Annotated in this window: 117 protein-coding genes, 2 pseudogenes and 1 riboswitch (1 of these 120 running past the window's edge); of the genes and pseudogenes, 77 read left to right on the top strand and 42 right to left on the bottom strand. The window is 37.4% G+C overall.

All coding sequences use genetic code 11. The features are described from left to right. A protein-coding gene (pflB, locus tag BR30_RS0103330; protein ID WP_026563756.1) for a formate C-acetyltransferase crosses the window boundary here: on the bottom strand, window positions 1-1117 show its 5' portion. Its footprint begins 1109 nt before the window's first position; the window shows 1117 of its 2226 coding nt (coding positions 1-1117); it begins with the start codon at window positions 1115-1117; its stop codon lies off the left edge, out of view. A 335-nt stretch (window positions 1118-1452) separates the two neighbouring features. After that, window positions 1453-1905: a cupredoxin domain-containing protein gene (locus BR30_RS0103325; RefSeq protein WP_026563755.1), complete on the bottom strand. Its 453-nt coding sequence runs from the start codon at window positions 1903-1905 to the stop codon at window positions 1453-1455. Window positions 1906-2194: 289 nt separating this feature from the next. Here BR30_RS0103325 and mprF point away from each other — a divergent pair, with 289 nt between their 5' ends. Beyond that, window positions 2195-4723 carry a bifunctional lysylphosphatidylglycerol flippase/synthetase MprF gene (gene mprF / locus BR30_RS0103320; protein WP_026563754.1) on the top strand — a complete coding sequence of 843 codons (2529 nt, stop codon included), beginning with the start codon at window positions 2195-2197 and terminating at the stop codon, window positions 4721-4723. 144 nt (window positions 4724-4867) lie between these two features. Further along, complete coding sequence (locus tag BR30_RS0103315) at window positions 4868-6034, top strand: D-alanyl-D-alanine carboxypeptidase family protein (RefSeq protein ID WP_026563753.1); 1167 nt, start codon at window positions 4868-4870, stop codon at window positions 6032-6034. Between the two features lie 40 nt (window positions 6035-6074). Here BR30_RS0103315 and modB read toward each other — a convergent pair whose 3' ends face one another. Together modB and BR30_RS0103300 are read right to left on the bottom strand one after the other, a co-directional pair. Beyond that, window positions 6075-6731, bottom strand: a complete 657-nt coding sequence (gene modB / locus BR30_RS0103310; RefSeq protein WP_026563752.1) for a molybdate ABC transporter permease subunit — start codon at window positions 6729-6731, stop codon at window positions 6075-6077. Between the two features lie 228 nt (window positions 6732-6959). Further along, entirely contained in the window at window positions 6960-7202 is a 243-nt protein-coding gene (locus BR30_RS0103300; RefSeq protein WP_026563751.1) for a YkuS family protein, read from the bottom strand. Window positions 7203-7303: 101 nt separating this feature from the next. Between BR30_RS0103300 and BR30_RS35630 the strand changes: the two genes are divergently transcribed. Continuing rightward, complete coding sequence (locus BR30_RS35630) at window positions 7304-7435, top strand: YuzL family protein (RefSeq protein WP_081825337.1); 132 nt, start codon at window positions 7304-7306, stop codon at window positions 7433-7435. A 50-nt stretch (window positions 7436-7485) separates the two neighbouring features. On the opposite strand, the gene BR30_RS0103290 is transcribed toward BR30_RS35630, so the two are convergent. Continuing rightward, a complete protein-coding gene (locus BR30_RS0103290) occupies window positions 7486-9105 on the bottom strand; it encodes an ABC-F family ATP-binding cassette domain-containing protein (protein ID WP_026563750.1) in 1620 nt (539 codons plus the stop codon). A 187-nt stretch (window positions 9106-9292) separates the two neighbouring features. Here BR30_RS0103290 and BR30_RS38355 point away from each other — a divergent pair, with 187 nt between their 5' ends. Further along, complete coding sequence (locus BR30_RS38355; RefSeq protein WP_257148543.1) at window positions 9293-9427, top strand: hypothetical protein; 135 nt, start codon at window positions 9293-9295, stop codon at window positions 9425-9427. Window positions 9428-9501: 74 nt separating this feature from the next. Here BR30_RS38355 and BR30_RS0103280 read toward each other — a convergent pair whose 3' ends face one another. Then, window positions 9502-10104 (bottom strand): SCO family protein, encoded by a 603-nt coding sequence (locus BR30_RS0103280; RefSeq protein WP_026563749.1) that lies wholly within the window; start codon window positions 10102-10104, stop codon window positions 9502-9504. A 161-nt stretch (window positions 10105-10265) separates the two neighbouring features. Between BR30_RS0103280 and BR30_RS0103275 the strand changes: the two genes are divergently transcribed. The 3 genes from BR30_RS0103275 to BR30_RS0103260 all read left to right on the top strand — a co-directional run bounded on the left by BR30_RS0103275 (window position 10266) and on the right by BR30_RS0103260 (window position 13855). Then, window positions 10266-10658: a CidA/LrgA family protein gene (locus BR30_RS0103275; protein WP_026563748.1), complete on the top strand. Its 393-nt coding sequence runs from the start codon at window positions 10266-10268 to the stop codon at window positions 10656-10658. Next, window positions 10642-11319: an LrgB family protein gene (locus tag BR30_RS0103270; RefSeq protein ID WP_026563747.1), complete on the top strand. Its 678-nt coding sequence runs from the start codon at window positions 10642-10644 to the stop codon at window positions 11317-11319. The genes BR30_RS0103275 and BR30_RS0103270 overlap by 17 nt, the downstream gene beginning before the upstream one ends. A gap of 601 nt (window positions 11320-11920) precedes the next feature. Then, window positions 11921-13855 carry an endonuclease MutS2 gene (locus tag BR30_RS0103260; RefSeq protein WP_026563746.1) on the top strand — a complete coding sequence of 645 codons (1935 nt, stop codon included), beginning with the start codon at window positions 11921-11923 and terminating at the stop codon, window positions 13853-13855. Between the two features lie 46 nt (window positions 13856-13901). Here BR30_RS0103260 and BR30_RS37235 read toward each other — a convergent pair whose 3' ends face one another. Beyond that, on the bottom strand, window positions 13902-14039 hold the full coding sequence (locus BR30_RS37235; RefSeq protein WP_026563745.1) for a hypothetical protein: 138 nt from the start codon (window positions 14037-14039) through the stop codon (window positions 13902-13904). 46 nt (window positions 14040-14085) lie between these two features. Between BR30_RS37235 and BR30_RS0103250 the strand changes: the two genes are divergently transcribed. Then, the gene (locus BR30_RS0103250; protein WP_231507618.1) at window positions 14086-14304 is read left to right on the top strand and encodes a cold-inducible protein YdjO-related protein; all 219 of its coding nucleotides are present in this window, start codon (window positions 14086-14088) and stop codon (window positions 14302-14304) included. 56 nt (window positions 14305-14360) lie between these two features. Here the strand turns inward: BR30_RS0103250 and BR30_RS37230 are convergent, their stop codons facing one another. Together BR30_RS37230 and yhfH are read right to left on the bottom strand one after the other, a co-directional pair. Next, a complete protein-coding gene (locus BR30_RS37230; protein ID WP_197032285.1) occupies window positions 14361-14534 on the bottom strand; it encodes a hypothetical protein in 174 nt (57 codons plus the stop codon). Between the two features lie 148 nt (window positions 14535-14682). Continuing rightward, on the bottom strand, window positions 14683-14817 hold the full coding sequence (yhfH, locus tag BR30_RS35625; RefSeq protein WP_081825336.1) for a protein YhfH: 135 nt from the start codon (window positions 14815-14817) through the stop codon (window positions 14683-14685). Window positions 14818-15110: 293 nt separating this feature from the next. On the opposite strand from yhfH, the gene BR30_RS0103235 reads away from it, so the two are divergent. After that, window positions 15111-17267 carry a PAS domain S-box protein gene (locus BR30_RS0103235; RefSeq protein WP_026563743.1) on the top strand — a complete coding sequence of 719 codons (2157 nt, stop codon included), beginning with the start codon at window positions 15111-15113 and terminating at the stop codon, window positions 17265-17267. Window positions 17268-17409: 142 nt separating this feature from the next. Further along, the gene (gene fdhF, locus BR30_RS0103225) at window positions 17410-19470 is read left to right on the top strand and encodes a formate dehydrogenase subunit alpha (protein ID WP_231507617.1); all 2061 of its coding nucleotides are present in this window, start codon (window positions 17410-17412) and stop codon (window positions 19468-19470) included. A gap of 262 nt (window positions 19471-19732) precedes the next feature. Here fdhF and BR30_RS0103220 read toward each other — a convergent pair whose 3' ends face one another. After that, complete coding sequence (locus tag BR30_RS0103220; RefSeq protein ID WP_026563740.1) at window positions 19733-21034, bottom strand: NarK family nitrate/nitrite MFS transporter; 1302 nt, start codon at window positions 21032-21034, stop codon at window positions 19733-19735. 226 nt (window positions 21035-21260) lie between these two features. Further along, complete coding sequence (locus tag BR30_RS0103215; protein ID WP_026563739.1) at window positions 21261-22757, bottom strand: nitrate/nitrite transporter; 1497 nt, start codon at window positions 22755-22757, stop codon at window positions 21261-21263. Window positions 22758-22954: 197 nt separating this feature from the next. Here BR30_RS0103215 and BR30_RS0103210 point away from each other — a divergent pair, with 197 nt between their 5' ends. Further along, window positions 22955-24103 (top strand): acyl-CoA dehydrogenase family protein, encoded by a 1149-nt coding sequence (locus BR30_RS0103210; protein ID WP_026563738.1) that lies wholly within the window; start codon window positions 22955-22957, stop codon window positions 24101-24103. 63 nt (window positions 24104-24166) lie between these two features. Next, window positions 24167-24328 (top strand): hypothetical protein, encoded by a 162-nt coding sequence (locus tag BR30_RS37225; protein WP_026563737.1) that lies wholly within the window; start codon window positions 24167-24169, stop codon window positions 24326-24328. Window positions 24329-24401: 73 nt separating this feature from the next. Here BR30_RS37225 and BR30_RS0103200 read toward each other — a convergent pair whose 3' ends face one another. Next, entirely contained in the window at window positions 24402-24581 is a 180-nt protein-coding gene (locus BR30_RS0103200; protein WP_026563736.1) for an H-type small acid-soluble spore protein, read from the bottom strand. 86 nt (window positions 24582-24667) lie between these two features. Beyond that, a complete protein-coding gene (locus BR30_RS0103195) occupies window positions 24668-24847 on the bottom strand; it encodes a hypothetical protein (RefSeq protein WP_026563735.1) in 180 nt (59 codons plus the stop codon). A 447-nt stretch (window positions 24848-25294) separates the two neighbouring features. On the opposite strand from BR30_RS0103195, the gene BR30_RS0103190 reads away from it, so the two are divergent. The 3 genes from BR30_RS0103190 (at window position 25295) to BR30_RS0103180 (ending at window position 28873) form a co-directional block, all read left to right on the top strand. After that, window positions 25295-27244: a lipoteichoic acid synthase gene (locus tag BR30_RS0103190; RefSeq protein ID WP_026563734.1), complete on the top strand. Its 1950-nt coding sequence runs from the start codon at window positions 25295-25297 to the stop codon at window positions 27242-27244. 86 nt (window positions 27245-27330) lie between these two features. After that, complete coding sequence (locus tag BR30_RS0103185) at window positions 27331-28224, top strand: thermonuclease family protein (RefSeq protein WP_026563733.1); 894 nt, start codon at window positions 27331-27333, stop codon at window positions 28222-28224. A 136-nt stretch (window positions 28225-28360) separates the two neighbouring features. After that, window positions 28361-28873 (top strand): HD domain-containing protein, encoded by a 513-nt coding sequence (locus BR30_RS0103180; RefSeq protein WP_026563732.1) that lies wholly within the window; start codon window positions 28361-28363, stop codon window positions 28871-28873. Window positions 28874-28912: 39 nt separating this feature from the next. Here the strand turns inward: BR30_RS0103180 and BR30_RS0103175 are convergent, their stop codons facing one another. Beyond that, window positions 28913-29389 (bottom strand): hypothetical protein, encoded by a 477-nt coding sequence (locus tag BR30_RS0103175; protein ID WP_026563731.1) that lies wholly within the window; start codon window positions 29387-29389, stop codon window positions 28913-28915. A gap of 197 nt (window positions 29390-29586) precedes the next feature. On the opposite strand from BR30_RS0103175, the gene BR30_RS0103170 reads away from it, so the two are divergent. The 3 genes from BR30_RS0103170 to BR30_RS38350 all read left to right on the top strand — a co-directional run bounded on the left by BR30_RS0103170 (window position 29587) and on the right by BR30_RS38350 (window position 34658). Next, complete coding sequence (locus BR30_RS0103170) at window positions 29587-32994, top strand: hypothetical protein (protein ID WP_026563730.1); 3408 nt, start codon at window positions 29587-29589, stop codon at window positions 32992-32994. A gap of 205 nt (window positions 32995-33199) precedes the next feature. After that, the gene (locus tag BR30_RS0103165; protein WP_026563729.1) at window positions 33200-34360 is read left to right on the top strand and encodes a cation:proton antiporter; all 1161 of its coding nucleotides are present in this window, start codon (window positions 33200-33202) and stop codon (window positions 34358-34360) included. Between the two features lie 169 nt (window positions 34361-34529). After that, complete coding sequence (locus tag BR30_RS38350; protein ID WP_269320597.1) at window positions 34530-34658, top strand: hypothetical protein; 129 nt, start codon at window positions 34530-34532, stop codon at window positions 34656-34658. 243 nt (window positions 34659-34901) lie between these two features. On the opposite strand, the pseudogene BR30_RS36460 reads toward BR30_RS38350, so the two are convergent. Beyond that, window positions 34902-35106, bottom strand: a pseudogene (locus BR30_RS36460) (IS5/IS1182 family transposase); the annotation flags it as partial. A 516-nt stretch (window positions 35107-35622) separates the two neighbouring features. Between BR30_RS36460 and BR30_RS0103150 the strand changes: the two are divergent. The 9 genes from BR30_RS0103150 (at window position 35623) to BR30_RS0103110 (ending at window position 44943) form a co-directional block, all read left to right on the top strand. Next, window positions 35623-36621 carry an ABC transporter substrate-binding protein gene (locus BR30_RS0103150; RefSeq protein WP_026563727.1) on the top strand — a complete coding sequence of 333 codons (999 nt, stop codon included), beginning with the start codon at window positions 35623-35625 and terminating at the stop codon, window positions 36619-36621. A 108-nt stretch (window positions 36622-36729) separates the two neighbouring features. Continuing rightward, window positions 36730-37752, top strand: coding sequence for an ABC transporter permease (locus tag BR30_RS0103145; protein WP_026563726.1), 1023 nt, complete (start codon window positions 36730-36732; stop codon window positions 37750-37752). Next, the gene (locus BR30_RS0103140) at window positions 37736-38530 is read left to right on the top strand and encodes an ABC transporter ATP-binding protein (RefSeq protein WP_026563725.1); all 795 of its coding nucleotides are present in this window, start codon (window positions 37736-37738) and stop codon (window positions 38528-38530) included. The genes BR30_RS0103145 and BR30_RS0103140 overlap by 17 nt, the downstream gene beginning before the upstream one ends. Before the next feature lie 242 nt (window positions 38531-38772). After that, window positions 38773-39888 carry a 4-hydroxyphenylpyruvate dioxygenase gene (hppD, locus tag BR30_RS0103135; RefSeq protein WP_026563724.1) on the top strand — a complete coding sequence of 372 codons (1116 nt, stop codon included), beginning with the start codon at window positions 38773-38775 and terminating at the stop codon, window positions 39886-39888. Window positions 39889-39973: 85 nt separating this feature from the next. Further along, a complete protein-coding gene (locus BR30_RS0103130; protein ID WP_026563723.1) occupies window positions 39974-40585 on the top strand; it encodes a flavin reductase family protein in 612 nt (203 codons plus the stop codon). A gap of 14 nt (window positions 40586-40599) precedes the next feature. Continuing rightward, window positions 40600-41526 carry a fumarylacetoacetate hydrolase family protein gene (locus BR30_RS0103125; protein WP_026563722.1) on the top strand — a complete coding sequence of 309 codons (927 nt, stop codon included), beginning with the start codon at window positions 40600-40602 and terminating at the stop codon, window positions 41524-41526. A 4-nt stretch (window positions 41527-41530) separates the two neighbouring features. Further along, window positions 41531-42688, top strand: coding sequence for a homogentisate 1,2-dioxygenase (locus tag BR30_RS0103120; RefSeq protein ID WP_026563721.1), 1158 nt, complete (start codon window positions 41531-41533; stop codon window positions 42686-42688). Window positions 42689-42802: 114 nt separating this feature from the next. Further along, window positions 42803-43417, top strand: a complete 615-nt coding sequence (locus tag BR30_RS0103115; RefSeq protein ID WP_026563720.1) for an NUDIX hydrolase — start codon at window positions 42803-42805, stop codon at window positions 43415-43417. Window positions 43418-43581: 164 nt separating this feature from the next. Beyond that, complete coding sequence (locus BR30_RS0103110; RefSeq protein ID WP_026563719.1) at window positions 43582-44943, top strand: aspartate kinase; 1362 nt, start codon at window positions 43582-43584, stop codon at window positions 44941-44943. Window positions 44944-44987: 44 nt separating this feature from the next. On the opposite strand, the gene BR30_RS0103105 is transcribed toward BR30_RS0103110, so the two are convergent. Then, entirely contained in the window at window positions 44988-45566 is a 579-nt protein-coding gene (locus BR30_RS0103105; protein WP_026563718.1) for a DUF2238 domain-containing protein, read from the bottom strand. A gap of 14 nt (window positions 45567-45580) precedes the next feature. Further along, window positions 45581-46147, bottom strand: coding sequence for a DUF2238 domain-containing protein (locus BR30_RS0103100; RefSeq protein ID WP_026563717.1), 567 nt, complete (start codon window positions 46145-46147; stop codon window positions 45581-45583). A gap of 183 nt (window positions 46148-46330) precedes the next feature. On the opposite strand from BR30_RS0103100, the gene BR30_RS0103095 reads away from it, so the two are divergent. Continuing rightward, complete coding sequence (locus tag BR30_RS0103095) at window positions 46331-46948, top strand: GntR family transcriptional regulator (RefSeq protein WP_035445011.1); 618 nt, start codon at window positions 46331-46333, stop codon at window positions 46946-46948. 59 nt (window positions 46949-47007) lie between these two features. On the opposite strand, the gene BR30_RS0103090 is transcribed toward BR30_RS0103095, so the two are convergent. Both BR30_RS0103090 and BR30_RS0103085 read right to left on the bottom strand, forming a co-directional pair. Further along, window positions 47008-48567 (bottom strand): ABC transporter permease/substrate-binding protein, encoded by a 1560-nt coding sequence (locus BR30_RS0103090; RefSeq protein WP_026563715.1) that lies wholly within the window; start codon window positions 48565-48567, stop codon window positions 47008-47010. Next, window positions 48567-49691 (bottom strand): ABC transporter ATP-binding protein, encoded by a 1125-nt coding sequence (locus tag BR30_RS0103085; RefSeq protein ID WP_026563714.1) that lies wholly within the window; start codon window positions 49689-49691, stop codon window positions 48567-48569. Before BR30_RS0103085 ends, BR30_RS0103090 begins: the two co-directional genes overlap by 1 nt. 167 nt (window positions 49692-49858) lie before the next feature. Here BR30_RS0103085 and BR30_RS0103080 point away from each other — a divergent pair, with 167 nt between their 5' ends. From BR30_RS0103080 to BR30_RS0103055, 6 genes are all read left to right on the top strand, one after another. Next, window positions 49859-50530 carry a response regulator transcription factor gene (locus BR30_RS0103080; RefSeq protein WP_026563713.1) on the top strand — a complete coding sequence of 224 codons (672 nt, stop codon included), beginning with the start codon at window positions 49859-49861 and terminating at the stop codon, window positions 50528-50530. A 3-nt stretch (window positions 50531-50533) separates the two neighbouring features. Beyond that, window positions 50534-51919, top strand: a complete 1386-nt coding sequence (locus BR30_RS0103075; protein WP_331280759.1) for a sensor histidine kinase — start codon at window positions 50534-50536, stop codon at window positions 51917-51919. A 71-nt stretch (window positions 51920-51990) separates the two neighbouring features. Beyond that, a complete protein-coding gene (locus BR30_RS0103070) occupies window positions 51991-53067 on the top strand; it encodes an ABC transporter permease (RefSeq protein ID WP_026563711.1) in 1077 nt (358 codons plus the stop codon). Between the two features lies 1 nt (window position 53068). Beyond that, a complete protein-coding gene (locus BR30_RS0103065) occupies window positions 53069-53761 on the top strand; it encodes an ABC transporter ATP-binding protein (RefSeq protein ID WP_026563710.1) in 693 nt (230 codons plus the stop codon). 123 nt (window positions 53762-53884) lie between these two features. Continuing rightward, window positions 53885-54568 (top strand): M50 family metallopeptidase, encoded by a 684-nt coding sequence (locus BR30_RS0103060; protein ID WP_026563709.1) that lies wholly within the window; start codon window positions 53885-53887, stop codon window positions 54566-54568. Window positions 54569-54663: 95 nt separating this feature from the next. Further along, window positions 54664-55149, top strand: a complete 486-nt coding sequence (locus tag BR30_RS0103055; protein WP_026563708.1) for a nitroreductase family protein — start codon at window positions 54664-54666, stop codon at window positions 55147-55149. 49 nt (window positions 55150-55198) lie between these two features. Here BR30_RS0103055 and BR30_RS0103050 read toward each other — a convergent pair whose 3' ends face one another. Beyond that, window positions 55199-56170, bottom strand: a complete 972-nt coding sequence (locus tag BR30_RS0103050; RefSeq protein ID WP_026563707.1) for an NAD(P)H-dependent flavin oxidoreductase — start codon at window positions 56168-56170, stop codon at window positions 55199-55201. Between the two features lie 205 nt (window positions 56171-56375). Between BR30_RS0103050 and BR30_RS0103045 the strand changes: the two genes are divergently transcribed. Then, window positions 56376-57623 carry a DHH family phosphoesterase gene (locus tag BR30_RS0103045; RefSeq protein WP_026563706.1) on the top strand — a complete coding sequence of 416 codons (1248 nt, stop codon included), beginning with the start codon at window positions 56376-56378 and terminating at the stop codon, window positions 57621-57623. 291 nt (window positions 57624-57914) lie between these two features. Next, window positions 57915-58901: an acyltransferase family protein gene (locus BR30_RS0103040; RefSeq protein ID WP_026563705.1), complete on the top strand. Its 987-nt coding sequence runs from the start codon at window positions 57915-57917 to the stop codon at window positions 58899-58901. A gap of 55 nt (window positions 58902-58956) precedes the next feature. Here the strand turns inward: BR30_RS0103040 and BR30_RS0103035 are convergent, their stop codons facing one another. Then, window positions 58957-59481, bottom strand: a complete 525-nt coding sequence (locus BR30_RS0103035; protein WP_026563704.1) for a MerR family transcriptional regulator — start codon at window positions 59479-59481, stop codon at window positions 58957-58959. 40 nt (window positions 59482-59521) lie between these two features. Next, window positions 59522-60400 (bottom strand): MerR family transcriptional regulator, encoded by an 879-nt coding sequence (locus BR30_RS0103030; RefSeq protein ID WP_231507616.1) that lies wholly within the window; start codon window positions 60398-60400, stop codon window positions 59522-59524. Between the two features lie 232 nt (window positions 60401-60632). Between BR30_RS0103030 and BR30_RS0103025 the strand changes: the two genes are divergently transcribed. Then, on the top strand, window positions 60633-61469 hold the full coding sequence (locus BR30_RS0103025; protein WP_026563702.1) for a DMT family transporter: 837 nt from the start codon (window positions 60633-60635) through the stop codon (window positions 61467-61469). An 87-nt stretch (window positions 61470-61556) separates the two neighbouring features. Here BR30_RS0103025 and BR30_RS0103020 read toward each other — a convergent pair whose 3' ends face one another. Beyond that, window positions 61557-62348 carry a Cof-type HAD-IIB family hydrolase gene (locus tag BR30_RS0103020; protein ID WP_026563701.1) on the bottom strand — a complete coding sequence of 264 codons (792 nt, stop codon included), beginning with the start codon at window positions 62346-62348 and terminating at the stop codon, window positions 61557-61559. A 147-nt stretch (window positions 62349-62495) separates the two neighbouring features. Between BR30_RS0103020 and BR30_RS32580 the strand changes: the two genes are divergently transcribed. From BR30_RS32580 to BR30_RS0103000, 4 genes are all read left to right on the top strand, one after another. Continuing rightward, the gene (locus BR30_RS32580; protein ID WP_081825345.1) at window positions 62496-63230 is read left to right on the top strand and encodes a polysaccharide deacetylase family protein; all 735 of its coding nucleotides are present in this window, start codon (window positions 62496-62498) and stop codon (window positions 63228-63230) included. 104 nt (window positions 63231-63334) lie between these two features. Continuing rightward, on the top strand, window positions 63335-63682 hold the full coding sequence (locus tag BR30_RS0103010) for a hypothetical protein (protein ID WP_026563700.1): 348 nt from the start codon (window positions 63335-63337) through the stop codon (window positions 63680-63682). Between the two features lie 143 nt (window positions 63683-63825). Further along, entirely contained in the window at window positions 63826-65328 is a 1503-nt protein-coding gene (locus BR30_RS0103005) for an aminotransferase class V-fold PLP-dependent enzyme (RefSeq protein WP_026563699.1), read from the top strand. A 60-nt stretch (window positions 65329-65388) separates the two neighbouring features. Beyond that, window positions 65389-65877: a L,D-transpeptidase family protein gene (locus BR30_RS0103000; RefSeq protein WP_026563698.1), complete on the top strand. Its 489-nt coding sequence runs from the start codon at window positions 65389-65391 to the stop codon at window positions 65875-65877. Between the two features lie 42 nt (window positions 65878-65919). On the opposite strand, the gene BR30_RS0102995 is transcribed toward BR30_RS0103000, so the two are convergent. Continuing rightward, on the bottom strand, window positions 65920-68295 hold the full coding sequence (locus BR30_RS0102995; protein WP_026563697.1) for an immune inhibitor A domain-containing protein: 2376 nt from the start codon (window positions 68293-68295) through the stop codon (window positions 65920-65922). A gap of 320 nt (window positions 68296-68615) precedes the next feature. On the opposite strand from BR30_RS0102995, the gene BR30_RS0102990 reads away from it, so the two are divergent. Beyond that, the gene (locus tag BR30_RS0102990; protein WP_026563696.1) at window positions 68616-69557 is read left to right on the top strand and encodes an ATP-grasp domain-containing protein; all 942 of its coding nucleotides are present in this window, start codon (window positions 68616-68618) and stop codon (window positions 69555-69557) included. Between the two features lie 79 nt (window positions 69558-69636). Here the strand turns inward: BR30_RS0102990 and BR30_RS0102985 are convergent, their stop codons facing one another. Further along, window positions 69637-70170, bottom strand: a complete 534-nt coding sequence (locus BR30_RS0102985; protein ID WP_026563695.1) for a YceI family protein — start codon at window positions 70168-70170, stop codon at window positions 69637-69639. Between the two features lie 414 nt (window positions 70171-70584). Between BR30_RS0102985 and helD the strand changes: the two genes are divergently transcribed. Then, on the top strand, window positions 70585-72924 hold the full coding sequence (helD, locus tag BR30_RS0102980; protein WP_026563694.1) for an RNA polymerase recycling motor HelD: 2340 nt from the start codon (window positions 70585-70587) through the stop codon (window positions 72922-72924). Window positions 72925-72966: 42 nt separating this feature from the next. On the opposite strand, the gene BR30_RS0102975 is transcribed toward helD, so the two are convergent. Continuing rightward, window positions 72967-73101, bottom strand: coding sequence for a BA3454 family stress response protein (locus BR30_RS0102975; protein WP_026563693.1), 135 nt, complete (start codon window positions 73099-73101; stop codon window positions 72967-72969). Window positions 73102-73286: 185 nt separating this feature from the next. Between BR30_RS0102975 and BR30_RS0102970 the strand changes: the two genes are divergently transcribed. Beyond that, a complete protein-coding gene (locus tag BR30_RS0102970) occupies window positions 73287-73751 on the top strand; it encodes a GNAT family N-acetyltransferase (RefSeq protein WP_035445005.1) in 465 nt (154 codons plus the stop codon). 16 nt (window positions 73752-73767) lie between these two features. Here the strand turns inward: BR30_RS0102970 and BR30_RS0102965 are convergent, their stop codons facing one another. Then, window positions 73768-73998, bottom strand: coding sequence for a hypothetical protein (locus tag BR30_RS0102965; protein ID WP_026563691.1), 231 nt, complete (start codon window positions 73996-73998; stop codon window positions 73768-73770). Window positions 73999-74197: 199 nt separating this feature from the next. Between BR30_RS0102965 and BR30_RS32575 the strand changes: the two genes are divergently transcribed. Then, the gene (locus BR30_RS32575; RefSeq protein WP_051633443.1) at window positions 74198-75079 is read left to right on the top strand and encodes an alpha/beta hydrolase; all 882 of its coding nucleotides are present in this window, start codon (window positions 74198-74200) and stop codon (window positions 75077-75079) included. Window positions 75080-75253: 174 nt separating this feature from the next. After that, window positions 75254-76645 carry an asparagine--tRNA ligase gene (asnS, locus tag BR30_RS0102955; RefSeq protein ID WP_026563690.1) on the top strand — a complete coding sequence of 464 codons (1392 nt, stop codon included), beginning with the start codon at window positions 75254-75256 and terminating at the stop codon, window positions 76643-76645. 48 nt (window positions 76646-76693) lie between these two features. Here the strand turns inward: asnS and BR30_RS37220 are convergent, their stop codons facing one another. After that, window positions 76694-76867 carry a hypothetical protein gene (locus BR30_RS37220; protein ID WP_197032284.1) on the bottom strand — a complete coding sequence of 58 codons (174 nt, stop codon included), beginning with the start codon at window positions 76865-76867 and terminating at the stop codon, window positions 76694-76696. Window positions 76868-77026: 159 nt separating this feature from the next. Here BR30_RS37220 and BR30_RS0102945 point away from each other — a divergent pair, with 159 nt between their 5' ends. Beyond that, window positions 77027-77251, top strand: a complete 225-nt coding sequence (locus tag BR30_RS0102945) for a helix-turn-helix domain-containing protein (RefSeq protein WP_035445004.1) — start codon at window positions 77027-77029, stop codon at window positions 77249-77251. A gap of 87 nt (window positions 77252-77338) precedes the next feature. Here the strand turns inward: BR30_RS0102945 and BR30_RS0102940 are convergent, their stop codons facing one another. Then, entirely contained in the window at window positions 77339-78820 is a 1482-nt protein-coding gene (locus BR30_RS0102940; RefSeq protein WP_026563688.1) for an amino acid permease, read from the bottom strand. 104 nt (window positions 78821-78924) lie between these two features. Further along, window positions 78925-79115: riboswitch (Lysine riboswitch) on the bottom strand. A 205-nt stretch (window positions 79116-79320) separates the two neighbouring features. Here BR30_RS0102940 and BR30_RS0102935 point away from each other — a divergent pair. Continuing rightward, window positions 79321-80133, top strand: a complete 813-nt coding sequence (locus BR30_RS0102935) for a YitT family protein (protein ID WP_026563687.1) — start codon at window positions 79321-79323, stop codon at window positions 80131-80133. Between the two features lie 42 nt (window positions 80134-80175). Here BR30_RS0102935 and BR30_RS0102930 read toward each other — a convergent pair whose 3' ends face one another. Continuing rightward, complete coding sequence (locus BR30_RS0102930; protein ID WP_231507615.1) at window positions 80176-80535, bottom strand: winged helix-turn-helix transcriptional regulator; 360 nt, start codon at window positions 80533-80535, stop codon at window positions 80176-80178. 133 nt (window positions 80536-80668) lie between these two features. Between BR30_RS0102930 and BR30_RS0102925 the strand changes: the two genes are divergently transcribed. Next, window positions 80669-81301 (top strand): nitroreductase family protein, encoded by a 633-nt coding sequence (locus BR30_RS0102925; RefSeq protein ID WP_026563685.1) that lies wholly within the window; start codon window positions 80669-80671, stop codon window positions 81299-81301. A 126-nt stretch (window positions 81302-81427) separates the two neighbouring features. Here BR30_RS0102925 and BR30_RS38345 read toward each other — a convergent pair whose 3' ends face one another. Continuing rightward, window positions 81428-81562 carry a hypothetical protein gene (locus BR30_RS38345; protein WP_269320596.1) on the bottom strand — a complete coding sequence of 45 codons (135 nt, stop codon included), beginning with the start codon at window positions 81560-81562 and terminating at the stop codon, window positions 81428-81430. A gap of 30 nt (window positions 81563-81592) precedes the next feature. Next, a pseudogene (locus BR30_RS32570) lies at window positions 81593-82205 on the bottom strand (PH domain-containing protein). Window positions 82206-82409: 204 nt separating this feature from the next. On the opposite strand from BR30_RS32570, the gene BR30_RS0102915 reads away from it, so the two are divergent. Then, window positions 82410-83393 (top strand): DMT family transporter, encoded by a 984-nt coding sequence (locus BR30_RS0102915; RefSeq protein ID WP_026563684.1) that lies wholly within the window; start codon window positions 82410-82412, stop codon window positions 83391-83393. A gap of 62 nt (window positions 83394-83455) precedes the next feature. Here BR30_RS0102915 and BR30_RS0102910 read toward each other — a convergent pair whose 3' ends face one another. From BR30_RS0102910 to BR30_RS0102890, 5 genes are all read right to left on the bottom strand, one after another. Continuing rightward, the gene (locus tag BR30_RS0102910) at window positions 83456-84316 is read right to left on the bottom strand and encodes a DUF421 domain-containing protein (RefSeq protein ID WP_026563683.1); all 861 of its coding nucleotides are present in this window, start codon (window positions 84314-84316) and stop codon (window positions 83456-83458) included. An 18-nt stretch (window positions 84317-84334) separates the two neighbouring features. Beyond that, window positions 84335-84541 carry a DUF1657 domain-containing protein gene (locus BR30_RS0102905; protein ID WP_026563682.1) on the bottom strand — a complete coding sequence of 69 codons (207 nt, stop codon included), beginning with the start codon at window positions 84539-84541 and terminating at the stop codon, window positions 84335-84337. Window positions 84542-84616: 75 nt separating this feature from the next. Further along, entirely contained in the window at window positions 84617-84820 is a 204-nt protein-coding gene (locus tag BR30_RS0102900; protein WP_026563681.1) for a DUF1657 domain-containing protein, read from the bottom strand. Between the two features lie 193 nt (window positions 84821-85013). Further along, window positions 85014-86267 (bottom strand): erythromycin esterase family protein, encoded by a 1254-nt coding sequence (locus tag BR30_RS0102895; protein ID WP_026563680.1) that lies wholly within the window; start codon window positions 86265-86267, stop codon window positions 85014-85016. Window positions 86268-86631: 364 nt separating this feature from the next. Further along, the gene (locus tag BR30_RS0102890; RefSeq protein WP_026563679.1) at window positions 86632-86829 is read right to left on the bottom strand and encodes a hypothetical protein; all 198 of its coding nucleotides are present in this window, start codon (window positions 86827-86829) and stop codon (window positions 86632-86634) included. A 208-nt stretch (window positions 86830-87037) separates the two neighbouring features. Between BR30_RS0102890 and BR30_RS0102885 the strand changes: the two genes are divergently transcribed. Further along, window positions 87038-87907, top strand: a complete 870-nt coding sequence (locus tag BR30_RS0102885; protein ID WP_035445032.1) for a YitT family protein — start codon at window positions 87038-87040, stop codon at window positions 87905-87907. A 271-nt stretch (window positions 87908-88178) separates the two neighbouring features. Here BR30_RS0102885 and BR30_RS0102880 read toward each other — a convergent pair whose 3' ends face one another. Both BR30_RS0102880 and BR30_RS0102875 read right to left on the bottom strand, forming a co-directional pair. Beyond that, window positions 88179-88430, bottom strand: coding sequence for a sigma-G-dependent sporulation-specific acid-soluble spore protein CsgA (locus BR30_RS0102880; protein ID WP_026563677.1), 252 nt, complete (start codon window positions 88428-88430; stop codon window positions 88179-88181). 134 nt (window positions 88431-88564) lie between these two features. Further along, complete coding sequence (locus BR30_RS0102875) at window positions 88565-89278, bottom strand: class I SAM-dependent methyltransferase (protein WP_026563676.1); 714 nt, start codon at window positions 89276-89278, stop codon at window positions 88565-88567. 244 nt (window positions 89279-89522) lie between these two features. Here BR30_RS0102875 and BR30_RS0102870 point away from each other — a divergent pair, with 244 nt between their 5' ends. Beyond that, complete coding sequence (locus tag BR30_RS0102870) at window positions 89523-89792, top strand: hypothetical protein (RefSeq protein ID WP_026563675.1); 270 nt, start codon at window positions 89523-89525, stop codon at window positions 89790-89792. A gap of 31 nt (window positions 89793-89823) precedes the next feature. Here the strand turns inward: BR30_RS0102870 and BR30_RS0102865 are convergent, their stop codons facing one another. Then, complete coding sequence (locus tag BR30_RS0102865; protein ID WP_026563674.1) at window positions 89824-90711, bottom strand: VanW family protein; 888 nt, start codon at window positions 90709-90711, stop codon at window positions 89824-89826. Window positions 90712-90890: 179 nt separating this feature from the next. Between BR30_RS0102865 and BR30_RS0102860 the strand changes: the two genes are divergently transcribed. From BR30_RS0102860 to BR30_RS0102770, 19 genes are all read left to right on the top strand, one after another. Further along, entirely contained in the window at window positions 90891-91442 is a 552-nt protein-coding gene (locus BR30_RS0102860; RefSeq protein ID WP_035445002.1) for a helix-turn-helix domain-containing protein, read from the top strand. Between the two features lie 377 nt (window positions 91443-91819). Beyond that, window positions 91820-92017 carry a hypothetical protein gene (locus tag BR30_RS0102855; RefSeq protein ID WP_026563672.1) on the top strand — a complete coding sequence of 66 codons (198 nt, stop codon included), beginning with the start codon at window positions 91820-91822 and terminating at the stop codon, window positions 92015-92017. 214 nt (window positions 92018-92231) lie between these two features. Continuing rightward, a complete protein-coding gene (locus BR30_RS0102850) occupies window positions 92232-93440 on the top strand; it encodes an acyl-CoA dehydrogenase (RefSeq protein ID WP_026563671.1) in 1209 nt (402 codons plus the stop codon). Window positions 93441-93608: 168 nt separating this feature from the next. Next, entirely contained in the window at window positions 93609-94175 is a 567-nt protein-coding gene (locus BR30_RS0102845) for a TetR/AcrR family transcriptional regulator (RefSeq protein ID WP_026563670.1), read from the top strand. Window positions 94176-94296: 121 nt separating this feature from the next. Continuing rightward, the gene (locus BR30_RS0102840; RefSeq protein ID WP_035445031.1) at window positions 94297-95361 is read left to right on the top strand and encodes a phosphotransferase family protein; all 1065 of its coding nucleotides are present in this window, start codon (window positions 94297-94299) and stop codon (window positions 95359-95361) included. A 17-nt stretch (window positions 95362-95378) separates the two neighbouring features. Next, window positions 95379-95633, top strand: a complete 255-nt coding sequence (locus BR30_RS37645) for a 2-phosphosulfolactate phosphatase (protein WP_026563668.1) — start codon at window positions 95379-95381, stop codon at window positions 95631-95633. Window positions 95634-95644: 11 nt separating this feature from the next. Next, window positions 95645-95869 (top strand): 2-phosphosulfolactate phosphatase, encoded by a 225-nt coding sequence (locus tag BR30_RS37640; protein ID WP_026563667.1) that lies wholly within the window; start codon window positions 95645-95647, stop codon window positions 95867-95869. 47 nt (window positions 95870-95916) lie between these two features. Beyond that, window positions 95917-96696: an enoyl-CoA hydratase/isomerase family protein gene (locus BR30_RS0102825; RefSeq protein ID WP_026563666.1), complete on the top strand. Its 780-nt coding sequence runs from the start codon at window positions 95917-95919 to the stop codon at window positions 96694-96696. A 12-nt stretch (window positions 96697-96708) separates the two neighbouring features. Further along, window positions 96709-97683: a quinone oxidoreductase family protein gene (locus tag BR30_RS0102820; RefSeq protein ID WP_026563665.1), complete on the top strand. Its 975-nt coding sequence runs from the start codon at window positions 96709-96711 to the stop codon at window positions 97681-97683. A 182-nt stretch (window positions 97684-97865) separates the two neighbouring features. Then, window positions 97866-98567 carry a response regulator transcription factor gene (locus BR30_RS0102815; RefSeq protein ID WP_026563664.1) on the top strand — a complete coding sequence of 234 codons (702 nt, stop codon included), beginning with the start codon at window positions 97866-97868 and terminating at the stop codon, window positions 98565-98567. After that, complete coding sequence (locus tag BR30_RS0102810; RefSeq protein WP_026563663.1) at window positions 98557-99957, top strand: sensor histidine kinase; 1401 nt, start codon at window positions 98557-98559, stop codon at window positions 99955-99957. The genes BR30_RS0102815 and BR30_RS0102810 overlap by 11 nt, the downstream gene beginning before the upstream one ends. Window positions 99958-100119: 162 nt before the next feature. Next, on the top strand, window positions 100120-101559 hold the full coding sequence (locus BR30_RS0102805; protein ID WP_081825334.1) for a S1C family serine protease: 1440 nt from the start codon (window positions 100120-100122) through the stop codon (window positions 101557-101559). 21 nt (window positions 101560-101580) lie between these two features. After that, entirely contained in the window at window positions 101581-102468 is an 888-nt protein-coding gene (locus BR30_RS0102800) for a peptidylprolyl isomerase (protein ID WP_026563661.1), read from the top strand. 27 nt (window positions 102469-102495) lie between these two features. Then, the gene (locus tag BR30_RS0102795) at window positions 102496-102909 is read left to right on the top strand and encodes a hypothetical protein (RefSeq protein WP_026563660.1); all 414 of its coding nucleotides are present in this window, start codon (window positions 102496-102498) and stop codon (window positions 102907-102909) included. A 112-nt stretch (window positions 102910-103021) separates the two neighbouring features. Then, window positions 103022-103156 carry an RAxF-45 family protein gene (locus BR30_RS38340; RefSeq protein WP_269320595.1) on the top strand — a complete coding sequence of 45 codons (135 nt, stop codon included), beginning with the start codon at window positions 103022-103024 and terminating at the stop codon, window positions 103154-103156. A gap of 165 nt (window positions 103157-103321) precedes the next feature. Then, window positions 103322-105193: a ribosomal protection-like ABC-F family protein gene (abc-f, locus tag BR30_RS0102785; protein WP_026563659.1), complete on the top strand. Its 1872-nt coding sequence runs from the start codon at window positions 103322-103324 to the stop codon at window positions 105191-105193. Window positions 105194-105337: 144 nt separating this feature from the next. Next, a complete protein-coding gene (locus BR30_RS0102780; RefSeq protein ID WP_026563658.1) occupies window positions 105338-106663 on the top strand; it encodes a Na+/H+ antiporter NhaC family protein in 1326 nt (441 codons plus the stop codon). A gap of 111 nt (window positions 106664-106774) precedes the next feature. Next, complete coding sequence (locus BR30_RS0102775) at window positions 106775-107359, top strand: YitT family protein (RefSeq protein ID WP_026563657.1); 585 nt, start codon at window positions 106775-106777, stop codon at window positions 107357-107359. A 62-nt stretch (window positions 107360-107421) separates the two neighbouring features. Beyond that, window positions 107422-107928 (top strand): mismatch-specific DNA-glycosylase, encoded by a 507-nt coding sequence (locus BR30_RS0102770; RefSeq protein WP_026563656.1) that lies wholly within the window; start codon window positions 107422-107424, stop codon window positions 107926-107928. A gap of 38 nt (window positions 107929-107966) precedes the next feature. On the opposite strand, the gene shc is transcribed toward BR30_RS0102770, so the two are convergent. Next, window positions 107967-109832, bottom strand: a complete 1866-nt coding sequence (gene shc, locus BR30_RS0102765) for a squalene--hopene cyclase (RefSeq protein ID WP_035445000.1) — start codon at window positions 109830-109832, stop codon at window positions 107967-107969. A 122-nt stretch (window positions 109833-109954) separates the two neighbouring features. On the opposite strand from shc, the gene BR30_RS0102760 reads away from it, so the two are divergent. The 6 genes from BR30_RS0102760 (at window position 109955) to BR30_RS0102735 (ending at window position 114754) form a co-directional block, all read left to right on the top strand. Next, window positions 109955-111043: a DUF2515 domain-containing protein gene (locus BR30_RS0102760; protein WP_231507614.1), complete on the top strand. Its 1089-nt coding sequence runs from the start codon at window positions 109955-109957 to the stop codon at window positions 111041-111043. Continuing rightward, entirely contained in the window at window positions 110970-111422 is a 453-nt protein-coding gene (locus BR30_RS0102755; RefSeq protein ID WP_026563653.1) for a CBO0543 family protein, read from the top strand. Before BR30_RS0102760 ends, BR30_RS0102755 begins: the two co-directional genes overlap by 74 nt. A gap of 243 nt (window positions 111423-111665) precedes the next feature. Continuing rightward, complete coding sequence (locus tag BR30_RS0102750; RefSeq protein WP_026563652.1) at window positions 111666-112106, top strand: peptidylprolyl isomerase; 441 nt, start codon at window positions 111666-111668, stop codon at window positions 112104-112106. 97 nt (window positions 112107-112203) lie between these two features. After that, a complete protein-coding gene (locus BR30_RS0102745) occupies window positions 112204-113004 on the top strand; it encodes a divergent polysaccharide deacetylase family protein (protein WP_026563651.1) in 801 nt (266 codons plus the stop codon). 116 nt (window positions 113005-113120) lie between these two features. Further along, a complete protein-coding gene (locus BR30_RS0102740) occupies window positions 113121-113873 on the top strand; it encodes an exodeoxyribonuclease III (protein WP_026563650.1) in 753 nt (250 codons plus the stop codon). Between the two features lie 110 nt (window positions 113874-113983). Further along, complete coding sequence (locus tag BR30_RS0102735; protein WP_026563649.1) at window positions 113984-114754, top strand: class I SAM-dependent methyltransferase; 771 nt, start codon at window positions 113984-113986, stop codon at window positions 114752-114754. Window positions 114755-114807: 53 nt separating this feature from the next. Here BR30_RS0102735 and BR30_RS38335 read toward each other — a convergent pair whose 3' ends face one another. Continuing rightward, window positions 114808-114939 (bottom strand): hypothetical protein, encoded by a 132-nt coding sequence (locus BR30_RS38335; RefSeq protein ID WP_269320594.1) that lies wholly within the window; start codon window positions 114937-114939, stop codon window positions 114808-114810. Window positions 114940-115343 lie beyond the last annotated feature (404 nt).

Genomic DNA, 115343 nt, shown 5'->3' with positions numbered 1-115343 from the left:
TCTTAAAGTTTTCAGGTAACTGTGGTGACCATAAAACTGTTAAGTTTGGTTCTGGTGCAGCACCTAAGTTATCCAATGTATGCAGGAAGCGGAATGAGTTTTTCGTTACAAGGGAACGACCATCATTGGCCATACCGCCGATTGATTCTGTTACCCATGTAGGGTCTCCACTGAATAATTCATTATAATCTGGTGTACGGGCAAATTTTACAAGACGTAGCTTCATAATAAAGTGGTCAACTATTTCTTGTACTTCTTCTTCCGTTACTGTTCTGTTTTGCAAATCTCTTTCTACGTAAATATCTAAGAACGTTGACACGCGGCCAAGGCTCATCGCAGCACCGTTTTGTTCCTTAATTGCTGCTAAGTATCCAAAGTATACGAATTGGAATGCTTCAGCAGCATTTTTTGCTGGTTGACTGATATCAAATCCATAGCTGTTTGCCATTTCCTTTAGTTCTTTTAATGCACGAATTTGTTCAGCAAGTTCTTCGCGATGGCGCATATTATCTTCAGTCATTACTTTACTTGTGTTCTTTTGATCTTTTTGCTTTTCTTGGATTAAGAAATCTACACCGTAGAGAGCAACGCGGCGATAATCCCCAATAATACGGCCACGGCCATAAGCATCAGGAAGACCAGTAATAATCGCAGCTTTACGTGCAAGCATCATTTCATCAGTATAGGCATCGAAAACACCTTGGTTATGAGTTTTACGGAACTCAGTAAAGATTTTTTCAATTTCAGGATTTAATTGGTAACCATAGGCTTCGCAAGCTGCCTTTGCCATACGAATTCCACCAAATGGCTGCATGGAGCGATTAAAAGGTTTATCGGTTTGTACTCCAACAATTTTTTCAAGTTCCTCATTAAGGTACCCTGGTCCATGGGAAGTGATTGAAGATACGGTTTCTGTGTCCATATCCAACACGCCGCCCTTTTCCCGCTCTTGTTTTGTTAATTCCATTACCTGTGCCCAAAGTTTAGTGGTTGCTTCTGTAGCACCAGCTAAAAATGAATCATCTCCTTCGAAAGGAGTAAAATTATTAAGGATAAAATCGCGAACGTTAACTTCTTTTGACCAAGCACCTTTTGTAAATCCAGTCCATTGTTCCATTATTAATCACCTCATATTTTTTATAAAAACTATATAACAGTTTGGTTGTTCTTTCTATAAATCGAGTATAACAGATTTCTTGTGAAAAAAGGCACATATATTAGCAACTAATTGTTAACGTTTTGTGAAGTCTTATTTAAAGGGGATAATTAGCATTATTTTCAGATTGTTTATAAGGGTTTTTAGATTCAGTTTCGAAACTGTACTATAATTATCTGGATGAATTGTAAAACTGTTATATATGAAGAAACTCATGATAACAAGGTGTTAATAGTGAAAAATAATGAAACGGCAGTTCTTATCTCATGAAAAAAACAGGAGAAGGATCTCCTGTTTTAATCGACTACTATATAAGCAATCATTGGACCATTATGTGAGCGATCGGAATGGACTTCACAAATTAACCGGTACGTACCTTCTTTTTCGAATTGTAAAGGAACAACCGTTTCTTCGCCTTTTTTGACTGTCCCATTTATTTTAGTTCCTTCTATATAGAAGGGGTGCTCTTCACCGTTTATCCCACTAATATATAACCTTACTTTTTCACCTTTCTCTAATAATACTGTACCAGGATCCCAGCGATAAGCCTCCATTTCTTTTCCATTTTTCATTTTCGTACTGAATTCAGCAGTAACCATGTGAATTTCGCGGATATCTTTCGAGCTCTGATGATTAAAAACAGTTATATCCCCAGCCTTTAACATGAACCAGGCTGACAGAGAGAAAAGTACAACCCCTATAGCAACAAAGAATAGGAGTGTTTCCTTTTTTAAGACTAAAAATTTCATTTTGTACCCCCTCATAAATTTGTCCTACTTTATACTTATGCTGAGTGGGGGAGAAAACTTGTCTATTTTTTTGCAACATTTTGAGTTGTTTTGTATTGTTAAACGCTTAAACATTCAAACATGGTTGAACATGAATAAAAATGTCTAGAATAAGTAGTAACTCCCTATAGAGTGAGATAATTTTTCTTTGTTTTTCTTTTAGAAAAGTTTATAGTAAAAACAGGAAATGTGTTGCTAAGTAAATTAGATATTGCTTAATGAATTCGCAATTAATTAGGTGGTTAGCTTGTTGGGGATTAGAAAAGAAAGAATATTAAAGACGCTAAAATTTATTTTCCCGTTGTTACTGTTAATCTTTGCAATTATCGAAATCAAAAAATTTACTCAAAACTTAAATATGCACTTACTTAAGGAAGAACTCAGTCAACTTAATGTTGGGCATCTTCTATTTATATTAATCATCACCTTTATAGCCGTCTTACCCATGCTGCTTTATGATGTGGTTTTGGTACGAATATTAAAATTAAAAGTTCCAACCAGAGATTTATTAGAACAATCATTCATTGCTAATTCGTTTTCAAATTTAATTGGCTTTGGTGGAATAATCGGGGCAATGTTAAGGACGTATTTCTTTCATAAGCACGAACCGGACAAACGCAAACTTTTAGGGGTTATTGCATCCGTATCATTATTTTATTTAACTGGTATTTCCGTGCTATCATGGATCGTTATAAACAACTTTCGTAACTTCCCGTTGTTTGTTGACACAAAATGGCTCTATTTTGCTGTGGTGGGTGTTGGATTATATTTACCACTTTTTTTAATTTTACATATAATTAAGTCAAAAAAAGGAAGTCCATCTCTAGTTAGTGCCAATATTACCTTGAAGCTTATTTCGATATCCATAATCGAATGGTTTGCCGTATTTTTAGCCATGTGGATTTTATGCCGGACTTTAGGAATTTCTATCTCTGCAGCAAATCTTTTTCCTGTCTATATTGTAGCTGCATGTGCTGGTATCATTAGTATGATCCCAGGTGGATTGGGCTCTTTTGATTTGGTATTTATTTGGGGGATGCAAGATTTACATATCCCTGAAGAAAAGGTTCTTGTTTTATTACTATTTTACCGGATTGGCTATTACTTTCTTCCTTTTTTAATTAGCCTAGTTTTCTTTGTTAAACTTTATTGGAAGAAGTGGAATGAAACTTGGAATGATCTTCCTAAAGCCGTTGTTCAAGGATTAAGTCATGTCATATTAACCATGCTGGTTTTTCTTTCTGGTTTAATCCTGCTGTTATCAGCTAGTGTGCCTGGAATTATGTCCCGTTTGAAAGTGGCGCAGGAGCTATTGTCGTTCCCAATTATTAATGTGTCGCATCAATTATCTGTTGCAGCAGGATTTTTATTATTAGGTTTATCTCGTGGAATTGAATATAGCGTAAAGAGAGCGTACGAGCTAACGATGTTCGCATTAATTCTGGCCGCACTGTTCTCTATCTTTAAAGGAATTGATTATGAAGAAGCGATTTTTTTAATTATTGTCGCTTTGTTGCTTCGGATGTCAAAAGGTCAATTTTATCGAAAGAGTTATGTGTTGACTTGGGGTAAAACGATTTTTGATATAATGATTATTCTTTTAATCACTTCCATGTATCTCGTGATCGGTTATCTGAATTTGCCGATATCTAAAATAGAAATACCTCCTAAACTTTTGCCCTATGTAATTGTTGATTATCGCGATTTATTTATGAGTGCAACAATTGGGCTTGTTATCGCTTTGTTCATTCTAATGTTTGGATATTTAATCAGTTTGCCGAAAAGTTGGATTTTAGAGCGATCTGCAAACCGTGAAAAAGAAATTGTTAATCATTTATCGAAGTATCAAGGTAAGGTGTTATCGCATTTAATTTTTTTACATGATAAGTTCATATTTTGGAACAGTAAGAAGAATGTATTAATTTCCTTTCAACAATTTGCAGACAAGCTAGTCATTCTTGGCGATCCCATTGGGGAAAAAGACGAAATATCAAATGCAATAGAGGAATTTCAGGAAATTGCTGATTTACATGGCTATACGCCTGTTTTTTATCAAGTAAGTGATGATATGCTTCCATACCTGCATGGACATGGCTTTGCTTTTTTTAAATTAGGTGAAGAGGCATTTGTAGATTTGAAATATTTCTCCTTAACAGGGGCCAAAATGAAGGGGTTACGAGCATTAAGAAATAAATTTGTTCGAGCGGACTATTCTTATGAAATCATCACACCTCCCCATTCCAGAGAACTCTTGGAAGAATTAAGAGAGATATCAAATGATTGGCTGCAAGGAAGAGAGGAAAAAGGTTTTTCGCTAGGATTCTTTTCTGAGGATTATTTAAATAAGGCACCCATTGCGATTGTAAAAGATGAGAACAAGCAGATTCTTGGTTTTATGAGCATTATGCATGTGTATGATGATTATCAAACGATTTCTGTAGATTTAATGAGGTTTAAACCAGAAGCCGTATCAGGTGCAGTTGATTTTCTTTTCTTGTGTTTATTTGATTGGGCAAAAGAACAAGGATATGATCGGTTTAATATGGGAATGGCACCATTGGCAAATGTAGGACTGTCAAGGTTCTCATTTTTAAGCGAGAAAATTGCTGCGCAAATTTTCCTGCATGGCCATTTTTTTTACCACTTCCAAGGTCTGCGAAAATTTAAAGAAAAATATACAAATATTTGGGAACCCAAATACTTAGCCTACCGAAGAAAATCGTCATTACCAATGATCATGGCGCAAATTACTATGCTCATATCAAAAAAAAGAAACTAGTTAAATTTCCGGGTGGTGTGATACCAGCCGGCTTTTCTATTTTTATAAATGACTTCCCAATAGATTTCCTAATTTAATCTATTATTTTGCAATACAATCTGTTAAGATTTAATAGGAAATAATGTAAAAGTTAGGTGTTATTTAATGAAAAAATTTGTATCCGTTATCTTCGTAATCCTCCTCGTTTGTTCGAATCATTTAAGCCCATTAGCTGCTAATAATGGACAACCTAACCTAAAAAGTAAAGGGGCTGTTCTTTTAGATTCTGATACAGGTGCTGTTCTGTATGCAAAAAATGCAGATAAAAAGATGTACCCTGCTAGTCTAACGAAAATAGCAACAGCAATTTATGCGATTGAAAAGGGCAATTTGAATAGCATGGTTACTGTTAGTGCCAATGCTGTGAGGCAAGATGGAACAAGGGTTTATTTAGACGAAGGGGAAAAAATCACTTTAAAGCAATTAATCCAAGGAATGTTAGTTAATTCAGGTAATGATGCAGCTGTAGCGATTGCAGAACACATTGATGGAAGTGTCGAACAGTTTGCAGTGCATTTGAATACCTATTTAAAAACAACAATAGGTGTGAATCACACCCATTTTATCAATCCCAATGGTTTGTTTGATAAGAACCATTATACAACGGCGAGAGATATGGGAATCATAACTAATTATGCTATCAAGAATCCTGTCTTTGCAGAAATCTTCGGGACGAAAGTACTTAAGTGGAAGGGGCAATCATGGAAAACGAACATCCTAACCCACCACCGCATGCTAAAAGGGGAGTTTGAATACCCAGGAGTAACCGGAGGGAAAACAGGATATACCGTTAAAGCAAAACAAACACTGGCTACAACTGCAGCCAATCCGAAAATAAGGCTGACTGCTGTGGTTCTAAATTCTAATCTACCAAGAGAAAAATATGATGATACGGCCAGCTTGTTTGATTATGGATTTAAAAACTTTCAACATGCAACATTATTGCAAAGTGAAATCTATACGTTAAACAATAAAGAATACTTCCCTGAAAAGAATACCTTAATTACAGAATCAACCAAAGGGAGCACGAGGCTGTTAAATAATCAGGGTGTACTTGCGATTAAAAATAATAATGGACAAGTTATTCAGTACGTTCCACTTAAATACAAAGAGCCATCTCCAGTGAAGGTTGAAGTAAAAAGTGAAACATCCTCTAAAAAGAAACAACAAGAAAAGCAGTTATCCAATATTAATCTCATCTATGGTGTCGTAATTATTGCATTAGCAGGGATTATTATTGGTTTAAGAAAAAAATTCACTACGAAATTTTAGAAATGTGAAAAAGCCATGATAAGTGAAATCTTATCATGGCTTATTTTTGTGTAATATTTGTTGCTAATAGCATTAATGCAGAAAGAAAAATCATCGCTATGACTAACAACCAGGCTAAATTCATATTTCCCGATTCCATTGCGATATAAATGGCAGTGGGTGCAGTTTGCGTTTTTCCAGGGATGTTCCCAGCAAACATGAACGTGGCACCAAATTCCCCTAAGGCTCTAGCAAAACATAGAATAAGACCAGTAATGATTGACCGTGTAGATAATGGAAGGGTAACAAGGAAGAATACATTCCATTCGTTTGCACCATCTACTCTTGCTGCTTCTTCAATTCCGTTATCAACAGATTGGAACCCAATTTTCACAGTTTGATACATTAATGGGAAGGCGACAATGCTAGAAGCAATTACAGCAGCCAATGGAGTAAACATGATCGAACTTGTAAAAAGGTGATTTATTAATGAACCTAATGGACTATTGCCGCCAAATAAGAAAATTAGTAAAAAGCCAATCACCGTCGGGGGCAATACGATGGGAAGCAATAGGAAGATTTCTATGAGCATTTTTCCTTTAAATTGTCTTTTTGTTAACAATCTTGCAATAAAGATCCCTGAAACAAAGACTAAGATAACAGAAATAGAGGCCACTTTTAGCGACAATAAAAGTGGTGACCAAAATTCACTTTGCATCAGTAGGATCAATCCAATACTTGAAAACATTATTTTTTAAAAATTCTAAGGGACCTAGGGCTATGTAAGTAATCATAAAATAGTGAAACCTCTTTCTGATGAGCAGATGACTTAATAATACCAGTAGAATAAACCTTCCTTAATCATTATAGCAAATAGGATTAAACATAAAAGATGAAAACAAAAAAAGACTAAAGTGAATCCTTTAGTCTTTGAGATTTGAATTAATTATTGTAGTCTGCTTTCTACTTGTTGACATACTTCGTCAGCTGACAGACCATTTGCGTCAATAACTGAACCTTTTGTAAAGGTATCCTGCATACCCATTACGTTTGAATCTAGTCCTGTAACTACACAACAATCACAATTCTGGGCGTCTGACTCCTGCTTTAATTCAATAACATCATGACCCTTTTCACGTAATGCTTGTTGAACTTGCGCAAGAGATTGTTCTACACCAATTTTTGCCATACAAAACACCTCCTCCTCTAGATTATCATGCCTAACTTTATCTGAATTATTCGGAATAAGTAGCATTAATCCTCCAAAAGCTAATAGGGGAGGTGTGCAAAATGGGCAAACGTAAAAAGGATCCATCGACAATCGGATTGACTTCTCCGCAAGTGGAGGGGCAAGGAACTACAACCACTGAAACAGGATCAAGAACTGAACCATCATCAAGAAGAAAACAGAAGAGAAGTTAATGAAAAGGGGCACCACGTATCTTTTTACGTAGTGCCCACTGTTCTGTAAACTATTTATACATTTCAGCCAATTGTTTTTGTATATCAGCATTTTCTAAGTATTCATCATAGCTCATTTCCTTATCCATTAAGCCATTTGGAGTTAATTCAAAAATACGATTGGCAATCGTTTGAATAAACTGATGGTCATGAGAAGCGAAGAGCAATGAACCTTTAAAATTAATTAATCCGTTATTCAACGCAGTAATCGATTCTAAGTCTAAATGGTTTGTTGGTTCATCTAATAAAAGAACATTCGCACCATTTAACATCATTTTAGAAAGCATGCAGCGCACCTTTTCTCCACCGGAAAGGACACTTGCCTTTTTAAGCACTTCTTCACCAGAGAAAAGCATTCTACCTAAAAATCCACGTAAAAAGCTTTCGCTGTCATCCTTAGGTGAGAACTGACGAAGCCAATCCACTAGGTTTAAATCACTGTTCTCAAAATACTCGGAGTTATCCTTAGGGAAATAAGCTTGAGAAGTGGTAATTCCCCATTTATAGGTGCCACTGTCTGCTTCCATTTCACCCATTAGGATTTTAAAAAGGGTTGTTTTTGCAAGTTCATTTGTTCCTACAAGGGAGATTTTATCACCCTTATTGACGATAAAGTTAATGTTATCTAGGACCTTTACACCGTCAATGGTTTTTGTTAATCCCTCTACACGCAACAAATCATTCCCAATTTCACGATCTGGTGTAAACCCAACAAATGGATAACGACGAGAAGAAGGTCTTATGTCATCAAGAGTAATTTTATCAAGTAATTTCTTCCGAGAAGTGGCCTGTTTTGATTTCGAAGCATTGGCACTAAAGCGTGCAATAAAGGCTTGTAGTTCCTTAATTTTTTCTTCCTTCTTTTTGTTAGCGTCCGAAGTTAATCTTGTAGCTAATTGGCTTGATTCATACCAAAAATCGTAGTTACCCACATAGATTTGAATTTTTCCAAAGTCAAGATCAGCGATATGTGTACATACCTTGTTTAAGAAATGACGATCATGGGAGACAACAATAACAGTATTTTCAAAGTTAATTAAGAAATCCTCTAGCCATTGGATTGCTTTGATGTCCAAATGGTTCGTTGGCTCATCCAGTAGTAGCACGTCTGGTCTGCCGAATAATGCTTGTGCAAGCAACACTTTCACTTTTTCTGAGCCTGTCAATTCTGCCATTGTTTTATAATGAAGGTCTTCACCGATCCCTAGACCTTTTAAAAGAATTGCAGCCTCTGGTTCTGCTTCCCAGCCGTTTAATTCAGCGAATTCGCCTTCTAGTTCAGCAGCTTTCATACCATCTTCATCTGTGAAGTTTTCTTTCATATAGATCGCGTCTTTTTCCTGCATGACTTCATACAGGCGCGTATGACCCATAATTACGGTCTTTAAAACTTCATATTCTTCATATTCGAAATGGTTTTGTTTTAACACAGCCATCCGTTCGTTAGGTCCGAGCTGAACAGTTCCTGATTGTGCTTCAATTTCACCAGATAGAATTTTTAAAAAAGTTGATTTGCCGGCACCATTTGCACCGATTAGTCCGTAGCAGTTACCAGGTGTAAATTTAATGTTTACATCTTCAAATAATTTTCGGTCTCCATATCTTAAACCTACGTTACTTACAGTAATCATATTTAAAACATCCTCCAAAACAAAATATCTACTGATTATACCATTAAAACAGACGAAGAGCGAATTCTTTTCGCCGATAAAAGGTTTATAAGAAAAATTTTCTAAAAAATTTTTCCGATTTCACACTTTATTCATATTTTTGTTGTAAAATTGGGTAAAGAAGCAAGTAAAAGAAGGTGTGAGATGGATGACAAAAAATCAACTAACTGAACTTGTTAACAAGTTAAAAAAGGCTGGTATTAAAGCGAGCTTAACCAAACCAAAATCCAATTACCTCTTGTCACTGCAGAAAATAAAAAATTACCCATCTTCTGTGAATTAAATAACAAACATTAGCTAGGGACAAAATCTAGGAAATAAAAAGCGATTAATCCAAACGGACTAATCGCTTTTTTGTTACTCTAACTCATCCATTACTTGATCGTAGACTTCTTGTTTGTCAAAGTCTTCTCCCATTGGAAACTTGTCAATAAATTTATTGTTCTCATCAACCAAAAAGGTAAAGGTGGAGTGCACGAATTGTCCGTTGCCAGGATCTTTAAACTGAAACTGCATGGCATCGGTCACTTTTTTGATCTCTGCGCGGTCTTTTTTAATGTTTTGTTTATCTCCTGTTAAGAATAACCAATCCTTATTATTTTCAATCTCAAATCCTTGCATATAGTCGGTTAAAATCTCTGGTGTATCTCGATAGGGATCGATGGTAATTGTCAAAAATTCAATATCCTTACCAAAGACACCAACCTTCTCAAAATCTTTCTTCAAGTCGATCATCTTTTGTGTTGTGGTTGGACAAATGTCCGGGCAATGGGTATAGATAAACTCTACAAGTTTTAGTTTAGTTTTATCCTTACCAAAATTATAAGAATCACCATTTTGGTCTATCAATGTAACTTCTGCAGGTATTTTAGCATTTGCATCACGTACGAGAAAGAAAGAAATTCCTGCTGCAATTCCGATAAACACAGCAAGACTGCAAATTAAGTAAATCTTTTTCATATGTATCCCTCCTACTTTTAAGATAAAGAAGTTAGCTGAAAAAAGATATGGATAATTTGTGAACAAAACTTCGTGCAATTAAAATGCAGTTCCGTCATACTGTAATATTATTGATTATATTTTCGGAATATTTAAATATTTACAGAAAAGGAGAGAGGAAAGTGAAAAAAGTATTGATTTTTTCTTGTCAAATTGCCACTTTAATTGTGATTTATCATGCGGGCAGTCTAATGGTACGTTTTTTTCATTTACAGGTTCCTGGAAATGTAATCGGGATTCTTCTCCTCTTAATCTTACTCTGGACCCGTGTTATCAAAGTGGAACAAATAGACTTGGCAGCAACATGGCTATTAAAGCATTTAAGCTTTTTTTTCATACCAATCGCAGTTGGTTTAATGACATTGGGACATATCTTTCTAAATAAGGGCCTCCTCATTTTAATTGTCTTGATTATTAGTGCCTTTATCGGACTCATATCTGCAGGGAAAGCAACACAATCTGTAATAATGAAAAAAGAAAAGGTAAAAGTGAATTATCATGACCACAGTGTATAGTATTTTTCTAACCATTACTGTCTATATATTTTCACGAAAATTTGGCCAAAGATATTCATCGCCCCTTACCAGTCCTGTATTTTTAAGCACATTAATTATTATTGTCCTGTTAGTAGGTTCACATATTACATATCATGAATATACACCTGCTAAAAAGATTATGACTTACCTTCTCGGACCTGCAACAGTTGCGTTAGCTGTCCCGATTTATAAGAATCGGACCTTATTTGCACAATATTTGGCTGCGGCTTGTTTAGGAATATTAATAGGGACGTTTACAACGATTTTATCCGCCCTCATTATTGCTAAATGCTCCTTTCTCTCAAAAATGTTACTACTGCCATTAACGATTAAGTCAGTAACAGTTCCTGTCGCAACGGAGGTTGGAAAGATAATAAAGGGTAATGTTTCTCTCATCGCTGCTTTTGTGATACTTACTGGAATGATTGGCGCCATGTTTGGGCCAGGGCTGTTAAATCTATTTAAAATAGATCACCCGTTTGCACGTGGTTTATCAATTGGTACAATCGCGCATGGCATTGGGACGGCTGAAGCTGTCAAAGAAGGGGAAATCCAGGGAGCTGTTGCTGGGGCCGCCATGGGCATCGCAGCATTGTTAATATCGATTGTCATTCCCTACATCATTCCATTCTTACTATAGAGGAACAATGGATTTTTATTTGCATATTCTATAAATGAAACAAATACTAAATTGACAAGTACTGCCAATTAGTTTATTATTAATAAAAGTTAAATTTTTCTAAAAACTTATGTGTTTAAAGGAGTATGTTTTATGTTAGGTGTCGTTCTTAACTAATCCATCAATTGGATATGTTCATTCCTAGTTCCTCTTTCAATTTTTTCTTGAATGAAGGCTTATTTACGTATGTTTAGGAATGGAGTTAAGAACAATGGGCATCATTAGCATACATCTTTACCAATGTAGCTGTGTACATCCGTGTAGACAGTTTTTATTTTGGGTAAATATTTTGTATGAAAGATGAGTGTATGAGTTTATTTCATGTGGCCGCAATGACATTGTTCATTGCGGCTATTTTTATTTCTGTTTAACTAGTCTGTTGATTTCCGCTCCAGGCGCGAGCGGTTCGCGGGCGTTGCGGTGAGCCTCCTCGGCGCTTTTAGCGCCTGCGGGGTCTCCCCTGCCTCGTACTTCCGCAGGAGTCTTCGCGCCTTCCGCTCCAATCAACATAGTGCCAAATCAACAATCATTAACATAGTCAATTATTTAGGAGGTTAACAAAGTGAATTCACATACTTTTAATACGTTGGAATTTCAGCAAATCAAAAATACTATTGCAAGTTTTGCCTTAACGAAAGAAGGGAAGGAAAAAATTGAGTGCCTGACACCATCGACAAATTTGAAGCAAATTGAAGCATGGCTTGATGAGGTGTCTGAGGCTGTAGAGATTTTAAAAAAGAGTGCTAGTGTTCCTGTTCATGGATTGGATGGGATGGATGCATTGTTAAATAATATGAATAAAGGAGTTGCACTTAGGGCTGACCAGTTGGCTAAGCTTTATGATTTTTTGGACTGCTGTGGAAAGATGCGCAGATATATGAAGGATAAAGTATATTATGCCCCAAGGGTATCTTCCTACGTTGATGGAATTGATGAATTACCGGATTTTGCGGGTGAGATTATCCGCTGTATCCGCAATGGCCGCGTTGATGATTATGCTAGTAAAGAGTTATTAAAATTGAGGAAACAAATAGCGATTCAAGAGGAAAGGCTAAAAGAAAAAACACTTCAGTTGATTCGGTCCAATAAATATAAAAATTATTTACAAGAAAATGTAGTCAGTCAGCGGAATGGACGCTATGTGATACCTATTAAAAAAGAATATCGTAACAAAATAAAGGGAGTTGTCTTAGATACTTCTGCATCAGGTTCAACACTATTTATGGAACCTGAAGAGATTGCTATGTTTCAAGATCAATTAAATTGGTTAATCGGAGATGAAGAAGTCGAAGTTCAAAGGGTTTTAAATTATTTAACGGGATTGGTTGAAGAAAAGGAGCAGCAAATTCGTATGGCGATTGAAACAATGGTTCATTACGATTTTTTATTTGCAAAGGCAAAGTATGGCCGTTCGATTAATGGATCAAAGGTAGGCATAAACGAATCTGGGGAGTTGAATTTAATTTCTGCCAAACACCCGCTTTTAGGGGAAAAAGCTGTCCCTCTTTCCTTTACCTTGAGTAATGAACAGCATGCATTAGTCATTACCGGTCCAAATACAGGCGGGAAAACTGTTACGATTAAAACTGTGGGACTCTTAACCTTAATGGTTCAATGTGGTCTTCATATTCCCGCAGCACCAGAAAGTAGTTTCAATATATTTGAACGAATTTTAGTGGATATTGGGGATGGGCAAAGTATAACTGAAAATTTAAGTACATTTAGCTCACGGATAGTAAATATTATTGAAATTTTAAAAGAAACCCAGCATCGTACCTTGGTTTTATTAGATGAATTAGGTTCGGGCACCGACCCTGGCGAAGGAATGGGGCTCGCTACAGCGATTTTAGAAACCTTGTATGAAAAAGGGGCAACTATTCTGGCAACAACCCATTATAGTGAAATTAAAGTTTTTGCTGAAACACATCCTGGATTTATTAATGGATCAATGGAGTTTGATCTAACCACTTTAAGTCCGACCTACCGCTTACACATCGGAAAAGGAGGGGAGAGTCAGGCCTTTGCCATCGCGTTAAAACTGGGAATGCATCCGAGAATTCTTGAAAGGGCTCATACCATCACTTATAAAGAAGAAAAGCAATATTCCACAGATGTTACAGATGCCTGGAAGCTAAAGGAATTGGAAAAACAGGTGATTATTAATAAATATAAGGACGTAAGGAAAAGAACGAAAATAGAGGTGAAAACTCCTCTCTTCCAACAGGGAGACAATGTAAAAATATCACCTGCCAATGAGTTTGGGATTATCTATACAGGTCCGGACCCACTCGGAAATTTTGTTGTGCAAATAAAAGGGGAAAAGCAAACAATCAACCACAAAAGAATCTCTTTATATATCGCAGCAAAAGAACTATATCCTGATGATTACGATTTCGACATTATTTTTCAATCCAAAGAAAACCGGAAAAAAGATAAACTGCTCTCAAAAGGACATCAGGAAAATATAACAATTGAATATAAAGAAGAAAATCATTGACAAAAATCAAAACCTCATGCCCATTGGCTTGAGGTTTTGTCTTTCTCTATTCCTTTTTATTAGCAAGATATCTTTCCGCAAGTAATCTCTTTACTTCATTATAGCTCAATCCAGATTGGCTGTTTAACCGCTTCACTTCGTCAATGTCCGTTCCCACTTTTGTATATCCTTTTTGGTTAATCATCTTTTTAACAACTCCTAAAGAATTCTGGAAATGAAAACCCACTTTTTTGTGCATACTAATAAAAAAGGAGGCGGTTCCCATTTTTTACGGTAAAAGAGCTAAAGAAGAAGAAATTGAAACGATCCTGGTTAATACTGAAATCTATTCATGCATAGCCGAAGCCTGTATTGGGTGGATGAGAAAGGACTTCGTTGCAGATGATTTACTATGCCCAATGTGTGGCAATGAAATGCTTCAAGAAATGAGAGAACTACCGCAAATTTAAGAAATCACTATTCACTAAAGACTGTCATGAATGATTGACAGTCTTTTCTACTCTCTTTATAGATTTTCATTTTGCTGTTGAATTTCATCACCGCTAATCAAGGTGTTTGCTTCTTCCAGATTTCTAAGTTCATCTACGGAATCCCCTGAAACTGTTTTCGTATTATTGATAACAGTCTCTTTTATAGTGTTTCTATTTCGATAACTCTGGAAATCAGTCCTTTTAGCCATGCATATCAACTCCTTATGTATAGGGTTTGCATCATGAAAAGGGATTATGCCTTCCTAAATCTCACCTAAAAGGTAAAAATTAATTAAATAATCCTCACATGACATTTGAAATAACAAAAAAACTCTCCAAATTGGAGAGTTTTTCGAGCTATTCTTCTTTTTTGGCTAAACATTTTTCACATTCCATAAAATAGCTTTCTGCTTGTTCCTCCATGTGCTGACCACATTCTGAACATTGCTTCTTTGGTAAAGTACGGAAAAACTCAACTGGACTGATTAACATAATAAAACTCCCCCTTTATTAATACAGTTTATTAATATCGTTCTTGTTATAGTACAGTATAGACGAAATAAATTAAAATGTGTAGACTTTTTTTAAAAAAATCAGACTTTTTTAAAAATATAAGTCTTTTATCACATAAATGTTCATTCACCCATTTACTCATTCATGGATTGGTGATGTGAGGTTAAAATAATAGGAAACTGACGTTTCATGTGAATTTTATGCTTCCATAACAATTCTCTTTCCATTACAATCATAGTAGAAAAGCAATAGATATGGGGGGATGCTGGTAAATGAATACAGTTATAGGAACTTTTCAACCGTATTTCATCATAATTGCCATTGGTTTAACCATCATGGCATCATATACAGCATTAGATATGTTTACTTTAATAAAGTCTACAGAAAAAAATAAGCCGCATCTGTTCCTAGGTGGCACATTTTCAATTGGTATCGGGATTTGGATCATGAATTTTATTGGACTTATTTCCATAGATACAAACAGGTTTGCCAGTTATAATATTCCACTTACGATTTTGTCAATAATCATCGGGATAGCATTTACAGGAATGGCCTTCTTATCATTATTAGGAAAACGAATGACGTTTTATCATTTAATCTTAGGAAGTTTATTTCTAACGATGGCCGTATTTGCAATCCATCTAATCGGTTTATATGCCATGAATGTTGTTATAAAATATCACGTAATATTGCTTCTTTTTTCAGGGCTTTTAATCTTTGCTTCATTTTTCTTTTCTTTATGGATTATTTCTTCTTCGAAAAGTTTTACTCGAAATAACCAGGTTTGGTTAAAACCAATTAGTGCGATAATTATGTCCTTAGCCATTATTGAAGGTCATTTTATATTGAGGAGAGCTTTGAACACGTCATTAAGTGATAGTCTGAATGTGTCAAGTGCAGATAGTCCCTTTTTTATTTATTTGGTATTATTCTTAACTATTCTCATTATTGGAGGGCTAATTGTATCTAGTACATTAATTAGTAAACAATTAGTAACATCCGATGCAAACCTGAAGGACATTAAAGCTGCTCTCGATGCCTCGACCATTGTTGCTATAACAGACCCTCAAGGAAATATAATCTTTGTAAATGATAAGTTCGAAGAGATTTCCAAGTATACAAAAGATGAGATTATCGGTCAGAATCACCGGATATTAAATTCTGGTTACCATTCTAAAGAATTCTTCAAGGATTTATGGTCCACGATTCGATCAGGGAAGATTTGGCGCGGTGAAATCCGTAATAAAGCGAAAGATGGGTCTTTTTATTGGGTTGATACTACAATCGTTCCTTTCTTGAATAAAAAAGGAAAGCCTGTCCAATATATTGCGATTCGCTCAGATATTTCGGACAGAAAAAGGGCTGAAGGTCATCTGAAAGAAACGATTAAAGAGAATATTGATATTAAATTTGCTCTTGATCAATCCTCAATTGTTGCATTTACGGATGCAAAAGGAATTATCACCAGTGTCAATGAAAAATTCTGTGAGATTTCTAAATACAAACGGGAAGAAATACTTGGCAGAGATCATAATATTTTAAATTCAGGTTTCCATTCAAAAGAATTTTTCAAAGATCTTTGGAAGACAATTGGTTCTGGAAGAGTATGGAAGGGTGAAATAAGAAATAAAGCAAAGGATGGTACCTATTATTGGGTGGACACAACGATCGTTCCCTTTTCGAATGATCAAGGAAAGCCATACCAATATCTTGCCATCCGAAATGACATAACCGAACGGAAGAAAACAGAGGAAGTCCTGCATCGGCAGGATAAATTGGCTGCAGTTGGTCAATTAGCTGCGGGTGTTGCTCACGAAATTCGTAATCCCCTCACTTCAATGAAAGGGTACGCGGAATTTTTACAGCTAGATGAAAAGGACCCGGAGCGAATCGAGTTTTTGAGCATTATTCTCGATGAAATTGAACGAGTTAATACTATTGTTGAAGACTTTATGGTATTAGCAAAACCAAAAGCAGTTGAATTAGAAGAAAAGAATGTGGTTCCTGTGATAAAGAATGTTGTCTCATTGCTTGAATTTGAAGCAAGAAAGAAAAATGTCCGTTTAACTTTTGATTGCAATCAGGAGATTATTCAAATTGAATGTGATGAAAACCGTTTAAAACAGGTATTTTTAAATTTCATCAAAAATGGAATTGAAGCTATGCCAAACGGAGGAGAACTACATGTTAAAACAATCATCCACGATAATAATGTTCAAATTTCCATTCAAGATACAGGTGTGGGCATTTCCAAGGAGAAATTAAAGAAACTTGGCGAGCCCTTTTACACAACTAAGAAGAACGGAAACGGCTTAGGATTGATGGTGAGCTTCAAAATCATTGAAAGCCATAATGGGAAGGTCTTTGTGGAAAGCGAACTAAATAAAGGTACCACCTTTAATATCTTATTGCCTGCCAAAACTGCTTAAAAACGGGAGAACGATTCTCTCGTTTTTTTATTACTCAATTTTTCAAAAAATAGACACATATATTGTGAAAAAAGAATCTACAATTAAAATAAATAGATTATTATTATTATATAGTTACAAATGTTTTTATAGAGGAGTGAACATGTTGGGAGAATCTAATTTAGTCAAAACGATTTGCGGATATTGTGGAACGGGATGTGGCCTGGTCCTTGAAGTTCAAGATAACCGAATCATGAAAATCCGTGGTGACAAGGCAGCACCTGTCAATAAAGGACAAACATGTGTAAAAGGTGCATTTGCTTATGAATATGTACATGCTAAGAATAGATTAACATCCCCATTAATTCGTAAAGCTGGTAAGTTGGTTGAAACGACGTGGGATGAAGCCTATCAATACATTGCCACTAAATTATCAAGCATCAAATCATCATGGGGACCAAATGCAATTTCTATGTTTGCTTGTGCACGGAGTACAAATGAATCCAATTATATAACACAAAAATTCATGAGAACGGTCATTCACAGTAATAATATTGATGGCTGCAATCGAACCTGACACGCTCCTAGTGTTGCCGGTCTGGCAACTGTTTTTGGAAGCGGTTTCCCAACAAACACTCTGGAAGATTTTGAGCGGGCAGAAGTGCTGCTTCTGATGGGCTCGAATACGACAGAGGCACACCCAATTATCGCTAATCGAATCAAGAAGGCGGCAAAAGCCGGCCTGAAAATAATTGTCATTGATCCAAGAAAAATTGATATGGTGAAAGTTGCTCATCGTCATTTGCAAATAAATGTCGGTTCAGATATTGCACTGATTAATGCTTTCATTCGGATAATTCTGAAAGAAGGGTTATATAACCCTGAGTTTATCAAGCAATTTACGGTTGACTTTGAGAAACTTGAAAAACAAGTTGAACCGTATACTCCTGAATTTGCTGCAACCATTACTGGTTTGCAAGCAGAAGATATTGTCGCTACAGCTAGGGAGTATGCTTCAGCAAGCTGTTCAATGATTGCGTATACACTTGGTATTACGGAGCATCACTGTGGCGTTAATAATGTATTTGATATCGCCAACCTTGCATTATTAACTGGAAATATTGGAAAACCAGGAACAGGAATTATGCCACTAAGGGGACAAAACAATGTCCAAGGTGCAGGGGATATGGGATGCCTGCCTAACCAATTAGCTGGAGCAATGAGTTTAGCAAATGAAAAATTCCGTGCCCGTTATGAAAAGGAATGGAAAGTCGAATTAAACCCGCAGGCAGGCGATACACAAACTCGTACATTTGACCGCTTAGAAATGGGTGAACTAAAGGCTCTTTATATTATTGGTGAAAACCCTCTACTTGCCGATGTGCATATGAACCATACGAAAAAATTGATGGAAAAACTAGATTTGTTAGTTGTTCAAGACATTTTCATGACCGAAACAGCCAGAATGGCCGATGTTGTTTTACCAGCGCGTTCATGGGGAGAGGTAGATGGTACCTACACCAACACAGATCGAAGAATTCAAAGAGTCCGCAAAGCAATTGAGGCACATCCCAATGTGAAAGAGGATTGGGAAATCCTTTGTGAATTATCGACAATAATGGGTTATCCTATGACCTATAACAATAGTGAAGAAATTTGGGATGAAGTGAGGAAACTTGCTTGGGAGATGTATGGCGGCATATCTTACGAGCGGCTCGAAAAAGAGTACTGCATCCACTACCCATGTCCTGACGAAAATCATCCAGGAACTTTTATCATGCATGAGAGGTTCAATCAGCAAGAAGCACCAATGAAAAAATCACCATTTGTTCCGGTAGATTACACAGCTCCGTTAGAGTTACCAGATCATGACTATCCATTTACACTAACAACAGGCCGTCGCTATGAATCTTATAATACCCATTCTCAGACTCGTCATTATGCCTCTGGGGTAAAGGTGAAACAAACAGAAGAGACTCTAGATATCCATCCTGCTGATGCTGCCGTCCTTGGAATTATTGATGGAGAATTGGTCCGGGTTCGTTCACGAAGAGGGGAGCTTGAGGTGAAGGCTAAGGTTACAGAACAGGTGGTACCAGGTTTAGTCTTTATGAGTTTTCACTGGAGTGAAACACCAACGAATGTTTTAACATTAAATGAATACGACCCTATTTCAGGAACGGCGGAATACAAAGCATGTGCAGTGGCAATCGAAAAGGTATAAACAACTAATATTCTTCTTTTGGACGCAGTTTAATGACTGCGTTCTTTTTATTCAAAAGGCTGTGTTAAAGCTTATCGTTTATTTTGGCACCCTGTTGATTGGAGTGGAGGGCACGAAGACTCCTGCGGGAGGACGGGGCAGGGGAGACCCCGCAGGAGCGCAGAGACGAGGAGGCTCGCCGGACCGCCCGAGGAAAGCGAAGTGCCCGGAGCGGAAATCAACAGGCAACTTTAACAGAGCTATTAAAAAAAACAAGCCGGGATTACCCGACCTGCTGTGTAAGTGCTTTTGCTGCAGTTGCTTTTCTTTGATAAAAATACCAGTTAAGCGCAAAGGATATGACATAAAAACCGATAAAGAAGTAAAAGGCAGTAACCGGTGTGCCAGTAGCTTTAACAGACCATCCAAATAACTTTGGAATAAAGAATGAGCCATATGCTGCAAATGCTGCCGAGAATCCGATGACAGGTGCGGCTTCCTTAGGAATAAAAAGGTTTGGAATCATTTGGAATGTTGAACCTGAACCAATACCAGATGCAACGAAAAGAACTAAGAAAGATACTAAGAATCCAGCAAATTGTTTTCCATTTAGGAAGTAAATAACCCCCGCTGCACCAATGCCCATGATGACTAAAACATATGCAGTGACTTTAGCACCGCCAAGTTTGTCAGCCAACCAACCGCCTACAGGTCTTGCTGCCGCTGCCACTAAGGCTCCAAGGAACGCAAGTGAAATATGCTCAGGAAATTGTGATCTTAAAAGGAGCGGGAAGGCCGCTGAATAACCAATGAATGAACCAAAAGTTGCTACATAAAGAGCTGTCATTATCCATGTGTGTTTACGTTTAACGATGACAAATTGATCTGATACGGATTGTTTTGCACCAGGAACATTATCCATTTTAAACATAGCTAGGATTGTTAAAATTACAATTGGAATAACCCAGATAAATGCTGCATTTTGTAACCAAACTTTCTGACCATTTGCTAACACTTGATTGCCGCCAACTAGTGCAAAAGTTCCTGAAGTAACAATTAATGGTGTAACGAATTGAACCACAGATACCCCCATGTTACCTAAACCACCATTAATACCAAGTGCTGTTCCTTTTTCTTTTTTCGGAAAGAAAAAGCTTATATTCGCTGAAGAGGATGAGAAATTACCTCCGCCTAGACCACAAAGAGCTGCTAGAGTTAGCATGATTGAAAAGGGTGTCTCCGGATTCTGAACGGCAAATCCAATTCCAATCGCAGGAATCGCTAAGACTGCTGTGGATATGACGGTCCAGTTCTTACCGCCAATCGAGCCAACTGCGAATGTATAAACAAAACGTAGTGTTGCACCAACCAAGCCAGGAACAGCTGCAAGTGTAAAGAGTTGTTCTTCAGTAAAATGGAAGCCGATGTCGTTAAGTCTAACGGCAACCACGGACCAAATTTGCCAGACAATAAATGCGATCATTAATGATGGTACAGAAATCCATAAATTTCGACGTGCATGTTTTTTTCCTTCTGCTTTCCAGAACTTTTCATCTTCTGGGTTCCAGTAATTAATTCGGGCCATTATTTATTCCCCCTAAAGTGTTTTAAATTTTATTTTCAAAAGAATTTGTTGTTTATGTTATTACTATAAATCAGATGGTAACATGAATTTTGTGACGTACGTCACAAAAATGGTGAACGAACTGTGAACTCAAGGCGGATGACAAAAAGTTGTAATAATTTGATCCATAAGCATAGCAAAAGGAGACCTTCCACGGTGAAAGGTCTCCTTTTGCTGTTATGCTTATCTATGATTTTTCGTTATCCTCATAAAACATTCCTACATAGTTTTTAGTTTCTCCAACGTCATCTTTAATGGCTGTTATGGTTAGCCATTCTCTGTATATCTCATTATTTTTGCGTTTATTCCAAATGTACCCTTCCCAAACGCCATTGGTCTTTAGACTCTCCCACATTTGATTGTAAAATTCATTTCCATGTTCCCCGGATTGAAGTACACTCGGGGTTTTACCTACAACTTCGGCTTGACTATATCCGGTAATTTTCGTAAATGCAGGATTTACACTTTGAATGATTCCATGAACATCGGTTACACAAATGCCATCTAAGGCATGGTTAACAATCTTAGCAGAAATATCTAGTTTATCTTGGTAATACAGCCAAACAACAATAACTAGACTTGCTAATGAAAACTCAGAGAGGGACATAAACCCAATTGCATAATGTCCAGTCCAATTAAAGAGAATGGTAAGAATAACTGGAGGAAAAAAACCACCAAGCCCCCCCATGGCTGACACAATACCATTCACAATACCAGCTTGCTTGGAAAAATATAATGGGACTAGTTTAAATATCGCGCCATTTCCGATACCCGCAAAGAATGCAACCAATAAGCAGCCAAACGAATAGATTGGCAGCGATGGAGTAAACGACAATAGAAATCCTGCGAACGTTAAGCTAAAGAAAACAGCCATTAAAATAAGAAAAGGATTAATTTTATCGCCTAACCATCCCCCGATTGGTCTAAAAATGGTGGCCAAGGCAATAAAACCGGCTGTCCGGAGTCCTGCATCCACTTTATCCAATTCAAAGTGATTGACTAAGAACGATGGTAAATAAATGGTGAAGGCCACGAAGGAACCAAACGTGATAAAATAAAATAAACTTAGAAACCATAGTTTTGGATTTTTATATACCTCTTTGATTTGGTCAAATAAGGATATGTTAACTTTTCGTTCCTTTCTATCCCCAAATATAAAATTAAAGAGAGCAAAGAGAAGTACAACTAGCAGGTAGATTTTTATAGTGTTTCTCCAACCATATGCGGTAGCAAGAACAGGCGCGGAAAAAGAAGTGATTGCTGTTCCAATGTTACCTGCTCCGTATATTCCATTAATAAACCCGTGTTTTGATTTTTCATAATATTTAGGAAGGGAGGTTACACCAACAGAAAAAACAGCACCACCTATCCCAAGTAATAATCCGCCAATGATAAGCGTAAGCAAGGAATCAGCATAGCTTAACAATGCAATAGGAATAAGTAGTATTATGAAACTAATTGTAAATAAAAGACGAGCACCATAGCGATTCGTCCAATAGCCAAGCGGCACACGAAGCAGTGAGCCAAGGATCACAGGGACGGCTGTTGCCCATGCAATTTGTGAAGAAGTAAGTTGAATATCTGCTTTTATAAAAGGCATAAGTGATGATATAAGTACCCAAACCATAAAACCAGCAACAAGGCTTCCAGTTTGTATAAAAAGTTGTTTTGATCCTTGTTTCATAAAAATCCCCCTTTAATTCCCATGCCATTTTATTATTTCCTCAATCTTAAGTTATATATTAAGAAAGAAATGTGTTCAGTAGCATGGAAGATTTTTCTTCTTGTATTATAGAACAACAAGCATTTGACTTTCAGTGAGGTATGACACACATTTGACACAAACAAATTAATTTTTTAATTGAGTAGGAGAGATAGATGATGAATTTTCTTGAAAAACGAACATTGGATGAACGAATCGAACTTATGAGCAGCCTTTCGAAACAATTTAAATTGCGTGCACATCAAATAGACATAGAGGGCGGCTTTCCCTATGCAAATATACTGGACCTTAAAAATTCAGGATACACTACATTAACTGTACCCTCTAGGTATGGCGGTCAGGAAATAACACTTTATGAACTCATTCGACTTCAAGAAACGATAGCCGAGGGTGATGGGGCAACTGCTCTTTCCATCGGATGGCATATGGGTATTATCATGAATCTTAATGAAAAAAACTCATGGAAGGAGCCGGTCTTTAAGGAAATTTGTGAACAGGTGAATAAAGGTGCATTAATAAATAGTGCTCAAAGTGAACCGAAAACAGGTAGTCCTACTCGGGGTGGAAGACCGGAAACAACGGCGGAAAAGTGTAAGCATGGCTGGGTTATAAATGGAAGAAAAACGTTTACGACGATGTCTCCTGTCCTTGATTACTTTATCGTTAGTGCGACCATTAAAGAAACAGGTGAAGTGGCCAATTTTCTAATCCCTCGAACGTCAAAAGGGATAATAATTGAAGAAACATGGGACAGTATTGCTTTAAGAGGGACAGGCAGTCATGACTTAATACTTGAGGATTGTTTGGTCTCAGCTGAAAATCTTGTCGAAGAGTTTAGTTCCGCAGGAAAAAAAGTAAATGGATGGCTCTTACATATTCCAGCTTGCTATCTTGGCATAGCAAAAGCAGCCCAAAGATATGCAATTCAATTTGCAAAGGAGTATTCTCCTAATAGTATCGTAGGACCAATCATTGATTTACCAAATGTACAACAAAAACTGGGTGAAATAGAACTGAAGGTCATGCAATCCGAGTACTTTTTATATGGGGCTGCCAAACAGTGGGATGCATCAAACGATGAGGATAGAGAAAAAATGGGGGCACACTTAGGTGCAGCAAAATTAACAGTGACCAATTTGGCTATTGATATTGTTGACTTAGCCATGCGAATCGTGGGAGCAAAAAGTCTATCATTAAGTAATCCATTGCAACGATATTATCGGGACGTACGCGCAGGTCTTCATAATCCTCCAATGGATGACATGACTTTGCAATTATTAGCTAAGTACAGTATTAACAACAATTAACCAAAAGTTGGATAACTAATATTCCAACTAAATGGATAATTTAACTGTAAGGAGTGAGGAAACATGCCAAAAGGTAAAGAATTAGAACAACTCCCTAAGGCCAATATTGTGCCGGGAGCAGGAAATGATGCCAATAGGAATAACAGAGAGGTACTTGGTGGTATTGTCCAAGGAGAACAACCTCAATCAAGTGATATTGAAAAAGAGAATGAAGATATGGTGTAAGGCAGGAATCTCAATCCTGCCTTTTTATTATGGATAAATCAGAGGTTAGATAATTTCACATAATCCAATGGAATTATTCTTCCACTAATTCGCCAATATTAACATTGGATCGTTCTTCCAATGGCCCGCGTAAATGGACAGTTGCAGTCTGCCCATCTTCATGTAGTTGGTCAATCCATACAGATACACCATTATACTTGACCTCAATATCTGCGGATGACGATAAAATTTGTTTCACTCGATTAACATTCATTCTTTTCACTCCTAGTCATATTTTTTTGGTTTTGTTAAGGGTTTGCAATCGCTTTCTTCTATTATATATTGGGCAATTTTTCATTCCTAAGGGTAATCAATATGTACACCATTGATCGTACCTGGCTCATCAATATCTTCCATGCTATTGAGATAATGATTGAGTTCTACCTGCATTTCCTTCGGTGCACCAGGCTTTAAATGCCAATTTCCCGGTTCATCAACAAAATATGGGCTCTTTGTAAATTCAGGCCTTATTCGGGGCATAAGATTCTCCTTTGAAATTTTCTTCTGTCCTCTGTGTATATACTTTCCAATGTTTACATAGTTCATTCAAGTAAACATGGCTCCATTTTTGTAAAAGATAAGGCTAAATTCATATTGCTCCCACATCCATTCAGGTTTAATATATGTAGAAATGGTGACTTAATGGAACGTATCACGTAGTAAATAAAAATTTGAAACTAAAATAAAACATATTCGTCTTATATAATTGAGGACTCGAAAATAGTCATGTCCAACAAATAAATGACATAGAAATAGAAATGACCAATTTAAAACATGGCTAAAGTGTTAGCAAAGAATGTAGATTTATGTTGATAAGAATTGGAAGATCTAACATGATTTTTGTTTTTATTTTGAAAAGAAATGTGATATAGTAATTGAGGTTCGTTTACCGGAGCTTAATTGGTAAGTGAGGGGAGAAATTTTTAAATGAATAAAATTAGACTACCTGAAACAATAAAAAATAGTCATATTACATTTTTTGCAGCTGCAGTTGTTTTATTTTGGATTAAGACCTATGCAGCATATCAAATTGAATTTAACTTAGGTATTGAAAATAACCTGCAAAAGTTCCTACTTTTGATAAATCCTTTAAGTTCAGCACTATTCTTCTTTGGTATAGCACTGCTTTTTAAGAAGCATTCAAAGTTAATTATGATATTAATTAACTTCCTGTTATCATTCTTATTGTACGCGAATATTGCCTATTATCGCTTCTTTAATGATTTCATTACGGTGCCAGTGTTGATGCAAACCAAGACGAATGCTGGACAACTCGGTGACAGTGCACTTTCGTTAATGTCTCCTTTTGATATTTTTTATTTTACAGATATGTTTATTTTAATTGCATTAGCATTAACAGTCTTCAAAAAAGTAACGGTATCGAACAGAAAAACTTATAAAATTGTTCTATTATTTTCAATCACTACTTTTCTATTTAATCTAGGTTTAGCGGAAAAGGATCGTCCTCAACTGCTGTCACGTTCTTTTGACCGCAATTATTTAGTAAAATACCTTGGTGCGTACAACTTTACTATTTATGATGTTATTCAAAATATTAAGTCATCAAGTCAGCGTGCGTTGGCTGATAGCAGTGATATTACTGATGTTGAGAACTACCGTAAAGCAAATTATTCTGCCCCAAATCCAAAATACTTTGGTAAAGCTAAGGGTATGAACGTAATTTATATTTCAATGGAATCCTTTCAAAGTTTTATGATTAATTATAAAATGCCTAACGGACAAGAAGTAACACCATTTTTAAATTCATTGGCAAATGACAATAATACCTTCTATTTTGATAATTTCTATCATCAAACAGGTCAAGGAAAAACATCGGATGCCGAATTCTTAATGGAAAACTCACTTTATCCAATGGCACAAGGTGCGGTTTTTGTTAACAAAGCCCAAAACACCTATCAAGCAATGCCATCGATTTTAAAAGGACAAGGATATAGTTCCGCAGTCTTACATGGTAACTATAAAACATTCTGGAATCGAAATGTTATTTATAAAGCATTTGGATACGATAAATTCTTTGATGCAGAGTACTATAGCATGTCAGATGAAAATACAAAAAACTATGGAATGAAAGATAAGCCTTTCTTTAAGGAATCTATCCCATTACTTGAAAGCTTAAAGCAGCCGTTCTATACAAAGTTCATTTCATTGTCTAATCATTTCCCATTTGAAATGGATCCAGAGGATACAAATTTTCCTGCTGGTGATTATGGAGATACGGTTGTAAACCAATATTTCCAATCTGCAAACTATATGGATCAGGCGTTCGAGCAATTCTTTAATGATTTAAAAGCAAACGGTATGTATGATAATACCATTATTGTTATGTATGGTGACCATTACGGCATTTCTGAAAACCATAACGATGCAATGGCAAAGGTTATGGGTGTGGACGAAATCACTCCTGCAATCAATGCAAAATTACAACGTGTTCCATTATTTATTCATGTACCTGGTGTAAAAGGCGGTATTCAACATCAAGTTGGCGGGGAAGTCGATGTCCGTCCAACGGTTCTTCATTTATTAGGTATAGATACGAAAGATTATATGGAATTTGGTTCAGATTTACTTTCTAAACAACACCGTAATTGGGCATTATTTAGAAACGGTGATTTTGTAACATCAGATGCCATCCAGATTAATGAGAAATGCTATTCTTCTGCAACAGGTGAATTATTAGAGGATAGTACGACTTGTAAGGATGTAGATAGCAAAGTTAATATGGAACTTAATATGTCGGATGAGATTGTTTACAAAGACTTACTACGTTTCTATAAGCCAGAAGGTTATACACCAATTAACCCTAACGATTATGAATATTTAGGTCCAAAAGGTGACACTGAGACAACAGAAGAATAACACGGTTAAAGAGAGAAGAAGCGAAACCTTCTCTCTTTTTCTTTTGCTACAAAAATTATCGGAAATAACATTAAGGGGAACTTGCAATGAACAAGAGAATTTACCAATTAATCATTTCATTACTCGTCCTTATCCCTATCATTCTCACTGGGTGTACTGATAGCGAAACCTCAAAGGATAAGAATGAACCAAAACCAACCTCTATTATCAAGAATAAAGAAGTGAATACGAATGAAACGAGCGATGCTTCACCATCTCAATCTGAAGTTCCAGAGCAGAAAACTGCTAATAAGAAATTGCTTCCCGCTACTATTGTAAAGAATGTCGATGGGGATACCGTTGAGATTAATCTTAATGGGACGGTCGAAAAGGTCAGAATGCTCTGTGTGGATACACCAGAGACACACCATCCCCGCTTAGGTGTTCAACCATTTGGACCGGAAGCGTCTGAGTACACTAAGAAGATTCTCGCTGTCGGTACAAAAGTTGAAATAGAACCTGGAATTGGCGAAGGACGAGATAAATATGGTCGGTTACTTGCTTATATTTATGTAAATGGAAAAATGTTTAATGAAATGCTGCTTGAGGAAGGACTTGCACGAGTAGCCTATATCTATGCACCCAATACTCAATATGTTGATGAATTTTATGCGATCCAAAAGAAAGCACAAAAAAAGGGTATAGGCATTTGGTCCATTGAAAATTATGCCCTAGAGGATGGGTATAACACGGATAATACCAAGAGCGCAGGTGAAAAAGGGACAAATCCAAACACATCATCTGGAAATAATTATGAAAATAACCCAAATGATGATCAAGAAACTAACTTGGATTGTAAAGGGAAAATTAAAGGGAATGCAAATTCTCATATTTATCATGTACCTGGTGGTAGTTATTACAAATCCACCACAGACAATATCGTCTGGTTCTGTTCAGAAAAAGAAGCACAGGATCAAGGCTATCGGAAGTCGAAGCGTTAAAATAATTTGTTTAAAGGTAGCAGCAGGCATTTAAATGCTTGCTGCTATTTTTTATAAATAAAAAATAGCCATGTACCAATTGTTATCATATAATAAGAAAAATATATTATTTTAAAAAAGTTAGGAGAGGCTTCGCATGAGAGACGTTACCTTATTGAATATATTTGAACATCATATTGCCCAAAAATATTTGAATCGTTCAGGTCTTGCCCATGCGATTGCAGTTGCCTACCATGCCTTTCAATTAGGGAAGGAACATCAACTGGATGTAGACATTGCTGCAAAAGCAGGACTCCTCCATGACATGGGTCATTATACATGGTATAAAAATGGAAAATGGGATTATGACTTATACAAACAAAATGACATTCACCCAATCAAAGGGGCGGAAAGGGCCCATAAGCTCTTGATTCGCCTTGGTGAAAATCCAATCAAAGCAAAGTCAATCGCACTCGCCATTTTATTCCATACCGACTCATTTTTGCCATCTAATGATATTGTCCGGACACCATTACAACAAATTGTTAAATGGGCCGATGAAAAGGATGAAGAAGAAGGCGGTATGCATCATTATCGGACGATTGAATATGAACGAGCCAAACAAAGCATTATCCGCTTAGACGAATGGATCGACAAAGAAAGTATATAAAGTAAAGGCGGTGCAGATGCACCGCCTTGTTTCATTCATTTACTGCCTAGTAAAACCCTCTTCTTGTAAAAACATCTCAGCTTCCTCATAGGTATCAAAGGTTGCATCCAGGTTTAACCCGTAATAGATATTCCAGGATTCATTTTCTTCCACTAGAATTAGGACACTATTTTCACTATCTACCCAACGCTCCTCTTTTGAATCTCCAATAATCGCTTCTTCTGCAGCCGTTTTTTCGACTGGAGATAGGGATTGAATTGATTGTTTTAACAATTTACGGAGTTGGTCTTCGGAGTAATCACGGATATTGACCATTCCTTTTTCATCCGTATCATAATTGTCCAACTGTCCAGCATAAATAAATCCATTCCCGTTTGGGTGTAAGTGATAAACAATGTTTTTCTTATCTGAGACACTGCCTTCGAACTGAAAATTGACTCGTCCTAGTGAAACATTTTTTCTCTCCAATTCAGGAAATGATTCGATAATCGCTAATTTTTCATTATATGTAAGCATAGTTTCCTCCGTCTATTTAAGTAAATCCTCTTACATCATACAGATATTTTACCCAAACGTAAAATCTTTAAGAAAGAGATGCGAAGGATTACGTTTTTTTGAGAATATATTGGAAAATATTCATAAATGGTGTAAAATTACACTATAAAGAAAAATTTGGTATTATTTCCATTTTAGTATGATTGTGGGGAGATTTTATGGATTTGAATATACGAGAAGAGCAGCGGAAAATTTTTAGAAAAGAGTTATACACATTACGAGAGGAGGGGTACCTTTCTAATGCAATGGTCGACACAGTTGCAAGAGCACATCACCAATACCATCTAGATTTAATTGAAATGGAGACAAAAACTTCTGTAAATGAAAAAAGCAGGCAAGTCCATACTCCAGTAGCTAAAAAACCTGCGAAAGTGAAGAAGACACCAACACCAGAAGAGCTTCGTGAAAGGAATATTACGTGGTTATTAAACATCGGAGTAATCTTCTTACTAATCGGTGGCTTGTTTGTTGCAACAAGTAATTGGGAATCTATGACAAATTTCATGAAAAGTGGGTCCATTGCAATTGTTGCTATATTATTTTATGGAATTGCCTTTTTAACGAAAAAAGTATTGAAAATAGAAAAAACAGCTTTTGCCTTTACTGTCCTTGGAAGTTTGTTTTTACCAATATTTATTCTCTCATTGGGATGGTTTGGGCTTTTAGGATCCTATTTATCAATTACTGGGGAAGGGCGTTATTTACTCGGAATGCTGGGTAGCTTGCTTCCAGTCATTGTTTACTATTTATTTGCAAAAAGCTTAGCATCAAGATTATTTGTTTGGTTCGCTTTTGTTTCGGTATCTCTTGGGATGGCCTTTCTTTTAGCTAGTTTTCATCTGGAGATTGATTTCTTCTACTTGGGTATGATGATTTTCAATGCCATCTTTATTTTTGTTTATCATAAGTTAAAGAATAGGGAATCTATCAAACTTTTTACGAAGGAATTTATCCCTTATGTCCAAGTGAATCTTGTTTTGTGTACACTGTTTATGCTTTTTTTATTCGATAACAAGGTCTTATACAGCTTCAATTTGCTGTTAACAGCGATTATATATTTATCAATGATTTATGTAAGCGGCCGAAGGGAATATCATTTCATTTTTAGTATCATGATTGTTTATGGTGCTTATCAGTTAATTGAGCACAGCTTCCTGGATTCTTTTGGAGCGATAATCTATGCTCTGGTCGGATTTGGAATGGTCTTTGTTCCAAGGGCTTTGAATAACCAGTTTTCATTAAATAAAGCATTTCAATATACAAGTGCAATAATATCCGGTATGGCATTTATTTATATAAGTCTCGAAGGAATTCTCCTGCGTGCAGGGAATCCGTCGATTGTGCTTATGCTTGCTTATTTCATCATTGCAGTTAACTTTGTTTATTTGTCCCAGCACAGTTCAAGAAGGTTATATCCGTATTTAAGCGCGGTTTTTGCTGCCTCTAGCATTTATGAAATCATTGCATTAATAAGCCAGCCTTTTGATACAATAAATTTCTCTCTACAATTATTTATCACAGGTTTTATCCTATTTAGTGTGTTAGGTATTGGGCACCTTTCAAAGTATGTAAAGAACATTCAGACTGCCTCCAGAGATGTTGGTATGTCGGTCATGGTGATTGCTATGATGACGGCTATTTCGTTGTTATTATGGTGGGAATTAGGTGTTCTCTTATGCTTATTTATGGTTGCTGCCTATTTAGTTTATAAGAGAGAAGCAAGGATTTTCCTAAAGGAAGCCGCTGTATGGATTACTCCTAGTTTACTTGGTCTTTCCATCGCTGCTTTTGGAGAAGAAATGAATAGTAACTTTTCTTTATATCTTAAAGAATTTGGGTATGGAGCCAATTTTACTATTGCTGCCATCCTTGTATTATTATCAAGTTTTGTGTGGAGAGCAATAGGGGATAAGAGGTTGGAAAAAATCTCTTTGTATACATCCCATGCACATTATACTGTGGCCATTCTCCAAGCATTGTTTAATCAAATTAACCATGTCTGGGTTCAACCGCTTATTCTGTTAGTTGGGATTGGAATGTATTATTATTTGTATAAAAAGATTGGGACGAAGTGGGTTCCTTTTTTAGTAAGTATCGCTGCGCTGATTTCGTATTTTTCAATTATCCAAGCCATTATGCTGAACTTTACTTTAAGTCATACCATGAATTCCTTAATCACTTCTACGAGTGCAGTGATCATGCTGCTGATCGCCTATCTCTGCCGGAAAAATGATTTGAACATATCATTTGCTTTTGGTTGGGTAGGACACAGCATTTATCCACTGACGCTATTATTCACATGGTTCGCATTTCAGACAGACTCCATTTACAGCTTTATCTTTGCGTTGTTTGTCTATGCGATTAGCACAAAGTTGATGACAGTAGAATGGAAAATTAAAGCTTTTCTTTATGGTAGTTTTACTACCTTATTCTTTATAGTTTCAACAGGGTTCGATCAAATAATCAATCAATCTTTTGGAAACTATGATTTTGTGTTTACAAGTGCGCTACTATTCTTGTTTGCTTTCTTCGCAAAAGATGAATATAAAAAACGGACGGCTTATTATTTAGTCCCATTTTCAATAATGGGAATTGTGTTTACGTTGATTACTTATCCGTTTGATCTGCTGCCATATCTTGGTACGCTTGCCTATGCTTTAGGAACAGTGTTTTATTTGCATAAAATCCACTGGGATGTTCTAGGGATTGTTCCTTTATTTTTAGTATTTATTGGTACAATAGAATTCACTTATATGGGTGACGTAGGTGAAGTTGCTAAATTGCTAGTCACTGGAGGGGTAGGAATTGTTCTTTCGATGATAGGACAATTGGTTTACAAACAGCTAGTTGAATATGCACCAAAAATTCAGCAAATAAAAATAGACGGTTTTACGCTGGTTTCATTCATGTTTTTCGGTCTTATGTATTTGTTCGAGGATCCATTTATTTGGAGTCATGCAATGCCGGGCATGCTGATCGCAATTTCATTTTTACTGCAAAGAAAAAGAGTACCTGAAAGGTTATCTGTCCTAATGACCATACTTGGCGGAGCCTATTTATTACAACCATACTATTCAATCATGGCTAAGCTAAATATTCCGCCATTATGGGAGCGGGAAGTAATTGTTCTTCCCTTTATTATTCTGATCATTTTCATTCGCAGTTGTTTGAAGGGGCGATATGCGGAGGTTACGAAAGCTGTTCAATGGGGAGTCCTACTCATCGTTTCATTATTATTAATTCAAGATGGCTTGGCGAGCAACACAATTTATGATGCAATCATTGTCGGGACGCTTTCCATGTTGTCGTTGTTGGCTGGAATGTTCTTACAAATAAAATCATATTTCTTTGTAGGAGCTGGCGTTTTATTATTAAACGTATTCCTGCAAACAAGACCGTACTGGGGGAATATGCCGTGGTGGTTCTATTTATTAATTGCCGGACTCTTCTTAATTACGGTTGCCAGCTTTAATGAATGGAATAAGCAAAAAGTGAATAAAGGAGAAACCACCTTTATTATGGTCCTAAAGGAAAAAGTAATTGGTACAATGAAAAAGTGGCATTAAAGGAAGAATCACGTGTTTCGACTATATTTGATTGAAGGTTAATATAAGTAATGTTATAATAGGATTAATAAAATATCTGTTGTATCTGGAGGAGCCTGTCACCAAGGGACTACTATGTCCCTTAGTTGACGGGCTTTTTTGTATATTCAAAAAGGGTCTGTTAAAACACAGACCCTTTTATTTTTTTTAAAGGAGTAGTGATTGGATGGAATTAATTTTAGAATTAGCCATTATTTTATTTGCCTCAAAGATTGCTGGGGATATTAGTGTTAAATTAGGCCAGCCATCAGTTTTAGGAAAGTTATTAATTGGGGTTATTATCGGACCTGCCGTTTTGGGGCTAATTTCAGAAACGAAAACCTTGGCAGACCTAAGCCAAATTGGTGTGATCTTATTAATGTTTATCGCAGGGCTGGAGACTGATATCCATGAATTTAGACGGACTTGGAAGGCATCAACTTTTGTAGGGATCAGCGGAATCATTGTTCCTTTATTGGCAGGTTTTCTGTCAGGGGTTTTGCTGAATATGACAACCATCGAAGCATTATTTTTAGGATTATTACTTTCCGCAACTAGTGTTAGTATTTCAGTTCAAGCACTGAAAGAGTTAAATAAGATTCAATCTAAAGAAGGGACAACAATTTTAGGTGCAGCGGTCATTGATGATGTTCTTGTGATCATTGCTTTAGCCTTCCTCATGAGTATGGCTGGAGACGAAGTAAATTTAAGCATGATGATTATAAAAAAGGTCCTCTTTTTCTCGGGTGCTATTTTAGTAGCTTGGAAGATTGTTCCATGGCTATTAAAGAAATTTGCCCCATTAAAGGTCACAGAATCGCTTGTTACGGGTGCATTAATTATTTGTTTTCTGTTTGTTTATGCAGCGGAATTAACAGGTGTTGCGGGTATTATTGGTGCCTATATCGCTGGGGTTGCTATTAGTCAGACAAATTATAAAAATGAAATATTTAAGAAAGTGGAGACCATTAGTTATTCTATTTTCGTGCCTGTATTTTTCACTTCGATTGGTTTGTCAGTAAGTTTTGATGGAATCTCTCAACATCTGGGTCTTATGTTGGGCCTTAGTATCCTTGCTATTTTAACCAAGTTAATTGGTGCAGCTGCGGGAGCAAAAATGGCACGCTTTTCTTGGAAGAATTCCCTTGGAATTGGTGCAGCCATGGTTTCACGTGGAGAGGTTGCGTTAATTATTGCCACAATTGGTTTAGAAACTAACTTAATCACCGAGGAACTTTTTGCCGTATTAGTGGTAGTTGTGCTAGTGACAACCATTGTTACACCACCGATGATGAAGTACTTTTTCAACCAAGGTGATAAACGAACAACGTTGGAAAACACCGCATGATATAATTTGAACTTAGTGAAAAATATCATACTTTCACTAGCTATCTACAGTATGTATTAGCCCTTTTTTTATATTTTTTGAGATTAATTGAGAAGGTACCCCCATTATTTGAATGAAATAGTCGAATGATTTATCAAACAATAACAAACTAGCATTCAGGAGGTTAGAAATGGGTACTGTACTAATCGATATCGACAAATTACTAGAAGCAACGTCAAATCTAACATCTGAGAAAAATAATAATATCGTTAAAAAAGTTGAAATTGACCTTTTACTTGAAAATACCCGAGATTGGTAGAATAGTATTATTGAAAAGATAATTCTTAGAATGCCTCCATTTTATATGGAGGCATTCAGTTTGTCGAGAAAGGGGTTTTCTCGGCAGATTTTTATTTTGTCTTAAGCAAAAAACGATTAATATTATAAGTTGCTCATGAAACTGGGCCTGTTGATTTCCGCTCCAATCAACAGGGGCCAAATCAACCCAAAGAATTGCAACACACATTTTTCCAAACTTGCAAATGTGTTGCAATCTTTTTATTCTGTCCTCTTCAATTGCCTTATTAAGTTCTTCAAAGTATTCACGAGTCTCTACTTCAACCACTTCTTTTGTGAACTTATGCATATTATCATTGACCTTTAAGTAAGTATAGTCCGTTAATAATTCCCGACCACCGACCTTTCTGTGATTCTTTCATTGCTTGAAGCACATTCTCATCAAAGATTTCCTGAAAGATATTGGAATCCAAGGGAGAACTTTTTCAAGAAGAAATGAAAATTCATATATTTATCAATCAAACTAAGAAGCTGATCGGCGGAAACTAATTCATCGATAGAAACAAGTTCATATTCACTTTGTCTAGAATCTTTTGGCTTAAATAATCATTTCACCACGTCTTCATAATATTATTAGTTGAGTTAAGGGTCTTTATTGAAAACACTCTGTTGAAAAGATATACAATATAATTATATTAAACAAATTAACGCGGTGAATTGTTAAAGAAATTGAAATAAAAAAGGCTGTCCAAAGTTTTTCGATATCCTGAAAATGCCTCCACTTAAAATGGAGGCATTTTTATTTTTTAGCAGAAAATATAGGTTATTTACCATGGGAATTATGGATTTACAATTATGTTGCTTTAAAGCGAAAAAATATTTTTACGATAACTATTGATTTTCTTTCAAAAAAATACTAGAATAATTTTTAATATATTTAATTTTTTGAAAATTAATATTTTCGTATTTGAGGGGGATTTAGCTAGATGAAGAAAAAAGGAAAAGTATTTTCGATTGCTTTAGCAGGAATGATGCTGCTTGCAGGGTGTGGAAGTAAAGAATCCGCAGGCGGAACTGAAAAAGGTGGAGAAGATAAGGAATTCAAAGTGGGTATTACCCAATTTGCACCACACCCATCTTTAGATGCAGCGACAGAGGGCTTTAAAAAGGCCTTAAAAGATAAAGGAATTAAAGTTAGCTATGATGAACAAAACGCTCAAGCAGACATGAACAACACGCAAACAATTGCGAATAATTTTGTCGGGGATAAAGTCGATTTAATCTTTGCAAATGCTACTCCGAGTGCAACAGCTGCTTTGAATGCCACCAAAGATATTCCGATTATCTTCACATCGGTGACAGACCCAGTGGGTGCTGGATTGGTTGAGGCCTTTGATAAACCTGGTAAGAATATTACCGGAACAACCGATAACCATCCAGAGGCAACGAAAAAGACCATCAGCTTTATTACGGACGAAGTGAAAGCGAAAAATGTTGGGGTCATCTATAACTCTGGTGAACAAAATTCAGTTGTTCAGGTGGAAGAAGTTGAAAAGATTGTCAAAGAGAAGGGTGCTAAACTTGTAAAAGTTTCAGTTTCAACTACTGCAGAAGTAAAGCAAGCTTCGGAATCGTTAGTTGGACGTGTAGATGCAATCTATATTCCTACTGATAATACCGTTGTTACAGCACTTGATTCAGTTATTGCCGTTGCTAACAGCAAGAAAATCCCGTTGTTTGTTGGTGAACTTGATTCCATGAAAAAAGGCGCGGTTGCTGCCAGTGGATTTAGTTATTTCGATCTTGGCTATCAATCTGGTGTTATGGCAGCTGACATTTTAAGCGGCAAAAAGAAAGCATCTGAAATCCCTGTCGAGCTTCCTAACAGCTTAAAGCTTGTTATTAACAAGAAGGCTGCTGAAGCTCAAGGTTTAACAGTCAATGATGCTTGGAGTAGTTTAGGTGAGTTCTACGAAGGTAAATAAATGATATTTTTCAAGGAGGAGCCTTCATTTAGAAGGCTGCCTCTTTGTCACTACATAAAATATTGCATCTAATTCGGATGCTTTATGATAATAGAAAGGATGATCTCAATGTTTACAGCCATATTTGGATCATTTGAAGCAGGTATCATCTACGCGATTATGGCACTGGGCGTCTATCTTTCCTTTCGTATTCTGGATTTTCCAGATTTAACGGTTGATGGGAGTTTTGTCACTGGAGCAGCGATTTCAGCGGTTATGATTGCGAATGGTACCGATCCATTTTTAGCTACAATTATGGCACTATTTGCAGGTTTTGCAGCAGGATGTTTGACGGGACTTCTGCACACATTTGGAAAGATTAATAACTTGCTTTCCGGTATTTTAATGATGATTGCACTTTATTCAATAAATCTGAGAATTATGGGGCGTTCCAATATCCCTTTATTAAATACAGATACAGCTTTTACGAAAATCAGTGGATTTTTTGAAAAGACAGGAATTGATTCTTTCTTCAATAATATTCTTTCCATGGTCGGTCTCGGTGATAGCCTGCCGGAAACATGGGGAATTCTCCTTTTTATGATTATCGTTACATTTGTGATTAAATTCCTGACGGATTTGTTCCTAAGGACGGAAATTGGTCTAGCTGTTAGAGCAACAGGAGATAATAAACGAATGATTCGCAGCCTTTCTGCTAATACCAATCTTCTTGTAGTGTTTGGCTTAGGTTTATCTAATGCATTAGTAGCATTTTCGGGTGCTCTGATTGCCCAGCAAGGTGGATTTGCAGACGTAGGTATGGGAATTGGGATGATTGTCATTGGTCTTGCTTCCGTTATTATCGGTGAAGCCCTATTTGGTACAAAAACAATCGCTCGGACAACTCTTGCTGTGATTGGCGGTTCCATCATTTATCGAATCGTCGTAACGTTAGCCTTACGTGTAGATTTCTTAGACCCAGGTGATATGAAGCTGATTACTGCACTTATTGTTATTATTGCTCTTACTGCTCCCAAAATCATTGAAGGTTCTAAAGAGAAAAAGCGGAAAGCACGACGAAGATCAGAGCGAAGGAATATCATCCAGGCGAATGCGGAAGTGAAGGGGGACAATCATGCTACACTTAAATGAAATTCATAAGATTTTTAATGAAGGGACTCCGGATGAAAAAATCGCTATCGATCATGTGAATCTGATCCTTCAGCCTGGTGATTTTGTCACTGTCATTGGAAGTAACGGTGCAGGAAAATCAACATTAATGAATATCATTTCCGGTGTATTAATCCCAGATGTCGGTGAAGTTCATATTAACGGGAAAAATGTTACCAATATGTCTGAGTACAAGCGGTCAAAAATGATTGGACGTGTCTTTCAGGACCCAATGGCAGGAACGGCTCCAAGTATGACAATTGAGGAAAATCTCGCGATGGCATACTCACGCAACAAAATGAGAACCCTTCGCCAAGGGGTAACAAAAAAGCGGCGTGATTATTTTCGTGAGGTATTGGAATCATTGCATTTAGGACTCGAAAATCGACTTAGTGCAAAGGTGGGGCTATTATCAGGTGGAGAACGCCAAGCATTATCCTTATTAATGGCAACCTTCACAGAGCCATCAATCCTCCTTCTTGATGAGCACACAGCGGCACTTGATCCATCAAGAGCGGAATTAATTACAAATTTGACGAGAGAAATCGTCGACAAATACAAACTGACCACATTAATGGTCACACATAATATGCAGCAAGCGATTGATTTAGGAAATCGTTTAATTATGATGGACAAGGGCCAGATTATTTTAGAGGTCAGTGAGGAAAATAAGAAACAGCTTACAATCGAAAGTTTATTAACGGAGTTTAAACGGATCCGTGGTGAACATATGGCTAGCGATCGGGCGATTCTTTCCTAATCGAAAAAAATTTTTTAAATGTCTATTATTCTAATGAATAATATTTCCAAAATGATTAAAGTAGAAACTTCCCGAAACGGGTAAGTTTCTTTTTGTGTTTTCGGGAAATAACTCAAAAATTATCCTGATTTCTTTAGCACCAAAAAGCGTTATTGCTTTACACCCTATCCTTGAAAGGACAAGATTCTTTGAATTAGAATTAATTCTGAATATTATTATATTTAGTTAATGGGGGTTTCTAAATGAAAGAAAATAGAGTAAGAGCAGACCAATTAGCTAATGACTTCTTTCCGGTTCGAGACGTGGATTATATTGAGATTTACACAGGTAATGCCAAACAGGCATGTCACTTTTTCAGCACAGCATTTGGTTTTGAACCAGTAGCATATTCCGGTTTGGAAACAGGAAATCGTGAAACCGCTTCCTTTTGCCTGCAGCAGCGAAATATTCGTCTTGTGCTTACAGGTTCTTATACTGAGGATAGTTCAGTAGCCCAATTTGTTAAGAAGCATGGAGACGGTGTGAAGGACATAGCACTCTTAGTTGATAATGTCGAGAAAGCATTTGAAGAGGCTGTGAATCGAGGCGCGATTGCTATTACTGCGCCATTTGAAATGAAAGATGCATCAGGAGTGGTTAAAAAAGCCGTTCTAGGTACATATGGGGACACGATCCATACGTTAATAGAACGCAAAAATTATCAGGGTGCATTCTTACCTGGATTCGAACCATATTCGGCGGCATTACCTGTTAAAGATACGGGTTTAATTGGGATTGACCATGTCGTTGGGAACGTCGAGCGGATGGAGGAATGGGTGGAGTATTATGCTAAGGTTATGGGCTTTAAAGAAATGAAACATTTCTCTGACAAGGACATTACGACAGAATACTCTGCACTTATGTCAAAAGTTATGCATAATGGAGGACGGATCAAGTTTCCAATCAATGAACCTGCGGTTGGGAAACGAAAATCACAAATTCAGGAATTTCTAGAATTTTATAATGGACCGGGTGTACAGCATTTAGCAATCCTAACTGAGGATATTGTCTCAACAGTAGCCATATTAAAGCAAAATGGGGTTGAATTCCTTAAAACTCCTGATACCTATTATGAATCCTTAGGTGAACGGATTGGAAAAATTGATGAAGAAATAGAAAAGCTGCGTGAGTTAAATATTTTAGTAGACAGGGATGATGAGGGGTATTTACTGCAGATTTTCTCGAAACCAATTGTTGACCGCCCAACATTATTTGTTGAAATTATTCAACGAAAAGGGGCACGAGGTTTTGGAGAAGGAAACTTTAAAGCTTTATTTGAGTCGATTGAGCGGGAGCAGGAAAGACGTGGAAATTTATAAAGAATAGCGAAAAGAGTTTAATAGTGCTAAAGGGAGAGAGATCTCTTCCTTTTTTAGAGCTCAACTAAGTGAGGTGATAAATGCAATGGAAATCTCCCCGAAAACACTTGAATGGAGAGAGGCGTATAAATTATTAGTTGGGTCAATTCTCCCCCGTCCAATTGCTTTTGTTTCTACAGTGGATGAGAATGGCACTGCTAATGCGGCACCATTTAGTTTTTTTACGGCAATTTGTGCGGACCCTATGCTCATTTGTTTTTCACCAATGAGAAGAGGAACAGATGGAGCTAAAAAAGATACGCTTGTAAACATTGAAAGCACTGGTCAATTTGTTATTAATATTGTTAGTAACAGTATGGCGGAGCAAATGAATGATTGTGCGATTGAATTTAGTCCGGATGTCGACGAAATGGTGGAAGTGGGTTTAACGAAAGAACCTAGTATCAATGTCAAGGTGCCGAGGATTAAAGAATCGCTTGTCCACCTAGAATGTGAACTAGAACAAGTATTGCATTTTGGTGATAAGCCTGGGGCAGGAAGTCTAGTAATTGGAAAAGTAGTTCATTTCCATGTAAACGATGAACTGTTTGATAAGGGACGGATTGATTCTGCGAAACTGATGCCGATTGGAAGAATGGCAGGAAATATCTTTACAGACCCCTTAGCAAAAATGTTTGAAATGAAGAGAAAAACCTAGAAAAGGTGAGTGTTGTGAAATTCGTAACGTTCGAAAAAATGGATGGGACATTCAGGGCAGGATGGTTATTGGATCAAGACCATGCGGTTGATATGCATGAAGCATCAAGTGGAATGCTGCCTAGTAATCTCTTGGATTTTCTAGAAAATAGTGTTGCTAATCTAGAAAATGCCGCCAGTTTCTCATTTACAAAGGAGCATAAAGGAGTGTATCCATTAAGTGAACTCCGTTTAAAGGCGCCGCTGCCATTCCCTAGGAGTTTTCGTGATTTTTATGCATTTGAACAGCATGTGAAACAAGCAAGGGAAAATAGGGGTCTTGGAATGATTCCAGAATGGTACGAAATCCCTGTCTTTTATTTCTCTAATCATCTTGCTATTAAAGGACCAGGAGAAGCCATTGTAAAGCCAAAAGAGTGTAACTGGCTTGATTATGAGCTTGAGATTGCCTGCATCATTGGGAAAGAAGGCAGAAATATATCTGCAGATCAAGCGGATGAGCATATTTTTGGCTACTGTATTTTAAATGATTGGAGCGCAAGAGACCTGCAAAGGAAAGAAATGAAAGTTGGCCTTGGTCCCGCTAAAGGGAAGGATTTCTCCACTTCAATAGGACCATGGATTGTTACAAAAGATGAGTTAGAACCATTAAAAGTAGGAAAAGGTTTTGATCTTACCATGAAAGCTATTGTAAATGGACGCCCTCTTTCCGAAGGAAATATGAAAGACCTATTTTATTCCTTTGGAGAGATGATTGAGAGGGCTTCGGCGGGTGTCACCTTATACCCTGGTGAGATGATTGGTTCAGGAACTGTCGGATCTGGATGTATTCTTGAACTTGGTGATCAAGTGCATCGCTGGTTAAAACCAGGTGATCGAGTTAAGTTAGAGATTGATCATCTTGGCGTGTTACAGAATGAGATAATCGCTGAAGAGAGGTGAAAACATGTATTACCGCCAAATGGGGAAGATACCGCACAAACGGCATACAATGTTTAAAAAAGCAGATGGGAGCCTATTCCGAGAGCAGGTAATGGGGACACGGGGGTTTTCGGGAACCCAATCGATTTTGTATCATCAGTATATGCCAACAGAAGTGGTGAAAGCGGAATTAATAAGAGATTATTTGCCAGAATATGAGGTCCAGCAGCCTCTCAAACACCGTCATTTTTTTACCAGTAAAGTTCCAACAAAAGGTGATGCCCTTCATGCAAGGGAATATATTTTGGGGAATCAGGATTTATTAATTGGAACAGCCCATGTAACAGCACCGATGACAAGCTTTTATCGAAATGGTGATGGCGATGAAATGCTATATGTCCACTATGGGACTGGAAAACTAGAAACGATGTATGGGACCCTATCTTACCAGCCGGGAGATTATTTAATTATTCCGATTGGGACCATATACCGTGTTATACCAAACGAAAATGAAGAGGCAAAAATGCTGTTTGTTGAATCCTTCAGCCAAATCACTACACCAAGACGGTACCGAAATGAATATGGTCAGCTATTAGAGCATAGCCCATTTTGTGAAAGGGACCTTCGTGGCCCGGAGGAACTGACGACATTCGATATAAAGGGTGAATTTGAGGTTTTAACAAAATCAAGAGGGAAGATAACCTCGCATATTTTAGGACATCATCCCCTGGATGTAGTGGGCTGGGATGGATATTTATATCCATGGGCTTTTAATATCGAAGATTTTGAACCAATCACCGGGAGAGTCCATCAGCCGCCGCCAGTCCATCAAACTTTTGAAGGGAATAATTTTGTTGTCTGTTCGTTTGTTCCAAGACTCTATGACTACCATCCAGAGTCCATACCAGCTCCATATTATCATAGCAATGTGAACAGCGACGAACTTCTCTATTATGTGGAAGGTAATTTTATGAGTCGTAAAGGTGTACAGGAAGGTTCCATTACGCTCCATCCAGGCGGTATCCCACATGGCCCACATCCCGGGAAAACAGAAGCGAGTATTGGAAAAAAGGAAACGCTAGAACTAGCCGTTATGATTGACACCTTCCATCCATTAAAAATCGTAAAAACTGCACAAGAAATTGAGGATGTTAATTATATGTATTCATGGTATGAGAAATAGGGATAAAATTTTTTTAGCGAACAATCCAACAAACTAATTGGATTGTTTTTTTATATTCAGGTAAATAGTGGTATTGTAATAGTAAGTTATTTGAAAATGAAGTGAGGTGGAGTCATGGAGCTGGAACCGATCCTATCAAAATTAAAAAACCATACACCAAAGATCCTTGGCAGTGAGAAGTTTTCAAAATATGCTGTTATGGTCCCGCTCATTGAAAAAGAGGACGGGATTCACGTTTTGTTAGAAGTTCGTTCCCTTGAACTTAGAAGGCAGCCTGGAGAAATTTGTTTTCCAGGGGGGAGGATTGATGCCCAGGATACCGACGAAAAAGCAGCCGCTATCCGTGAAACCGTTGAAGAATTATGTGTCAGCAAGGAGTATATATCAAATGTACTCCCATTGGATTTTATGATTTCACCTTATGGAATGATAATCTATCCTTTTGTTGGCTACATTAAAACACCTAATACGATTGTTCCTAACCCTTCAGAAGTCGGTGAGATTTTTACCGTGCCGCTATCATTTTTAATAAAAAATGAACCAGAGATTTATCGCATTGAATTTAAGGCAGAACCCGAGGTGAATTTTCCCTTTGACCTTATTGTTGGGGGAGAAAATTATAATTGGCGGACACGTGGGATTGAGGAGTATTTCTACCGTTATGAAGGAAAAGTGATTTGGGGGCTTACGGCCAAGATTCTTGCCCATTTTATTGATTTACTTCGTTAGTTCTAGTTCGGAAAAAAAGAGTGTATTTCTAGCCGAGATCCACTCTTTTTTTGTAGTTGTCCACTAGGGGTGAACAATTGTCTTTGTGTAAAAGAAAAAACTTGATTATTTTCTGAATATGATTAAAATTAAGATTATATTTTTAGGATTAGGGAGATGTAGGGATGAAGGTCGTAAAGTTTGGTGGGTCCTCACTAGCATCAGGAAAACAAATGGAAAAGGTATTTAAGATTGTGGTTTCAGACCCCGAGAGAAGAGTGGTTGTCGTTTCTGCCCCCGGGAAAAGGTTTGCAGAAGATGATAAGGTAACTGATTTATTGATTGAATGTGGAGAACTTTGTCTACAAAATAAGGACCCAAGGGAACCATTTGAAGCCGTCCTTGAAAGATACTGCTCAATCGCAGAAGAATTATCACTGTCACATGACATTATTATCGAAATTCAGGAAGATTTAGCAAAGCGGCTGAGCGCAGATAAAACAAAACCTGATCGTTTTCTGGATTTGTTAAAAGCAAGTGGTGAGGATAACAACGCGAAATTGGTTGCTGCCTATTTCCGTAAGCAGGGCGTAGAAGCTTCTTACATAGACCCGAAAGAAGCAGGGCTGCTTGTCAGTGATGAGCCTGGTAATGCTCAGGCACTGCCTGAAGCTTATAGTCAATTATATTCTTTGCACGAACGAAAAGGGATCCTAATATTTCCAGGATTCTTTGGTTATAGCAGGCAAGGTGAGGTATTTACCTTTTCACGAAGCGGCTCCGACATTACTGGCTCCATCTTAGCTAATGCCCTTAAAGCTGACCTTTATGAGAATTTTACCGATGTCGATGCAGTGTATTCCGTCAATCCTTTCATCGTAGAAAATCCGAAGGAAATAAAAGAACTGACTTACAGAGAAATGCGTGAACTTTCGTATGCGGGATTCACCGTATTACATGATGAAGCACTTGTTCCCGCGTTCAGAGCAGGAATTCCTGTTCAAATCAAAAATACAAATAATCCAAGTGCACCTGGAACTAAGATCGTCTATGAACGAGACAACACAAATGGACCAGTCATTGGTATTGCCAGTGACCAAGGGTTTTGTAGTATATACGTAAGTAAATACCTAATGAATAGAGAGGTAGGCTTTGGACGGAAGCTGTTAAGTATCTTAGAAGACTTCGGATTATCTTATGAACATACGCCTTCAGGCATTGATGATGTTTCCGTAATCCTTCGTGAAAATCAAATGGATGCGGAAATGGAGAAGGCGATTAAGGAACGGATTGAAACAGAGTTGCATGCCGATCAAGTGAAGATTGAACACAGTCTTGCGCTTATAATGGTAGTTGGCGAGGGAATGCGCCACAATGTTGGGACAATGGCAAGAGCCTCCAAAGCGCTGGCGAAAGCCCGTATTAATATCGAGATGATTAACCAAGGTTCATCAGAAGTAAGCATGATGTTTGGGGTTAAGGAAGTAGAGGAAAAGAGAGCGGTTCAAGCACTTTACGAGGAGTTTTTTGTGGCAGTTACGGTTTAATATCTATATTTTCAAAAAAGGTACGTCAAATAAGACGTACCTTCTCATTGTCTTTTTTTTAACTTTTTCCGAGTACGAATACCAGCTGACACGGCAATAATCAACCCGCCAATTGTATCAGCAATTAAATCTGTCATTGTATCTTTATTTCCTCCTCCTTGTAAGGTCATATTGAAAAATTGATCGGAGCTAAATTCATAAATTTCCCATAATACACCACCGAGTGCAGCAAAGGATAACGTAAATAAAAACACAAACCATGGTGAAATCTTATCTCCCGCATTTCGATGAATCAAACGTTCATATAAAGCAATCCCAGAAAAAGCGAGAATGGCTCCACTGACCAAATGCATAAAGGTATCCCACCAACCGAGACCATACCAGCCTAGGATTGAACCTAGATATTGTGAACCAACTAAGAAAATTAAATAAGAAATAACAATCGGTAAATTGAATTGTAGTTTGGTGAATAATGCCAATAATAACGGAATCGCACCGCAAACAATTCCTCCAATTGCAACCGATCCTTCAAAGGTTGCATCTTTTGAATAGTAGTAAACACATAAAATAGTCATGAATAGCACATAAATGAAACTTAATGTGATGACAAGTTTTCGATTCAACAATATTCACCTCTTTAAACTTTTTGTTTTCGAAAATAAGCGTAAATGGCAATTAAAAGTCCTCCAAAAAAGCCACACAGCAGATCATACATCGTATCTTTATTTCCACCAAGCTGCATGATGTGTGTGAAGTTCAAATCTCCAATAAACTCATAGATCTCCCATAGGACACTTGCTAAGACAGAGAGTGAGAGGATAAAGATCGAGATTATCCATCGAGAAACATCCTTTCTTACTTGTTGAGGGATCATCAATTTATATAATGTTATTCCAACACAAGCCATATATATCCCTTTATAAAAATGGATAGTAGAATCCCACCATTTATATATAAGATAAAAATCTCCAATCGAACCTAAATAGGTGGAGCAAAAGATAAATAAATAGAACCCAAAAATGATTGGAAGATTAAATGGAATGTTTTTCTTAAAAATTAGCAGAACTGGTAATGCACATACGATTATGCCGCCAAGGGCTACTTGCCACTTGGATGGTTCCCCTTTTACAAGAAAAAATATTAATAAGGAGGTCATAAATAATACAAATATACTTCCTAAAATAACCAGCACTTTCCGTTTCAATTTCTCACCTCATTAACAAGATACCTTACAATTATGTCCAAATCATATAAAGGAAATCACTTGATGTCTTTTTTAGAAAGGAAACCAATATTCCCACTCGCAATGCATCCTGCAAACGAGTATATTTGAGTAGTAATAAGATTACAGGGTCAAACTTAGATTAAGATGGCGGCGGAGGATGTTATGCAAAAAGTACAAATTCCAACTTACGAGCGAATTGCGATAGATTTAGCAAATAGAATTTATGATGGGAAATTTAAGGTAGGGGAAAAGATTCATGGGAGATCGACTTTAGCAAGTGAATACAAGGTATCCCCTGAAACTGTCAGAAGAGCCATTAAGATTCTAGAGGATGTCGAGATTGTTCAATCGACAAAAGGTAGTGGCATTGTTATTTCTTCTCGTGAGAATGCTTATAAATATATTCAACGGTTTTCAAACCTCGCAAGCATTAAAGATCTTGAGAAGCAAATGAACTCCCTCATTTCCGAAAGGGACAAGCTCGATGAACAACTCTTTGATACGCTCCGAAAAATTATGGACTACTCAGGAAAGCTTCGTCATACGAACCCATTGGCACCCATCGAAGTAGAGGTATTTTCCGATTGTATTCATATTGGAAAGACCATTTCGGAAGTGAAGTTTTGGCAAAATACCGGGGGAACAGTTATTGGGATGAAACGAAAGGGTGAATTAATTATTTCACCAGGACCCTATGCATCAATACTCGAAGGGGATGTCCTCCTTGTCATAGGTGCTGAAGAAACATATGATAGAGTCCTTCATTTTATGGAGGAGTAAGAAGGGGTGGGAAGATGCAAAAAAGCCGGTTTTTTTAGGACCGGCTTTTTCTTCATATATTATTTTTCTAATAAACCTTCTGTTTCTAAAAATTCCTTTGCGACTTTGGCTGGTGACTGTTTAAGGCTGTCGACCTTATAGTTCAGTTTTCGCATTTTTTCATCAGTTAACTTACCAGCTAAGGAGTTTATCACTTTTTTTAGTTCTGGATGTTCTTTTAACGTTTCTTCTTTTAACATCGGTACCGCATAATAAGGCGGGAAAAAGTTCTTATCATCCTCTAATACCTTCAAGTGGAACGCTTCAAGTAAACCATCAGTTGAAAAAGCATCGATGACATCACTCTTATGGTTGGCTAATGCCGTATAGCGCAATCCGCCGTCAACCGCTTTAACCTCATTAAATTTCAGATTATACATTTTTGAAAGTCCAATTAATCCATCCTCCCGATTTGGAAATTCGATGGTCGGACCAAAGGTTAATCCGCTGCTGACTTTGGCTAAATCAGAGATCGTCTTTAAACCCAATTCTTTAGCGGTATCTTGACGAACAGCTAAGGCGTAAGTGTTATTAAATCCAATTGGTTTTAACAGTTCAAAACCATACTTTTGCTTGAATTCCTTCTGGACAATATTGTAGACTTTGTCCGGATCACTTAGTGGCGGCTGATTTAATATATTTACTAACCCTGTCCCAGTGTATTCTACATACATATCGATGTCACCGTTTTTTAGGGCACCGAAGGCAACCTGACTGCCGCCAAGATTTAGTTTTCTTTCTACCTGTATATCAGTCTTATTTTCTATTAAATCGGCGAGCATATTCCCTAGTATCAATTGTTCACTGAAATTTTTTGAACCTATTACAATTTTATCCTCTGCGTTCACCTTTGAATAAACAGTAAAAGCACCGGCAATGATGATGACAATACTTGCAAAACTAATCATCATTTTTTTAGTGGTTTTCCCCGTTTTTTTTGCTGAAGTTTGTTTACTTGTATAGGAAAGTGAGGATTCGAGTTTTCCTACGATAAAATCAATTACTAGGGCAAGGATACAGGCAGGAATAGCCCCAGCTAAAATCATATAATTATCGACCGTTTGCACACCTGAGAAAACGAGATATCCTAGTCCTCCAGCACCAATGAAAGCAGCAATTGTCATTAATCCAACAGCGGTAACCGCTGAAATTCTGATACCCGCCATAATCATCGGGAAGGCTAGTGGTAACTGAACCTTTCTCATCGTTTGACTCTTGGTCAGACCGATACCTCTGGCGGCTTCCAGAATATCCCCATCAATATTCGTTAAACCTGTATACGTGTTTTTGACGATAGGAAGCAAGGAATAAAGAACGACCATAATAATCGCAGGAGTACTGCCAATTCCAACGAATGGAATAAGAAATCCAAGTAAGGCCAAACTAGGTACTGCTTGAATCACATTGGTTGTTCCAATAATAGGTTTTGCAAGCTTTTGCTCTCTTGAAATTAATATACCAAGCGGGATACCGATAATAATCGCTACTAGGACAGAAATTACGCTTAAGTAAAGATGCTGGCCAAGTAGACTGAAAATCTGCTCATAGTTAGTGGTTAAATAATTCATAAATCCACTCATTAAAAGGCCACCTCCAAATCGATTAACTGGCTGCTTAAGGCAGAAAGAATACTGCTTCTGGTAATAAGTCCAATTAGTTGGTTATGACTGTTCACAACAGGGACATAACCAATTTTATGCTCATTCATTGTTGCTAAAACTGATATCAAATTGGCATCCTGTGAAACCGAAAGGACATTTTGTTCCATTACCTTTTCGATTGAGATTGTTCGATTGAGCAATTGGATGCTCTTTAAGGTCACTAAACCTTTAAGGACATTATTTTTATCTGTAACCATTAGGCTATCGACTTTTTGGTCTTTCATTACTTCAATAGCCTGTAGCACCGTACGCATTGAGGTGATTTTAACAGGATTAGGAATCATAATATCCTCAGCCATTAATAATTCAGGATTGTTCCAAACCCGTCTTTTGCCAATAAAGTCTTCAACAAAGTCATTGGCAGGATTCTTTAAAATATTTTCAGGGGTATCATATTGAAGAATATCCCCGTCTTTTAAAATACAAATCTTATCCGCTATTTTAATAGCTTCGTCCATATCATGGGTTACAAAGATAATCGTCTTGTTTAATTCTTTTTGCATTTGAAAAAGTTCATCTTGTAGGGAGCTTCTTGTGACAGGATCTAATGCACTAAATGGCTCATCCATTAAAATAATATCGGAGTTGGTTGAGAAAGCTCTTGCCACGCCAATCCTTTGCTGCTGTCCGCCGCTTAATTCTTTGGGATACCGATGTAGGTATTCCTTTGGGTCTAAACCGACCAACTCAAGCAGCTCGCCTGTTTTAGTGGCAATTGAAGCAGGATCTTCTCCTTTAAGTTTTGGAATTAACTCTAAATTTTCCTTGATCGACATATGTGGAAATAAACCAGTATTTTGGATGACATAACCAATATTTCTGCGCAGTTCAATCGGATTCATGGTTGAAATATCCGTCCCATTTACAAAAATTTTGCCGGAGGTCGGTTGAATCAATTTGTTAATCATCTTCAGTAAGGTAGTTTTCCCACAACCACTGGGTCCGATGAAAACGACCAGCTGACCAGCCTCAATTTCCAATGAAAAGGGCTTAATAATTGGTTTTGATTTATACTTCTTAACTATGTTTTTAAACTCTATCAATTTCATTCCCCCTTGTAATAAATATGCCTGGTATCAATGCAACAACTTGATGGTAACATAAAAGTTGTTTCTTTGTCTAATCAAAATCGAGTTGCTTCTTTCCAATTAAAGAGCATTTAAGTACAATGAGGTGAGTAAAATAGCGCTATGAGTAAGCAGGTGATGGGATGAAAAAAATTTTAATCGTTGATGATGATGTATATATCCGCAATCTTGTAAAAAGTTTGCTGATGAGAGAAGGATTTAAAACAATTGAAGCGGAAAATGGGGGAACTGCACTTGAACTTTTAAATAAAGAGGATTGTGATTTAGCAATCGTAGATATCATGATGCCAGTCATGAATGGTTACCTTTTAACAACTGAAATCCGAAAAGAGTATGATATTCCGATTATCTTATTAACGGCCAAAAGCCAGATTGAAGATAAGGAAAAGGGATTTGAATCAGGTACGGATGATTACTTAATAAAACCGTTTGAACCCAAAGAATTAATATTTAGGGTCAATGCCCTTTTAAGAAGATATGGAAAATCTGGTGAAGCGAATATTAAGATTGGGACCTTATACATAAACAAAAAAAGCTATGAGGTTAAAATTAATAACAAGACCTTTATGCTCCCGTTAAAGGAATTTGATCTTTTATCTTTTCTTGCTACGCATCCTAATCAAGTGTTTAGCCGTGGCCACTTGATTGAAAAAATATGGGGTCATAATTTTGAAGGGGATGAAAGAACCGTGGATGTCCATATCAAACGGTTACGCGAAAGGTTTGCAAATATTGCAGAGGATTTTACCATCAAAACGATTAGAGGGGTAGGATATTCCCTGGAGGTTCTTTAACTAATGATCATGAAATCTTTGTATAGTAAATTCGCCTTTATTACGATTATGATTATGATTGTCAGCGGAATTATTTCTTTTTTTCTTTCCAATGCTTATTACCAATTCAAATTGAAACAGCAAAATGATGAAAAAATCATGAATTTTGCCTATGAAATAGCTGACTTTGCTAGTAAGCACCCTTTGATTAGTCTACAGGATTATTTTGACCATATTGGTACGATTGGTTACCAAATACTTTTAGTCAATAATGAGGGGAACAAGCATTATTTTGGTTCGTCGTATAGAGAAAAGAACTTACAAGCAGATATTCCAGAAAAAGTTTTAGATGGAGAGGTTTATCATGGGATTCGCAATTTTCCTCATAAAACCTTTGTAACCGGATTTTTTGCAAACGAATTAAAAAACTCAGTCGGTGTCCCCTTTGAGTATAAAGGTGAAGAATATGCCATTTTTATCAGGCCAGATATTAAGCTTATGTTTAACGAAATGCATATTCTTTTTGGCTGGCTGTTATTCATTTCAATTTTATTAAGCGTTATATTGGTTTTAATTAGTACCAAATATTTAGTCAATCCGATCAGAAAGCTTAATAACGCAACGAGAGCAATTGCAGAAGGAAATTTTTCAATCAAGTTGGATATTACCCGAAGCGATGAACTTGGAAATTTAGCAGTCAGTTTTACAAGGATGGCAGAAAAATTAGCAAAAGTAGATTCGTTAAGAAAAGAACTAATTTCTAACATATCCCATGATATCCAATCACCACTAACCAATATAAAAGGGTATTTGAATTTATTGGAAACTAGCGACAAAAGTGAGCAGGAAGAGCAACAATATTTACGCGTGGTTCAATTCGAGGTGGACCGACTCTCCAGGATGACCAAACAGCTATTACTCCTATCCACTATTGAAAGTAAAAAGGATTTAATGGAGGTAAGTACCGTAGATATTGCAGAACAGCTCAAAGCTGTTATTCATCAATACGAATGGAGCACCCTGGAAAAAGGAATAATGATGAGTTACTCACTATCTGATGCCACGGTTAAAGGGGACCCAGCATTGCTATATTCTGTCTGGGAAAATCTGCTGACGAATGCGATTAAGTATAATCGTGAAAACGGTACGATTGATATTGAATTGACTGAAGCGGATAAAGAAGTTGTAGTAGTTATTAAAGATTCTGGCGCGGGATTAAGTCAGAAGGATCTCGACAGAATCTTTGACCGTTTTTACCGGGCTGATGCCTCTAGAGCCCGTTCAGTTGAAGGAACTGGTTTAGGCTTGTCGATTGTCAAATCCATTATTGATTTGCACCATGGAAAAATTGATGTAGAAAGCATAGAGGGAAATGGGACTACTTTTACTGTGGCCCTTTCCAAATTGTAAAGAAACGTTCATCTTCCGTTCATGTTCGAACAGTATTCTGTTTGTGAAATGAAAGGGAAGGTGAATTTTTTATGTACTCATTACCATTTAAGGAAATGACATTTTTTAAAGTGAGATATTTGTTAATCAGCTTTATTCTCTTTTTCGTAGCGATACTTGTTTTTGTCATCAATGGACTTGCAAATGGCTTATCTATGAACAATGCTTCATCGATAATTAACATGCCAGTACATTCTATTTATCTGCAAAAAAGTGCAGAGGGGCGCATTGATCGATCGCACTTTACAGTTGATTTAGAGAAATTGACAGCAAAAAGCGAGGCTCAGCCAATTGGTATTCAAATGGGGGCCATTTCTAAAGTGAATTCTGAGGATAAATTAGATATTACATTTATGGCTGTAAAGCCAGGGAGTTTTTTAGAGCCAGATGGTAAGAGTTTAGAAACAATCGGGGAAAATTCTGTCTTACTAGACCGCTCGCTATCTGGAACAATTAAGATAGGAATGATCGTAAAAGATGCACGAAGCGGAATAAGCTTAAAGGTAGTTGGTTTTCTAGATGATCAAACTTTTAGCCATACACCTGTTGCACTTATTTCCCTTGACACTTGGGAGGAACTCGCTGGCGGCTCAAACAAAAGTGAATATAACGGCATTGCCATAAACAAAAATGATTTAGGTTTGAAAAAATCCATTTCTAGCTTATATAAAAATGGAGAATGGGTAAAAAAGGATCAAGTGGTCAAAGGTATTCCTGGGTATACGGCTGAACAAAATTCGCTTTATATGATGTTATCGTTTTTAATCGTGATTGCTGTTTTTGTTTTAGCCGCATTCTTTTATATTATGACCATACAAAAAACGGCACAGTTTGGTATCTTGAAAGCCATCGGTGCTAAATCGAGTCAATTGGTCAAATCAACCATCCTCCAAGTGATTATGTTAACCATTGTTAGTATTGCTGCAGCTGTGGCCTTTACTAAGGGCTTTATGTTTATACTTCCTGATGATATCCCGTTTATATTCGATTTTGTGCAAATTGCTAAATTCTCAGGGGTATTATTTATTGTGTCGATATTCGGCTCATTATTATCGGTAATAAATATTGTAAAGGCTGATCCAATTCAAGCAATGGGGAGAGTAGAATAATATGATGATGGAACCATTAATTTTAGAACAGGTTGAAAAATCATTTAAAGATGGCGATAAGGAAAATCATATCGTGAAAAACTTATCCTTCCGTTTAAAAACGGGCGAAGTGGTTGCAATTATTGGTCCTTCGGGGTCGGGAAAGTCCACGTTTTTATCGATTGCAGGTGCCTTGCAATCTCCTGATAAAGGAAAAGTCATTGTAAATGGCACAGACATTGCAACCTTTAGCGATATGGATAAAGCAAACATTAGATTAAATCACCTAGGTTATATTTTCCAAACATCGAACTTAGTCCCTTATTTAAAGGTAGAAGAGCAATTGAGCCTTGTTTTAAAAATGGCGAATCAGTGGACCAAGGAAAGTAAAAGAAAGATTAACGAGATGTTAGTTGCAGTTGGGATGGAGCAACGATCTAAATTTTATCCCCACCAGTTATCGGGTGGAGAAAAGCAACGAGTAGCCATTGCTAGAGCGTTTATTAATGATCCAGAAATCATCTTGGCTGATGAACCAACAGCCAGTTTGGATTCAAATCGAAGCATGGCCATAATTGAGTTAATCGCAAAAATCGTTAAGGAGCAAAACAAATCTGCTATCATTGTTACTCATGATGAACAGATTCTCCCGCTATGTGATCGGATTTACGTAATGAAGGATGGACAACTTATTGAGCATGGAAACAGAGTTTAAATGTAAAGAGCTAGTGATCTGAGTGATTGCTAGCTTTTTAGATATAAAGTTGAATTGCGCAAATGAAAAGACAAAAGATGTTAAAATGGAGATATTACTAAATATAAAAGAGGAGAATCTATTATGAGCTTTGTTCGAGACAGATTCAGTGCGAAGTTTTTCCTTTTCCTCGTGTTTGCTTTTCTGTTGATTCATGTTCCGTTCCTAGGAAACTATGTGAAAGTCATCAATACGCTCATCCATGAATCAGGTCATGCTTTAATTGCTCTTTTTGGAGGGAATGTCGAAAGAATATCGTTATTCATGAATTCCGAAGGGGCGACAATTAGTAATCAGTCAACATGGATTGGCAGCTTCTTAACGAGCCTAGGAGGATACACCTTTGCGTCATTTATGGCGTTTCTGTCGTTTTTATTAATTGGTAAGAAAAAGCAGAATTTGTTAATTGACATATTGTTAGGTTTTATTGGCTTGAATCTTATTTTTTGGGTAAGGAATCCTTATGGTTTGTTTTGGCTGTGCTCATTTGCGGTGGCTTTTCTTTACTTACTCATTAAAGGGAGTCAAAATTTTAGAGATAACCTATTACTGTTAATTGCCTCGATTCTTTTAGTTGATTCCGTCCAGAGTGCTTATGAAATCTTGTATATCAGTGTATTACAGCCACAATCTGCAGGGGACGCTGCAAATCTTGCCCGGCTTACAGGGATCATACCAGCGCCACTCTGGGGGATATTCTTCTTTGTTCAAGCACTATGGTTCTGTTATTACGGATTAAAAAGAGGATATTATAAACTTAGAGGTTAAGTTATAGCGGAAATTTTGTCACTTTTAATAAAAAGTTAAGAATTGATGCATATGATATTACGATGAGCAGCTATTACAGAAGGAGGGGAATGAAAATGAATACGATAGATGCGATAAAAACGCGCAGAAACATAAAAAAATTCAAATCCATGGAGATTGACCAAAATTCAATCCTTTCATGGTTAGAGGCTGCCACAATGGCACCGAATCACCGTATGACAGAACCATGGGAAATTTATTTTATTGGAACTGAGACAAGAGAGAAGCTAAACCATAAAACGAATTTTGGGAACGCACCAATTGTGTTAATGATTTTATCAAAGCAAGGTGCGACCTCTGTTGTGACTGAGGAAAATGCAATGGCAACGGCCTGCTTTATCCAAAATTTTAATTTAGCAGCTTGGTCAGAGGGTGTGGGGACATTTTGGTCATCCATTGGCATTACACAAAAAAACAGGGAGATTCTTCGTGTTCCGGATGGTTATGATATTATAGGTGTTTTGGGAGTGGGTTATCCAGAAGTGATTCCGGAGCCAAAACCAAGAACTCCGATTCAGAATAAAATAAGTAATTTACCATAACAGGAAGTGGAAGAGCCAACCGAACAATTCGGTTGGCTCTTTTAAATAGCTAAATTGCTTCATTGTATTCTAATGTAAGCTTGTTGATGATTTGTTGAACAGGGAGAATATCTTGAATTTCACCCACTCGTGCACCTGCAAAAACAAGTCCATTTTCGACATCACCATTCATTGAAACCAATAGAGAATCCATTGTACAAAAGCGGTAGGAACAATTCTTTAAGCAATCAATGCATTTAGCGATTTTTAACTTGTCAGGTCCACTGATTAATTTTGCAAAATGATTATTAATCGCCCTGCCTTGAAGTCCTACGGTCGTTTTAACTAAGACCAAATCCTCTTTCGTTGCTTCAACATATTTTTGCTTAAATGCTAATGGTGCGTCGCATTCCTCGCTGGCAACAAAGCGTGTCCCCATTTGTACACCTGAGGCACCCATGGCAAGGGCCTTTGCAATGTCTCCACCAGTGATAATTCCTCCTGCAGCAATAACGGGAATGGAAACCGCTTCAACCACTTCAGGGAGGATATCGAACATTGGGCGGTCGGTGCCAAGATGTCCACCTGCTTCACAGCCTTCAACGACAACCGCTGCAGCCCCAAGTCTTTCGGAAATCCTTGCTAATTTAGCAGATGAGACAATTGAAATAACTGGAATTCCTGCTTGTTTTCCCCATGCATACATATCTCTAGAAATTCCAGCACCCGAGATAATAAAATCAACTTTCTCTTCAAGGGCAGCTTTCATTTTTTCAGCAAAGTCATTCATCGCGAATAGAACATTCACACCGATGTATCCTGCATCTTTAATCAGACTTTTCGCCTTTCTAATATGCGATCTCATTTCATCGGTTGATATTCCCGTTCCTGAGATAATCCCAATTCCGCCAGCATTTGCGACAGCTGATGCCAATTTACTAAGTGAAATACCTACACCCATACCACCTTGCATAATCGGAACCTTAGGCATCATATGACCAATTTTTAGTTGTGGAAAGTTCAATTTATAACCCCGTTTCATTGTTTTTGTTGAAACTTCTCATGCATAATACCATTTCATTTTAGATATGTCTGTGATTACTATCACCAGGTCATGATGGTAGGTGGTATAATTTTCTAGTATGTTAAAATAAACATTATGTTAATTCATAACAACATACTGTATAAAAAAATTGTTGAAACCAAACGATACGAAATGAAGTTAAAAATGGATGGTGGTAATTGTCATGATTATTTTTACTGATATTGACCTTGATGGGCTTGGATGCGGGCTAATTGCGAAACTTGCTTTTGGAGATAAAGCTAATGTATTTTACTGTTCTTACAGGAATTTAAATCAAAGAGTTGAAGCAGTTATTAAAAACCCTGAGAATAATAATGTAGATATCTATATTACCGATTTGGCGGTAAATGAACAGGTGGAAAAAAAACTCGAGGAGCGGTTTAAACAAGGCAGACCTGTTCAAATGATTGATCACCATGTGACGGCATTGCATTTTAATGAATATAAATGGGGAAACGTTATTCCCGAGTATGAAACGGGCAAGAAGACATGTGCAACCTCATTATTTTATGATCACCTGATTACGAATGGAATTATGGAGAGAAATAAGGCCCTTGAGGAATTTATTGAATTGGTCCGCCAATACGATACGTGGGAATGGGATGAAAACAATAATGTGACGGCGAAACGCCTAAATGATTTATTTTACATACGGAATAGAGAGCAGTTTGAAGAAGAAATGCTGAAAAGGTTAACGGAAAATACCGAATCGTTTATGTTATCTGAAATGGAGAATATGCTTCTAGATATTGAGGAGCAAAAAATTAATCGATATATTTATTCAAAAAGCCGACAAATTGTTCAAACCTTTATTGATGATTATTGTGTTGGGATCGTCCACGCAGAGCAATATTTATCGGAGTTGGGTAATGCGCTAAATAATTTATATCCGCATATGGACATGATTATTCTTTTGAATATGAGTGGAAAGAAAATGGGTTTTCGAACCATTCATGATAAAGTAAATGTAGCAAAATTTGCAAAGAGATACGGTGGAGGTGGACATCCAAAAGCATCTGGGTCCGAAATGACCAGTGATGCGTTTAAGCAGTTTGTGGTGGAAGTGTTTGGAATTCTCCCACTTAAACCGGATGCGGATCGGAATGAATTTAATTTGAAAACTTCTCATTCTGGGACAGCGTTTCAAAATCAAATGGGCGATATTTCATACATCATCCCTAGCAGTGAAAGTGAATATTATATTGTGCACAATAAGAAGAAACTGGATCAAACCTTCACTGCATTTGAGGCTGCTGAGCGTTATCTCAAAAGAAGTTCTTCTTCTTGGCTTCAGTATGACCAAGATTATCTTTATCAGTTATCTGCTGCAATAAAGATGCCAATTGATAAGATAAAGGAAAACCATGCAGAGATTATCAGCAATTACCTAGTGGATATAGTTAAGGAATAAAAGAGAGCTTGGGATTCCCAAGCTCTCTTTGCGTAATAAAAAGGAGATAACTAAAATTAAGATTTCGTTAAGGAGTGAATGGTAGTATAATCGTAGGTATTTGTTGGTGTTATTTCAGTATCGTAATTATCGTGAAACAGAAAGTAATTCCGTTAACATCTTCCTGTAATATTCAAACGGTATAATGGTTTTAAACACTAAAATTTATGGTTTGGGTAAGGGGAATTAATGGAGCAATAAATTAACATTATTTTAAAATACCTTTTTGATTAAAAATAATGGGGTGATAGGATGGCTTCAACTTCAAAAAGGAGTAAGTATTTTGACAATGCAAAATTTATTTTGATTTTTCTGGTCGTCTTTGGACACCTAATAAGTCCATTAAAAGAGCAGGATGGGATTCTCTTTACATTATATACAGTCATTTTTCTCTTTCACATGCCAGCATTTATCTTTATCTCTGGATACTTTGCAAAGGGTTTTAAAAAGAAAGGCTATATATTAAAGGCAATTAAAAAAATATTATTGCCTTATTTCATTTTTCAAATCATTTATTCGGTTTATTATTATTTAAATGGGCAGGAAACTAGTTTAGAGTTCGATTTTTTACATCCACATTGGTCACTTTGGTTTTTGATGAGTTTGTTTTGTTGGAATTTATTACTCTATGTTTTTGCCAGATTTAGATGGGTGGGATTTTGCTTCTCCATCGGTTTGGGAATAGCCATTGGATTTATTGATGATGTGGGTAGTTATTTAAGTTTGTCTAGAACGTTTGTCTTTTTTCCGTATTTTTTATTGGGATTTTTACTAAATGGCGATCAGTTGAAAAAAGCGATTCGTTCAAAATATTCGCGACCAGTTGGATTAGTTATTATTCTCGGAACTCTGTTTTCTTTAGGGTTCAGTTTACCGCATGACGTCGTGCCATGGCTCTTGGGAGATACCTCTTATGCGAATATGGGACAAGAAGAATGGGTGGATGGACTTTATCGTGGCTTCCAATATATGCTGACATTAATGGTCGTCTATGGATTTCTCACGGTTATACCTTCCAACCCACTAAAGGTATCGAAAATAGGTGAAAGAACGTTGTATGTCTATTTGTTCCACGGTTTTATTATCAAATCACTTGAGGTAGCCGTTCTTGACCAAAATTTATTTGATTTTTCAGGACAATATTTTTTACTAATTATCTTATCTTTCGTAATCTGTTTAATTCTTGGCAGCTATGTCACAAAAAAATATACTCGTCCTCTTGTGGAATTAAAGATTTAAGTGATTAAGGGAAATGAAAAGAGCCGAACATATACCTGTTCGGCTCTTTTTAATGTTATAAGAATCCAAATAATGAGCTAACAATATTTTTCTTTTTTCTTTTACCATTACTTGAATCAAATACAATAGGGTCATCTAATTGCGAAGGTATATTCACTTTACCAAGAAGCTTTTGAAATTGTTCAAGTTGCCTAGTTAGTTCGTTTACTTGAGATTGCAAATCTTCTATTTCACGCCGGTGCTGTAAGAGTTGATATGAAACAACAGAATCCGCCTTGGAATGGAGATCGATTTCTAATTTACTAACTTTTGCAGTCAAGTCTTCTAATGCTTGATTGTTTTCTACGCCCTTTGCAGCACCTTTTCTGGGGATTTTTTTCTCTTTGATTGGTGTGATTTCCTGGATTAGTGTTCCATTTTGGAGTTGTTCATGGATTTTTTTTAATACTTCGATATCCTCGTTGTTAAAATAATAATGCCCGCGCTCATTTCTTTCCATTGGTAACTCGAGCTGTTTGACCCAGCGTTGAACAGTACTTGTAGATACGCCTAATAATTTTGCTACTTCACTAGTATTCATTTCGAATCCCTCCAATGAATTTCTTAATGCTTAACCCATCTTAAGACCAGAATTTCCACCATTTCTTGTCTTTTGTTGCTGCTACATCTCGATAACTGTTCAACATTTGTTGAAAGGCAATTTCTCGTTGTGTAATTTCTTGTCGGTATTGATTTCGCTCTTCAATGAAGAATTCGCGTTCTTTGGTCATGGCCTCCGTTAAACTTGAAATTTCGTTGTTTGTCACATCTACATAGTGGGATAATTCCTCTGATGTTTCTGATAACTGCTTGGAGAGTGTATAAATTTCCTGAGAAGTTTCGATTGATGAGTTGGTAATATTGTTAGAAAGGTATTGTAAGGAGTCTGCAGAGAGTTCAGATGCTTTTTCTAGGGTCTTTGATAAATCTTGGATTTCAGCTTGTGTGTTAGCAGACGATTTATAAATAGAGTCAGAGATTGACTTAACGGTTGTATAGGTCCCTTTGTTTATTTCCTTCTTTACTTCTTCCACTACTTCTTTTCGCACAACATTACGAATTTCATTCTTTACTTCGCTTAAGAAATTTTCCTTGTACGTATCCATAGCTTCGAAAAACTGATGCGCATCTATGGCATCCTGTATGGTAATTTGCGCGGATGGTTCTGAAAGGACCTCAAGTGAAACTTCAGTTATCTCTTGTACTAAATCACTTTCAGGATGCAATTTTTTGTGCAACATTTCCCTGATTTCTTCCTTATTTAATTTATTCTCATACATTTTTTTAATTTCAACTAGTTTGTCAATCTCTAATTCTGTATAAATTCTTGCCCCCTGCTTTGATCGGGGAATCTCGAGTAATTCCTCTAAATCTTTTTCCCACTGACGGAGAACGCCTGGTTTAATATTTATTTTTTTGGCCGCTTCTTTTAAGGTATAGGTCTTCATTAAAAAAGTCATTCCTTTCTATTTATCTAGGAAATAATTCATCTTCTGTAAGTTATTCACCATTTGGTATTACTTTTTCCTGCAAGATGACAAAAGCTATCAAAACAAGACGGAAAACATGAAATAACAACATTTTTTTTGCGGAAAACATCTGCTAAAACAAATTTTTGAATTAAAACAATTGAGAGTAATGAAATGGAGGTTTATTATAGTAAGTGAAAAAGATAAAGAGAGAAGGAGCAACATGTGGATAGCAGCGGCCTTTATTACTATGGTTTGCTTTGGGGCAAATAATACTATTTTTAAGTGGAGTACGGGGATGAGAGTATCGAAGGTACATATACAGTTCTTTTTTTATTTTGTTGCCTTCGTATTAACATTAGGATTTGCGATTGTTAATGAAACCGTCCATCTAAACGTAATGACTATTCTGCTGGGAGCCTTGATTGGTATATTAAATGCAAACGGCAATATCCAAATGTCAAAGGCTTTTGAAAAAGGGCCTGCTAGTTTGACCTCGCCATTAATAGGCACGAATACTATATTTCCAATCGTTTGTGCAGCCTTTGTTTTTCATGAACAAATTACACTGATTCAGTGGTTAGGGATTGTATTTATGCTAGGATCTGCCATGGCCATTCAGTATTCAACTGAAAAAAATCGAAGGACCAATTATCTTCCTTGGATGGTTCGTGTGGGCCTGGCTATTGTATCCTTTGGAATATTAGGGATTTTAATGAAAACAACCTCTTATTTGCATCTCAATTCATTGAATATCCTCATTTCTATGTATGGTGGCGGAAGTATCTATTTAATTATTTGTAGTATCCTGACGAAAGAGAAATGGCAAAGATCAGAAGTCAATGTAGGTTCGATTGTGGGTCTAATTAGTATATTGGGTTATAGTTGTTATTTCTACGCGCTTAAAACAGGGACAGCAAGTATCGTCTTTCCAGTAGTAAGTTTAAATTGTCTAGTCGTTGTTCTTGCTGGCTTTCTGCTTTATAAAGAAAAACTAAAAAGGTATCAAGTTATTGGTGTTCTTACTGCCATACTTGGAATCATTTTTACAAAGTTATAAAGAGCTAATTTTAATAGTTCAATAAAAAGTGCAGAACCTTTCAATTTAATTGAAACAGTCTGCACTTATTTTTATCTTGGCCAAACTTTAGTTAATGAGACCAATCATTTTCAATCCATTAAAAATACCAGAATCAGTGACCTCTGTCGTTTTATGTTTGGCATATTGAAAAAGATCGGGATGTCCGTTTCCCATCGCAAAGCCTTCCCCAACATTTTGAAGCATTTCCTTATCGTTCATTCCATCTCCAAAGGCAATCGAACTTTCCTTATCGATTCCTAGTCTCTCTAATACTACTTGAACTCCAAAGCCTTTGTTCACACTGTCTTGTATGACGTCATAACAATGGCGCATCCCGTCGACATTGACTTGTGATAAGTGGATTCCGTCTTCATTTTTCTGATAAAGGGCAGGATCCTCTTTTTTTAGATTCACCAGCGTCATTCCTAAGACAGCACTATTGACTGAAGGGGAATAAGGTTCATTTTTATGTAAGTGAAATTTGTGCATAAAGTCAGTGATAATCTCTGCTTCTATATTGGTAAAAACGTTCTTACTATTTGTATAAAGGACCACTTCATGCTGGTTCTCCTTTGCAATTTCTAAGAAATTTTCAACGGTTGCACTGCTCATTGGTTTCTGGTATAGGTCTTTCCCTTTGTAAATGGCGTAGGCACCGTTATAACCAATGAATGAATGGATATTCAACTCCTTGGCAAGTTCATCTATTTCATGAAGCGGTCGGCCGGTTGCTAAGAAAACCTCCAAGCCATTTGCCTGAACCTGTGAAATGGCTTCTTTTGTAGAATCCTCAATTGTATCATCAGGTCTCACTAAGGTTCCATCAATATCTAAAAATAAAACTTTGTAATTGGTCACGTCCGTAACTCCTTCTTCAAAAATTATTGGTTTTAGTCTACCACTTTTCTATAATGGAAGTCACATTCATTTAATTGTGTTGTTTTCCAAGCTTGGAGGAATAATAGAGGGAATAGACATCAAAATTAAAAAGTGAGGCAAAAAATTATGAAAAAGATGTTCTTGCTATTCCTGTCTCTTCTCATTTTAGGACTTCCAAAAAATGTGGCAGCAAAGCAAAAAGTTCCTATTCTAGTCTATCACTCCATCGATGAATATAGTGGTACCGGGTCGAAGGAGCTATATGTGACACCAGAAAACTTTGAGAAACAAATGACCTATTTAAGAGATCATGGGTATACTTTATTAACATTTGAGCGTTGGCAGGATATTGAATCTGTGCCAAAGCCAATTTTTATTACCTTTGATGACGGGTATAAAAATAATCTCCATGCGTTTTTAATTTTACAAAAGCTGACCAATAGTAGTTTTCGTCCGACTGCCACCTTTTTTGTGATTTCTGATTTTATCGGTAGAGCGAACCGCTTAACAAATTCGGATCTAAGAATGGTAGTAAATTCAGGATTAATCTCTGTTCAGTCACATACATCGACACATCCGGATCTAACCAAAGAGAAAAACCTAAAATACGAACTAAAGGAATCAAAAGAAAAAATTCAGAAAATAACAGGGAAACCCGTAATTGCGATCGCATACCCTTTTGGGAATACCAATGAACATGTGGTGGCAGAAACAAAAAAATATTATCAATTTGGACTCACGACCACGCCAGGTCCATTTTCTCTGACGGGTTATAAAAATGAACTCTACTATTTACCGCGCATTTATATAAAATATTCAACCACACTCGCTGATTTTGAACAAGCGGTGAAGGTAGATTAAGTAGATAATGAAAAGACACTGTAAACTGTCCGAAATCTGAATGTAATCAAACAACGCTATAATAGTAAAAACATAATCTAGACTCTATTAGGGCGGGTGTTTATATGGAAGAGACAATGGTAAAATCCTACTTACAAAAATCACTAGATGAGTGGAAGGATGATATCTCACTAGTTTTAACTGAGATTGCAAATGAGTATGATGAGGTAGCACAGGAATTAAAAGTATATTCCTATAAATATGGAATCACCAAGCAAGTGATTCAATCGACAGTAAACGAAGAAATTATCGAAAAAATCCGCGATATGTACCATAAACCTTTTGAAGAAAGCTACAATCAGCTTAAGGAATACATAAAGGACTTAGAAGAAAAAAGACGTGTATTTCAAATGTTTATCCAAAAGATTGAGGAAGTAACCAAAAAAGAATCAGCGAAAATTACTACTTACTAACAATAACTTCATCCCTCAATCACACAATTAGCAACCTGATCATTTTGATTAGGCTGCTTTTTTATTTGGCTATTGTAAAAGGACCAGTGTTTATGTGTTATGCATATATTGAAGTAAGAGTTTAATTGTGAGGTGTGAAACAAATGATTACCGCTACGATTGGCAGCAAAACCTTTCGAATCCCAGATAACCTTGAGGAATATTTTCAACCGTTTCGCTCACAAGTAATTGGGATAAACCAGGAATTTGAATCCCCTCTGGGAAAAAGGAAAATTGTCTATGCGGATTGGACGGCCAGCGGGCGTCTTTATCGCCCCATCGAACAGAAGATTTCAGAGGTATTTGGCCCATTTATGGCCAATACACATACAGAATCGAATATAACCAGTTTAATGATGACTGGAATATATAATCAATCAAAAAAAATTATTAAGGAGCATGTAAATGCCGACGAGCATGATGCCCTGATCCTCGATGGATTTGGGATGACATCTGTTATGAATAAGTTTCAAAGACTATTGGGAATTAGAGTACATGAACAGTGGAAATCGCGACTGGCCCTTCCCGAGAGTGAGCGACCCATTATTTTTATTACACATATGGAACATCATTCCAACCAAACATCGTGGCTTGAAACAATAGGGGATGTAGTTATTTTACCTCCAGGCAAGGATGGTAGTGTGGACTGTAATCAGTTGGTCCAGATGCTTCACCATTATAAGAATAGAAGAATGAAGATTGGTTCGTTTACAGCATGCTCCAATGTAACAGGGCTTCAAACTCCCTATCATCAATTAGCCAAAATCATGCATCAACATGGCGGGATCTGCTTAGTGGATTTCGCAGCATCAGCTCCGTATGTAACGATTAATATGCACCCAAAGGATCCATTGGAAAAACTTGATGCCATCTTTTTTTCTCCGCATAAATTTCTAGGAGGACCGGGGACTAGTGGGGTTTTGGTTTTTGATACTCGACTATATTTAAATCATGTTCCTGACCATCCAGGGGGTGGAACGGTTACATGGACAAATCCATGGGGAGGGCACCAATATTATTCTGACATCGAGCTGCGGGAAGATGGCGGGACACCCGGAATTCTACAAGCGATTCGGACTGCCCTATGCTTGAATTTGAAAGAACAAATGGGTGTAGACAATATATTGAAACGAGAGAAAGAACAGTTAAGTATTCTACTACCTAAATTAGTTGAAATACCTGGTGTTCATTTATTGGCTGGACATAAAAGCGAACGTATCGGGATTGTTTCGTTTTATATTGAAAATATTCATTACAATTTAATTGTTCGCCTGCTCAATGACCGGTTTGGAATTCAAGTAAGAGGAGGATGCTCTTGTGCAGGGACCTACGGGCATTACCTCCTTCATATTGATAAACAATCCTCTAAGCAAATTTCTGAGAAAATTAACCAGGGGGACTTGTCGCAGAAACCAGGATGGGTCCGGTTCTCAATCCATCCGATTATGACAACTGAAGAAATCATGTTGTTTGTTCATGCGATAAGAGAAATCACCTTAAACATTAATGAATGGAAGAATGATTATCTTTATGATAAGGCAAGTAATGATTACTTTTATGTCGACCACATAAGAGAGGACATGGCTCCGCTATTTCGGTTTGAATAATGAATGAGGTTACCCACAAACTGGTTTGGGCATATGCTGTCAAGAGAAAGGTGGGGTCTCATGATTCATACAGTTAAGCCGGGGGAAACGCTGGGTGTAATCTCCGCTAATTATCGCGTCAGCCTGCAACGCCTTTATGCAGCCAATCCTGGGGTTGGTCATTTACAAGTGGGTCAAAAAATTCAAATTCCAGGTCTGCCAGAGCCTTCTACGATTCCATATTCCATTCAAATCTCTGTTGGTAAACGAAGACTTTCATTATTCAATAACGGCAGACTAGTGAAAATTTTTCCCATCGCCGTAGGGAAGATGTTGACAAATACACCAACTGGGGATTTCGTGATTGTTAATCGGCAATATAATCCCGGGGGACCCTTCGGTGTATTGTGGCTATCCTTATCAAAACAGGGCTATGGTATTCATGGTACCAACAACCCAAGTTCAATTGGGAAAGCGGTCTCTCATGGCTGTGTAAGAATGTATAATCGTGATGTTTTGCAGTTGGCAGATATAGTACCAAATGGCACGAGAGTTACAATTCGTCCCTAAAAAAGTCCCGCCTTCTAGAGTAAGAAGGTGGGACTCATTTAATTACTTATAGATTACGATAGACCCAACAGATTTATCTTTTGATTGTCCATTTACTCGGACTTTTAGTCCGTAGTGCGGGATATCGCGACCAGCATCTGGTACAAATGCATTTTTGTAGGATTTGCTGTCATCAAATGTTGATACAGCCGCTTGACTTGGAACGTTCAATGTTTGAATGCCCGGATAAGTGATATTTAATTCAGAAGTAGGATCTAAACCAAAAGCTGCATCGGCAATTTGGAAACGAGTACTTGCTTTTGCAGTATTCCCATTAACAAGGAGCCATGTTAATTCCTTGTCAAGGTGAGAGTCCACAACACCTAAGAAGCCATTTCCAGGGTGAGTACCTGTCCAGTTATCTGTGTAGCTATCATCTACATACCATACAACCAATCCGCCGTCATAGCTCATTAAAGAACTTCCACGTTTAATGTGAGCTAAACCTTGGTCTACTCCTTGATGGTTACGCCATTCCAGTAAATAATAATGATCAGCGTACACATTTCCATCAAACTTGTTAAAGCCGTTATGTGTGATAGTTGATGTTGCGCCTTCACCGTCTTCAGTTAAAATACTAGAACCGTCAGCCGTAACCTTTACATTATCAACAAAGAAACCAGTGTCGTTGTATCCCCAGTCAGTAATGTAACGGAACTTCAATTGAATTTTCTTGCCCGCATAGGCCGATAAATCAAAAGATTGTTTTGTCCAGCCATTTGAGTCTCCGGTGAAACCTGGAAGATTCGCAGGGATTGTAGGGTAAACACCTGATACTACACGAGAAGTCGTGTTCGCATTTGAAAGTGACGTCCAAGTTGTTCCATTGTCTTCAGAAACTTGTACGAAAGCGTAGTCCCATTCATCTTCAATTTTATAGTAAGCATCGAAATCCAATGTAGCAGAATTCTTACCAGTTAAATCTACTGACGTTACCATGTTGTTGTCAGACTCATCGCCAGTGCCACCCCAGAAAGAGAATTTGCCTGCAAACGGATTTAATACGTGCTTTACTTTTTGTGGAAGATTTACTCGAATTGCTTGGTTATTCTTTCCAAGCGGAGAATTTGCTTGGTCTAGTAAGAACTGTGTTCCTTTTGAAGTAACATCCTCTAGATTGACAACTGTTGGATTAGTCCATTTTCCTCCAAGTGTTGCTTGGAAGTACTGCTTGGCATAAGGGGAGAATCCTGTTGGTTCTGCTCCAGGAACCTTTCCAGCCCATGATCCGCTTGACATAATGGACCAATATTGGTTTGGCTCGTCAGCTCCAGAGTAGTTTGTATCATATTCATCAGGAAGGCCTAAGTCATGACCATATTCGTGAGCGAATACGCCAGTAGCACCGTCTTCTGGCATCACCGTATAGTCGTAGAATCCTGGTAAGCCATTACCAATTCCATCTGGGTCATATTGTACTGCAGAGCGATGCGACCAAATCGCGTTATTACCAAGGGAACCGCCACCAGCTTCTTGTCCCATACCGGCGTGGATGATTTGGAGGTGGTCAACTAATCCATCTGGCTCCCAGAAATTACTGTCTCCATCTAAATCATGCGGGTCCTCCAAATCATAGTCTTGGAGAGGAATATTAGCAGCTTTTGCGGCTTCGTAAACGTCCCTAACTAATTGTGCTGCACCACCTGGTTTCACATTATCATGTCCTGATTTACCATCAGCACCGTAGAACGCCGCTGTGCCAGGTACTTTTAACCATCCGTATGCCTTACCATTAATCGTGTAGGTGCCACCGGATTGCTGCTCATAGTATTGCTTTTGAGAAATGAAGTTTTCTCCTTTTGGACCTGTTACTCCGTTAGCACCAAAAATCATATCTTCAAAGTGTTTAATTGTATAATCCTCGTAATAATTATCTGTTTCATTTGGTTTAAGTTGGTTGTGATTAAAATCAGAATACTCTACTACAAGCGTTAAAAGTTTACCTTGTTTGACGACTCCAGGAGATTTTCCTTCTTTTACGTCTTGCCCATATTTGTTACCGTTTCCTTTCATCATCCCATTATTGTATTCTTTAAACTTTTTTTGCTTTTTCGCGTCACCAGCTTTTACTTTTGCAGCGATTGGGTCATTCGTTTTTACGGTATCCTCTTTACCTTTTTGTACTAGGTAATTATGTAGTGCTTTTTGTTTCTCGGCTTGAGTTGCATCCTTCGAGATAACACCATCTCTAATTAGTAACTCTATCAATTTCTCTTCATTTACTACCGATAAGTCTAGTGACCCATAAGAATGCGAAGCAGTAGTCGGACTTTTTGGTAGAGATCCACCTGATGTACTAGCATAGTTGCCTGGGAATCCGGCAAACAATGTTCCAGCCATTATTGCGGTGGATAGACCTGTTTTTAATAGTTTCTTCATAAAACTCCTCCTAATTTTTATAGCTTGCTAGTAAATAATATTTCGAAAATTGAAACAAAACAATAGAAAATTCTCTACGTTTTTCTATTTATTCTGACAATTAAAATGATAGTTTGCATAAATGTCGACGGCAAATCTATTGTTTTTGTAAAATTTTATCAAATCCTAAGGAAAAATTATTCGGAAACCGAATTTCTACTTCACAAATAGTTAATCGAATTCTAAAATTATAGAATATGAAACTTTATTAGATGATAGATTTTTTGCAAATTAAGCGCACAAAGTTAATAGAATATAATCAGTACGAGGGGGTCTTTTTTTTGAAAAAAGTATATATCATCCATGAAAATAGCGACTGGACCATTCATCTAACAAAGCGGTTAGACGAACTAGGTGTGCCCTATGAAGAATGGCATCTGGACAGAGGTCGTCTCGACCTTTCAAAAGAACCTCCAGAAGGGGTTTTTTATAACCGAATGAGTGCGTCCTCACATACAAGGGGTCATCGGTTTGCTCCCGAATTTGCTGGACAAGTCCTCTCCTGGCTTGAAGCGCACGGCAGAAAAGTTATTAACGGTTCCCGAGCCCTTCAGCTGGAAGTTAGCAAGGTTATTCAATACTTAGAACTAAATAAATACGGAATCCAAACCCCTCGAACCATTGCAGCCGTAGGGAAGGAGCAAATCCTTGAGGCGGCAGTTGAATTTATGGGTAAACCTTTTATCACAAAACATAACCGAGCAGGGAAAGGGTTGGGTGTTCAGCTTTTTCAATCCTTAGAGGGATTAAAAAACTATGTAGAGGGACCTTCTTTCGAAGAACCAGTGGACGGGGTAACATTAATTCAAGATTACATTCAAGCACCGGAGAGTTTTATTACCCGCTGCGAATTCATCGGTGGGAAATTCGTTTATGCAGTTAAGGTAGATACGACGGAAGGATTTCAATTATGCCCAGCAGATGCTTGCCAGATGGGTGATTTATTTTGTCCAGTCGGTGAAGAGAAGGAAGAGAAACCAAAATTTGAAATCATTGCTGGTTTTTCTGATTCGATTATTAAAAAGTATGAGCGGGTACTTGATGCTAACCAGATTCAGGTGGCCGGTATTGAATTTATTCGTAATGGAGCAGGCGAAATTTATACCTATGACATCAATACAAATACCAATTATAATTCTGAGGCGGAATCAAAGGCTGGAAAATTTGGAATGTTAGAGCTTGCTAAGTTTTTGAAAGAAGAGCTAGATCGATTGATAGTATAGCTTATTTAAAAAGTACGATGTTTTAATAAAGAAAAGGCGTGAATTTCTTTACGCCTTTTCTTTATGTGACCAACTGGGATTATTCTGCTTTTGCTGCTTGAATTTGAAGGTTGATTTTTACTTTATCAGCTACTAAGACGCCGCCAGTTTCAAGAGCAGCATTCCAAACGAGGCCATATTCAGAACGATTAATCGTGCCTTCTGCACTGAAACCAGCCTTTTCATTTCCCCATGGATCTTTTCCTTGACCTTCAAAAGTAACCGCAAATGTTTCTGGTTTTGTTACACCGCGAAGTGTTAAATCACCAGTAACATTGTATTCACCATCATCTGTTTTTTCAATTTTTGTTGAACGGAATGTCATTGCTGGATGGTTTGCTGCATCAAAGAAATCTGCAGAAACCAGGTGACCATCACGGTCTTGATTACGTGTGTCTACACTAGCTGTATCAACGGAAAATTCAATATTTGCTGTTGTTAAATCTGTTGGATCTGCTTCGATTGTCGCATCAAATTTGTTGAAAGTACCTTTCACGTTTGCAATCATCATATGGCGAACAGAAAAATCTACACTACTGTGTGATGCATCAAGAGCCCATTTTGTTTTAGTCATTTTTAAATTCCTCCAGTATATTTGTTTTTATTTTTTATCTTGAAATCGAAATAACTTAATTCAAGATAAATTATATGTTGCTGACAAACATATTGTCAATTATATTTTATTAATTTTTTTTAAGCTTTTTCCAATACTATCTTTATAAGTTAAAAATGGCAGATTGAATTTTCTATAAGGGAAAGGTTGTAGGTTACTGAGTGCGGTATAAGGAAAATAGACAATAAAAAAACGCCCAAAAGGCGTTTTTGATTCGTAGTAATAATCTTCTTGAAAATGTAGAGGGAGCATGATAAAATGACAGTTGGCATAAATTATTTATTATGAGGTTGATTAGAAATTACCTATTATAACATTAACACAATTCGATTCAATTGTCAACAATTGACCAAAACTTACCTGGAGAGTGGTTGGATGAGCGATTTACTAAACAAAGACTGGCAAATGGAACAAACAAGAGTCACTTCAGTGGTAAATGAAATCGATAAAAAAATAAATAAATTAAATTCAAATGCAGGAAAAGTAGGTGCTGATGTCCTTGAAATTCGAAAGGAATTTTGGGAAGATGTTACCGTCAATTTAGATGAACCTGATGATGTAATTGAAACAGCGGCCAGTATTAAACAGCAGGTTGAGCTTCTCTCTGAACGTGAGCGGACACATAAACAGTTGGATAATCAGCTTAACACACTGTCAAGATTAAAGTATTCCCCATACTTTGGCCGGATCGATTTTTTAGAAAAAGGGGAAACAGCCATGGACCAGGTATACCTTGGAATTGCGTCCTTGATGGATGAACATGATGAAAATTTCTTAATTTATGATTGGCGTGCACCCATATCGAGCCTTTATTATGACTACTCACCAGGCCCAGCTCAATATAAAATCCCAGAAGGAACGATTGAAGGGGATATGAGCTTAAAACGTCAATTTATTATTAAAGCCTCAGAGATTAAAGGGATGTTTGATACAGGGGTAACGATTGGAGATGAAATGCTTCAGGAGGTCCTTGGAAACAATGCGAGCACTCAAATGAAAAGCATTGTTGCTACTATTCAACGGGAGCAAAATGAAATTATTCGCAATGAACGTTCAAAAGTACTGATTGTTCAAGGGGTTGCAGGGAGTGGTAAAACGTCAGCAGCCCTGCAACGGGTTGCCTACCTGCTCTATCGTTATCGTGGGACCTTAAATTCAGAAAATATTATGTTATTTTCTCCTAACCCTCTATTTAATAGCTATGTTGCCACAGTTTTACCGGAGCTTGGGGAAGAAAATATGCAGCAATCCACCTTTCAGGAATACCTAAATTCTCGATTAGGGAGAGAATTTGATGTGGAAGACCCTTTTACCCAAATGGAGTATTTGCTAAGTGGGAAAGATGAAAAGGATTATCATGAAAGAGTTGAGGGGATTCGCTTTAAAGCAAGTTTGGACTTTAAAAATATCATCGATCAGTACGCAAAAGGATTATCGCAAAAGGGACTAATTTTTAGGGATTTAAAATTTAGAGGAGATGTATTAATTTCTAAAAAGGAGATTCACGATTATTTTTATTCTTTAGAGGAGCACATTACTATTCCTAATCGAATGAAGCTTGTTAAAGAATGGTTGTTAAGAGATTTAAAGCGAAAAGTTAGGCAAGAGCGTTCAAGGAGTTGGGTGGAGGATGAAATCCAATACCTCGAAAAAGAAGATTTTATGGAGGCTTTCAAAAAGCTTCAGGAAAAGCATCAATTTTCCGATAATTCATTTGATGATTTTGAGCAAGAGCAAAAGTTTCTTGCGGAAATGGTCGTAAAAGAGAAGTTCAAGCCATTATTTACACGAGTAAAGAGTTTACGGTTTGTTGATGCTCCACGCGTTTATTGCCAGTTATTTAAGCAAGTTGAATATATGGATAAAAGCCTGCCGGTTGAATGGAAGAAAATTTGCAGACAGACGGTGGATAAATTAAATGAGAAAATCATTCCATATGAAGATGCCACACCATATGTGTATCTCCAGGATTTAATTGAAGGTCGTAAGTCTAATACGGCGATACGGCATATTTTTATTGATGAAGCACAAGATTATTCACCATTTCAGTTTGCTTTTATTCAAACTCTATTTCCTTATAGCAAAATGACCTTGCTCGGGGATTTTAATCAAGCAATATTTTCTGGTGCTACGGGTGCCGAAACTGTTCTATCCAACCAAGTCAAATCAGGAGATGAGGTCGAATCGTTTGTCCTTACTAAAACCTATCGATCGACAAAAGAAATAGTCGACTTTACCAGTACGTTGATTGAGGGTGGGGAAAATATTGAACCCTTTAACCGCAGGGGCAGGAAGCCGTTAGTTTCTGTCATTGATGAGGAAGGCATTACAGGATTAATTGTAAGAAAAATAAAGGATTTTCAAAATGAAGGACATCGTACTATTGCAGTCATTTGCAGGACATCTGATGAAAGCATAAGGGCCTATCGTGCGCTTAAGAACGAGATTTCATTGCATCTAATTGAGAAGGGAACAATTTCCTATGAAAAAGGGATTCTTGTTATTCCTTCTTACCTGGCGAAAGGAATCGAATTCGACGCAGTAATTTTGTATGATTGTTCTGGGTACAAGGAAGAAAGTGAAAGGAAATTATTTTATACCGTCTGCACAAGGGCCATGCATGAACTGCATCTGCTTACCACTTCAGGGATTAGTCCTTTAATGGAGAAAACACCTCATGATACGTACACAATTGAGCAATTAAGTAAAATCTAATAAAAAATAATAAAACCAGCAGAATCAATCTGCTGGTTTTTATTATTTCTTCCATTGTTTTTGAACTTGTTCTAATGCAAGTTGGAATATTTCATCTTCTGATGTTTCACGATTGGCGATGACATTTGTTAAATAGCTTTTTCCTTCTAAAGTTACTGTTACTTCTACTTGTACCATAAATAAAATCTCCTTTTCTATAATTAAAATTAATTGGTTTAATATGTAATGAAAAATTACACAACGATTAAACCTATTTTGCAATTTGAAAAATTATGACATGAATTGTTCTACTAACGTTTCTAAACTATGCAGTTTTGATATAATCATTTTAGAAAACTATAAAATGGAGGTACCTAATTTCAATGTATTTAGAAGAGGTTAAAAAAGAAACGTTATATATAGCACTCGAAATGATTAATTCGAATCCCGAATATAATATGTTTGAAAATGGTAAAGAGGCCAGAACACTTGCTGACATGGAAGAAGAATTCTTAAATCCTAATTCATTTAGTGCATTTATTAAGCTTGATGACACGTATATTGGAATAATTGATTACTTATTAGAAAATCCGAAGGACCATTTTCCGTGGTTAGGTCTATTACTGCTGCATGGTGATTATCAGGGATATGGGTTCGGTGCACAGGCATTTGCAGTTTACGAAAATGAAATGCTGAAACGAGGTAAGAAAGTCGTTAGAATTGGTGTATTAAAAGAGAACATCCGAGCACAACACTTTTGGGAATCATTAGGATTTGTATATTATAATTCAGCAACCATGAAAAATGGAAGTGGTATTTTTTGTTATGAAAAACAAATCGGACAATAACTCCCAATCTGAAAGGTTACACTTCTAAATACATAAATTGCTCGGCAAAGAGCTGAACTTGATCTTTGTCGATTTGATTTTTTTTCAGTAGTGATTCTGCGATGATTACATGTGCCTGAATAGACGCATCTCTTTTTAAATCTCGTATGGGCACATCTCCGTTTAATAAAAGGATTGCATTTTCTCTAATGTCTTGATTCTTAGATGATTTGTATAATAGGTAGGCAATACATGTTACCTTATCCACAAATAACACTCCTCTATAATCAAAAATAACATTTTTTTACTATTTCGACGAGAAGCAACGTTTTTCCTGCTAATATTCTGAAAACTTATAAAATACTTTAAATATTTTGTTTTTATATAAGAATGTTGTATGAACATGGTCTATTAATCAGAAAATTCAAATAAATTATAATAAAGAATCTTCGCGGGGGCGGTTGTTAATGTTTGAATTTAAGGAAGAAAAACTTTCTGGTTTTGAGATAGTTAAAACAATTACCAAAGATGGTTATCATATTAATGACGTAAAATATGAAAGCCCTTTCAAAGGGGAGGTTTCTGCCTACCTATTCATGCCTGATAAACTTGGCCCTCTTCCTGCAGTCATTTATATGCACCCAAGTCAAGGAGATAGAAAAACATTTTTCTGTGAGGCCCAATTGCTAGCAACCAAGGGCTATGTTACCCTGCTCATTGAAGCCCAATACTTAAGAGGGAATGGACAACTAAAGTTGAAAGGAAAGAATGAGTTTACAAAAACGATTGAAGAAATGGCAGATATTCAAAAGTACATTCAAACAGTAATGGATATAAAAAGGGGAGTCACATTGCTTAGTGAGCTAGGTAAGGTGGATGAATCCAAAATCGCTTTTGTCGGCCACGGTATAGGGGCAGCATGGGGTGGCATTCTTTCAGGTATCGATAATCGCATAAAAACTTTTATTCTGATCTCAGGATATGGGCAGGTGTCAGAGATGCAAATGACAAGTGAGCATCCATTAGCCATGCTAATTCGTGGATTCCTACCTCCTGAACGATTCGAATATTTTATTTCGAGTCTTAAGAAATTGGATGCGATACATTATGTTAAAAATGCTTCGCCAGCATCGATCTTTTTCCAATTTGCCGAAAATGATGAATACATCGGTCAAAACCAAGCTAACTCTTTTTATTCAATTGCTAGCTCTCCTAAAAAAATCAGTTGGTATGATACGAATCATTTATTTTCTAACTGTGAAGATGCCCTCTATGACCGGGTAGAATGGCTGAATGTGCAAATTACTGGACAGAAATCCAAGTTTTCAAAAGAATCGACGACGAACTAAAAAAATTACTTTTAAAACGGAAATCTTGTTGAATATTGCTAATTTGATATGATTTTTATATAATATTGAAGGGATAAAAGAAAAACGATGATAGTATTATGGAATATTACCTTTCGTCCCAATTGGGATGGAAGGTTTTTTTACCTTTTTACATAAGATTTAGGAGGAAAACCAATGAAACAGGCCTTAATCAAGGACTTATACAGAAATACCGAAAACTATATTGATCAAAAAGTAGAATTATCTGGCTGGATTCGTACCATTCGTGATTCCAAAACTTTTGGGTTCATTGAATTAAATGATGGCAGCTTTTTTAAAGGTGTTCAGATTGTATTTGATGAACAGTTAGCGAACTTTAAAGAAATTGCCAAACTTCCAATCAGTTCATCTATAAAAGTTAAAGGGGATTTTATTCATACTCCTCAAGCAAAGCAGCCTTTTGAAATTAAAGCGACTGACATTGTGATTGAAGGTACGTCAAATGTGGATTATCCATTGCAAAAGAAGAAGCATTCGTTTGAATACTTACGAACAATTGCCCATTTACGACCAAGGACTAATACATTTTCAGCCGTTTTTCGTGTAAGATCGCTTGCATCCTATGCGCTTCATAAATTTTTCCAAGATAAAGGGTTTGTGTATGTTCATTCGCCAATTATTACCGGCAGTGATACAGAAGGTGCGGGGGAAATGTTCCGAGTAACTGCCTTAGATATGGATAATCTTCCGAAAAATGAAGAGGGCAAAACGGATCTTAGCAAGGATTTCTTTAACAAAGAAACCAATTTGACTGTAAGTGGGCAGCTGTCGGCTGAGGCGTTTGCGTTGGCATTTCGGAATGTCTATACCTTTGGCCCAACATTTAGAGCGGAAAACTCTAACACTGCGAGACATGCAGCAGAATTTTGGATGGTTGAGCCTGAAGTTGCCTTTGCTGAACTGCCGGATATCATGGATTTAGCAGAAGAAATGGTGAAATATGTAATTGGCTATGTATTAGAACAGGCTCCTGAAGAAATGAATTTCTTTAACAGCTTTATTGAAAAAGGTTTACTAGACCGTTTAAATAATGCCTATACGGCAGACTTTGGCCGTGTGACCTATACGGAAGCGATTGATATTTTACGGGAGTCCGGTGAAACGTTTGCGTATCCAGTAGAATGGGGACTTGATCTGCAAACCGAGCATGAACGCTATTTAAGCGAAAAAGTGTTCAAACGACCTGTATTTGTTACTGATTATCCAAAAGAAATCAAAGCTTTCTATATGAGACTAAATGAAGACAACAAAACAGTTGCTGCAACAGATTTATTAGTACCGGGAATTGGTGAATTGATTGGCGGCAGTCAGCGTGAAGAACGTGAAGAAATCTTAGCAGGTAAAATAAATGAACTTGGCATGACTGAGGAAGATTACTGGTGGTACCTGGAATTAAGGAAGTATGGCGGTACGAAACATTCAGGTTACGGTATTGGTTTTGAACGATTAATTATGTATCTAACAGGAATGACTAATATTAGAGACGTAATTCCGTTCCCAAGAACAACAGGGAATGCTGAGTTTTAATATAAAAAGAGAAGACCAGTTTTCGAATTGGTCTTCTCTTTTTTGATTTTATTGATTCTTTAATTCCTCTTCGAAAAAGAATGTTTCCGGGTGTTCCTTAACGATATAAGAATATCTTTTCATGTTTTTTACATATTGTGATTTTAGAATGGTGACTACTTCGCCAGTTTCAATAATATTTACTGATTGTCCGTTTTTGTATAGATTGTTTGAGCTTTTCACTTTAACACCCCTTTACCTATTCCTTATTTAGTATATCATAAAATCCCTAAACTCATTGCTATCTTAGTGGATATTTAAGCCCCGATTAAAAGGTTAAGGCGCTCTTCCTTTCAAAACAAAACGGAATGTGTTATACTTTAAAAAAAGTGAGGTGTCATTTTGGCAAATTATAAGGCAAAAAAAAGTAACCTCAAAGAATTACTATCCAAAAACGGTATGGACTTGGAAAGTTTGGAAAGGAATACAAATATTCCTCAAACTCAACTCAATGACTACTTGTCAAAGAAAGTAATGAACTTAAATACTGCGATGACCATTTCCAAAGAATTGAATTGCCGGATTGAAGATTTATATGTTTGGTCTTCAGAGGAGAAGGAAGCGTAGCAGCATATAAAACAGACTCGAAAAATAGAGTCTGTTTTTTGTATGAAAAAAAATAGTACGCATTTTTGCGTACTATTTCTATTGGAATTAATGGTTTAAGTCACATTCCTTTAAAGGAATTACTTTTGTTTTCTTAGTGAATTTATATCCTAGCCATACAAATAAGAATAATGGCAGGCCGATGTAGGAGACTAATACTCCATTCCAATCGATTTGATCACCCATAAATGCTGAATAGTTTTGTCCTAAGACAACAAATCCACATACAAGAAAAGCGAAGATTGGACCAAATGGGAAAAGTTTTGATTTATATGGTAATAAGCTTAAATCTTTACCTTGGGCAATAAATGCCTTTCGGAAACGATAATGACATACAGCAATCCCTAGCCATGCGATAAAGCCAGACATCCCTGAAGCGTTTAACAACCAGACATATACTGTTCCGTCACCAAAGAATGATGCAAGGAAAGCAAGTGTCCCCACTAAAGTTGTTGCAATTAAGGCATTAACTGGAACACCTCTTTTGTTTAACTTTCCAAGGAATTTAGGAGCTTTACCTTGTCGGGCCAAATCCCAAAGCATACGGGTTGATGCATACATTCCTGAATTTCCTGCAGATAAAACTGCGGTTAAGATTACTGCATTCATGATTGATGCAGCGAAAGCAATTCCTGCCTTTTGAAAAACCAAAGTAAATGGGCTAACAGTAACATCGCCATTTGCTAAATTGTCATTTGTATAAGGAATAAGAAGCCCGATGACTAGAATCGCCAAAATATAAAATAATAAAATACGCCAGAACACTTGTTTTACTGCCTGTGGGATGGCTTTCTTGGGATCCTCTGTTTCACCAGCTGCCACACCTAAAAGTTCTGTTCCTTGAAAGGAAAAGCCTGCAGCCATAAAGATGCCTAGCATCGACAAAAATCCACCGTGGAATGGTGCATCACCAATCGTGAAGTTTTTGAAGCCAGGTGCTTCGTTACCCATGATACCGAAAATCATTAACGTACCAGTAACAACAAAGATAATAACTGTTACCACTTTGATTAAGGAAAACCAATATTCTGCCTCTCCAAATCCTTTGACAGAAAGGTAGTTTAAGAGAAACATAATCACTAAAAAGATACCGCTCCAAATAAATGACGGTGTATCTGGAAACCAAAATTTCATGATCATCGTTACAGCAGCTAATTCTGCGGCAATTGTTATCGCCCAGTTATACCAATAGTTCCAGCCAAGTGCAAAGCCAAGGGATGGATCGACAAATTTGGTTGCATAGGTACTAAAGCTTCCTGCAACGGGCATATAGGCACCCATTTCTGCTAATCCTTGCATTAAAAAGAAAACCATGACACCAATAACAAGATAGGATAGGATGGCTCCGCCGGGTCCTGCGCTATGGATTGCGCCGCCGCTAGCAAGAAAAAGTCCCGTTCCAATCGTTCCGCCAAGGGAAATCATAGTGAGATGACGAGATTTTAACCCTCTTTTTAATTCCGATGGAGCTTTTTGTAATGTTAAATCGCTTGTATATTCAGACTCTTTTAATACTCTAGCTGTTTGCATAGTCTTGACTCCTCTTTTCTTCTTTTTTTCGTGAAGGAGTTTGGAATACAAAAATGCCATCGAGGAATAATCGATGGCATTGTCAATACCCCGCATCATACCTTCCGAAAGATAGCTCAACACGATTAGCTGGTAGAAATAATCGTGACAGTTCTGTTCCTATTTGAAGACAGACCCAGCATGCTTTTTGAAGAGTAAAAGCACACTTCGGCAGTTTTTCCTTTTAAGTAGAGTCATGAATGTCTCTCACATCTCGTCCACTTTACTAATAAAAACCGCGACCTCTACCTCATCGGTTTGATGAGGATTTATCATATGAAATTAAATATATTAATATAGTAAATGAGTTTTTATAGAATTGTCAATAGGTAATTTTCTAATCAGCATTTAACAGATAATTTGTTTTTTTAAAATTTATTTTTTTATTTTACTTTAAGTGAGAGTATCGGTATTATTTTGAATTAGAATTGATGCCTGTTCGTATTAGGAGGATTTTTACCATGCAGATTGTTGGAATGATGTTGGGATCTCTAATTATTGTGGTTGCCTTTAACCTTTTCTTAATCCCACATGAAGTATTGAGCAGTGGATTAAGTGGAATTTCAATGATATTAGGGATGATCTCACCGGTGAATACAGGGGTGGCAAATTTCCTGCTAAATTTCCCTTTGTTAATTATTGGATATAAAATGTTAGGAAAAAGATTTATCGTAAATTCGATCTTTTCGGTTATTGTTATCTCGATAGGACTGTATGTAATTCCCGTATTTGCTATCGCAGATGATAGAATTCTTTCATCTATTTTTGGTGGTGCGTTAACCGGCTTAGGTGTCGGAATTGTTTTCCGCTGCTCTGGGTCAACAGGGGGATTTGACATTATTGGCATGATCGTAGCCAGAAAAAGGGATTTTCCAATTGGTACTTTACTTTCAGGCATGAATGCGGTAGTTATTCTGATTAGTGGATTTTTGTTCGATTGGGATTCTGCACTGTTTACTTTAGTATCCATTTTTGTGACAGGTAAAGTCGTTGATGCAATCTATACGGATCATGCAAAATTAACATTAATGATCATTACAGATAAAGGCGAAGAGATGAGGAATCATTTACTAAAAAATTTGTATCGAGGCTTAACTGTTTTGGACGGTGTTGGCGGATACTCAAATAACCAGCGGAATGTATTGATAACGGTCATTTCCAGATACGAACTTAATGAAGTGAAAAACTTAATCACGGAAGTCGATTCATGTGCCTTTGTTAATATAACTGAAACGATTGAAGTAATGGGCTTGTTTCATCGTCCCAGTCCATAAAAAAGGCTTGCATCTATTAAATAGATGCAAGCCTTTTTTGTTTCATTGGTATTTTCCTCGGTTTTTTATCCAATTCAATAACACATGGATAACCTCTTCCAGTTCTTTCCCCGCTGGGGTTAAGTTATATTCCACTTTTTTAGGTGATGTGGCAATCACCCTTTTAATAATCAATCCTTCATTCTCTAAATCACGCAAGCGTTCGGTTAACAATCGATCAGAGATTCCAGGAATGGAAGTAACTATTTCATGGTATCGCTTCGGGCCATCCAGAAGTGAAAAAATAACGGAGCCCATCCAACGTTTACCAATAAATTCAATGGCATTATGAAAATTGGTACATATATGCTTAATTTCCTCTTCAGAAGGAGTCATACACTTTTGGTTGTTAGATTCATTCATATAATATCCCTCTTTTTTACTTTTCTAACGATATCATACCATAGTTTATTTTCTTGACGAAAGGTACTTACTAATAGTAAGATGGTTTTGCACTTACTATTAGTAAGTTAAATTTATTAGGGGGAAAGCTCTTATGCAAACTACCTTAACGAAAAGTTTATCTGAAGTAATCAAAGAACGTCACTCCGTTAGAAAATATGATTCAACATATAAAATTTCACAAGAAGAAATAAAAGAAATGTTAAAAGAAGCAACACAAGCACCATCCTCAAGTAATCTCCAACCTTGGCGTTTTATTGTAATTCAAGACCAGGAGCTAAAAAAGGAACTTAGAGCAGTAGCCAATAATCAAGAACAAGTCGAAACAGCTTCTGCTGTTATTGCTGTCTTAGGTGATAAGGAAATGTATAAAAGCATGGAAAAAGTATACCGAAGTGCCTTTGAAGCGGGTTTAATGGATGAGGCTAATATGAATCGATTAATTGAAGGTACCAATAAAACTTACCCATTTGCTTCAGAAGAAGTCTTAAAAAATATTGCTTCATTTGATGCTGGTTTAGTGTCGATGCAATTGATGTTGATTGCAAAAGATCGAGGATATGACACCGTTCCAATGGGTGGATTTGATAAAGAAAAATTTGTGAAAATGTTTAATGTTGATGATCGATTATTTCCAATTGTGTTGATTTCAGTAGGGAAGGCGGCAGCACCTGCTTTTAATACCACTCGTTTGCCGTTGGAAGATGTTTTATTAGAATATAAATAAAAGAGGAGGCGCATGAAAGAATTTCATGCGCTTGCTTGTTTTTATATGATAAGAAAGTATAAGTTTTGAACTTAGATTACTGCCTAGCTCCAGCGCCCTAGCGGCTAGTGTCCTTCGCTCTCCGTCCTACGATAAGTCAAGCACGAATGCGCCTCCGGCTCTTCGTGTTTCCTTTATCTCAGTTGGAGCGCTCCACAAGGAAGGCTTCGGCAGCATAAGCATCGCACGAAGAAAGAGCGTTAGCTCTTTCGAGGAGGCCATACGCCGCTGACCAGGGCGCTTGCGCTTTTCTTAGTTGTTAATATACTTTTCAAATACATAGCCAAAATCTTTGACTTTATATTGTTTTTGGCTGTCTTCTAACCATTGAAAAGCCGCTTGATTAAGCATTTTGAATTGTACAACCAAGTTACTGTCTGCACTTGTCACACGACCTAAAGTAGTGGAGGCAACATCTATGCTTTGTTTAGCAAACTGAAGGGAAATTTCATTTTCATGAGAGATTTCTGAAATTTTAATTAGGGCTATATAAATCTTTAATTTCCTCAATATGTTTTTTATGTACATCAATGGAGAAAGGCACTGAACCGATTTTAAATTTAATTTCGACGTCAAGGTCAACCGTTCCTGCGGTTTCGAGATATACGTCTGAGATTCGGTTTGTAGCATAACTATAACGATGGAGCATCCGCTTTTTGCTGGTTGCACTTGTGCCATCTAAATGGATAAGGGCATTGTTGGTAAAGCAATATTCATCTGATTTTGATTTGATAAGGAAATAAATTTTTTCATTGTCTTCATGCATGACATAATCGTCTGCATCTACCTTGTCATAATTCTCTGGTTTAATAACAGCACCCACATCGCTTAAGCCTAAAATATCGGCAGCTACTTTTCCGAACATGGATATCACCCTCACTTTTTTAATTATTCCATTCTTTTTACGAATGGGGGATAAGAAAGTTTCATCTGTATCCAAAAAACTTTATGCGTTAAAATGTGTTAGTATTCACATGAAGAGAAAAAATTTACAACTTGATAGTTTCTCTTTTTTAATAGAAAATACACTATATACATATTAATAATGTAATAGAAGGAGTAGAGGTCATTGCGGCCGATTATTTTAGGTATCTTAGCGGCTTTCTTTTTTGCATTTACATTTATCCTCAACAGATCAATGGATCAAGCAGGGGGCAGCTGGATTTGGAGTGCATCATTAAGGTATTTCTTTATGGTCCCTTTTCTAGTCATAATTGTCATGGGTAGAAAAAATCTTAAACCATTGCTTTGGGATATGAAAAAAAATCCAGGTAGTTGGCTATTATGGAGTTCGGTTGGTTTTGGCTTATTTTATGGCCCTATTTGTTTTTCTGCCGCATATGCCCCAGGCTGGCTTATTGCAGCTACCTGGCAGGTAACGATTATCTCAGGGTCATTGCTGGCACCATTTTTTTATGAAAGGGTTATGACTGAAAAAGGTCCAATCCAGCAAAAGGGAAAAATTCCATTTAAGGGCTTGGGTATGTCTGTAATTATCCTATTAGGGATTATCTTGATGCAATTAGAACAGGCCAATCATATTTCAATTGGAGCAATCTCTCTAGGCATCCTTCCTGTGCTGATTGCTTCATTTGCTTATCCATTAGGGAACAGAAAAATGATGGATATTTGCGGAGGACGGCTGGATGTCTTTCAACGTGTATTAGGGATGACCCTAGCTAGTCTGCCATTTTGGATTGTTTTATCTCTTTATGGCTTATTTACGGTGGGCACACCAGGCAAAGGGCAAATAATTCAATCCGGTCTTGTTGCTGTTACCTCAGGAGTCATTGCCACCATTTTGTTTTTTAAAGCAACGGATCTTGTAAGAGGTAATATGCAGAAACTTGCGGCCGTTGAGGCTACACAATCTGTGGAGGTCTTATTTGCAGTTATTGGAGAATTGTTGCTACTAAACAGCACCTTCCCGACACAACTATCCTGGTGGGGGATGGTATTGGTCATGGTTGGTATGATCCTGCACAGCTTTTTCTCACATAAAAGTAACCAGAAAATTATCCCGAATGAACGTTCACTAAAAATGAATAGTTAAAAATGATTAATCCTTATCAAATAAGCTTGATAAGGATTTTATATTGCTGTTTTTCAGAATAATTAACCATTTAAATAAGGACTTAATATATCAATTGTTTCTTGAATCTTCTTTGCATTTCGTTTATACATTGCTTTTGATTTTTCACAATCGGTCTCAAGCGAAAAGATCTCCAAATCAGCCTGAATTTTTTTTAGGGTAGCCAGTAGTAGTGGACGTTGTGCAGGTGCTGGAACTTGAATTTTATCATCATATAGATCTACCGTGAGTTCTCCGTATGAATCCACTTGTCCTAGGAATACATTATCAAGTGTTACGTCTAGTTTATCTAACTCTGTATATAACCAGCCTCTGCCTTGACCTGCACATCTTAACGATTCATCAACAATATTTCCATCCATGATGACCGTTTGTGGTTCTTTCTCATTCGGCTTTTTCATTTGTAAATCTTTAGGTGTAAGGGGACGGTTTTCACTTTTTAATAAAACACTTAAATTACCTCGCGGCTCTAACACTGCAAATTCTACATCAGCAAACTTAAAAATATCCTTTTGCCTGAGAAGAGCGAATAATTCGTCAATAGTATATTTTTCTTTTTTTAAGTTTTCTTCTAATATTTTTCCTTCCTTAATAACGACGGTACTTTTCCCTTCAGCGAAATCACTAAATTTTTTACTTTTTATTGCTAAGAAATTAACTAAAAATGTAACAAATCCAAAAACGATGAGTGCCAATGCACCATGGAACATATTACCTTCCAGTCCAGTTACAACTTCACCGGCAATACTTCCAATGGTAATACCTGCAACATACTCAAAGAAAGAGAGTTCAGAGATTTGTTTCTTTCCGAGTATTTTGGTGGTAATAAATAAGAGTACCAAGAAGACTATCGAACGGACTATTATAAAAAACCAATCTGGCATCATTGCTCACCTCAAGATTTATGACCCTTTGTATTGGGGTTCATGTCTTTCAAGTTCTAATACGCGGTATTGGATATCCTTCTTTACTTCTCCAACCGTTAACATGGCTTGATTAAAAGTAGCTTGTGCTTCACTATCTAAAGAATTCAGCGCGAAGGAAGCGAGTTGTGCTTCGATGCCTTTCATAGTAGAGAGACATTGCTTAACATTTGATGCGATGGTCACAAGTAAACTTCCTTTCATAAGGGATTCTATATATCAAAAAGGGGTTGGCAAAAATGCCAACCTAAAACTTACATTTTATTGATTGTATTGAGGTTCTTCATTGAGAATTTCTTGAAGACGCGGTTCAAGGCTATCAAGAACAGATTGAGTCTGTTGCGCCGCTTGTTGATAAAGTTGCTTTGCATTTTGGTTATCAGTGGCTAGTGCAAAGGTTTCAAAACTTGCCTGAGCACTTTTTAGTCCGGCTAATGCTTGTTTTACTTGTGTTCCAACTGTCATAAGTAATCCTTCTTTCGTAAAATAATTGAAATACAAAAATAGTATGTGAATAATTCCGTTGCTTATGTATTAATAAATCGGTTAAAATTACCATTTAGTAAAAAATTCTGATAAGGAAAATTCTGATAATTTTAAAGATCCAATAGTAGATTAACAAAAAAGTCTTCCTTCATCCTCGAAGGAAGACTTTTTTTCATATAAGTACATGTTCTAAAACAAGTGGTTGCAATGCTTTTGTTTGATCAAAGAAAATAAAACTATCATACCGCTGACCCATGTTCGATGGAACATAATTACCGAAATGTTCGTATTCTGGCCGATAAACCACTCCTATTGCACGATGACCAATGGTTGTCGAAAACTCATCACGGTTCTCATCGGTAAATAGTAAATATTTATTAGCCGAACTGGTTTTATGCATTAGTGATTCCCAACTGCCAAATTGAGCAGGAGGTACCTGCATGATTTGAACGTCTTTACCCCATTCAGTCGATGCAACCACCGTACCGCTATAGGTTCCGAACCCGACGATAAATACATTTTCCGCTCCATTTTGTTCCCTAATAATCTGACCAACATTTACCATTCCTTCTTCTTTCATGTCGGTTGCCCTGGCATCACCGACATGAGTATTATGCTCCCAGATGATTGCTTTTGCATGATCTCCATAAAAGTTCATCACCGAGTTGAGCGCTTCTACCATGTGGTGGTCCCGGACATTCCATGATTTAGAGTCACTTTTGACCATTGTCCTGTAATATTCCTCAGCATTTGCGGTTACAAGGGCGTTTACCTCCATATTCAAGCTGCTTTCCTGATTGTCTTCAAATTTCCATTTGTTTTTCTGGATGGAGGCGAGAAGCTCAAGAGCTTCTTTCGTACAGTCATCAGAGAGATATCCTGCCGAAACTGCATATGATTCATGATTGCGATTGAAGGGTTCAAAACACGAAAAAGCTTTTTTCGCTGCTTGAAGGCTCCGGGAATTTGTTTTTGCTAAATAGCGAATAATTTCATCCATACTTTCCCAAAGACTATATACATCTAGACCATAAAAACCGACTTTTTGAGAAAGATTAATTTGTTGATTATAATCCTTCAGCCACTCAATAAGTCCGATTATTTCTTGGTTTGCCCACATCCAGGTTGGCCATCGATTAAAACTTTCCAGTACTCTCCGTACGTCGTTAGTTGATTGGTTAAAGCCCTTAATGTATTGATTGATACTTTGGCAAGAGGGCCAATCACCCTCAACTGCAATAAAGGAGAAGCCTTTTTCTTTTATTAATCTCTTGGAGAGCTCTGCTCGGAACGAATAAAACTCGGAGGTTCCGTGAGAAGATTCCCCGAGGAGCACATAATTTGCATCTCCAATCGCATTGATTAGTGGGTCGAGATCATCAGCTGTGTCAAAGGGTTTCGCGTATTTATTAATGGCTTTAAGCATAAGATGTTAAACATCCTTTCCATCAAACTTAAAGATAATTTACCCGTCGCATCAAACGCTTAAATATCCAATAATTCACATATTTGACACATGTAGTCCGTAATTTCGAAAAATTCCGTGTTATAATTTAAGTGTAAAAGATAGAATAAACATTAAAATCTTAGGAGGCTCAACCATACGTGTTCGTTCCGTTTGTGAACGAGTAGTAAGGTTAATCCTTAACAATCATTTGGCAAGTGGAGCGATTGTTTTCCCGCTATGGAAAGGCGAAATCGAAAAACAAAATCCTTTCATAATTGGTATCTATGTATTCCATAGAAAACCATATCAAAGGAAAATGTTTACGATTTATCAATGTGAAATTTTATTGAACCCCTCCAAAAAGGATAATTGCCAAGAAGCTGAAAACCCAAATGATGAAGTAATGAGTCTCTATCGGTATTACCGAAAATTTGTTTCTTTTGGGAATTTGAATTCCATTAATTCCATGTGAATTAATTCCTTCAACGGAACAAGCACACATTAGCTGATTGATCATTGGATCATGATAGACTAATGTCATGGTTGGGTCTCCTAAGATGTTAATAAAATTAAGGAGTTACTTCATACATTGAGGTAGCTCCTTTTTCATTTTGTAAGGAAATAATAAGCATTTGATTATAATTAACAGGATGTATTCGATATAATGTAATTAGGAAATTATTTTTGAAAGGGGCCAGATAATGTCAGGAACACAAGAATTGACTTTAATCGAACAGCAGGAAGCAATCATGGCAACAATTCAGCATCGAAGATTAACAAAGAGTAAGATCTTTCAAAGAATTCTATTAATAACACTTGGTGCTGCCTTAATGGCTGTAGGACTAGAAATATTTCTTGTCCCTAATAATGTCATTGATGGTGGTATCACGGGAATCTCCATTATGCTATCGTATGTAACTGGTTGGAAATTAGGGATGTTCCTCTTTATTCTGAATATACCTTTTTTCTTTATTGGTTATAAACAAATAGGGAAAACCTTCGCCTTATCCACTCTTTATGGAATCATCATTCTTTCGATTGGAACCACTTTACTGCATCCCGTGCCAGCTTTTACACAAGATATCCTACTTGCTACGGTATTTGGGGGGATTGTTCTTGGTATTGGAGTCGGTTTAGTAATTCGGTATGGTGGCTCATTGGATGGTACTGAAATATTAGCCATTCTTTTTAATAAAAAGCTCCCTTTTTCTGTTGGGGAAATTATTATGTTTTTTAACCTTTTTATTTTAGCATGTGCCGGTTTTGTGTTTACGTGGGACCGCGCGATGTATTCGCTAATTGCCTATTTTGTAGCTTACAAAACGATTGATATTACCATTACCGGGCTTGATGAATCCAAATCGGTGTGGATCATTAGTGACAATGCAAAGCAAATTGGAGACGCCATTATGAACCGTTTGGGACGAGGAGTCACCTATATCAATGGAGAGGGCGCATATTCAGGTGATGATAAAAAAGTTATTTTTTGCGTAATCAATCGTCTTGAGGAAGCAAAATTAAAGGAAATTGTGACTGAAAATGATAACAGTGCCTTTTTAGCAGTAGCGGATATTGCGGAGGTCCGTGGTGGAAGATTTAAGAAAAAAGATATCCATTAGATGCTGGAAACGAGGAACTTCTTTAGAGAAATCTGATGGAAATAAAGGATAAAGAAGTAATTTGTCGTTATAGGAACTAATTTTCGAAAATGCCGTGTAGTATCTCATGGTTTCATGTCGGTTAATGCAGAATCAATGGGGTGTTTATATGGTATTTTGTCGTACCGTGCGCTTACCTAGGAAATAAAATTACAAAATATGAATTATTTCCAGAAAAGATGGCAGAATATCCTGCCATCTTTTAGTATAGAAAGCGTTTTCTTTCCTTGTTTTAGAATAAAAGCTCGAAAACTTCGTTCAATTCCTTCGCTCTTTTTTCATCCTGCTCCTCTTTAGCATAATTAATTTCTTTCGGAAGTATTTTATTTAGAAAATTGACTTCTTTTTGGTTTAAATCTCGAACAAAGGACCCTTCAGAGGTATATTGGCCTTCCGATAATTTACGATAAATATGACCGCCTTCCGAATGATCATCTGTATAATTTGACAAGATTTCTCGTAAGTAACCCAACGTCTTATCCATTGTTTCACCATTCCTTTCACCTCATATTTTTGGGGCGAAACTTTATTTATATTCATCAGAAAAGAAAAATATTATAACCGCATTTCTCAAATAAAAAGCCACTTCACCAATAGAGGAGAGAGGCTTCTCAACGATTATAGTTTTGAGCAGGTTATTATTCGGTGGCTTAAAATATCTTGATATTTTAAGACAATATTCCCATGTTCATTTAAAATTTGAAATAACTCAGGTTCAAAATTTTTCGAGAAATGAAATTCAGTGGAATTATTACCATGATTTATATTTGTTTTCTCTGTTTTAATAACAATATCTTGGAATCCGGCCTGATTAAATAAATTTCGCCAATCATCTTCCAGCAATAAAGAATCTAAGGCATAAAACTTCATTATTTCGGATTCTTCGATAGGACTAAGTTTTGAGTTAATTGTCATTTCATTGGCAATCAGACGCCCGCCTTTTTTTAAGACTCGAAAAAATTCACTAATCGCAACGGGTTTGTTAACAAAGGCTAATACAGATTCAGACAAAATAAAATCAAAAGTATCATCGTTAAAGGGCAGTTTTTCAACAGAGCCTTGAATCAACTTGATTGGTAAGTTCAATGACTGAAATCGCTGTTTTGCTTTTTCAATCATGATTGGATTAATCTCTACGCCGACTACCTTTGCAAAATAATGCTGATATAGATATGCCGCTGTTTGGCCGGTGCCGCAGCCGGCATCTAGAATACGTGACTTATTTGTAATATCTTCATTCGACAAAATGTTTTTTGTTAATGGAATTCCACCGGGATGTGCTCCACCCACACCAAATTTGGCTAAGAAGTCAAAATAAGTTAAACCTCCCATAAATAAAGACACCACCTCATTTATCTTGTAGCAGTGTATGTGAAATATAGGTGAGAGGTTCTTTCGAATTAGTCTTGATTATGGCAGGAGTAAATAAATATATTATGTAAACTGTAGAGAATCAACATACCAGTAAATAACTAATTAAGTTCTTATTTCTTGCTATATTCTTTTTCAAACAAGCACAAATTAAAGAAATGGAAGGGCAGAATCCTTTCCATTTCAATTTGAAGGAGTGCTTTTAATGAAAAAAATTAAAACTCACCCGTTTCTCAAAATGTTTGCAAGAAAACGTAAGAGTAGAGGAGCCATGTGGGCGTCTCTATTAGGCATCGGATTAAGTGCTGCTGTTTTTGGAGTGACAAAGGGAAAACGTAGGGACATTGCACTTCCTATTCAAAATATGGTAAAAAATTTTACACCTAAAACAAATCTTAATCTAATGGATAATGCTGCATTAACAGAGTTTTCAGAAGAACTATTAATGAGTGCTCTAAATAATAACAAACAATAAGAAAAAAGTCCGCACATTGGCTGCGGACTTTTTAATATGGTGGAGATGGGACTTTTTTCGGTATGTAATTAATATTTTCAGAAGAGTAAACACTTATAATTAACAAATGGCCTAGTGTCCTTGCTCTAATTAATACAGGTTGATTATAGGTATTCTTAAACTCAAAATCAGGTCCATACCAACTAACCGTTGCGTCTCGTCCAGGCGGAATATAAGGAACCTTTCTTGAATGAGAAAACCGCTCTACAATCTTGATGCCAGCATTGTCAACGGCATTATAAAGGGTTGAAGATACTTGGCAAATTCCACCGCCTATGTCTTCTGAGAATTCCCCTCTTACGATGACCTTGGCACGTAAGTACCCCTTCGCAGCTGTTCGTTTGCCGACTACTCTGTTAAAGGAGAATGTTTCACCAGGAAAAACCACCTGATTGTTAATAGCTTTTGTTGCCAGTTCTATATTGGTTGATCTTTTTTTATTACTGGGATTAAAAGACGTAACATACCGTCCGATTCTCATACTGCGAATATCACTTAGCAATTCACTATCCACCTTTGGATAAACTGTAAGGAAAGGTAATTCCATGACCTTTGCTTGTCTGGTACTAAAAATATTAGCATAGAAATGCTCTGTAAATGCTTGACGATGGATTTGGGACCCTGCCTTTTCTGGAATAATACCACCATACTGATCCAAGTGAGCATTTTCAGATGCAATGGAAAATTGTTTATCTAAGTTGTCCAAAAATTTATAGTACTTTTTAGCATTTAATAATGGCAGGCCCGTTTGGGAAATGGTAAAGTCATCACGATTAATGGTGGCTACTGTGTGGCCATCCTTTGTAATAGTTAAACGATCTGGCACTGCAGTAACCGGTTGGGTTAACAGGAAATATCCCATTAACAAAGATAAAATCATATTCAACAACCCCCTCACTATAATATTGGTAGTAGTAGGCTAATTCATGTAACCTCAAAACAGATTCATACATTTTTGAAAAATATAAAAATAATTCCCAGATTTTTTCTTTACAATAATCAAAGAATATAATATTCTCATTACTGAGAATGATAATAAAAAATAGGAGCTAATTTTATATGATAAATGAATCAACTGTGGATGTTATTTTGCATCCCGTTCGAATGAGAATCATACAGTATTTAATTAACCAACAACTTACAGCGCAGCAATTAAAAGAATTTCTACCAGATATCCCACAAGCTTCATTGTATCGCAACTTAAAAAAATTAGTTGAAGCAGAAGTCATTCATATTGTTGATGAAATTCCAATCAGAGGAACAGTTGAAAAAGTCTATTCCATCCATAATCCAAACAAGGTATCCATTGGTCCTGAAGACTTAAATAATCTTTCAAGGGATGAACATATGAGCCTATTTATTAAATTTATGGCCAATTTAATGGGCGAATATGATCGATACTTGGACCAGGATAGCATTGATCTAGTTTCCGATGGTGTCACGTTCCGGCAGACATCCATCCACTTAAATGAAGAGGAGTATGCCTCATTTTTGAACGAACTTGCTGCTGTTTATAAAAAAGTTATTAAAAACGAACCAAAAGAGGGGAGGAGGAGAAGGACAGTTGCAACAATCGTGATTCCAGAGAAAAAGAAAAGTTTGGAAAAATGATCAACAGGTACAAGTTGATCTTAGGCAATCACACTGTTGATTGGAGTGGAAGGTGGCGAAGACTCCTGCGGGAGTACGGGACAGGGGAGACCCCGCAGGCGCTGAAAGCGCCGAGGAGGCTCCCCGAACCGCCCGCGGAAAGCGAAGGCACCTGGAACGGAAATCAACAGACTAGTTTAATGTACCCAAAAAAAAATGACTGTCGATATTAAACCCGAAATCATTCGGATTTGTCGACAGTCTGAAATGGTCGTCATTTTGATGACTTTTTTTTGATTCTACTGAAAAATTTGTTGAAATATAGTATATTGATAGATGATAACAGTAAGATAGAAAAGTGATAGCAGATTGCTAATGAATACATAGGAGTGAATAACATGTCTGAAAACGAAAGAATTCAATTAAATGTAAGAATTACAAAAGAAACTTCGCAGTTGCTAGATGAAATTGTCGAATATTACCAACAAGGATTGAAGCTTGGTCGAATTTATAAAGGAGATGTACTAACAGATATCATTGAAAAGTCGTATGAAGTAATGAACAAGCAAAAGAGATCATTTACAAAAAGGTTTTAACTGCTATGGCCAGGAATTGTTAATTAACAGCATGATGAAAACGAATGAATCTTTCTGGCCTGCTCCTCTCATCTATGATTCCACCTATTTTTTGAATCCTTACATGGAACTAATTAAAAGAATATTTAGAATTTAATTTGAATATTTAATATTTATAGGTATAATTAGCAGGAGAACATACCAACTGGTTAGTATGAGAAAGGGCGTGGAAATATTGGATTTTTCATATTCTCAAAGAGTGAAAGAGTTGCAGGAAAAATTAACTGCCTTTATGGAAGCAAATGTTTATCCTAATGAGCGTATTTACGAGCAACAATTAAACGAACAAGACAGCCGTTGGAGTGCCGTTCCACCCATTATGGAGGAACTCAAAGAAAAGGCAAAAGCAGAAGGTCTTTGGAATTTATTTTTACCAGAAAGTGAATATGGGGCCGGATTAACTAATCAAGAATATGCCCCATTATGTGAAATTATGGGTCAGTCGTTAATAGGACCAGAGGTATTTAACTGTAGTGCTCCTGATACCGGTAATATGGAAGTTATCGTCCGCTATGGGACAGAAAGACATAAAGAACAGTGGTTAAAGCCCCTATTGGCAGGTGAAATTCGTTCGTGCTTTTCGATGACAGAACCAGCTGTTGCTTCTGCCGATGCAACCAATATTGAAGCCAGTATCGAAAGAGATGGGGACGAATACATCATTAATGGTCGGAAGTGGTGGTCATCAGGTGCAGGGGATCCTCGTTGTAAGATAGCGATTGTCATGGGAAAAACAGATTCTGCGGCGAACCGTCATGAACAGCAATCGATGATTCTCGTTCCACTAGATTCTCCAGGTGTGAAAATTGAACGAATGCTCCCGGTTTTTGGATATGATCATGCCCCGCATGGACATGGAGAAGTTACGTATGAAAATGTACGCGTACCTGCTGAAAACATTCTTTGGGGAGAAGGTAAAGGGTTCGCAATCGCCCAAGGCAGATTAGGCCCAGGACGAATACATCATTGTATGAGATTGATAGGTGCTGCAGAACGAGCTTTAGAAGAATTATGTAAGCGCGTTCAGAGTCGGACCGCATTTGGAAAAACTTTAGCGAGCCAAGGAGTCATACAAGAATGGATTGCTGATTCCAGAATCGAAATTGAGCAAGCAAGACTACTCACCTTAAAGGCTGCCTATATGATGGATACCGTCGGAAATAAGGAAGCAAAGACAGAGATAGCGATGATTAAGGTCGTTGCCCCTTCAATGGCATTACGTGTTATTGACCGTGCGATTCAAGCTTTTGGGGCGGCTGGAGTATCTAACGATTTCACACTCGCGGCACAATGGGCCAATGCAAGAACATTACGATTAGCAGATGGACCTGATGAAGTTCACCGTGCTCAGTTAGCTAAACTTGAATTGAGGAAATATCAATAGAATAGAAGGGCTGGGGAACTATGAAATTAGTAGGAAAAACAGCGGTCATTACCGGAGGTGCGGGTGGTATTGTTATTTAGATGGTCGAAATCCTCGTTAGTGCTTAAGGGGCATTATTGAATATGATATAATTCTCATTAGACATATTAGAGAATGCGAGGACATAATGTGAAGGGAAAAATTACAGCACAAAGCATCAGTCTATTTGAAAAAAAAGGTTTTACTGAAACGTCCATTCAAGACGTCGTTGATTCACTTGGTGTAACAAAGGGTACATTCTACTATTACTTTTCGAGTAAGGAAGAATTACTAATGGATATCCACCTTGGTTATATCGATGGTTTACTTTATAACCAGGAGCATATATTAAATGACACTTCAAAATCATTCAAGGAAAAATTATCTGCGAATGTTTATATGCTAATTACGAATATAACAACCCAAGGTGCAGCAGCTAAAATTTTCTTTCGGGAAATGAATAATTTAAGTACCGAGCATCTTAAATTAATTGAACAAAAAAGAGACCAATTCCGACTAAACATTGAAGGACTCATTCGTGCCGGAATGGAAAAAGGGGAATTTCGGCCTGATTTAAATGCCCCAATCATTACGATGGGGATTCTTGGTATTACCAATTGGAGTTACCAATGGTTTAATCCTGATGGAAAATGCACGGACGAGGAAGTTGCGGAGATTTTTGTCGAAATGATCTTAAAGGGAATTAAAGACAATTGAAGAAAAAAGGTATAGAGGGGGATTTGGATGATTACTTCCTCCCTTTATTAAGTGAATACTAACCGGTTAGTATGGTTTCGGATTTTTCAAGTTTGAGAGGAGGAATACGGTGCCCCATCAAATGAGTAAAGATACCATCCCTGTCCGTAAAGGAGAGGAATTAAATCTGTCTGTCCTTGATACGTTTTTACAAGAAACCATCGAAAACCTGCCCGTTGGACCACTTGAAATTTTACAGTTTTCCGCCGGTCATTCTAATCTGACGTATCAAATCAAAAAAGAGAAGTGGGAAGCTGTATTACGACGTCCGCCTCTAGGTCCTGTAGCTCCAAAAGCGCACGATATGGAGAGGGAATATAAAATTCTTTCTGAATTGCACCCGATTTTTCCCGTTGCTCCAAAGCCCTATTTGTTTTCCAATAATGAAAAAATTGTTGGCGGTCCCTTTTTCCTAATGGAAAGAAAAAATGGAATCGTAATCGATACTTCTTTTCCTAAGGAGATTTCAATATCGGATGATCTCTGTCGACGGTTATCGGAAGTAATGGTCGAGCAGCTTGTCGAATTACATGCAATTGACTACAAACAGACAGGTCTGGCTGCTATAGCTAAGCCGGATGGGTTTATGGAAAGGCAGGTCCATGGCTGGATTGGGCGCTATGAACGGGCAAAAACGGATGAAATCGATTGTCTTGAACCTTTGAAGAAATGGCTGCTGGATCATACTCCCAAAATCCATGAGTCTACAATTATTCATTACGATTATAAATTCAACAATGCCATGTTTAATCAAAGTTTCACGGAAATGGTCGGTTTGTTTGATTGGGAAATGACCACTGTCGGCGATCCGCTTGCAGACCTTGGTGTAGCGATGGGGTATTGGAATCAAAGCAATGATTCGAAACTGTTGATTAATGGGTTAGGGAAGGCACCGGTTACGGCCGTCCATGAAGGGTTTTTGACAAGGAAAGAATTCATCGAACTCTATGCAAAAAAGAGCGGCAGGGATGTTACTAATTTCAATTTTTACCTAACGTTTGCTTATTTTAAACTAGCAGTTATAGGTCAACAAATCTATTACCGCTATAAGAAAGGTCAAACATCAGATACTCGTTTTGCCGATTTTAATTATTTCGTGAAAAATTTAATTCAACATGCTGCTAATGTTGCAGATGAGAGGTTTTAAAAGGGAGCTGGGTGGGAATGACGAAGATTCACCTTCTCATGAAGAAAGAGGACATCCGCGAAGAGAAAATGGCGGATGGGAATAAAATAGCGGTGGTCTTAGATATTCTACTGGCTACTACGACAATTGTTTCGGCTTTAAAAGATGGCGCAAAGGAAGTGATTCCAGTCTTGCACAGCAATGAAGCCATCGAACAGGCAAAACTGTACCAACAAGATGAATATATTCTGGCTGGGGAACTGGACGCCAAACCTATGGGGCTGGTCACTTAATTGATTGCTTAGTGAAAAATTGTGATTATGAATTAACAGATGCGGCGAAATCGGCCTTATATTTCTATCGGGGCCAAACGGATGCATATGAAATTTTACTAGATTCCTATGTTGGCAAACTGCTTGCTAAATATGACCAACAGCAGGACTTAAGGATAGCTGCTTCTAAGGGCATAACAGCGATTGTCCCGATTTTACAGGAAGGAAAAGTCGTGGTCGAAACCATTTCTGTATAAATCGATTATGGAAGTAAAGATGAAAGGAAGATGAAAGGAAGATGAATATGAGCCAAGGACATTTGTTAGTTGAAAAATTAGGTCCGGTCTTGTCTTTGACATTAAACCGTCCAGAAAGTCTTAATGCGTTTAGCCCTGAGATGATTTTAGGATTAAAGGATGCGCTTATTAACGCCCAAACTGATGAAGATATTCAAGTGATTGTGTTATCAGGAGCGGGCCGTTCCTTTAGTGCGGGCGGTGACGTGAAAACCATGGGTCAAGCAGATTCTGGTCAAGTTTACGACCATATCGGAAAACTGAATGAACTCATCTTGTTAATGAAAGACATAGAAAAGCCGATTATTGCCGCTGTCCACGGGTTTGCAGCAGGGGCAGGTTTTAATTTAGTCCTAGCTTGTGACTTAATCGTTGCTGCTGAGGATAGCAAGTTTGCACTCAGCTTTTCCCAAGTAGGTTTAATCTCCGATGGCGGTGGCTCTTATTTACTACCAAGATTAATTGGCCCGCATTTAGCAAAACAATTCTTCTTTACGGCAGAGCCGATTCCTGCAGAGCGACTCTATCAACTCGGAGTACTGAATTATTTAGTACCATTAGAAAAACTTCAGGAAGAAACAACGAAGTTTGCGTTAAAATTGGCTCATGGGCCTGGAAAAGCTTACGGAAAACAAAAGAAATTAATTGACCAATCGTTTACCTCAACACTTGAGGATATTCTGGAGCAAGAGCGGTTGATTCAGACATTAATGGTGCAAACGGCTGATCACAAAGAAGGTATTACGGCTTTTAAGAAAAAGAGAAAACCAGTATTTAAAGGAAAATAGGAGATGACAATCATGAAAGCAATCCGATTAACAGAATATGGCGGACCCGAAGTATTACATGTAGTCGAAATGGAAAAGCCAGTCCCAACCGGTCATGAAGTCTTAATTGAAATCAAAGCGATTGGGGTCAACTATGCGGACACAGCAAGGAGAGAAGGGCAGTATGTTGTCAAAACACCGCTGCCTTTCATTCCAGGTGCCGAAATTGCAGGAATTGTTGCTGCCGTAGGTGAACAAGTAACGAAAGTGAAACCCGGGGCAAGAATTGTGACCTTAATAGAATCAGGAGGATATGCTGATTATGCATTAGCCGATGAGCGTGTACTGATTCCACTGCCAGAACAATTAGATTTCAAGACGGCTGCTGCCCTGCCGCTTCAAGGCTTAAGTGCTTACCATATTTTAAAAACAATGGGCCGGTTAGAAAAGGGCGAAAGCGTGCTGGTGCATGCAGCTGCTGGCGGAGTAGGAACAATTGCTGTCCAACTCGCCAAGTTGTTCGGAGCAGGCAAGGTTATTGCAACAGCCAGTTCAGATGAAAAATTAGCATTGGCACGGGAAATGGGTGCAGATGTCCTAATTAACTATACAGAGACAGACTGGGAACAGGAGGTTCTTGAAGCAACAGGCGGCAAAGGGGTAAATGTTGCCCTTGAAATGGTAGGTGGTGATATTTTCCATAAGACGGTCAAATGCTTGGCTACGTTTGGACGTCTTGTTGTGTTTGGAGCAGCAAGCGGAGAACAAAGCAGATTTTATCCGTCGTCTTTGATGGCTAGAAATCAATCAGTGATCGGCTTTTTCTTGCCACAGATTATGAGAAAGCCCGAATTACTTCAGCCAAGTTTGGTCGAGTTGTTTACATACCTCGGTACTGGAAAATTAAAACTCACTATTGGCGGGGTATTCCCATTAGAGGAAGCTGCAAAGGTCCATACCCTCCTGCAATCTAGGAAAACACAAGGGAAGTTAATTCTAGAACCGTAAAGTTAATTAGCATTTAAAGAGGTCTTGAAGTGATTCAAGCCTCTTTTTTGTGGAGAAACATTAATAAACTATGAACAAACTATTAATTAGTGAAGAAGAATTGTATTTATTGTTGATATGCTTAAATTTTGAGATAAACTAATAAAAAGAACACTTTAGGTATCAGTAGGAGTTGAATTATTTTGAGAATATTAGTGATCGAAGATAATAAAAGTGTCTGTTCCATGATTGAAATGTTTTTTGCCAAAGAAGGGATAAATGGGGAGTTTGTGAATGACGGACTCGAAGGCTACAACCGCATTAAAGAAGGGACATGGGATGCGGCTATTATCGATTGGATGCTCCCAGGTATGGACGGAGTAACCATCTGCCGTAAAATTCGCCAAGAAAATTATACGGTTCCAATTATCATGTTAACAGCCAAAGACAGTGAGTCCGACCAGGTGCTTGGTCTTGAAATGGGAGCGGATGATTATGTGACCAAGCCATTCAGTCCGCTGACATTGATGGCAAGAATTAAGGCAGTAACACGTCGGTTCCAAACCCAAGTACCTAAGGATAGTGACGATTTCCTTCAGACAGAACATTTTAAAATTAGCAAAAATACACGTGAAGTGATCGTTGACGGTACCCCGGTCACAAACTTAACACCGAAAGAGTTTGATTTACTTTACTATATGGTTGAACATCCCCGCCAAGTATTCTCAAGGGAGCAACTACTGGAACGAGTGTGGGGCTATCAGTTTTATGGGGACGAACGAACGGTGGATGTCCATATTAAACGACTTCGAAAAAAAGTTGAAACAACCGCGCAGCCATTCTTCCATACGGTATGGGGGGTAGGGTATAAGTTTGATGAGTCAATCAAAACGGATGAAGTTTAGATACATTTACCAACAATTTTTCAGTCATATCAGTATTATTATTGTTGCTTTCTTAGTATTAAGTTTGTTGTTTAGCAATTATGTTGAAAATTTGGTCTATGAAAATAAAGCAAATGAGTTGATTTCTTACGGAAAGGCTATACTCTCCGAGATTGATGAAACTCCGCAAGCGGCGGACCAAATTATTAATCGCTATAGTTCGGTGTTAACAACAAGAAAAATGAGCTTTAGTATATTTGATCAATATGGAAAATTATACGCGGTTGGAAAACAGGGTCCAGCTATTAGAGGTTTGTCTGACAAGGATTGGGATCGGATTTCTAAAGGTCGAACTCTTGTGGTAAATAGTGATTTTAAAAGGTTCGGTCAAGAAGGAGTTACCTTTGTTGTTTTACCGTATCTTAATAACGGAACGTTTATAGGTGGAATTCTTTTAACCTCACCGATTAGCGGATCAAGTGCCATGGTTCATCGCGTCAATCAGTATATTATGTACGCCATTCTTATTGCTCTTGTTGTTTCCTTTCTGCTTAGTTGGTTTCTATCGAGGATTCATGTGCACAGGATTAAACGTCTTCGTGAAGCAACCTCACTTGTCTCAGCGGGAAATTATCATGTCCACGTTGCATCTTCTAATTTTGATGAGATTGGTGAATTAGCAAACGATTTTAATCACATGGTCGATAAAATTAATACCTCGATGGAGGAAATTGAAAGTCTAGAAAATAGACGAAGACAATTTTTATCGGATGTTTCCCATGAAATGCGGACGCCATTAACGACAATAAGCGGAGTTATCGAAGGCTTGAAAAATGATATGATTCCTGAGGAAGATAAAGAACGAGGAATCAATCTTGTAAGTCAAGAAGCAAAAAGACTTATTCGCCTTGTCAATGAAAACTTGGATTATGACAAAATACGCTCCAATCAAATTCAGTTATACAGAGAAGATATACAGCTCCTCGAGGCACTTGAGATTATTCAAGATCAATTAATGCTGCAGGCAGAGGAAAAAAATAATCAGATTTTGATTGAGGCAGAACCAGATGTTATGGTTAATGCTGACTATGACCGACTGATTCAAATATTAATAAATATTACCAAAAATAGCATTCAATTTACCACGAACGGGACGATTTGGCTTAGAGGAAAAACAGAGGGCCAGTCGACGATTATAGAAGTGGAGGACACAGGGATTGGTATCGATCCGAGTGAGATAGAAAACATCTGGCGCCGATTCTATAAGGCTGATATTTCCAGGACCAGTAACCCATATGGTGAATTTGGGTTAGGGTTATCGATTGTTAAGCAATTAGTCCTCCTTCATCATGGGGAAATTAATGTTTTCAGTGAAGCGGGAAAAGGAACAAAATTCGTCATTAAACTATAAAAATTGCGAGAAGCTGCGGGCTGGTGCCTGCAGCTTTTTTGTTCAATAACGATAAAAATTCGTAGATATTTCTAAAAGCCGTTATAGTTTGTTAATAATTTCTTAAGATTTGCGAGGTAAAGTAAAGACAAGATAAAACATGCTTAAAGGAGATTGAATGAAATGGATTATAAAAATGATAATGAATTCGATAAAAATCAACCAAATACATCTGACTTAACAGAAATTACAAAAGCAGAAGAACAATCAGAGGAATCAATTAAAATCAACCATTCTAAAGAAAATTCCTATGCAGTCGATGCAACCTTCACAGTGGAAACAAACGATTTTGGGAATCGTGAGGAACAAGAAAAACAACCTGAATTCGAACCTACAACGAAAGCAACAGTAACACCAGGAATGGAACAAACGCGTACCAACAATCAGGGGGATCAACTGAATAAGAAAAAACGAAACGTAAAAGGATTTGCCTCCACACTTGCAGCAGGGGTAATTGGGTCTGTCTTGACATTAGCGATTTTACCACATACAGACTACATAAAAGATCATTTCCCGAAAGTGGAGTCTCAAGAAGCAATTAGTTCTCAACAAGGAACTGCGGTCAAACCTGTAGTGGCGCAGCCAACGGCTGCATCTTCTAATTCAATTGCGGATACGGTGGAAAAGGTATCGAAGGCGATTGTAGGAATCGTGAATTATCAGCAACAACAAAATAATTTTTATGGTAATTCCAACTCTTCGCAAAATGTGGAAAGCGGTTCGGGATCGGGGGTTATTTTTCAAAAAAACAATGGTACTGCCTATATTGTTACCAATAACCACGTGGTAGAAGGGGCAACGAAACTTGAAGTATCTTTGTATGACGGTGAAAAAGCAACGGCTGAAGTGGTTGGCACTGATGCTTTAACGGATCTCGCTGTTTTAAAAATTGACGCTAAATACGTAACGGCAACGGCAGATTTTGGTGATTCGTCGACACTTCGTCCAGGAGACCAGGTTTATGCTATCGGAAACCCGCTTGGACTAGATCTTTCAAGGACGGTTACACAAGGAATTGTCAGTGCAACCAATCGAAGCATTGCCATTACAACCTCTGCAGGAAATTGGGATACCAATGTTATTCAAACCGATGCAGCAATCAATCCTGGGAACAGCGGGGGTGCCTTAATTAACCCACAAGGACAAGTGATTGGAATCAATAGTTTAAAAATTTCTGAAAGTGGTGTCGAAGGGTTAGGCTTTGCGATTCCAAGTAATGACCTAATTCCCATTGTAAATGAATTAATTAAGAATGGAAAAATCGACCGTCCATATCTTGGAGTAGGACTTGCCGATCTTGATCAAGTGGCACAAATGTATTGGCAAAACCTGCCGAGCACAACAAAAGGTGTCATGCTCACAAATATTGAAGCCAATTCTACGGCTGCGAACGCTGGACTGCAAGTAAAGGATATTATTGTTTCTATGAATGGAACAGAAATTACCAGTTCCTCAGATTTACGTAAATATTTATATACCAAAGTAAGCAAGGGTGATGAAATAAAATTTGGAGTTTACCGCGATGGAAAACAAATCACTGTAAATGTGAAACTTGCGGATTAATTGGAGGGAGTATCAAGAAAAATGTCGTTATTAAAACAAAATAAAATAATGGTAATAATCCTATCAGTACTTATTGTATCGTCGGTAATTTTACTAAGCTTCATTCTTAAAAAGGAGGATACGGTCGCAACGTTTAATGGTAAGACAATTAGTAAAGACGAGTTATATAGCGAAATGGTCAAACAATACGGTTCTGCTACTATGGACAAAATGATTAGCGAAAAAATTGTGGCTGCAGAAGCTAAAAAACAAAAAGTTAGCGTTAAAGATAGTGAACTGAATCAAGAAATCGAAACTTTAAAAGCATCTTATGGTGGAGAAGAAGCCTTTAATCAAGCACTTGAAACCAACAATACTTCTTTAGCATACCTAAAACAAGATTTAAAAAATTATTTGACGATTAAAAAATTACTGGAGCCGGAAATTAGTATTACCGATGAGGAAATGAAGACTTATTTTGATGAAAACAAAGATACATTTGCCCAAGCCGAGCAAATTAAAGCAAGTCATATTCTAGTTGCTGATGAGAAAACTGCGAATGAGGTCATAGAAAAGTTAAACGATGGCGGTGATTTTGCAAAGTTAGCGAAAGAATATTCAACGGATGAGAGTACGAAGGATTCCGGTGGCGACCTTGGATATTTTGCAAAAGGAACCATGGTCACAGAATTTGATGATGCAGCATTTGGTCTCGCCGTTGGAGAAATTAGTAAGCCAGTAAAGACAGAGTATGGGTACCATATTATTAAAGTAGAGGCTAAAAAGAAGGCAAAAGCAGCAAATTATAATGACAGTAAGACTAAAATAAAAGAAACATTACTAAATCAGAAAATTGATTCTGAGTATACAACATGGCTAGAGAAAAAGAAGAAGAGTTATGATATTGAGAATACCTTAGAAGAAGTCTAACCTAAGGGTCATGAGGTGAATAACAAGATGAATCGGGTCGGGAAATTTGCAGCGAATGATAAAGTAGATGATATTGAACTAATGCATATGGTTTTTGAACTTCCTGAAAAGGATAAAATGATTATGTGGTCAGAAGGCTATATTGATCTTGTGATTGAGAAATTGCCTGAGTATGCCCGAGATGTATTGGAGAATCGCAAGGAAAAATGGGAAGATACGAAAGCCTATTATGAAAAGAAGATTGAAGATATTATTAACCAGGAAGAGTTTAAATTGATGCAAAAGGGCGAACGGAAGGAGTTCGCCCTTTTCGTCATGGAACGGTATCCAGAGTATCAATCATTATTATTTTTGATCTACGATGGTAATCTAAAGGAAGATGACTTTAGAAAGTTTGTTTACCGCAGGAGACTGGGATCTCGTAAAAAGTACCTTCATTAAAAGGGGTTGGCGAATTCCCAAACTTTAGATTAGTCAGAAAAAATAGGCTTGCAATCGGTATCAGAACTATTTACAATGAAAATAACTAATTTGAAACGGAGGTGGAGAAGAGATGAAACGTTCTATTTTTGCACGGTTACTTTGGCTGGAAGCACTCAATATTTATCGTGCAATTTTTCATGGTGTAATTTTCAAAGGGGGTAGTCTGCCCTTTTTTCAAAATTACAAAATGAATATGGAACGATAACACATCTCTTTACCCACTAAAAATAGGCTTTGAAGAGAGTGCGCCAATTTGCACTCTTTTTTCATGCCCAATTTTAACAGCCGCGGGTCGTAAAAGATGCCTGCGGTTTTTTTTATATAAAAAGAGAGTGTTCATCATAATTTTTTATTAATAAGGAGAATGAACATGATCATTTGCAGTGTAAACCATATTACCAAATCATTTGGCGGAAATATAATTTTTAAAGATCTATCCTTCGAAGTACAGGAAGGAAACCGGGTTGGCCTTGTCGGCCGTAATGGCGGCGGTAAAACAACGCTATTAAAGCTTTTAGCAAATCAAGAAACGGTCGATGAAGGGGTTATTCATAAGAAAAAAGGTCTAAAAATTGGCTATTTGGCTCAGATTCCTGATTTTAAAGAGTTGACAGGTAAAGAAGTATTAAAAACAGCCTTTGAGCAATTAATCGCAACTGAAACGAAACTTCAGCAATTAGAGGTTGAAATGGGACAGGAAATTGCTCCAGGTGACTTACAAAGATTAATGGATCAATATGGAAAGCTTCAAGATGAATTTATCTTAAATGGCGGCTATGAAATGGATGCCCAATTGGACCGGATTGCAAACGGGTTAAATATTACCGACCTGCTTGATAAAACCTTTTCATCATTAAGCGGCGGGGAGAAAACAAAAGTTGGATTGGGATTGAGTTTATTGAAAAACCCCGAACTTTTGTTGCTCGACGAACCGACCAACCATTTAGATATGAAGGCGATTGAATGGCTGGGTGCCTTTCTTAAGGATTATTCAGGAACGATTATTCTCATCTCACATGACCGTTACTTTTTAGATGAAGTGGTCACGAAAGTGCTGGAAATGGAAGATGGAGAAATTGATCTGTACCATACGAATTTCAGTGGGTATGTAAAAGAGAAGGAAGAGCGGCTCTTAAGAGAATTTCAGGAATATCAAGAACAACAGAAGAAAATGAAAAAAATGAAAGAGGCAATTAAGCGCCTCCGCGACTGGGCAAACCGCTCCAATCCACCAAGTGCTGCTCTTCATAAACGGGCTACCAATATGCAGAGGGCATTGGATCGAATTGAAAAACTGGATCGCCCAAAGATAGATGTCAAAAAAATGGCGATTGATTTTGAAGCCCATGATCGAAGCGGTAAAGATGTGATCGTCATGGAGGACGTTGCAAAAAGTTTTGGAAGCAAGATCTTGTTTGACCAGGTAAACATGCTCGTACAATATAAGGACCGCACCGCAATTGTCGGGGAAAATGGTACCGGTAAATCCACACTTTTAAAAATGATTCTGAAGGAAATGGAGCCAGATAAAGGTGTTGTCAAGGTTGGCAGCAATGTGAAGGTCGGATACCTGTCACAGCAAGTCTTTACGAATATTGGTGATCAACAGCTGATTGACGTCTTTCGGTCTGAGATAGTTGTCAATGAAGGAGAGGCTCGACATATTTTAGCTCGGTTTTTATTTTACGGACCAGCCGTTTTTCGGAAGGTAAGTCAATTGAGCGGCGGGGAGAGAATGAGACTCAGACTTGCCCAGTTGATGTACCAGGATATTAATCTTTTGATTCTGGATGAACCGACCAATCATCTCGATATTGATTCTTGTGAGGTGTTAGAGGAAGCGCTAGAACAGTTTAATGGCACCATTTTAGCTGTGTCCCATGACCGCTATTTTCTCAATAAACTGTTTAATAAAATATACTGGCTCCAGAATGGGACTGTTTACTATTTCGATGGGAATTATGATTGGGCAAAGGGCAAATTGGAAGAAACAATCGAGATAATACAGCCGGAAAGGCCAGCGTTGACTAAAATTTCCCCACCGAAAGCATCAAAGGTGGAAGAAGTTGGGGCAACATTGATTGAGGAAAAAATTGAACAAATTGAAGCGGAAATTCAGCTTTTAAAACAAAAACTGGGTGATGAAAGTGAACTTGAATTGCTGCAAAAAATTTATCTTGAATTAGAGGAGAGGGAAAATAACCGTGACCGTCTCTATCAAGAGCTAGAAGAGATCATCTAAAAAGAAATAGCTCCCCTTCAGCCATTGGGGAACTACAAGGGAGTCGCATGTTTGCGGCTTCTTTTTTTAGTGGTAGAAATTGCTTTTCGTAAGGGGTACTTTTCCTTATAATTAGAGATGTTTCTTCAACAAAGGATGGGTTATATGGATATTAATTTTTCTTTAAAGCAAGTATCGCTCCTTTTAATCGTTACCTTGACAGGGGTGGTTTGGTCAGTCATCTTTCATTACCCGCTTGTCATAGGATTTTTCCCTGGCTACCTTGTATTAGCATGGTTGGCTACGAGAAAAAAATTACGTTTAAAACAGATTCTACATATCAGTATTTTGGGTGTGAACAAAACTAGAATCGTCATCCTAATCCTATTCTTAGTGAGTTTTTTACTGCCGTCTTGGTATTTAGCAGGGACTATTCAGCAGATGGTGGAAATTGCTCTGCATTTTATTGTTCCAAATCATTTTTTTGTCTTATCCTTTCTCTGTGCCATGGTTTTCTCCATGCTGCTTGGAACAACGGTCGGGACATTAAGCGCAATTGGGATACCAATTATTGGGACGGCCATCGTCCTCGAACTTCCCGTCGAAATGGTGGCGGGCGCCTTGGTTTCAGGTGCATTTGTAGGAGACAGAACTTCGCCATTTTCAAGCGCCCATCAACTTCTGTCACATACGGTTGAATTGCCAGTAAAAAGACAATGGAAAGCGATGCTTTTTACTACGTTAATGGCTATTTTTCTATGCTTTTGCTTTTATGGAGTGGCGGACTATCTGGTCTCAGGAACGGCTGGTACTAAACAGCAACTCGTAAGTTGGAATGATCTTTCAGTCATTAAATTTATCCCGCCACTTATTTTAATTACCTTTGTCCTATTAAGAATTAGTATCGTTTATGCATTTTTAACTAGTATTCTATCAGCCTCAGCTATCGCCCTTTTCAGTGGAACTTCATGGCCAAAACTCGTTTTCTCCTTGTGGCATGGAATTGAGGGTCTAGGCGGCGGGTTCCTTCATATGTATGAATTACTCTTATTTCTAGCCTTAGCAGGTGCATATAATGGACTTTTGGAAGAAATGAATGTCATTCAGCCCTATTTAGATAGATGGTTACAATCATCTCGCACTCTAACGGGCGACACTCTAAAAACACTGCTGGCGACATTTTTGATCACCTTAATCGCAGCAAATCAAACGCTGCCGATTATTCTCACCGGCAGATCCTTCCTGCCGCATTGGTCTAATACTTATGGAAAAGAAGAGTTAGCTCGAGTTATGGGGGATTCAACCATGTTGTTTCCTGGGTTAGTACCGTGGAGTGTTCTTGCCATCATGTGCAGTACCATCGTCGGGATACCAATAATGGCATATCTGCCGTTTGCGCTTTTTTTATGGATTTTACCTATTTTAACGATTCTAGTATCTCTAGTAAAACAAGCACGAAAATCAAAAGAAAATCGAACAGCAATAGCCTAAAATGGAGTCCGATGGGGCTCCTTTTTTGCAATCTGATGTGAATCGCTCCGAATGAAGTCCTTAATTCTTTCATATATGTGGTAATAAAGAATTTGGACAAGGGATGATCAGATGCTGAAAAAATTGGCGATAATAGGATTCGGGAGCACGATGATAGGGATTGGGATTAATGGGTTTATTCTTCCTTTGCATATCATTAATGGAGGATTTTTAGGCATCAGCTTGCTGCTAAAATATATTTTGGGTTTTAAAGTAGGAATGACTTTTATATTACTAAATATTCCTGTTTACATGTTTGCCTTTAAATCAGATCCCGTGTATTTTTTTAACGGTGTGATGGGAGCGATCTGTTCTGGTATTATGATTGAATTGCTAGTGCCATTGAATGGAATGTTTCATATGTCCATCCTTAGCAGTGTGATTATTGGAGCTGTAATCATTGGGAGTGGGGTTGGGGTGATGCTCCGTAATCATATAAGTCCAGGGGGAATGGACCTGCTGGCATTGCTCATCGCAAAATGGTCTAGAGTGAATGTTGGGTTGATTATGTTTGTGATGGATGCTGTCATAATTATTACCGGTTTGTTCCTGCTACAAGATGTGAAACTTTTTTATTCGCTTGTTATCGTTGCAATAGTGGGACTATTGGCAAGTCTGATTACCACTAGGAATATTGAGCAGAATGTAATAAAGTAAATTTTACATATTAGGGGGAAGATGAGTAAGTATAAAAAGGCTAGTAAATAAGGAGATATACGATGGAACCTCTCAGAGATCTGCTCAAGGAAAATTTAAAGGTTTTATTTGTTGGTTTTAATCCAAGCATTCGCTCTAGTGAACTTGGGCATCATTATGCAAGTCCAAACAATCGTTTTTGGAAGATATTGTACGAATCAGGGTTAACACCACGGAAATATGAAGCAATGGAAGATGCGAAGCTATTAGATTTAGGATTTGGATCTACTAATATTGTTGAAAGGCCGACAAAGGCAGCGGATGAAATTACCAAAGGAGAGTATACGAAGGGAAGTGAGATCTTAAAGATGAAGATCGAACAGTTTAAACCAAAGGTAGTCTGCTTTGTTGGAAAAGGAGTCTATCAGCAATATAGTGGGTTAAAAGTAATTCAGTGGGGAAGGCAAACCACTGGCATTGTTCCTGGGGTTGTTGATTTCGTTGCACCATCTTCAAGTGGTCTGGTTCGAATGAAGATGGAAGAAATTATCGAAATCTATAAAGGGCTAGTCCCTCTCGTATCAGAATAAAACATCGTCGGGTAATGCTGCTCCCCGGCGATGTTTTTTTATGCTTCGAATTTATTCTTAAAGTGGGACAAGGCGATAAGAGGAAAAAGATAGCGATAGCTGTGATAGTGAATGTAAAAACCTCCGGCCATTCCTTGCCCCTTCGGGTAAGCAGTAGTCCAATCTTCTTTTTCAAGCGAAGTTAATAAATAAGTGATTCCGTTTCTGATTTGTGAGGTGGGTTCTTCTGAAGCAGTGATCAATGCATCGAGTGCCCAGGCAGTGTGCGTTAAGGTGCTAGCTCCTAATGGCACATAGGATTTTTCACTATCACTACGGCATGACTCACCCCAGCCGCCATCCGTATTTTGGACAGAATGTAACCACTTCACGGACCTTTGGACAGCTGAATGATTATAAGGAATCCCGGTGGCTAATAACCCTGTAATTGCCCCCCATGTTCCATAAAGATAACAAATCCCCCATCTCCCATACCAAGAACCATCCTTCAATTGATTACTTAAAAGCCATTCCACCCCTTTATGGATTGCTTTATGGTCACTAGATAGATTCGTGTAATTCCCCAAAAACTCTAGCGTTCGCCCCGTAATGTCAGCACAAGATGGATCTGTTAGCAAAAATTCACCTTTTTCAATAGGGAGGAATTCGAATAACTTTGTATCGGTATTTCTTTCAAACGCCCCCCAGCCGCCGTCGTCATTTTGCATCGATAAAAGCCAGTTAAGGCCTCGGTCCCAGGCCTGTCTTTCAAGAGGATTCATTCTTGAAATAGACCGGAGTGAAGCTGTTGTATCGTCCACATCTGGATTCATTGTATTGACATCGGAAAATCCCCATCCTCCGGGCATAGTCTTTGGATTATGAATGACCCAATCACCAAATTTATGATGCTGCCGGTTTAATAGATATTGATTTGCCTTGATCACCATTGGATCATCTGTGGCAATCCCAGCCCACTGCAGAGCATAACCAATCAAAGAGGTATTCCAGACATTCGCTGTTGTGTACTGCATATGGGGATGGCCGTTGATATCGCATTTCATGGCAAGTAATCCGTGCACAGCCTTTGTGATTACGGGATCAGTTTTCTTATACCCATGGGACAGCAGGGCAAATATCATTAAAAAGGTGCAACTGAAATAACTATAAAAAGTTCCGTCGGGTTCGAGATGCTCCAGCATGTACCTCTTAGCCCGCTCGACCGCTAACTGATGGAGCTGTTCAGGTAAGCCCATTAATCTTTTAACTCCATCCTTAATTAAAGAAAGCAGGGAACGATATTCTGAGGAGCGAAACCAGAGATTTTCCTGCTGCCGGTGTAAATATAGTTCCGAAAGATTAGGGCTCATTGATGTCTTGATAAAAAACTTTTTATCGGCAAGAAGAATAATTGGCGTTAGATTGGCTCGCCCAAAGACAGAAAAGGAATAAAAATTAATTGGAAAATAATGTGGTAGGAGTATAAATTCAATGGGAAGAGGAGAAAAATCTGGCCAAATATATTGACCTGTTAAAGAAAGCATCACTTTGGTAAAGATACTTATTTCTTCTAAGCCGCCTTTGGATAAGATAAATTTTTTCGCTGCCCGCAAACGCTTGTCATCCTTCTTGGCATATCCTGAATACAACAATGCGTAATAAGCTTCCACGGTGGCAGACAAGTTGCCATCGCCCTCATCATAGAAAAGTTTCCAAGCCCCATTCTTCTCTTGTTTACTAAAAATCCTCGCCACCAAGCCTCGAATTAATTCTTCATCATTTAATTCCAATGTCCGCAATAAAATGATCATATAAGCATCTGTTGACAATCCTGTTTCAAAGGGGTAATTCCATGATCCATCGGGAGATTGGTCTGCTCGAAGCCTATTAATAAGCCAATCGATACCCTTGCTAGTATTGATCATAAGTATTTCTCATCCCTCTCCCAGTAAAATATTCTCATTCATACATATTCCATTGGTGGAAGGAGAATTCGTAAAGGAGGTCATGTGCCATATTTTTTACGAGAAATCGCGAAAGAACTACATTGGATTTGATCCGAGCAGAACTAAATAATAAGATCAAACAAGCAAGTTTGCCGCCAAAACTAACAAAAGCAGAAGGAACGCTTTTAGAGCAAATAAGGATAAAGACTGCAGAACATAACATAAATAATGTCACAAGAACAAAGGCCTACTTAGAATTTTATATTCTTCATCCTGAAATCCATTGGGCATTCCTTGGACATATGGTCTCTCGCAATGGCGGTTGGAATATGACCGACTTAAAAGGAGAATTTCTTACGCGTTTGTTACTAAAAAAAGATAGAGAATCGTTTTTTGCCTTTTTAGAGCGAGGAAATTGGCTGATTTTCCAAGATGCATACCCGCAATTTTTGCTGTATCAGGAAAGCGTAAGGCATGGTAAGCCATTATTCTATTTAGGTTCTTATCTCAACATTTCTACCTTTATGGAAACGATTTGGAACCAATTTTGGCTCACGCAAGAAACCTATATACTTGCCATAGCCCTAGTTATCAATGAACAAAGTTATTTGGAGAAAAGAGTGGTTCAAAATCCGCTTTACCAAAAGGAGGTGTTAAATAAATTTGAATATATCCTCCAAGATCTGCTTTCGTTTAACCATATTCTTTTTCCCTATGGAAAAAGGAACCTTGCTGGGCAAACACTGCATCAGTTTGAATCATTACATGAGCGTATTCTACTAGGAAAAAGATTATATACAATCCTTTTTAAAAACAAGGAGCGGTTAAAACATGTATTAGATTGGGCAAAAACCCATCCCCATACAGGGTCAAGGAAGGATTACTGGCCGCATATTTTTAATAACGTTAACGAAGGAATCCCAGGCTTTGCCTATCAAACACGTTTAAAAGCCTGTCAGCTTAGGCCGCGGGCAAGAAAAATATATAGTCCAGCCCTTGAGTACGCTTGGAAGAATGTCAGTCAAACGGAGGCTGAAAAAGGGGACTGGTTTAAAGAAGTTGGTGTGGTGGATTATTTAATAGAGGACCATGAAAAAATGGACGGGGAGATAATAAATGAATACTGTAAAACACTTGAACGACTCGAACTCGCAGCCATCGCGAAGAAAGCCCTATCGATTTTGGACTAACCCATCATTTGCAGCGGTGTTTTTAGCAACCTTGCTTGCGACATATTTAGATCTATATTTCGTGGGTAAACATATTTATAAGTTTCCAATGCGGCCAGTCCCAAACGTTTTCTCTATTAATATTGGGTTTACACTTGTGGTGTTGCCAGTGTTGATGTTCGTTTTCCTTCGGGTTATGGACCAATTGAATAAATGGGGGAAGGCAGGCTTGATCTTGTTCATCAGTCTTTTAGTGCCCATATTTGAAAGATTAGCGGAAGTGGTGGGATGGTTTGAACACGCAGAGAACTGGAAACACCTTTATTCGTTTTTTGGGTACCTGCTATTTTTATCCTTTATTTATTCATTTTACAGCTGGATGGCGAAACGAAAAGGTTAACATACAAAAAGCCGAGATTTTCATCTCGGCTTTTGCGATGTAACCATTAGTTACACCTTGCCCCTTCCGTCCGTACAGTGGTTAAGTGTCCCGCAACAAGCGAATGTTCGGAAGGGGTACTATTATAGTATCACGAACGTGGCAGAAATATACCAATCGAAGAAAATTGGAGTGGCAAACTTTCTTTTCTTCTTTGAAAAGTGTATGATAAAAATGATTTTTACATAAAGGAGTGTTTTTCTAATGGCTAAAAAAGGATACATAGTAATGGAAAATGGAGAAAAGCTGGAGCTTGAATTTTACCCTAATGAAGCTCCTGGTACAGTAGCGAATTTTGAAAAATTAGCGAATGAAGGTTTTTACAATGGCGTGGTTTTCCATCGTGTCATCCCTGGCTTTGTAAGCCAAGGAGGGGATCCTACGGGAACTGGGATGGGTGGCCCAGGCTACACAATTAATTGTGAAACAGAAGGAAACCCTCACAAGCATGTTCCAGGTTCCTTATCAATGGCGCATGCGGGTAGAAATACAGGCGGCAGCCAGTTCTTCATCGTTCATGAATCACAACCACATTTAAATGGTGTTCACACCGTTTTTGGTCAAGTGACATCAGGACTTGAGACTGCTCTTAAAATGAAAAATGGTGACAAAATGAAAGAGGTAAAAGTTTTTGATGAGGAGTAATCCTTAGAAGGGAGAGCAGCTTTGCTCTCTTTTTTTTTTGTCTAATTTATGATTGGATAGGGCAAATTAACCTCAAATATCAATTTGGGGGTCATTTATGAAAAAAATCGTTTTCATACTTATTCCATTCCTGTTTTTTTCATTACAACTAAAGGCTAATGCCGAAAAGACGGAAGCCAAAAATTTGAAGGCAGCAATTGTCATTGATGATTTTGGCGGCGGGACAGGCGGGGTACGGGACTTCCTTGAAGGGGATATACCGATTACTGCTGCAGTCATGCCATTTACCGAACACTCGAAAGAACATGCTAAATGGGCACATAAATTCGGAATCGAAGTGATGATTCATTTATCGATGGAACCGAAAAGAGGAAAAAGATCCTGGCTTGGGCCAAGACCGATTACGAATGATCTTTCACCTGCAGAAGTAAAACAAATTGTCGAGGATGCAATAAAGGATGTTCCGTATGCAGTAGGGATCAATAACCATATGGGTTCTCTTGCCGTTGAAAATGAATCCATTGTTCGCGCAATCGTTGAGGTGGCTAAGAAAAATAGATTATATATCATCGATAGTGCTACGAGTCCAAATACAAAATTCCCGAAAATAGCTAAAGAGCTAGGTGTTCCACTCCTTAAAAGAGATGTATTTTTAGACGACATATCCTCCTCTTCACATGTGTACAAACAAATGATGAGACTAGCGAAGGTTACTGAAATTAAAGGTACAGGAATTGCGATTGGACATGTGGGTATAACCGGAAAAGTATGTTCAATAGGAGTCATTCAATCGATGGACGAATTCGAAAAACGAAATATAAAAATTGTCCCAGCTTCTAACTTGTTTTCCGGCAAAGCAGCAGAAAAATACTTTATACCATTAAAAAAGGGCAGTTAACCACTGCCTTTTCTTTCGCATTCATTCTACTTTCACTATTGCACCATTACTGATAAAATGTCTCCTATCAAAAAGAAAAAAATAATTAGTAAGCAAGGGAGAAGGAATAGTTAAAAATGAAATTAGTATCATGGAATGTCAATGGGCTTAGAGCGTGTGTTAAAAAAGGGTTTTTGGAATATTTTCAGGAAGTAAATGCAGATATCTTTTGTGTGCAGGAAACGAAACTGCAAGAAGGGCAAATTAATCTGGAGTTGGATGGTTATCACCAATATTGGAACTATGCGATCAAAAAAGGATACTCCGGCACTGCTGTTTTTACAAAAAACAAGCCGTTTTCTGTTCGGTATGGAGTCGGGACAGATGATTCTGAAGACGAAGGAAGAATACTTACCTTAGAATTTGATGATTTTTTCTTAGTCAATGTTTATACCCCAAATTCACAAAGAGATTTAGCTCGAATTAACTTTCGGTTGGATTGGGAGGATCGGATTCTTCTCCATTTGAAGGAATTAGATCAACTGAAACCAGTGGTCCTATGCGGCGACTTGAATGTTGCTCATCAGGAAATTGATTTGCGCAATCCTAAATCAAATCTAGGCAATTCTGGCTTTACGGAAGAAGAACGTGGAAAAATGACTTCTTTACTTGCTGAGGGATTTATTGACAGCTACCGTCATTTTCATCCCAATCAAGAGGGTTCTTATACTTGGTGGTCTTATATGGCTAAAGTTCGGGAAAGAAATATTGGCTGGAGAATTGACTATTTTATCGTATCTGAAAAGTTACGAGAGCGACTTAAGAATGTGGACATCCATTGTAATGTAATGGGAAGCGACCACTGTCCAATCTTATTGGAAATCAATTGATTCAAAACGATTAGTTTTTCTTATTGTAAATCATAAAACACCTGTCATTTTCTTTATGAAGTAGCTGCATTATAGTTAGATATAGATAAGTTACGGAGAGGGGAATTGACATGGACAGTAAAAAAGATGTAAAACAACAGTTTGGAAAAAGTGCAGATTCCTATGTAAGTAGTCCAATCCATAAAGATGGGAATGACTTAAAAAAACTTGTGCAATTGGCGACAATTACTGGCGATGAAGAATTACTTGATATTGCCACTGGCGGAGGACATACAGCTAATGCGTTTGCTCCTTTGCTAAAGAAAGTCACTGCATTAGATTTAACACCTGAAATGTTAAAAGCAGCAGAAAAATTCATTCGGGGTAATGGTCATCTAAATGTCGATTTTAAAATAGGAGATGCAGAAAATCTTCCTTTTTCGGATGGTATATTTGATATTGTCACCTGTCGGATTGCTCCGCACCATTTCCCAGATGCCAATAAATTTGTGGAGGAAGTACAGCGGGTTTTAAAGCCATCTGGTCAGTTTTTACTTGATGATAATGTCGTTCCAGAAGAAGATGACTATGACTTATTTTATAATTCGGTCGAAAAATGGCGGGACTACAGTCATTTTCGCGCTTGGAAAAAGAGTGAATGGCTCCGGATGCTAGAGATAAATGGATTTGAAGTTTATGAAATGCATCGTTTTGAAAAAACATTCCAATATGAGTCTTGGTGTAATCGAATGAATTTACCTGAGAGCGAAAAAGATAAATTATCCGCATACATTAGAAACGCCTCTCAAAAAGTAAAAGAGAAGTTCAAGGTGTCAATTCAGAATGATCAAGTAATCTCTTTTCAAGGTGAAGCAGTAATTATGAAGGCAATAAAAAGGTGAAAAACCCTTTGCAGAAAGAGTGGATTTCTCTTTTTGCAAAGGGTTTTTGCCATTTAAACATCGTTCAGAGCTGTTCCAATTACATCAAATTCCGGCATTTTCTCATCCAAAACCGATTGATTTAATTGCTCTTGTTCGCTAGGAGCAACGAATCCATTTTCATCCTCTTTTTTCATGAAGTCCATACTCACTTTAATGTCATCTCCTTTTGCAAAACACAAGTACAAAAGTATTTTTTCCTATAAAAAGTAATCTAAACCTAATTATTTATCTTTTCTATAGGTATGTTATTAATAATGATAATTGCAAGTCCAGTAATTTCTTCGGAACCATGTAATTTATTTAAAAAAAATTGAAAGGAAGTGGTTGACGAATGTTTAATAGGATAGTATGATATTCATTGTCGCTGAAACGAAATAACTAAGTTAAACCTTAAAAATTATTTCGAAATGAAGTTGACGATGATTGGTTATTATGTTAGAATAATAAATGTCGCTAATCACTCGATTGGTTGACGAAAGATTAATAGACTTGTTCTTTGAAAACTAAACAAACAAAATCGTGCAAACAAACAATAAATTTTAGTTTC

This window comes from Bacillus sp. UNC41MFS5 (assembly GCF_000686805.1).
The sequence above is the reverse complement of the archived record's forward strand: the minus strand, read 5'-3'. Positions and strand labels throughout refer to the sequence as shown.

What these genes read in the sequence shown, in the direction of transcription:
- BR30_RS0103325 (WP_026563755.1), bottom strand. Translation starts at nt 1,905, where the DNA reads ATGAAATTTTTAGTCTTAAAAAAGGAAACACTCCTATTCTTTGTTGCT.
- BR30_RS0103315 (WP_026563753.1), top strand. Translation starts at nt 4,868, where the DNA reads ATGAAAAAATTTGTATCCGTTATCTTCGTAATCCTCCTCGTTTGTTCG.
- modB (WP_026563752.1), bottom strand. Translation starts at nt 6,731, where the DNA reads ATGCAAAGTGAATTTTGGTCACCACTTTTATTGTCGCTAAAAGTGGCC.
- BR30_RS0103300 (WP_026563751.1), bottom strand. Translation starts at nt 7,202, where the DNA reads ATGGCAAAAATTGGTGTAGAACAATCTCTTGCGCAAGTTCAACAAGCA.
- BR30_RS35630 (WP_081825337.1), top strand. Translation starts at nt 7,304, where the DNA reads ATGGGCAAACGTAAAAAGGATCCATCGACAATCGGATTGACTTCTCCG.
- BR30_RS0103290 (WP_026563750.1), bottom strand. Translation starts at nt 9,105, where the DNA reads ATGATTACTGTAAGTAACGTAGGTTTAAGATATGGAGACCGAAAATTA.
- BR30_RS38355 (WP_257148543.1), top strand. Translation starts at nt 9,293, where the DNA reads ATGACAAAAAATCAACTAACTGAACTTGTTAACAAGTTAAAAAAGGCT.
- BR30_RS0103280 (WP_026563749.1), bottom strand. Translation starts at nt 10,104, where the DNA reads ATGAAAAAGATTTACTTAATTTGCAGTCTTGCTGTGTTTATCGGAATT.
- BR30_RS0103270 (WP_026563747.1), top strand. Translation starts at nt 10,642, where the DNA reads ATGACCACAGTGTATAGTATTTTTCTAACCATTACTGTCTATATATTT.
- BR30_RS37235 (WP_026563745.1), bottom strand. Translation starts at nt 14,039, where the DNA reads ATGATTAACCAAAAAGGATATACAAAAGTGGGAACGGACATTGACGAA.
- BR30_RS37230 (WP_197032285.1), bottom strand. Translation starts at nt 14,534, where the DNA reads ATGGCTAAAAGGACTGATTTCCAGAGTTATCGAAATAGAAACACTATA.
- yhfH (WP_081825336.1), bottom strand. Translation starts at nt 14,817, where the DNA reads ATGTTAATCAGTCCAGTTGAGTTTTTCCGTACTTTACCAAAGAAGCAA.
- BR30_RS0103235 (WP_026563743.1), top strand. Translation starts at nt 15,111, where the DNA reads ATGAATACAGTTATAGGAACTTTTCAACCGTATTTCATCATAATTGCC.
- BR30_RS0103220 (WP_026563740.1), bottom strand. Translation starts at nt 21,034, where the DNA reads ATGGCCCGAATTAATTACTGGAACCCAGAAGATGAAAAGTTCTGGAAA.
- BR30_RS0103215 (WP_026563739.1), bottom strand. Translation starts at nt 22,757, where the DNA reads ATGAAACAAGGATCAAAACAACTTTTTATACAAACTGGAAGCCTTGTT.
- BR30_RS0103210 (WP_026563738.1), top strand. Translation starts at nt 22,955, where the DNA reads ATGAATTTTCTTGAAAAACGAACATTGGATGAACGAATCGAACTTATG.
- BR30_RS37225 (WP_026563737.1), top strand. Translation starts at nt 24,167, where the DNA reads ATGCCAAAAGGTAAAGAATTAGAACAACTCCCTAAGGCCAATATTGTG.
- BR30_RS0103200 (WP_026563736.1), bottom strand. Translation starts at nt 24,581, where the DNA reads ATGAATGTTAATCGAGTGAAACAAATTTTATCGTCATCCGCAGATATT.
- BR30_RS0103195 (WP_026563735.1), bottom strand. Translation starts at nt 24,847, where the DNA reads ATGCCCCGAATAAGGCCTGAATTTACAAAGAGCCCATATTTTGTTGAT.
- BR30_RS0103190 (WP_026563734.1), top strand. Translation starts at nt 25,295, where the DNA reads ATGAATAAAATTAGACTACCTGAAACAATAAAAAATAGTCATATTACA.
- BR30_RS0103185 (WP_026563733.1), top strand. Translation starts at nt 27,331, where the DNA reads ATGAACAAGAGAATTTACCAATTAATCATTTCATTACTCGTCCTTATC.
- BR30_RS0103180 (WP_026563732.1), top strand. Translation starts at nt 28,361, where the DNA reads ATGAGAGACGTTACCTTATTGAATATATTTGAACATCATATTGCCCAA.
- BR30_RS0103175 (WP_026563731.1), bottom strand. Translation starts at nt 29,389, where the DNA reads ATGCTTACATATAATGAAAAATTAGCGATTATCGAATCATTTCCTGAA.
- BR30_RS0103170 (WP_026563730.1), top strand. Translation starts at nt 29,587, where the DNA reads ATGGATTTGAATATACGAGAAGAGCAGCGGAAAATTTTTAGAAAAGAG.
- BR30_RS0103165 (WP_026563729.1), top strand. Translation starts at nt 33,200, where the DNA reads ATGGAATTAATTTTAGAATTAGCCATTATTTTATTTGCCTCAAAGATT.
- BR30_RS38350 (WP_269320597.1), top strand. Translation starts at nt 34,530, where the DNA reads ATGGGTACTGTACTAATCGATATCGACAAATTACTAGAAGCAACGTCA.
- BR30_RS0103150 (WP_026563727.1), top strand. Translation starts at nt 35,623, where the DNA reads ATGAAGAAAAAAGGAAAAGTATTTTCGATTGCTTTAGCAGGAATGATG.
- BR30_RS0103145 (WP_026563726.1), top strand. Translation starts at nt 36,730, where the DNA reads ATGTTTACAGCCATATTTGGATCATTTGAAGCAGGTATCATCTACGCG.
- BR30_RS0103140 (WP_026563725.1), top strand. Translation starts at nt 37,736, where the DNA reads ATGCTACACTTAAATGAAATTCATAAGATTTTTAATGAAGGGACTCCG.
- hppD (WP_026563724.1), top strand. Translation starts at nt 38,773, where the DNA reads ATGAAAGAAAATAGAGTAAGAGCAGACCAATTAGCTAATGACTTCTTT.
- BR30_RS0103130 (WP_026563723.1), top strand. Translation starts at nt 39,974, where the DNA reads ATGGAAATCTCCCCGAAAACACTTGAATGGAGAGAGGCGTATAAATTA.
- BR30_RS0103120 (WP_026563721.1), top strand. Translation starts at nt 41,531, where the DNA reads ATGTATTACCGCCAAATGGGGAAGATACCGCACAAACGGCATACAATG.
- BR30_RS0103115 (WP_026563720.1), top strand. Translation starts at nt 42,803, where the DNA reads ATGGAGCTGGAACCGATCCTATCAAAATTAAAAAACCATACACCAAAG.
- BR30_RS0103110 (WP_026563719.1), top strand. Translation starts at nt 43,582, where the DNA reads ATGAAGGTCGTAAAGTTTGGTGGGTCCTCACTAGCATCAGGAAAACAA.
- BR30_RS0103095 (WP_035445011.1), top strand. Translation starts at nt 46,331, where the DNA reads ATGCAAAAAGTACAAATTCCAACTTACGAGCGAATTGCGATAGATTTA.
- BR30_RS0103090 (WP_026563715.1), bottom strand. Translation starts at nt 48,567, where the DNA reads ATGAGTGGATTTATGAATTATTTAACCACTAACTATGAGCAGATTTTC.
- BR30_RS0103080 (WP_026563713.1), top strand. Translation starts at nt 49,859, where the DNA reads ATGAAAAAAATTTTAATCGTTGATGATGATGTATATATCCGCAATCTT.
- BR30_RS0103075 (WP_331280759.1), top strand. Translation starts at nt 50,534, where the DNA reads ATGATCATGAAATCTTTGTATAGTAAATTCGCCTTTATTACGATTATG.
- BR30_RS0103070 (WP_026563711.1), top strand. Translation starts at nt 51,991, where the DNA reads ATGTACTCATTACCATTTAAGGAAATGACATTTTTTAAAGTGAGATAT.
- BR30_RS0103065 (WP_026563710.1), top strand. Translation starts at nt 53,069, where the DNA reads ATGATGATGGAACCATTAATTTTAGAACAGGTTGAAAAATCATTTAAA.
- BR30_RS0103060 (WP_026563709.1), top strand. Translation starts at nt 53,885, where the DNA reads ATGAGCTTTGTTCGAGACAGATTCAGTGCGAAGTTTTTCCTTTTCCTC.
- BR30_RS0103055 (WP_026563708.1), top strand. Translation starts at nt 54,664, where the DNA reads ATGAATACGATAGATGCGATAAAAACGCGCAGAAACATAAAAAAATTC.
- BR30_RS0103050 (WP_026563707.1), bottom strand. Translation starts at nt 56,170, where the DNA reads ATGAAACGGGGTTATAAATTGAACTTTCCACAACTAAAAATTGGTCAT.
- BR30_RS0103045 (WP_026563706.1), top strand. Translation starts at nt 56,376, where the DNA reads ATGATTATTTTTACTGATATTGACCTTGATGGGCTTGGATGCGGGCTA.
- BR30_RS0103040 (WP_026563705.1), top strand. Translation starts at nt 57,915, where the DNA reads ATGGCTTCAACTTCAAAAAGGAGTAAGTATTTTGACAATGCAAAATTT.
- BR30_RS0103035 (WP_026563704.1), bottom strand. Translation starts at nt 59,481, where the DNA reads ATGAATACTAGTGAAGTAGCAAAATTATTAGGCGTATCTACAAGTACT.
- BR30_RS0103030 (WP_231507616.1), bottom strand. Translation starts at nt 60,400, where the DNA reads ATGACTTTTTTAATGAAGACCTATACCTTAAAAGAAGCGGCCAAAAAA.
- BR30_RS0103025 (WP_026563702.1), top strand. Translation starts at nt 60,633, where the DNA reads ATGTGGATAGCAGCGGCCTTTATTACTATGGTTTGCTTTGGGGCAAAT.
- BR30_RS32580 (WP_081825345.1), top strand. Translation starts at nt 62,496, where the DNA reads ATGAAAAAGATGTTCTTGCTATTCCTGTCTCTTCTCATTTTAGGACTT.
- BR30_RS0103010 (WP_026563700.1), top strand. Translation starts at nt 63,335, where the DNA reads ATGGAAGAGACAATGGTAAAATCCTACTTACAAAAATCACTAGATGAG.
- BR30_RS0103005 (WP_026563699.1), top strand. Translation starts at nt 63,826, where the DNA reads ATGATTACCGCTACGATTGGCAGCAAAACCTTTCGAATCCCAGATAAC.
- BR30_RS0103000 (WP_026563698.1), top strand. Translation starts at nt 65,389, where the DNA reads ATGATTCATACAGTTAAGCCGGGGGAAACGCTGGGTGTAATCTCCGCT.
- BR30_RS0102995 (WP_026563697.1), bottom strand. Translation starts at nt 68,295, where the DNA reads ATGAAGAAACTATTAAAAACAGGTCTATCCACCGCAATAATGGCTGGA.
- BR30_RS0102985 (WP_026563695.1), bottom strand. Translation starts at nt 70,170, where the DNA reads ATGACTAAAACAAAATGGGCTCTTGATGCATCACACAGTAGTGTAGAT.
- helD (WP_026563694.1), top strand. Translation starts at nt 70,585, where the DNA reads ATGAGCGATTTACTAAACAAAGACTGGCAAATGGAACAAACAAGAGTC.
- BR30_RS0102975 (WP_026563693.1), bottom strand. Translation starts at nt 73,101, where the DNA reads ATGGTACAAGTAGAAGTAACAGTAACTTTAGAAGGAAAAAGCTATTTA.
- BR30_RS0102970 (WP_035445005.1), top strand. Translation starts at nt 73,287, where the DNA reads ATGTATTTAGAAGAGGTTAAAAAAGAAACGTTATATATAGCACTCGAA.
- BR30_RS32575 (WP_051633443.1), top strand. Translation starts at nt 74,198, where the DNA reads ATGTTTGAATTTAAGGAAGAAAAACTTTCTGGTTTTGAGATAGTTAAA.
- asnS (WP_026563690.1), top strand. Translation starts at nt 75,254, where the DNA reads ATGAAACAGGCCTTAATCAAGGACTTATACAGAAATACCGAAAACTAT.
- BR30_RS0102940 (WP_026563688.1), bottom strand. Translation starts at nt 78,820, where the DNA reads ATGCAAACAGCTAGAGTATTAAAAGAGTCTGAATATACAAGCGATTTA.
- BR30_RS0102935 (WP_026563687.1), top strand. Translation starts at nt 79,321, where the DNA reads ATGCAGATTGTTGGAATGATGTTGGGATCTCTAATTATTGTGGTTGCC.
- BR30_RS0102930 (WP_231507615.1), bottom strand. Translation starts at nt 80,535, where the DNA reads ATGAATGAATCTAACAACCAAAAGTGTATGACTCCTTCTGAAGAGGAA.
- BR30_RS0102925 (WP_026563685.1), top strand. Translation starts at nt 80,669, where the DNA reads ATGCAAACTACCTTAACGAAAAGTTTATCTGAAGTAATCAAAGAACGT.
- BR30_RS38345 (WP_269320596.1), bottom strand. Translation starts at nt 81,562, where the DNA reads ATGGCCTCCTCGAAAGAGCTAACGCTCTTTCTTCGTGCGATGCTTATG.
- BR30_RS0102910 (WP_026563683.1), bottom strand. Translation starts at nt 84,316, where the DNA reads ATGCCAGATTGGTTTTTTATAATAGTCCGTTCGATAGTCTTCTTGGTA.
- BR30_RS0102900 (WP_026563681.1), bottom strand. Translation starts at nt 84,820, where the DNA reads ATGACAGTTGGAACACAAGTAAAACAAGCATTAGCCGGACTAAAAAGT.
- BR30_RS0102895 (WP_026563680.1), bottom strand. Translation starts at nt 86,267, where the DNA reads ATGCTTAAAGCCATTAATAAATACGCGAAACCCTTTGACACAGCTGAT.
- BR30_RS0102890 (WP_026563679.1), bottom strand. Translation starts at nt 86,829, where the DNA reads ATGACATTAGTCTATCATGATCCAATGATCAATCAGCTAATGTGTGCT.
- BR30_RS0102885 (WP_035445032.1), top strand. Translation starts at nt 87,038, where the DNA reads ATGGCAACAATTCAGCATCGAAGATTAACAAAGAGTAAGATCTTTCAA.
- BR30_RS0102880 (WP_026563677.1), bottom strand. Translation starts at nt 88,430, where the DNA reads ATGGATAAGACGTTGGGTTACTTACGAGAAATCTTGTCAAATTATACA.
- BR30_RS0102875 (WP_026563676.1), bottom strand. Translation starts at nt 89,278, where the DNA reads ATGGGAGGTTTAACTTATTTTGACTTCTTAGCCAAATTTGGTGTGGGT.
- BR30_RS0102870 (WP_026563675.1), top strand. Translation starts at nt 89,523, where the DNA reads ATGAAAAAAATTAAAACTCACCCGTTTCTCAAAATGTTTGCAAGAAAA.
- BR30_RS0102865 (WP_026563674.1), bottom strand. Translation starts at nt 90,711, where the DNA reads ATGATTTTATCTTTGTTAATGGGATATTTCCTGTTAACCCAACCGGTT.
- BR30_RS0102860 (WP_035445002.1), top strand. Translation starts at nt 90,891, where the DNA reads ATGATAAATGAATCAACTGTGGATGTTATTTTGCATCCCGTTCGAATG.
- BR30_RS0102855 (WP_026563672.1), top strand. Translation starts at nt 91,820, where the DNA reads ATGTCTGAAAACGAAAGAATTCAATTAAATGTAAGAATTACAAAAGAA.
- BR30_RS0102840 (WP_035445031.1), top strand. Translation starts at nt 94,297, where the DNA reads ATGAGTAAAGATACCATCCCTGTCCGTAAAGGAGAGGAATTAAATCTG.
- BR30_RS37645 (WP_026563668.1), top strand. Translation starts at nt 95,379, where the DNA reads ATGACGAAGATTCACCTTCTCATGAAGAAAGAGGACATCCGCGAAGAG.
- BR30_RS0102825 (WP_026563666.1), top strand. Translation starts at nt 95,917, where the DNA reads ATGAGCCAAGGACATTTGTTAGTTGAAAAATTAGGTCCGGTCTTGTCT.
- BR30_RS0102820 (WP_026563665.1), top strand. Translation starts at nt 96,709, where the DNA reads ATGAAAGCAATCCGATTAACAGAATATGGCGGACCCGAAGTATTACAT.
- BR30_RS0102810 (WP_026563663.1), top strand. Translation starts at nt 98,557, where the DNA reads ATGAAGTTTAGATACATTTACCAACAATTTTTCAGTCATATCAGTATT.
- BR30_RS0102805 (WP_081825334.1), top strand. Translation starts at nt 100,120, where the DNA reads ATGGATTATAAAAATGATAATGAATTCGATAAAAATCAACCAAATACA.
- BR30_RS0102800 (WP_026563661.1), top strand. Translation starts at nt 101,581, where the DNA reads ATGTCGTTATTAAAACAAAATAAAATAATGGTAATAATCCTATCAGTA.
- BR30_RS0102795 (WP_026563660.1), top strand. Translation starts at nt 102,496, where the DNA reads ATGAATCGGGTCGGGAAATTTGCAGCGAATGATAAAGTAGATGATATT.
- BR30_RS38340 (WP_269320595.1), top strand. Translation starts at nt 103,022, where the DNA reads ATGAAACGTTCTATTTTTGCACGGTTACTTTGGCTGGAAGCACTCAAT.
- abc-f (WP_026563659.1), top strand. Translation starts at nt 103,322, where the DNA reads ATGATCATTTGCAGTGTAAACCATATTACCAAATCATTTGGCGGAAAT.
- BR30_RS0102780 (WP_026563658.1), top strand. Translation starts at nt 105,338, where the DNA reads ATGGATATTAATTTTTCTTTAAAGCAAGTATCGCTCCTTTTAATCGTT.
- BR30_RS0102775 (WP_026563657.1), top strand. Translation starts at nt 106,775, where the DNA reads ATGCTGAAAAAATTGGCGATAATAGGATTCGGGAGCACGATGATAGGG.
- BR30_RS0102770 (WP_026563656.1), top strand. Translation starts at nt 107,422, where the DNA reads ATGGAACCTCTCAGAGATCTGCTCAAGGAAAATTTAAAGGTTTTATTT.
- shc (WP_035445000.1), bottom strand. Translation starts at nt 109,832, where the DNA reads ATGATCAATACTAGCAAGGGTATCGATTGGCTTATTAATAGGCTTCGA.
- BR30_RS0102755 (WP_026563653.1), top strand. Translation starts at nt 110,970, where the DNA reads ATGAATACTGTAAAACACTTGAACGACTCGAACTCGCAGCCATCGCGA.
- BR30_RS0102750 (WP_026563652.1), top strand. Translation starts at nt 111,666, where the DNA reads ATGGCTAAAAAAGGATACATAGTAATGGAAAATGGAGAAAAGCTGGAG.
- BR30_RS0102745 (WP_026563651.1), top strand. Translation starts at nt 112,204, where the DNA reads ATGAAAAAAATCGTTTTCATACTTATTCCATTCCTGTTTTTTTCATTA.
- BR30_RS0102740 (WP_026563650.1), top strand. Translation starts at nt 113,121, where the DNA reads ATGAAATTAGTATCATGGAATGTCAATGGGCTTAGAGCGTGTGTTAAA.
- BR30_RS0102735 (WP_026563649.1), top strand. Translation starts at nt 113,984, where the DNA reads ATGGACAGTAAAAAAGATGTAAAACAACAGTTTGGAAAAAGTGCAGAT.
- BR30_RS38335 (WP_269320594.1), bottom strand. Translation starts at nt 114,939, where the DNA reads ATGGACTTCATGAAAAAAGAGGATGAAAATGGATTCGTTGCTCCTAGC.